The organism is Borrelia duttonii Ly (genome assembly GCF_000019685.1).
GTDB classification, from domain to species: domain Bacteria; phylum Spirochaetota; class Spirochaetia; order Borreliales; family Borreliaceae; genus Borrelia; species Borrelia duttonii.
In genome coordinates this window covers 692,057-807,399 of sequence record NC_011229.1, presented here as the reverse complement: position 1 = coordinate 807,399, position 115,343 = coordinate 692,057, and the positions used below count along the sequence as shown (strand labels likewise).

Sequence of the window (115,343 nt, the reverse complement as noted above, 5' to 3'; positions counted from 1 at the left end):
CAAGTATTGTATTTTCAACTCTAGAAATACGTCCCTCAACCTTTTTTAAATAATCAACCAACTCACCATGCCTTTGCTTTAAAGAAGAATCAAGTTTTAATAACTTTTCGTCCAATAGAACTTTAATATCATCAGAACGTATAGAAACAACTTGTGCATTAACTGAGTGCTGTAAAAACACACTATCCATATCAAAATCAACTTTTTTAGGGCCTTCTTTAATAAAGAAAGAATTCTTATGACTTATCATATTAAAAATTTTTCTCCAAATTTAGTTAAACAAAGACAACATACTCATACTTTACAAGTATACAATTACAATATAACATGCTATAGAACATATTATATTGTAATTATGTACTTGTAAATATAATATATTAAAGATATAATTACAATATAATATGTTCCTAATACAAAAAATTATGTTTTCTGTTTACGTAGGTGTAATAAGTTATTTCATAATAGCACCAATTTTTGGAGAAACAGGAATTATTAACTATAAAAAATTAAACAATAATCTCATTATGATGAAAAAGCATATAGAAAACTTAAAAATGATACAAAAAAATTTAAAAACAAAATATATTAATTTACAAATATCGAAACCAGCTATCTTAAGAGAAGCAAGCAAACTAGGTTATTATCCTCAAAATTCAATTATCATAAAAAATTCTGATGAAGATGAAAATTATTATCAAGGCAATATATTAAACATAAAACAAACATCAAACAATACAAACATAGACAAAAATTTTTACTTAATATCAATAGTACTTTCACTGATATTTTATTTTTTACTCAGTTATTTTGAAAAAATAAAAATTCTTCACCAAGGGAGGTAACTACAGCTATATTTATCATAAAAAATGTACTATATATGGCGATTAATGTCATTATATCAACATTTTTTTGTATATCAATATTAAATGCATTTTCAAATAATCGTCCAAATATTCCATTCATAAAAACAAATATATTTAAAGACTATTTGGAATATATTGGATTAATTAAAAGCATTGAAAGCTACAAGTTAATATATGATTTTGATCCAAATGCTCCATTAAGTAAAGATTATTTTGCCAAACACATCTCAGGATCTCTATACATAGTCTACAAAACTCAATATCAAGGAATAATCTGGAACACTACCTATAACACTCCTCTTATAAAAGGCAAATCACCAATAAGTGTCATTTTTAGTAAAATAAAAAACACATTAACAATATCAATTCCAGGTTTAATATTATCTTACTTAATAGCCATTTTTTTTATTATTATATGGACATTTTTTGTAAAAAATAAAATTTTAAATAATATTTTAGAATATATAATGCTATTTTTACATTCACTACCAAGAAACTTAATCATAATGTTAGTAATTACTATACTTTACTACCTCAACATAAATCAAAAAAACCTGATAATAGGTGGATTTGCATGGTTTTTTTCATTTTTCATATTTAACGCTGTAATTTTTAAACAATCCCTAACAAAAAATTTATCTGAACCTTATATAATAAGTGCAAAATCAAGGGGTATCAAAAATTTTTCAATAATAACATTTCACTCATTAATTCCCTCTTTAACTTCATTAATCACTCAACTCCGATCCACTCTTACAACATCATTCTTTGGTTCCTCTTTTATTGAGATAACATTTGGAATTGATGGGATTGGGGCTTTAACAATTAATGCAATGAAAAATAACGATTATATAGTTTATAGAGACTTACTATTTGTTGGAGTATTAATTATGTTAATAACAAATTTAATAACAGATATACTAACATACAATATGAATCCTTATAAGGATATATTAGAATAATGAATAAATTTAAAAGATCATATATTTTATTATTGAGTATTTTCATTTTATTTCTAATAATAATTCCCAATTTAATAAATGAAAATTCAAAATTTGCAATATATAAAAAAGACCCAAATAAAATATACATTAAGCAAACAAACAAATTGCCGCAAACACCAACAAATACAAATCCTTTAGGAATTGATAAAATGGGTAGAGATATATTATCAAGATTAATATTAGCAACTAGAAATTCTATTTTACTTGCATTTAGTTATGCAGCAATTTCTGCAATAATTGGAATTTTTATAGGAATAATAATCGGTAATTTCAAATTCAAAACTTGTTTGATAATTTCAAAATTAATAGAATCATTACAAACAATACCATTTTTCTATGTATTAATGTTAATTCTTTATTATTTTTCAAAACAAAAAAACTACAACATACTAGAGGTATCATTTATACTAGCAATAGTACACGGATGGATCAAATTTTCATTCATCACAAGAAATAACACACTACTAATTAAAAACCTTGATTATATAAAAACAAGCAAAATGATGGGTGCAAGCCAATATAGAATAATAATGTATCACATATTTCCCGAAATTTTTTCATCAATTTCATCAATCATTCCCCTACAAATCTCAAAAAGCCTAACAACTTTTGAAGTAGTAAACTTTTTACAACAACAAGACAAAAGCTATTATCCAAGTCTTGGAGAACTTTTAAGATATATAGAAATGGGAAAAGAATATTTTTGGATATGGATAAATCCCCTAATAATATTATTAATAATAAACATTATCTTAACATCAATAAATCTCAAACTAAAAAAACACACAAAATTTTTCATATCATCATAAATTATAATCAAACAAGTCTTGGTGCAAATTTTTCTAAAAAACAATTTTTACAGTTTTGACTACGTGATGTACAAACATCTCTTCCATGCCTATTAATAGCCATAGAAAATCTATATTGTTTATCAGCAGGTATTCTATTTCTTAAATCTAATTCAATTTTTAAAGGTGTCTTCTCAAAAGTAATTCCATGTCTAATCACAACTCTACTAAAATGAGTATCTACAATAATAGCTGGCTTTTTATAAACAACACCAAGAATAACATTGGCTGTTTTTCTACCTACTCCTGGCAAAGATATAAGATCAAAAATATTATCTGGAATAATACCATCAAAATTTTCCAAAATCATTCGTGCACAATTTATAATATTTTTAGATTTATTTGAATAAAATCCTAATTTATAAATTAATCTTTCAACATCTACTAAATCAGCACATGCCAAACTTTTAAAATCACCATATTTATCAAAAAGTTTAGGTGCAATCTTATTAACCATATTATCAGTCGTTCTTGCACTCAAAATCACCATTATTAAAAGTTCGTAATTATTTTTAAAAGTTAAAAAAGGTTTTACATAAGGATAGCGAAATAAAGTTTCATCTACAATTAAATCAATATTAACCATAAAAATAATTATAAATTATATGTATAGTCATAATAAAGGATAAGCAATAATATTTTATTGACAAGGATTTTTCAACATGGTATACTCAATTTTAGGCTCAAAAGCGCTAATAGCTCAATGGGATAGAGCAACAGACTTCTAATCTGTAGGTTTTAGGTTCAAGTCCTAATTGGCGCGTAATTTTTTCGGGACATGGCCTAGCGGCTAAGGCACCTGCTTTGGGAGCAGGGGATCGTGAGTTCGAATCTCACTGTCCCGATTTCCCGGTATTAAAGGAATGAATAAAATTAATCCTTCCTGTTTACATTGACAAACATATTATTTAATCAACGATTGAGTTCAATTTATTTTTTTCAAAGTATTTACATCCAAAGTAATAATTGACTTAGATGCATCCTGTAAATAAACACGTCCTGCATTAACAGTAAAACTTGTAAATGGTAAAACTTCATCTTCAGAAAGAACAAATTTACTCAAATCATTTGAAGAAAACTTTGCTAATTTCCAAGCATCATTATCCTTAACAACTACTAAAATCATTTCAGAATCAACATAAAGAGAAGAATCCCTACTCAACTCAAAACCTGCTTGAGATTTAACTTTTAAATTTTCTGATTTGCTAAGTAACTGAAGTTTTGCAATACCTGAACAAAGTTTTATAGCAACAAAATCATCTTTCCTCTCATAAACCCCATACCTCCTAATACCGTACTGATAATTTTTATCTAATTTTTCTTTATCCGAATCAATTAACCTAAGAACACCTAAATTAGTATTAGGATTTAAAATTTCTAAAAATACGGGCTTTTTATCCTTATCTTCAGTGAACAATTTTTTCACACCCTCAGACTTAACCAATTTATCTTTAGCATTTAAAGATTTATCGGATAATTTCTGCAAAGATTTTTTATTCGCAATATTAGGAGAATTTTTTGAAATATCTGATGTAGCCTTTTCAAGTTGTCTTTTCAATTCACTAGCTGACTTTAACTTTTCATCATTTTGTGATGTAGCTTTAGGCTTTGGCAAATTATTATTTTGATTTTTACGCCCAACATTTCTTTGCAACCTATTCCTAACTGGATCTTTTTGTTTATCCAAACCACCATTATCCACCCCTTTAAGCCTATCCCTCTTATCTTCTAAAACATTTCTTTGAACTATATTGTCATCAATTTGTTTTTCAATTTCTTTTTTCTCAGCATCATCAATAGCCTTCTTAAGTTGTTGTGCTAAATCCTTAGATAACTGTGATTTTCCATCATTTTGTGATGTAGTTTTAGGCCTTGGCAAATTATTATTTTGATTTTTACTCTCAACATTCCTTTGCAATCTATTCTCAGCTGGTTCTTTTTGTTTATTCAAATCCCCATTATCTACCTCTTTAAACTCATCTCTCTTCTTATCTTTTAAAGCATCTCTTTGAAGTATGTTATTATCAATTTGCTTCTCAATTTCTTTTTTCTCAGTATCATCAGTAACTTTATTGAGTTGTTCTTCTAAATCCTCAATAGTCTCGGTTAATTGCAATTTTTCATCTACTTTTGGAGAAGTTATGTCTCCAGGCTTTGGTAAGTTTTTATCTTTATTACTCCTATCAATATTTTCTTGTATCTTATCCTTTACTATATCCCTCTGTTTATCCAATTTTTCTTGAGAACTATCCAACTTTTTTTGTGATTTTTTAAGTTCTTCTGTTTTACTCTTTAAAGCATCTCTTTGAAGTATGCTATCATCAATTTGTTTTTCAATTTCTTTTTTCTCAGTATCACCTGTAGCCTTCTCAAGTTGTTCCCTCAAATTATCAATGGTTTCATTCAATTCATCATCAATAGTCTTTAAAGTATTAGATTCAATATCAATTTTTTTCTGATCAACATCACGAATTTCATCTTGAACATCTGTTAAATCTCTTGCAAAATTTGTACCAACTTCTTCATTTTCACCTAAAAGAGAGGCTACTACTCTCTCCGTAACTATTTTATCAAGATCAACATCTGATTCAATGTCTCCTGACAAAATATTTCTTTTGAGAGGAATAAAAATATGAGTATTTCCAGCCCATTGACTATAAACTCTTGAAAGCCCTACATTATGCTTATTTAAATCTGTAAGAGAAGAATTAATATAAGCATTATTATAATAATCCAAATCACCTCGATAAGCAGCATTATATATCGTAATAGCCTTGGCAAGCAATTCTGCACTTTCTTTACTGTATTTAAAACCTTCCATCAAATATCCTGTAAGTATTCTTCTAAGATTTAAAATACTATCAAGAGATGAATTTAAACCAATAACAAAAACATCTGAACTACTCTTTTCATCTTCACGATCAATATGCCGATTAACATAATATTTATTGTAATAGTTAGCCTTATTATCAACTAAATTTTTAGCTAAAAATTCACCAATACCCACTATCTGTTGGTACGTGTCTGTAGAATCATAAGGACCTCGATAATTGACAAATTCAAGATCCATATTAATAAAATCTTTTAATTTTTTCTTATCAACCTCTCTAGCATGAAAAGTAACAATATTTAAAAAAACAAATAACAAACTAGAAAATACCCATATTCTTTTCATAATAAAATTCTCCCCTGGTTAATTATAAACTTTATCATTAAATAAACCGGTATAAATTAAAACATTAATTTTAACACAATATAAGATGTATTCAATACATGATAACATAAAATTAGCAACAAAATGAATCAAAGAATTGCAATAATTTCATTAGCAAAGCCATTAATTTTTTCAGAAAAATTCTGTCGCTTTATAAATTTCAAAAGAGTTAGATATTTACTTCTATACTTTTGAAGATTCTCTTCAGAAGAATTTACAATTATCTTTCGTAAGCTTAAAAGAACAGCATAAGCTATCTCTAAATTACCCTGATAATTCAATATTATATATTGAATATAATTATATACAAGTTCATCTTGATCATGATAATACTCAAATTTGGCAATATTTTTAATCAACTGAATTACATTGCTAATATCTTTCTCATGAATTGCAACATTAACAAAACCCTTAATTGCAGACATATCATCAACATACATAAAATATTTATACAATTGTCCTCTTTGAAAGATTCTATCAATTCCATCTTTTGGAGCAAGCCAATTATCAATAGCCTTTTTATATAAATTTAAATATCTTTTAGGAAAACTACCATATTTCTTTAAAATAGAATCAAGCATACTTAAAAATTTACGATAAGTAACCTTATCATATGCAGAATTTAACATTTCATCAAGAGTCAAATAAACATCTTCATGTTCTATTAAATATTTTTCTCTAAAATCTATTCTATTTTGATGATATCTATTACCCAATGTATGATTCCAAACAATAATATCAAGCATATCTTTATATTCATAATAATAAGTGGTCAATATCCAATTAAATCCTCCAGTAACAATGAATCCAACATTAGCCACAAGTCCGGATATCTCCTTCATATCATCATATCTATCAACGGGTCTAAAATATTCATCAAGAACCAAAACACCATTTGATTTCATAACAAGACAAAGATTTTTATTATTGTAAAGCACAGCTTCTTTAAGATTTAAAGATAAATTGTTGAAAAACATAATTTCAAGATTTTTACTTAAATTAAAAAAAACACCAATATCAGATACCGCAACATATTCTCCATTAAATTTTTCGAATAAAAAATTAATAGGATAATTTAAACTAACAGAATTTAATACATCACCAAAATCACTATCATAAATGACAATCTCTCCGGATTGCAATCCAACAATTATTTTATTATCAGTACTGATCATCAATGTACTAGGAGAGGACATAAGCGAAATATTCCATATCTGTCCTCCATCAACATTAAAAGCAAACATTTCATCATTCTCATTGACAATATAAAAATTACCATTTTCAAGAACAACAGATGAGGTTAATGCTTGCCCTTCTATATCAACCTCAAAAACTTTATGGCCATCACCAAGTCTTAAAGCAATAACTCTACCATCAGCTGTCGGAACTAAAATATAACCATTACCTATTGAAGGGGCTTTTATAGGAGAAACACCCAGATTATATTTCCATATAAGTTTTCCTCTTCTAATTTTCTGAACTTCATTACGTCCTGTAATAACATAATACCCATTACCAAAATCCTTTAATAAAAAGGGATAAGGGGTTCTATCTAACCTATAAGAATACTTTTTACCAAAAGACATAGTATAAGTTACTAACCACCTATCCTTAGTTAATACAGTAATAGTATCACGTCTCTCATCAAGGATAGGATTTCCTAAAACTTGTCCGGTTAAAGCTTTTTGAAAATAAAGATTAATATCTGCAAATAGAGAAAAATAAGCACTAAAAAAAAATAAAATACAAAAATTTACTTTCAAAATCACAAACATCCTGTAATGAATAAAAATGTGATTAAAGTTTTAAGATGGAATGTCCTTCATAAAGTTTATCCCGCAATTCCTTAACCTTGACATCCTCAATATATTCAGAAAAAGTCATAAAACGATCAATTATTCCATTAGGAGTAAATTCAATAATCCTATTAGCAATTGTATCAATAAACTGATGATCATGAGATGTAAACAACACAACTCCCTTAAAATCTTTAAGTCCAGTATTTAAAGATGTAATTGCCTCTAGATCTAAATGATTAGTTGGTTGATCCAATAATAATACATTAGCACCACTAAGCATTATCTTTGCAAGCATACACCTTACCTTCTCACCTCCTGAGAGAACATTAACTCCCTTTAAAGCCTCATCTTGACTAAAAAGCATCCTCCCCAAAAACCCTCTAATATAAGTCTCATCGCCTTCTTTGGAATATTGTCTAAGCCAATCTATTAAACTTAAATCTACATTAAAATATTCTTCATTATCCTTTTTAAAATACTCAAAATTAACAGTAGAACCCCATTCATAATGTCCCTTATAATCTCTGTCTTCATTGGTAATAATATCAAAAAAATAACTTGCTGAAATTGGACTACCTAAAAAAACAATTTTTTGTCCAGGTTCTATGACAATACTAAATTTGTTTAAAATAAGTTGTCCCTCAAATTCTTTGGTTAAATTTTTAATTGTGATAACATTTTTACCAAGATCCCTTTCAATTTTAAAATTTACATAAGGAAATTTTCTTGAAGACGGTTTTAAATCCTCAACTTTAATTTTTTCAATTAACTTTTTTCTTGAAGTTGCTTGGCGAGATTTTGATGCATTACTTGAAAATCTTTGAATAAAAGTTTTAAGTTCTGCTATTTTCTCTTCAGATCTTTTCTTAGCATCTTTCAATTGCTTATTAAGTATTCGACTAGTTTCATACCAAAAATCATAATTACCAAGATAAACTTGAATTTTTCCATAATCAATATCAACAATATGAGTACAAACTTGATTTAAAAAATGCCTATCATGTGAGACAACAATAACTGTATTTTCGAAATTAATTAAAAATTCCTCCAACCATTTAATCGATTGAATATCAAGATTATTAGTAGGCTCATCAAGAAGCAATATATCAGGATCCCCAAAAAGAGCCTGAGCCAAAAGTATTCTCACTTTTAAGGCCGCCTCAACATCCCTCATTAAACTAAAATGCAGAGACTCATCTATACCTAACCCCCTTAAAAGCACTGCAGCATTAGATTCTGCTTCATAACCTCCAAGATCAGCAAATTCTGCCTCAAGTTCTCCAGCTCTAATACCATCCTCATCATTAAAATCAAGTTTTGCATAAATTTCATCTTTTTCCTTTTGAATAGAATAAAGCTTTTTATGACCCATAATCACAGTATCAATAACTCGAAAATCATCATATGCAAATTGATTTTGTTCAAGAACAGCCATTCTCTGATTCTTAGCAACTAATACTTCACCCTTGCTAGGCTCAATTGTTCCACCCAAAACTTTCAAAAACGTGCTCTTACCTGCACCATTAGCTCCTATTATTCCATAACAATTTCCAGAAGAAAACTTAATATTTACATCTTGAAATAGAATTCTCTCTCCAAATGTAACTTCTAAATTATTTACTCTTATCAAACTATTTTTCCACCTAAACTTGACATTTTATTAAAAGAATTATCTTTAAAATAAAGCTAATTTTCAAGTGCCATTAAAAGATATTGACTTAACGCTTCACTTTTTCGTATATTTATATTATCAAATTAAGGAGATGTTTGAAAATGAAAAATATTAAACCTTTAGCTGATAGAGTTTTAATAAAAATAAAAGAAGCCGAAAGTAAAACAACTTCAGGATTATATATACCAGAAAATGCAAAAGAGAAAACACATATTGGAACAGTTATGGCTATTGGCTCCAACAAAGAAGAAATTAATGTTAAAGTCGGAGACACAGTGCTTTATGAAAAATATGCTGGGGCTGCTGTAAAGATTGAAGATAAAGAACATCTAATTCTAAAAGCAAAAGAAATAATAGCTATTATAGAAGAATAAGAAAAAAGAGAAACTAAATTGTGATTTAGTTTCTCTTTAAAAGAAAAAATTTTTAAATTTAGTAGCTACATCCTATTATCCTAGTCAAACAAAATTCAGGGTCAATATATATATAACATTACTGTTATTATCTTTAAGAGTGATGGATTTTTTAATTTATTCTCTCCTAGAGAGATTAAATTATTATCTTATAATTTGTTTATAAAAATGACACACAAATTAATATTCAAAGGTAAAACTATATATTCAAGTAAATTTAAAGACATTTATTACGATCCTCAATATGGACTTGAAGAGAGCAATTACGTATTTATTAAAGGATGTCAACTAGAAAAAGAACTTACAACCACCAAAAACATAAAAATTGCAGAATTAGGATTTGGAACAGGGCTAAATTTAATAGCTCTCTTAAAATATTTAACAGAAAACAATATTAAAACAAAAATCAACTATTACTCAATTGAAAAATTTCCATTAAAAAAAGAACAAATAAAAAAAATATCACAATTTTTTAATAACGATATACAATATTTCAAGATAATGCTTAAAAAATATCCAAAAATACCAATAAAAAATATCAAATACAAAATATCAAGTAATATTAATTTAAAAATCCTCATTGGTGATGCTAAATACAAACTTAAAGAATTACCAAAATACATAGATTACTGGTTTTTAGATGGATTTACTCCAAGCAAAAATATTAGAATGTGGAACAAAGAAATATTTACAATAATCTCACAAAAAAGTAAAACTGGAACAAAACTCTCAACATTTTCTTCAGCAAGAATTGTGAAAGACGGATTAAAACTTGCAAATTTTAATTATCTTAAAATAAAAGGATTTAACAACAAAAGACATATGCTAGTAGCACAAAAAGAATAATACAAACAAAATCTAATTAGTAACTAGATTTCTTTAAATTAGAAATATAATTACTAATTCTAACAATAAAAGAATCAAATTCTTCTAATTTTAACTTCTCAAAATTAATAATTTCATCAGGAGCATTTGATAAAAAATTTTGATTCCCAAGCTTTTGAAGAGTTACATTTTTAAGTTTTTCATATTTTTCTAATTGTTTACTAAGTTTTGTAAGCTCTTTATCAGTATCTATGAGATCTCGAATATCTGCAAAACTTTCAAAATTAACATTAGGAACTCCTATCATATTTTCATAATTTTCATTGTAAAAAATACAATCAAAATTAATAAGTTTTTTTGCAATATATTCATTTCTTCTAAAATACTTTTCAGACTGAAAAGTATTACCAAATTTCAAAGCAACATTAATCTTAACATTAGGAACTATATTAAATTCACTTCTAAGAGTCCTAATTGAAATAATAAAGTCTTTAAATAAATTAAATTGCTGAAATTCTTCTCTAAAATCCCTTTGCATTGTAACTTCAGGATACTTTTTTAAAGCCAATATATCTTTTAACGACATAACCTTAGAATAAATTTCTTCGGTAATAAAAGGAATAAAGGGATGCATAATAAGCAAAGATTCTTTTAGGAAAAAAATTAATTTGGAAATGGTTATATTCTGTAAATCAAAATCATCACTACATAAATTAATCTTACTAATTTCAATATACCAATCACAAAAATCATTCCAAAAAAATTCATATACCGCTTTTGTAGCTTCATTATACTTATAATTTTCAAATGACCAATCTATAACAGCAACAGTTGCATTTAACCTTGTAATCAACCACTTATCAATGTCATCAAATTCTAAACTATCTAATACTAGTCTACCCTTCAAATTTGATAAAATAAACTTAGATGCATTAAATACTTTATTTGCAAATTTAGCTCCAAACATAAAATCTTTAGTGTCAATGTTTAAATCCTGTCCTTGTACGGACAAAAATGAAAGAGTAAATCGCAATGCATCACTTCCATACTGCTCTATAATCTTTAGAGGATCGATGCCATTACCTAAAGATTTTGACATCTTTTGTCCCTTTTTATCTCTTAAAAGAGGAGTTATATATATATCTCTAAATGGAACTTCTCCCATAAACTCAAGTCCTGCCATTACCATCCTTGCTACCCAAAAAAATATTATGTCATAAGCAGTAACTAAAGTAGTTGTAGGATAATAATTTTTAAGATCAAAAGTTACATCTGGCCATCCAAGAGAAGAAAATGGCCACAACCAAGAAGAAAACCAAGTATCAAGTACATCTGAATCTCTAACAAAACTTCTTCCACTATAATTTTTACTCAATGAAGGATCAAATTCACTAACAACAATCTCTCCTGTTTGAACATCATACCAAGCAGGAATTCTATGTCCCCAAACCAACTGCCTAGATATACACCAATCTTTAATATTTGATAACCAATGCTTATATGTATTTTCCCATTTCCTAGGATAAAACCTAATCTTACCATCACTTAATGCTTGTAAAGCAGCATCGGCTAACGGTTTCATCTTTACAAACCACTGATTTGATAAATAAGGTTCAATGACTTCTCCAGATCTATGACAATGCCCCACCTGATGCTTATGATTTTTCACATCTATTAAAAATTCTTTATCTCTTAAATCTTTCTCTATTTTACTTCTTGCAGCATTAACACTTAAACCTTGGTACTCAATTGGAACATTTTCATTAAGCTTTGCATTCTTATTCAAAATATTTATCTTGGCAAGATTATGCCTTTTTGCAATCTCAAAATCATTAGGATCATGAGCAGGTGTTATTTTTAAAGCTCCACTACCAAATTCCATATCAACATAATCATCAGCTATTATCCTAATTTTTCTATTTGCAATAGGAATTATAACCTCTCTTCCAATTAAAGATTTATATCTCTCATCATTGGGATTAACAGCAATAGCTACATCCCCAAACATTGTCTCAGGTCTAGTAGTTGCAACCTCAATAAAACCACCATCACACAATAAATATTTAACAAAATAAATCTTACCCAAAATTTCTTTATATTCAACTTCTTCATCACTAACAACACTTCCAGAACCAGGATCAAGATTTACAAGATATTCTCCCTTATAAATCAGCCCCTTATTATATAAATCAATAAAAACTTTATTAACAGCCCTTGAAAGTCCATCATCAAGAGTAAACCTCTCACGTAAATGATCATAAGAAGCTCCAAGCTTTTCTACCTGATTAACAATTATTTTTCTATGCTTATTTTTTAATTCAAAAATTCCTTCAATAAATTCTTCACGACTAAAATCATCTTTACTTTTGCCAAGTTCTCTAAGTTGTTTTTCAAAAACTGTCTGAGTTGCAATTCCAGCATGATCTGTCCCAAAAAGCCAAAGAGTATTAAATCCCTTCATCCTTTTATAACGAACAAGAATATCTTGCAAAGTAAAATTAAGAGCATGTCCCATATGAAGAATACCTGTCACATTTGGAGGAGGTGCTACCATGCTAAATTTTAATTCGATCTTATCATCAGGACTAAAGACACCATTATCCAACCATCTCTTATAAATTTTATCCTCAAAAACCTTAGGATCATAACTGCTTGAAAGTTCTTCGCTCATTATTTAAGCTTATCTCCTATAACATTAATTCGACTTAGATTTTCAAAAAGTTCATCATAATTATTTGAACTCATAATATTATAAAAATATTCACTACATATCTCATTTTCATTAAAATAAATTTTGAAATACTTCTTAAGTTTATTAAAATCTTTAGTAATACCCCAAGTAGAATGAAAATCCGTTATGTGCAATTTTAATATATTTAATCTAAAATTTAAATCACTATCTAAAAAGTTAGGTTCATCTCTTCTAAATAAGTTTAAATTTTTTAATATTCCACGACCAAACATTATCCCATCAATAGAATACTTATTAATCATTTGATATGCCTGATTCAAACTTAAAACATCTCCATTTCCAATAATTACTACATAAGGATTAATTTTATTTCTTAATTTAACAAGTTCATCAAATACATTAACATCTATAGGCCCTTCACTTTGATTAATAACAAGCCTAGGATGAACAGTTAACATATCAATACCTAACTTAAGTAGAAAACCCAACCAATCTTCAACCTCAGAACAAAAAAAACCATGTCTAGTTTTAACGCTAAGAGGTAGCCCATACTTTAAACATGCCTCTTTACTTGCAATAATTATTTCATGGGCTAAGGACTTATTATTAATTAAAGCAGAACAAACACCCTTTTTAACTATTTTTTTCTTTGGACAACCCATGTTAAGATCAATTCCCCAAAATCCTAAATTACTCAAAATTTCTATTGCCTTCACAAACTTATCAGGATCATCACCCCAAATCTGAGCAATCAAAGGTCGACTAAGCTCATCATTTTTTGTCAAAATATGTTGCATTGAGTTCTTTGATTTATTTAAAAGTCCTTTTACAGAAATAAATTCAGTAAAATAAATATCAGGACCGTCCTTTCCATTTCCAATCAAATTAACTAAATTTCTAAAAACAGTGTCTGTAACATCTTCCATTGGGGCTAAAATCATAATGGGACGCTTCATATTATTTAAAAAAGTCATAAAATAAATGATATAACAAGACAATAATATGGTAAAGAAATGACTTAAACATAAATTTTAAAATCAAAAGCAATGATAAAAATTTTAATTACCATCTAAATGACATATAAAAATATATTAAAAACCAACTACTAAAATGAACAACAATAATAAACTTGCAATATCATAATATAAAACATCAAAAAATTTAAAATATACAATAAAATTAATCACAGTACATAAAAAATTTGCAAAAATAATAAAAGGATGCTGCATAAATGAACTTAAGTGAATATATCATTCAACAAGCAGAACTAAATATCAAAGGATTTGTAAGACGAGATACACAACTTAGGATGATAGACAAAATAAAACAAACCTTTAGGGATGAAAACTTTTTAGTCATTGAAGCACCAACAGGAACTGGAAAAAGTTTTGCATATCTAATTGCTGCTATTGATTTCATTCACCAAACAAAAGAAAAAGTCATAATTTCAACATCATCAATTAATCTTCAAGAACAATTAATAAAAAAAGATATTAAATCCTTAAAAAGGATTATTCCTTTTAAAATTAAGTTTGGCATAATTAAAGGAATGAAAAATTATATCTGCCTTAGAAGACTCGAAGAACTCAAAAAAAGCCTTCTAGCCCATACACTAAATAAAAAAAATTTAGAAACATTAATCTACTGGGCACAAAACACAAAAACAGGAGATAAAGATGAACTTAATTTTATAGATGAACAAATTTGGGAAGAAGTATCAGCAAATCCTGAAACATGCTCAGAAATTACCTGTCCTAATGAGAATAAATGTCTTTTTAAAAAAGCAAGAAATAAAATATTAAAATGCGATATCATTATAACCAATCACCATTTACTATTAAACGACCTTTATATAAGAAACGAAATACTAATGGAAAAAGAAAATCATGAAAATAATTTTGAAGAAGAAAACATAAATATCAATTTAATATTACCTAGTATAAAAAACATAATAGTTGATGAGGCTCACTATTTAGAAGAAGCTGCAAGAAGCTTATTTAATAAAAATTTTTCAAAAACTGGAATAAAACAAATTTTTATAAAAATAGATAAAATAATTAAACGACAAAACATAAATAATATCTATAAGAAAGATTTTGAAATTTTCACAATACAAAACTTTGAAAACATAGAATATATAATAAACACACAAGAAAAATTACCATCAATCTACAGAATTACCAGTGATACACATAAAACAAACTTTTATATACGTATTAAAACATATCTACAAAATATCATTTATAATCTAGAAAATTATCAAATAACCATAAGATCAATAATACAAAATATAGAAAACAAAACGGCAAAAATAGAGCTAAATAGACTCATTAAAAATTTAGATCAAAAAAAATTATTAATTCAAAATTTTATATCTGAAAATCAAGATGATAATCTTTGTTTTTGGATAGACAATAAAAAAAATATCCCTTTATTTCAAACATCAGAAATTTATTTAGGTCCAGAACTAAATAAAATCATGTATCAACGAACAAAAAGAATAATTTTTACATCGGCTACTATTATAATAAATCAATCATTTTCATACTTTTTAAATCAAACGGGACTAAATTTAAGTAATAAACACATCGAAATGGAAAATTTACCATACTCATTTCCTTATCAAGAAAAATCAATACTCACAATTACATCAGATATTGAAAACCCTAACAACGAAGAAGAATTTTTAAATCAATCAACAAAATATATTAAAGAACTTGTGATATTAAACAAAGGAGGAACCCTAATTTTATTAACTTCGCTTAAAAGTTTAGAATACATAAGTAAAAATATCAAAGATTTTTTATTTGAAAATGACATAAACATTTTCATACAAGGACAATTACCAAAAAATGAACTTATAAATTCATTCAAAAAATCACCCAAAAAAAGCGTACTTATAGGAATAAAAAATTTTTGGGAAGGAATTGACATTAAAGGAGATCAATTAACAATGATTATCATCCCCAAACTGCCATTTCAAACTCCTTCAGATCCAATCTTAATAGCAAAAAATGAATTGGCTAAAAAAACAAATGAAAATTTTTTTATAAAAGAAACATTACCACAAGCAATAATGAAATTTAAACAAGGATTTGGAAGACTAATTAGGGACTCTAAAGATTATGGAATCATAGTATGTTTTGATAAAAGAATTTGCAACAAAACTTATGGCAAATCATTTTTAAAATCATTACCTAAAATCAAAACTTACTACTCAAACTTTACAACTATCAAACATACAATAAATACATTTTTTAAAATAGATCAAAATATTAATCCATAAGGATATTATTTCCCGGAATTTTAGTCTTTCTTACCAAAATGTCCTTATATCCTGTAGATTTAATGAGTTCAACATTCTTCTGTACATCATCAGCATAAGTAGGAATAAATACTGTAAAAAAAGGTCCATGTGAGTTTACAAAAACATTAAGACCAGCTTTTTCAAGTATCTTATAAGCCCTTTGAGCATAATCTTTAGTCTTATAAGAACCAACTTGTATGTAAAAATCTGGCTCTTTATCTGTATCATTTAAAATTTGACCTGCAACCTCAGTATGTTCCTTACCCACAATAACATTTTTATCTGCTTTTAAATCAACAACATCACTATTAGAATTACTCTTAGAAGCATCTTTAACATCAAGATTGTTCTCAGATTTTTGGTTTTCAATATTTTTCACATCAACTTGTTTTAATATTTCAATTTTTACAGGAGCAACACCTATTCCTATAAAATCTAACTTTTCAGCAGCAGATTTTGATAAATCAATTATCCTATCTCTTCTAAAAGGTCCTCTGTCATTAATCCTTACAACAACAGTTCTATTATTAAGTAAATTGGTAACTCTCACAACACTATTAAATGGAAGCTCCTTGTGAGCCGCTGTAAGAGCAGTCATATCAAATTTTTCGCCATTAGCAGTAGTCTTACCATGAAAAGCTTCGCCATACCACGAAGCAAGCCCTACAGTAGCACTATTTAATTGCATAGTAACAACAATCAAAAATAAAAACACAAACCTCAAGTCAATAGCCCTAAGACCAAATAAACCTATCATAATTACACATTGTATCATATTGCATATTACAATATAAAGCATAAGACTTATAACACAAAATTAATTAGTTGACCTAAATTGTTTATTTTCAATTTTTTTGATTTAATAAATATGCTAAGATAACCTTAATAGGTAGCATTAATGAAAACAGAAGTAATAAAAGAAAGTGAAATAGAAAAAGCAGTGAAATTCATTAATTCAGGAGAATTAGTAGTATTTCCCACAGAAACAGTATACGGCATTGGAGCTAATGCATATGATGAGAATGCTATACGAATGCTCTTTATAGTAAAAAAACGTCCTATTACAAATCCCCTAATAGTACATGTTGAATCAATAGAAAAAATAAAAGAACTGGTAGAATATATACCAGATAGTGCTATGATTTTAATGAAAAAATTTACCCCAGGTCCCATAACATTCATATTAAAAAATGCGGGCAAGATATCTAAATTAATAAATGGAGGTCTTGAAAGTATAGCAGTCAGAATACCTTCAGACCCCATAGCTCTCAAATTAATCAAAATGAGCAAAGTTCCAATAGCAGCTCCATCAGCAAATTTATCAAAACGTCCCAGTGCCACTAATTTCGAAATGGCAATAAAAGAACTTAACGGTCTTGTTAAAGGAATCATTCAGAAAAATGAAGTATCACAAATTGGAATAGAATCAACTGTTATAAGTTTTGACGCTAAAAGCAACGTATCAATATTAAGACCAGGATCAATAACAAAAGAAATGATAGAGAGAGAACTTAATGGAAAATTTAATGTAGAATATTCATTAGGGAAAAAAATACTCCAACAATCACCAGGAAATTTATTGGAACATTATAGACCACGCATACCCGTTTATTTATTTAGACAAAAAGATAATATAAGAAAGTATATATCACGACAAGATACAAAAATACTCATTATGAAAAATACTATTAAATCATATTGGTTTAATAAGCTTTGGAATACAAATCACATCTGTGTATTTAACACATTAGAAGAATATGCAAAAAATATTTATAAAGTTTTTGTAGAATCTGAGAGAACACATAAACAAATACTTGCTGAATTTGTAGATAATAATCAACTTGGATATTCAATCAATAACAGACTCAAAAAAGCAAGTCTAGACAAATTTATTTCTGAATAAATTTAAATTATTTTTCTAACAATTCCAAATACTTAAGAGCAATAGGATCATTTGGATCATATTCAAGAATGATTTGAAAATATTCTCTAGCCTCTTTTTTACGCTCCATCTTTAAATAAAGAATACCAAGATTTGAAATAATTTTAATATTATCAGGTTCAAGTTCTAATGCTCTAAGTAAATATTTAAGACTTTCATCAAATTTAAATAACTCCATTAAACAAATTGAAATTTCATTCATAGCATCAACATTATTAGAATCAAAAAACAACACTTTAAGAAAAGCATCTTTTGCCTGCAAGTAAAATCCCTTTCTTCTATACCCCCATCCAAGCAAAAACCAAACATTCCAGGAATCTTTGTGATATTCTAATAGCTTAATAAGTTCACAAATAGCTTCATCTTCCTTTGATAAAATTATCAAATCATATATTCTCTCAAGATTTAAAGCTAAATCTTTATGAACTTCTATAACATTTAAAATTTCATTTACCTTATTCTTCAATCCTAAATTATTAGAAATTCTTAAATAATGCCTCAGTAGTTCTTTCGCCCTATCTAATTTATATTGCTTAACAAAAAAAAACCCAGCATTTGCAAATACATTTTCATTAGGACTATCAAGTGTTAATAGCCTTTCATAAATATTTAAAGCATTTTGATTACTACTAATAGCATCCATATGTTGCTCAAGTCTTAAAAAATTTTCAGCCATTTTTTCATATAATAAAGCTAAATTAAAAAGAATAACCTCATTCTCACCTTCAACACCTTTTAATGACAAAAAAATTTCAAGAGCCAAATTATAATCTCCCTCATCAATCTTAGAAAGACCAACATTAATAAGAATATTAATAATATTTGGATTTAAAGCTAATAAAAGCTTCTTATAATAAGGAAAGTTAACATTATTTTGGTCATAAGCAGAAATCTTAAGAATTGCAGACATAATGGATTCAAAACTAAGTTCATCTTGAGAAAAGTGCTCAATATCACTAACCTCAACAGGCAATAATACCTTAGGATCAAATAAAAAACCTTTAATATGACTTGTAAAATTCTCAGGAAGAGAAACATAAACAATATTACTAAGCATAAATCCTCTAATTAAAATAATCATGTATTAACATTGTATAGTCAAGAGGAATTTTTTCTTCACAAAATGCAATACCTATAGCTAAAACTTTACCATTAGGCGTTTGAATAACACTCAAATTTCTTGCCTGTCCCACAATAGAGACTTTCTTATCTGCAACATCAAAACTCAAAATCAAATCGGTATTACTCTCTTCTAATTTTTCATAATCAAAATAAGATATCAAAAGAGCACCTCCATAAGACATATCTTTAATCAAACATTTATGTTTAATTCCATTAACTTCAATAAAAGCTTTATCAGAAGCAAGATTAAGTTTTTTTAAAGACTCTTTATCAATAATAATACGCTCATGAATCCTTTGATTTTGACCAAGCTTTAAATCAAGCAATTTACCAATTTTAACTAAAATTTCTTCTGGCATAGAAGATACAAATTCTAAAGTCAACAAATTATATTCCTTATTTTGAATGGAATAAGAAGATGTACTTACCAACTTAACAATTAAAGACGGAATACAAAAAGCATTATCCACGACATTATTGTCATAATTTTTAATATTAAGATTGCCTAAATTTCCATTCTGTGCCAAGATGGGTAAAATTTCATCTTGTTGCAAAATAATTTTAATAAAATTCATAGAAATAGAATAAATAACACCAACCACCACATAAGTACCAACTTTTATTTCAACAGAATTTTTAATATTAAGGAAACTATTAATTTCAGTACTCATTTTAATTTCCTTACCCCTATATTTAGCTTCATAATCTTTTATTTTTTTAGAAAAAAACATAAACCTCTCCTTTGAAATCTAACAAACATATTAAAATTGATATTCAGGAACTTTAAAGCAATACAATTCAAAAATTTTAATTTATGCATATACTTTAAAATAATTCTATCCCAAAATATTAGATACAACCAATAGTTCACACTTTATTCAACAGACATACAAAGATCAAATCTATTCCTAAAAAGCAAATCTATAAATAAAAATTTCAAAAAAACTCACATAAAAATAATTCATCCTTCAATACATTAATCTGTAATTCTTATTATTTTTACTGTTTACTTTAAAAACACCAACACCCACACATAAAGTTCTAATCTTTCCAAATTTTCATCATGAATCAACTTATATTTTAAAAAACTTAAATAGCAAAATAACCCATATAAAAAGGCATTATAACAATATTTTTATACTAATAACAACTTGCAAAATGTTAAGTTTATCATATTTTATAGTATAATTACGTTGAAAGACGTTAGAAGGATACAATTTGAAAAGGGTTAATTTTAGCAAAAAAGCTAACATGCTAGTTTATTTTACCTATTTTATTATCAGTTTTTCAATCATTTTTTTATCAATTACCATAGTTGAAACTATAAATATTCAAAAAGATAAAAAATTTGGAAATATAAACCCTGCTATACCATCAAAACTTTTTGATACCAATGGCAAGCTCATAACACAATTTATATCTGATGAGAATAGAGAATTATTACCGTTAAGAGAAATGCCTAATAATTTAATAAATACACTCTTGATACGAGAAGATCTCAGCTTTTTTTTTCACAGAGGCTTCTCATTAATGGGAATTTTAAGAGCTGCATTTAACATTGTTCTTGGAAGATATTTCTCAGGTGGTAGTACTCTAACACAACAATTAGCAAAACTGCTCTACACAAATCAAGCAAAAAGATCTGTTTTAAGAAAATTAAATGAAATTTGGTGGGCAATACAGCTTGAAAAAAAATTATCAAAATATGAAATACTTGAAAAATATTTAAACAAAGTCTATTTTGGAAATGGAAATTATGGCGTAGTAGCAGCTTCAAAGTTTTTCTTCAACAAAAGTGTTAAAGATATTAACACCGCAGAAGCTGTTTTAATGATTATACAGTTACCCAATGCAAAACTTTATTCACCATTTTATAATCCAAAATTCGCAAAAAAAATACAAAGAGCTGTATTAAATCAGGTAGTATCTCATGGCATTATCACCCCTGAATTAGCTGAATCAGAATTTAATGAATATTGGCAAAATTATGACTGGACTCGTATGGCAGATACACCAGCTATATCTGACAAAGAAGATCATGCTCCTTATTTTTCAGAATATGTAAGACAAAGAATAACTAAATATCTACCATCAGAAGCCAATATATACAAAGATGGATACTCAATATATACAACACTTGATCTTGAAGCACAAAAACATGCAAATGAAATTACACAAGAAATGATTACAAAAGCAAGAAAAATGTATAATTCTACAAAATCATCTGAAACATTAGTAATAAATTCAGAAATAGTACCAATAATTGATACAATGGCCGATTTATTTGGCATAAGAAATACTAGAATAAATGGTAGACAATATACAAAATTAAAAACAAGAAAATTTTATGAGGATAATATTGATCTTCTTGCAAGCTTTGCTGCAATTTTAGGTATTGATAAAATAGACAAAGCAACAAGAGCTTACACAATAAACAATAAAACAAACCCAAACTTACTTGTGCAACCAGAAGGTGCATTAATATCACTAGACACCACAACAGGAGCCATCAAAGCAATGGTTGGAGGAAGTGGTTATAGAAAGGGAAGCGAATTTAATAGAGCAACTCAAGCAAAAATTCAACCTGGAAGCGCATTTAAAGTTTTATATTTCTCAGCGGCTATTGAATTAAAAAAAATAACAGCTGCAACAATGCTCTCAGATTCTCCAGTAGCCTTTTTTAATCAGGAAGGAGAGGTGTATGCCCCTGAAAATTATGGAGGGAAATGGCGAGGAAATGTCTTAACACGCAAAGCACTAGCTTTATCTCTAAATATTCCCGCCCTTAGAATACTTGATAAATTGGGTTTTGACAATGCAATTAAATATTCGGCTAAATTACTAGGAATCAAAGATCAAAATGAAATAAACAAAATATTCCCTAAAGTATATCCCCTTGCACTTGGAGTCACATCAACATCTCCAATACAAATGGCAAGAGCATTTGCTATTTTAGGAAATAATGGAAAAGAAGTAGAACCATATGGAATTAAATATATAGAAGATCGAAATGGAAAAGTAATAGCAAATGTAGAATCTGAAATACTAACATCAATCAAAAATAAAGGTGCTAATGCACAAATAGTATCTCCTCAAACTGCTTACATTATGACAGATATGATGAAATCAACAATTCAATATGGTACTCTATCAAATCAAAGATATACAAATCTTAAAAATTTTAAATCTGATATTGTAGGTAAATCAGGAACAACCCAAAATTGGGCCGACGGATGGACAATAGGATATTCACCTTATATAACAACAGCTATATGGGTTGGTTTTGACAAAAAAGGATATTCATTGGGAACTGCAGGAACAGGAACAGCACTAGCTGGCCCTACTTGGGGTAAGTTTATGGCAGAATATCATAAAAACTTACCCCAAAAGGTATTTATACGACCCAAAGGAATAATTAATGTACAAGTCCAATCAGAAACAGGTCTATTACCAGAAGGTGTACCTAATGAAACAATAATAAATGAAATATTCATTACAGGAAGCCAACCATTTGAAAAATCAAAATACTATGAAAACAAATCTGAATTTTTAAATAAAATGGAATTCAATATTTATGGTATCGACAACATTAATGACAATGATGAACTAAACTTCGATACTACCGAATTTGAATATCTCACAAACGATTTTCATCAATACAATAAAACAGAAAATGAAAAAATTCATGAAAATAATACTAATACAATTAATAATGATAAATTTAATGATAATATTAATATGGATATACAAAATGATGATTTTGAATACGACAATCAAGAGGAAAACATGCAACATAGTATCCAAGATGCTAATAAAACAGAGAACGAAACCAACAACACAATAACAGATGACAATAACAATGTAGATGATAGTATTAAAACTACAGATCAACCAAATAATACAGAACCTAAAAAAAATCCTCTTATCAGTGATGAAAAACAAGATAATGAAATTGAACATAAAGATGTCAATGGAGAAAATATACAATTGGATTAATAAAATATGTTAATAGATTTAGAACAAATAAAAATCAAAAAACGAATCAGAAAAAATATAGGAGATACAACAACTCTTAAAGAAAGCATTAAAAAACATGGGCTGATTTATCCTATAATAATAGACAAAAATAAAAACTTAGTGGCAGGTTTTAGAAGATATCAAGTATTAAAAGAACTTGGATATAAAGAGGTCGACGTCAAAGTAATTCCAATAGAAGATAAAAAAAGATTACTTGAAATCGAACTTGATGAAAATAATGTCAGAAAATCATTTACAAAAAGTGAAGCAGAAGAAGGTGAAGAAGAACTCAAAAATTATTCAGAAAAAAACAAAATAATCAGATTTATAAAAAAAATAATAATAAAAATAAAAAAAATAATAATAAAAATAAAAAAACAAAATTAAATTTAAATACACAAAAAAACTATTGGAGGATGCTTAATGATTCATTATAATGACCTTAATAAGCTTAAAAGTTTTCAAGAATTAAAACAAATGAATCCCGAAAAACTAAAGACAGTATTAAATGAAAACAGAATTCAAGAATATGACATCAAAATAGAAGGAAATCACGTACATTATAACTATGCTACAAAACAAATCAATGAAGCTCATTTAAAGTTATTTCAAAATTTAAGCGATGAAGCAAATCTAATAGAAAAGTATAAAGAAATCATTAATGGAAAACATATTAATCTTAGTGAAAATAGAAAAGTTTTACATCACTTAACAAGAGGACAACTTGGTACAACAGTTACAGATAACAATGAAAATATGCGAGAATTTTTTGAAAGAGAACTTCATAAAATTTTTGAATTTGCACAAAAAATACAAAATGGTACTATTAAAAATACAAATGGAAAAGTTTTTAAAAATGTCGTACAAATTGGTATTGGGGGTTCAAGTCTTGGCCCAAAAGCACTATACACTACAATTAAAAACTATGCTCAACAAAAAAATTTATACAAAATGAAAGCATATTTTATTTCAAATGTTGACCCAGATGAAGCAGAAGAGGTTTTAAGCGAAATAAATCTTCAAGAAACTTTATTTATTGTCGTATCAAAAAGTGGAACTACACTAGAAACATCATCTAATATGCAATTCTTAATTAAAAAATTAAAAGATAATGGAATTGAAGAATATAAAAAACAAATTATAATCATTACATCACAAGGAAGTATGTTGGCACTCGAAAAAGGATACCTTGAGTACTTTTTTATGCATGATTCAATTGGTGGAAGATTTTCACCAACATCAGCTGTAGGGCTTGCTCTAATAACCCTTTGCTTCACAGAAGATATTACAAAAGAAATATTAAAGGGAGCTCATGAGGCTGACAAACAGGCACTAAATAAAAATATAAGAGAAAATGCACCCCTTCTAGCATCAATAATTAGTATATATGAAAGCAATATACTAAATTATAGCAGCAACTGTATTATTGCATATTCAAAAGCAATGGAAAACTTTTATCTTCATTTACAACAACTTGAAATGGAAAGCAATGGAAAAAGCGTAAACAGATTTGGGGAACAAATTGACTATAAAACAGTAAGAATAATTTGGGGAGGAATTGGAACAGATGTGCAACATTCATTCTTTCAAATGCTTCATCAAGGAACAGAAATAGTACCAATGGATTTAATAGGATTTAGCCAATCCCAATTAAAGCAAGATGTTTCTTTAGATGGAACATCAAGTAATGATAAACTAAAAGCAAATCTAATAGCTCAAATAATTGCATTTGCTATTGGAAAAGAAAATATAAATCAAAATAAAAGTTTTAAAGGAGAGAGACCCTCTGCATTAATATACTCTAAAGAGCTCACTCCTTATACAATAGGTGCGATACTCTCTCATTACGAAAATAAAGTAATGTTTGAAGGATTCCTACTAAATATCAATTCATTTGATCAAGAAGGAGTTCAACTAGGCAAAATTATTGCTAACAAAATTTTAAAGGACGATAATTCACAAGATAAAATAATCAAATCTTATGATAGACTATTTTAACAAAAAAATAATTATTTTAAATCTATAATTAAGAGGCCAAATCATGAACATGACAATAACATATGTAATATTAAATGTTACAATAACGTTTATATTAATAGGATTTTTATATTTCTTACGCAAAAAACATATCTCTTTCACGAAAAGAATATTAATAGCTCTAGGATTAGGAATAATATTTGGTACACTCATAAAATATTGTTACGAATCAAACCCAACAATAATACAAGAAACCATTCAATGGACTAATATCATAGGAATCGGATATATAAGACTCATTAAAATGATGGTAATACCATTAATACTAGTATCAATAATATCTGCAATAATAAAATTAACAAATAGCCAAGATATTTGGAAAATGAGCTTATCAGTAATATTTATACTCATATTTACAGCAGGAATTGCTGCAATAATTGGAATTTGTATATCTATTTTTTTCAAATTAACAGCAGAGGGACTTCAATCTGGAGTTGATGAAATCATGCAAGGGCAAAAATTAGATCGCAAACTTCAAGTTTTACACCAAACTCCAATGACACAAAAACTATCAGAACTCATTCCAGACAATATATTTGCAGATATGGCAGGAACAAGACCAAACTCAACGATAGGAATAGTAATATTTGCTGCTTTAGTAGGGATTGTTGCTCTAAGAGTTGCAAAAAAAAAACCAGAGTCAATAGATTTTTTCAAACAAATAATATCAACAGCACAAGACTTAACTTTAGGAATAGTGACTTTAATCTTAAAATCAACACCTTATGCCATATTAGCAATGATCACAAAAATATCAGCAACAAGTGATCTTATAAGCATAATGAAACTTGGAAAATTTGCACTTGCATCTTATGTTGCTATAGGTATTACACTTTTAATGCACATGACGATTATTGCATGTAACAGACTCAATCCAATAACTTTTATTAAAAAAGTATGGCCAGTACTAACATTTGCATTTATATCTCGTTCCAGTGCAGCAACAATACCTGTCAATGTAGAAGTGCAAACTAAAAAACTAGGAGTTAGTGAAGGGATTGCAAATCTCTCCAGTGCACTTGGGGCATCTATTGGACAAAATGGTTGCGCAGCACTGCATCCTGCTATGCTAGCAATCATGATTGCACCTACACAAGGAATCAATCCAACAGATCCCTCATTCTTACTACAACTCATAGGAATAATAATAATAACCTCGTTTGGAGTAGCTGGAGCTGGAGGAGGTGCAACAATAGCATCCTTAATCGTTCTCTCATCAATGAATCTACCTGTTTCATTAGTTGGCCTATTTATTTCCATAGAGCCTTTAATTGATATGGGACGAACATCTGTTAATGTTAGTGACTCAATGGTTGCAGGGGTCATAACAGCCAAAAATCTTAATCAATTAGATAAAAACATTTACAATAATCAAAATACTAAATAAAAGGTAATTCTTATGAAAATAATAATTATTGGAGGAACTGCAGCAGGAACAAGCGCTGCAGCAAAAGCAAAACGAATAAACAAAGAATTAAATATAGTTATTTACGAGAAAACAAATACCACATCCTTTGGTGCTTGTGGACTACCTTATTTCATTGGAAAATTTTTTGACGAACCAAATAATATGATAGCCCGGACACCTGAACAATTTAAACAGAATGGAATATCAGTATTTCCTAAACACGAAGTCACTAAAGTAGATATCAAAAATAATATTCTTCAAGTAAAAAATCTTCAAACACAAGAAATATTCAATGATACCTATGATAAATTAATGATTGCAACTGGGGGAACCCCTATAATTCCACCAATTAACAATATTAAACTAAAAAATTTTTATACTTTAAGAAATATGAAAGATGGTAAGGAAATCAGAGAACTCTTAAACAAACAAGAAATAAAAAACATCATAATAATTGGGGCTGGATATATTGGAATTGAAATGGTAGAAGCTACTAAAGCACGAGAAAAAAATGTAAGAATTATTCAATTGGATAAACGAATATTAACAGAATCATTTGACAAAGAAATCACAAATATAATGGAAGAAGAGCTTATAAAAAACAACGTTTTACTTCATACAAATGAATTCGTAACAAGTTTAATAGGAAAAGACAAAGTTGAAGGAATTATTACAAACAAATCTGAATACAAAGCAGATCTTGTAATACTCTCTACAGGCATAAAACCTGCAACTGAATTTTTAGAAGGTCAACTTGATACATTAAAAAACGGTGCAATAATTGTAAATGAATACGGTGAAACCAGTGCAAAAAACATTTTTGCTGCAGGAGATTGTGCCACAATATATAACATTATAAGCAATCAAAATGATTATATTCCTCTTGCAACAACAGCTAATAAATTGGGAAAAATAATTGGTGAAAACCTAGCAGGAAAACGAGTATCTTTTAAAGGCACATTGGGATCTGCATCTATTAAAGTTTTATCACTAGAAGCAGCTAGATCTGGTCTTACTGAAGAGATGGCATTAAAACTTGGAATCCAATATAAAACGGTATTTATCAAAGATAAAAACCATACAAACTATTATCCCAATCAAGAAGATTTATATATTAAGCTAATCTATAATCAAGATACAAAAGAAATTCTTGGTGCACAAATAATTGGAAAAAATGGAGCTGCACTAAGAATGCACGCATTATCCCTTGCTATTTATTCAAAACTTAAAATAAATGAACTTGGAATGATGGATTTTGCATATTCTCCACCATTCTCCAAAACTTGGGATGCATTAAATATTGCTGGTAATGCAGCAAAATAAATAAAAAAACTTAAATTACTTTTTGGTTAATTTTTCATACTAAATGGCTGACCAGTACTTGCAAGAACATCCCTCCAGAAAGAACCATTCACATTAACTTTATTCCTAGCAATGACAGCCATTTTGATGGGAACATGCACAAATTTTGTACTCCACAAGCTAATTAATAATTTCGTTTTACCAGCCATAGCAGCATGAACAGCATTTGAACCAAGACGAGCACAATAGAGAGAATCACTAGCATTAGCTGGAGAACTTCTAATAATATAACTAGGATCAATATATTTAAGATTAACAGGAATATCTTTAGATTTAAAATACTCATTAATTTTATCTTTAATATAAAGTCCAATATCCTCATGCAGTAAATTACCAGAATCATCTTTCTTCCTAATACCAGGATCAAAATATTTTTGTCCTGCTCCTTCTGCTATCAATATAACTGCATGAGGAATTTCATCCATACTTTCTTTTTGTAAAAGTCGTCTCTCAAGATGTGCAAGAAGTCCATTAGGACCCTCAATATCAAAATCTAATTCTGGTATTAAACAAAAATTAACATCATTAGAAGACAGAGCAGTATAAGCAGCAATAAACCCAGAATCTCTACCCATCACCTTAACAAGACCTATTCCATTATAAGCACTATTTGCCTCAAAATGCGCACCAGCAACAGCGGCAACTGATTGTTCTACAGCAGTCTCAAATCCAAAAGATTTTTGAACAAACATAAAATCATTATCTACTGTTTTAGGAATACCTATAACAGCAATTTTTAAATTTCGTCTCTCTATCTCCTCAGCAATTAAAATAGAACCCTTTTGTGTACCATCTCCACCAATATTAAAAAGCATATTAATACCCATTCTCTCTAAAGTATCAACTATTTCAACAGGTCTAATTCCTCCTCTTGATGAACCAAGTATTGTACCACCAAGCTGATTAATATCATTAACCACATCAGGATTTAAATCAACAAAACTCAAATTAGACTCTGACAAAAGTCCTTTATATCCAAACTTAACTCCATAAATATTATATACTCCATATACATTCCATAAAGTTCTAACAATTGAACGAATCACATCATTAAAACCTGGACAGAGACCTCCACAAGTAGTAATTGCAGCTTTAACATGTTCTGGGACAAAATAAATTTTACGTCTAGGTCCAGCCTTTTCTAAAAAAACATCCTCATATTGATTCCAACTCTCTTCATTTTTATAAACGTTAAATCTAATTTTACTCTCTTCAGAAGTAAAATGAACATGACTCTCATTAGCATAAAAATTAATTAAAGGATTATCATATTTACATTCTCCTAGGTTTTCTATATTAAAACCCAAATTTTGATTCTTAAGCCTATACATTAAATTACCCCTCCTTCAAGTATTATTATAATCTAATTACTTCCTAATAAATTGACTTTGATCCTTAATCATATCGTATATATCATCATAAATATAAGGTGAACCTTCAACAGGTGATTTAATTAAATTACGCGCAATAAATTCAAAATATTTATTAAGTTTCGAATTTCTATCAAAATCAACAAATGGAATTCTACTATTAACAGATGCTCTAAAACTTTTTGCAAAGGGAATAAAACCAATAAATTCAACTGGTATATTGATATTATTTTTAACAACATTTATTAAATTTTCACACATAGCTATCTCTTCGCTAGACTCTATTCTATTTAATACAACTCTAGGATAAAAGCTATTCATCATCTTTTTTACCTTAAGCGAAGAACTTAAAGATATAACTTCAATACCTAAAACTAAATCTTTAAATTTAACGTTTGTACCTTCTATTTTATTTTTAAAAAAATTACTAATATATTCTCGTTCAGGACTTTTTGGAGGAAAACCTAAATATAGAAGTCTATAGAGAGCATTTTTTAAAAAAGAATAAGCATTAAGAATTGAAGGTGTTTCTGGAACAGTAATAATTATGCCACTATAAGATGACAAATAAAAATCCACTGTATTATAAGACGTACCTGACCCTAAATCTATAAAAACGAAATCAGCAACAAGTTCTCTTTGAATAGAATCTATTATTCTCTTCTTTATAGAAAAAGGAATATTGGCCGTACCCGTATAAAGGGCATCTCCTGGAACCAAATAAAGCTTTTTATAAGGAGTTTTAAGAATTAAACTTGAAAAATCTTTTTCTTGTTTATTAATAAAAGAACCTATGCCAACACCAGTATTCTTAACACCTAAACAAGTATGAAGATTAGAACCTCCAAGGTCAAGATCAACAAGTATCACAGTCTTACCTAAACGTGCAAGTTTATAACCAATATTAGCAACAAAAGATGTTTTTCCAACACCTCCCTTTCCACTTGCAACAGGAATAATTTTAGTCATCTTAAAATCCTATTAATTATTTTTCTTATCTTTATTAAACTTTTTCATAAAATCAAAAAACTTTAAAAAGCCTAATTTTTTAGAACTTTCCTTATAAGAAGTATCCTTTGTTTTAGAAACTGATATTAAATCTTTAATCAAATCCTTATTATTTGTAAAATTTTCAATCTTATCAGGTTTACCACAAATTACAATCTTATCATCCTTTAAGAAAAAATAATCTCCATCCACAAGTTCATATCTAGAATTACTTAAATTTCTAACAGCAATAACAGTAATACCTTTCTCACTTCTCAAATCAGCCTCAAGCAAAGTTTTACCTACATATTCTTTTGGAATAATTGTCTCAGCAACAATAATATCATGCCCAACAATACTATATGTTGAAAGATTAGGAGATACCAACAATGGTGTCAATCTTCGAGCAGCATCCTTGCTTGGAAATATAATTCTTGTAGCACCAAGAGTTTTTAATATTTCAGCATCATCCCCATCTTCAGTCTTAACGCATATTTCCTTCACACCTAAGAGATTACAATAATGAGTAACAAGAGCACTTTTCCCAAGATCATTATCAAAATCAATAATAACAGCATCAGTATCTACAGGAATAATTTTTTTTAATGCATTCTTAGTAAACTGATCTAAAATAAAACTTTCTGTAGCAATTACATCGTATTCTTCAACCAATTCTTTTGAAGTATCAACAATAATTATTTGACAATCAAGCTTACTTAAATTTTCAAGAATATGAATTCCTAAATTACTAAGACCAATAATAACAAATGTTTTCACTTTATTCTAACCCACCAAAATATCCTGTCGTGGTCTTGTAAATTCTTCAAAACGAGAATTTCTAGAAACAAAAATTGCCATCGAAAAAAGCCCTATTCTACCCGCAAACATAGTAAAAATTATAATTACTTTACCTAAAAATGACAAATCTTGTGTAACCCCAACTGATAAACCAACAGTACCAAAAGCAGAAAAAACCTCATATCCCAAATCAATGACTCTCCATTTTCCACCACTCTCAGCAGCAAGAAGAACAAAAAATGAAAAACATAAAATAAAAACAGCTCTTACAAAAAATAAAAGTGCAAATCTTATACTATCAATTGAGACTTTATAAGAACCAATAATATAACCATTACCATCTTGAGATTTTATTACTGCAAGAATAATTAAGAAAAAAGTAGTAATTTTTATTCCTCCAGCAGTTGAACCTGGAGCACCACCAATAAACATAAATGGCAAAGAAAGCATTTGGGTTCTACTAGAAATAAGAGCATTGTCAAGATAATTAAAACCAGCTGTTCTTGTACTTATTGAATAAAATATTGCATTAAATATTAAAGTCCCAAGTGAATAACCATCTCTGAGTTTATGAATTTCTGAGAAAAAAAACACAACTGCACCAAAAAGAATTAAAAAAAAACTAAGCGTAAAGACAATTTTAGCATGAAGGGATAATTTTTTACGATACTTCATAGTATTAGTAACATCACGATATACCATAAATCCAAGTCCTCCACAAATAATCAATATAGCAATAACAATTATGGCCTCAGGAACATCACGCCATGCATAAATACTCTCAGAATGCATCGAAAACCCTGCATTACAAAATGCTGAAACAGCAGTAAATAAAGCCTCAAGTAATGAAATCTTAATACCTCGAATTTTAAAAAACAATAATATTAATATCCCTCCAATTAATTCAATTGAAAAAGTCACAAAAAGTATATTTTTCAAAATTTTCAAAGGATTATACTCAATATTTGAAAGAGAATATTGTTTGATTATTCGAACATCAGTTAACTTGAGCTTGCGTTTAGGAATAAGCAAATAAAAAGTAGTAATTGTTATGAAACCAAGCCCACCAAACTGAATCAATAACATTATTACAATAAAACCAAAAGTAGAAAAACTTTCCATCTTAACAGTCACAAGCCCCGTAATGCTAACAGCAGATACAGATGTAAATAAAACATCTATATATTTTAAACTCTCAACATTATTCCAAGCAATAGGCAATAACAATAACAGAGAGCCTATAAACATAATTAAGATAAAATAACTAAAAAGAAAAAACCTATCACTAAATTCAATTTTCAACATATAAAAATAAAATACAACAAAACATACAAGATATCATGATCAAAATAGCAGAATGTTGAAATATTACCATAATTTTATTATTTTTAATATATGTTTGAAGTTGAACTAAAAGCTTTTATTCCAAAAAACAGAGTAAAAAAAATCGTAAAATTGGCTAATCAAAAATTTCAATTTATTAAAGAAGAAATTAAAAATGATATTTATTATTTTAATTCAAAAAAAATCATTAGAATAAGAGAATCCAATATCTCAAAAAAAATTATAACATTTAAAATCAAATCTTTAGAAAAAGATATAGAAATAAACAAAGAAATTGAATTTAAAGTAGACAAAATAGAAAATTTTATATCTTTTATAAAAGAATTGGATTTTAAAATTTTATATAAAAAGATTAAAAAAAGTCTCATTTATAAAAAAGACAATTTAAATATAGAAGTTAACGAAATTCAGAATCTTGGATTTTTTCTAGAAATCGAAAAAATAATTGACAATAAAAATGAATTAAATCTTGCCAAGCAAGAAATTTACAAAACAATACAAGACTTTAAACTACAAAATAATATTGAAAAAAAATCATACTTTGAACTATTATCTAATCAACTTAAGAAATAAAACTTTAAAATCTAAGCTTAAACATGACAATACAAATCCTTTTTTTTGATATTGTGCAAATTGAGGTTTGCAAGCAGATTTTTGAAAAATTTCAGATTCATTTAAAAAATACCAATTATTGGAATTTAAATAAATAAGTCTCACATTATTATCATCTTCAAACGTTAATAACAAATCATTACTATATTTTAAAATATCACTAACTACTCCTTTAATTTTAATATTTGGACTTACATTTTGCCATTTATCACATTGAAGAGTAGATATACTAACAATAGGTCTATCTTTTGTTACATAACTTAAAATAATCTGATCTGATTTAACATCAGATAAAATCTTAACAGAATTTGCCATATTTACAGATTGTATATTTACATTCGACCAAGTTTTCCCTTTATCAATAATAAATTCAGAATTCATATAATCATTTAATTTATAATTGTAAAAAATTCCTAAAAAAGGTTCGGAAATAACACCAATACTTAAGACGTCAACATCAGCAGTACCTTTAAACACATTAGAATCTACAATACTATTCCAAGTAGTTCCATATCCCCTATTTACAATAAAATTGACTTTATATTCATAACCAATTTTTTTCAAATAAGCTACATACAAATTGTCCTTATGATCAACACTAATATTTACTAAAAAACCAACATTGTCTCTCAATTTAGGACTAACATCAATCCACTTTCGACTATTAAATTTTCGAACTATAAGTTCACTAGGAAAATCACTGGTACTCTTAGTCGTAAATACAATATATAATTCCCCTTTAGAATTAATCGCAAAATCAAAACATGAAATATCGGTAATATTATCATTAACAGCAGTACTGATATCAAACCAACCAATATTTTCAATAAATGAAGCAACTTTAATAGTATCATTATCTTCCATTTGATATGCAACATAAATATTACGCTTATAGGTTTTTAAAATATATTTTTTAAGCCTTGAACTTAACTTAAAACTTGGCAAATCTCTTAATAAAAAAGTTTTATTTTGTTTTTTTATATTAGATGTTTTGGCCTTTACAGAACTATCACCAATTATTGATAAATCTAAATCATTAAGAGTAAAATTAATGTTTACATTCTCTGATGTAACATAAATTACAGCATAAAGAACGTCCTTTTGCAATGTAAGTTTAACATCATTTTTTCTTATCTTATCTGTTATATTTTTTTTATTAAAAACGTCATATACCATATATACAAAATCTGTCCCCAAAGCAACATCAAAAGTCAAAATATAATCAGAAGACTTGTCAACTTTTAAATAAATGCTTCCTTTTCCATTCTTGCTTGAAATGCTTAAAGGCTTAACTTCGGTCAACATTTGCTTTACATCAGCATAAGAATAAAAATTACTAAACAAACAAATAAATATTAATAATAAATTACTTCTCATACTTGCCAAGATCCAAAAATATCATGACATAATCAATTAATGATATGATAGTTACAAAAGTAGAAATAACATATATTATTGCAACAATAGAAGAAAAACTAAAAGTTAAATTTAAAATTGAACTAATAAAACAATCAACAAAAGTAACAATTTTTAACTTGTCAAAAGTATAAAGCAAAAGACTAGCAAATACAGCAATAGCATAAAATAACGATTTTATTTTACCTGAAATTCTGGCTTGCTGAATTATATTAAATTGAATAATTAAATTCCTAATAACACCAACAGAAAGTTCACGATATACAAATATCACAAAAAAATAATATGGAGTAATACCTTTATAAAAGAAAAAAACAAAATATGTAAAATGTTGCAACACATCTGCATAGGGATCTAAAATTTTACCTACATTGCTAACTAAACCATATTTTCTAGCAATATATCCATCAATAATATCTGTAATTTCATTAAAAATAATTAAAAACCAAATTAAACTTAAAATTAAATAAGAATTCCACAAATATTCAAAACATAATATAAATAAAATAACAAACGATAATATAATTCTAAGAAAAGTTATTTTATTTGGAGTAATTATTTTTTTACTATGCAAGCTATAAGATCTCCTTATTACTTATCTTTAACTTCACAAATTCAAGAGCTTCTTTAAGCTCAAGTCCATTAATTTGCTCATTTGTTCTAGTTCTAATTGAAATTTTTCCTTCTACTACCTCTCTCTCTCCAATAATAAACATATAGGGAACTTTTTTTGACTGATATTGTCTAATTTTTGCATTCATTCTCATATTACAATAATTATCAAATTTTATTCTAATTCCTTCATTTTGAAATCTAGACAATACTTCTAATGCATATTCTTCTACAATGCTATTTACAGGAATAATTACAACTTGAAGAGGAGCCAACCATACAGGAAATGCTCCACCATAATGCTCCACTAAAATTCCAAAAAATCTTTCAATAGAACCAAGAAGCGCTCTATGAATCATAAAGGGTCTCTTTTCTTTGCCGTCTTCTGCAGTATAAGTCATCTTAAATCTTACAGGAAGATTAAAATCAAATTGAATTGTACTCATTTGCCATGCTCTTCCAAGAGAATCAATTATCTTAAGATCAATTTTGGGCCCATAAAAAGCTCCTCCGCCTTCATCAATATCAAAATCGATATTAAAATCAATCAAGGCTTTCTCTAAAACTTTAACAGCCATTTGCCAATCATCATCATCCCCCACAGCTTTTTCAGGTTTTGTTGAAAGATATGCCTTTAAATTGGTAAATCCAAATTTATTCCACATATCAATCGCAAAACGTAAAACCTCTCTAACTTCAAAATTCACTTGCTCATAAGTACATATAATGTGTGCATCATCTTGCGTAAAACCTCTAACACGCATAGTACCATGAATCGCACCTATCTTCTCATAACGATAGACAGTACCAAGTTCAGCCCACCTAAATGGCAAATCTCTATAAGAATGCTTATCAGTATTATAAATTGCAATATGAAATGGACAATTCATAGGCTTAACATAATAATCACTTCTATCCATCTCAATTTTTTCAAACATGCTCTCTTTATAAAAATCTAAATGACCAGAAGTTTCCCAAAGCCACGATTTACCAATATGAGGAGTAAAAAGTATATCATAACCATTCTTAAAATGCTCTTCTCGCCAAAAATTCTCTATTAAAGCCCTTATTCTAGCACCATGTGGATGGAAAAAAATAAGACCAGGTCCTATCTCATCATGAACAGAAAACAAATTAAGTTCACGACCAAGCTTTCTATGATCTCTCTTTTTTATCTCTTCTTGTAATTTCAGATATGCTTTTAAGTCCTTTTCGTTATTCCATAAAGTTCCATAAATACGACTTAACATTTTATTTCTTTCATCGCCACGCCAATAAGCACCAGCTATACTAGTTAATTTAAATGCTTTTGGATCAAGCTTATTCATATTATCAACATGAGGACCTCTACAAAGATCCGTAAATTTATGACTCTTATATATTGTAATCTCATCTGTAACATCAAAATTTTGAATTAAATCTATCTTATAAGGTTCATCTTTAAAAAGCACTAACGCCTGTTCTCTGGTTATAACTTCTCTTATAAAAGGACTGCCCGTCTTTAAAATTTCTCTCATTTTATGTTCTATTAATAAAAGATCATCTTCTGATATGTGCTTTTCAAAATCAAAATCATAATAAAAACCATCTTTAATTGGAGGTCCTATAGCAATCTTAGTATTTGGAAATAATTCAAGAACAGCTTCTGCCATAACATGTGCAATCGAATGTCTCTTCTTATAAAGAATACTATCCTTATCTAATTTTTCACCCATAACAACACCTTATAAACTTTAAAATTTGCAGTATGAAAACATTATAATAAATTCATAACTTAAAAAATCATAGATAAACAACAAATCTTCTCAATACAATATACAAAAAAATTTATTAAAAAAACAGATAAAATAATAAGAAAAGAATATAAATTTATCAGTCCATAGTTACTATAGATTCAATATTAAAGTAAAGAGCCATAGCCAAAAAGAAAGTAATAGTAGATGAACCACCATAAGATAGAAAAGGCAAAGGTATACCTGTAATCGGTAAGAGACCTAAAGACATACCAATATTAAAAGCTGTATGAAAAAATAAAAGACACAATACACCAGCAAGAATTAAAGACATATATCTATCTTTGCTTTTATCCATTATTATTAAAATCCTAAAAAAAATAAGGAAAAATAATATTAAAACAAGACTTACCCCTAAAAAACCAAATTCTTCAGCAAGAATTGAAAAAATAAAATCTGTACTTTGAGACGGAACATAATTTGCATGAGTATAAGGACCTTTTAAAAATCCCTTACCCAAAATACCTCCAGAACCAATGGCAATCTTTACCTGATTTAAATTCCAACCAGCACCTTTAAGATCAATATTTGGATCTAAGAAAACTAAAAATCTCTTAATTTGATAAGGCTTCATAAATTTTGACAGAAATTTAGAACAAAAAGCTGCTATTAACAAAATAGAACTCACAAATGATATATAAAAATAAATAAGCCTAATATTCAAGTTATATTTTGAAATAAAAAAACCTATAACAGAGGATAAAAATATCAAGGCCAATACCAAAAAAGCTACTTTAAAATAAAAATTATTAGAAAAGATTAAATATAATGTATTACCCATATCCGCTTTATATTCATACCAAACAGGCAATACTACAAAAATAAATGATAAAAATCCTGTTAAAGTAAAATATAAAATATAGTGTATATCTACACCAGCAAAGAAAGAAATAAAGATAAACATATTCAAATAAACTATGGCTGTACCAAAATCAGGCTGCAAGAATACAAATAGAATAACAGGTAAAATTATAATAAATGCAAAAACAAAAGCAAAGAAATTATGATATTCATTTTTACTACTATAAAATTTGGCAAGAGTTAAAATAACAATAATTTTCCCAAATTCTGAGGGTTGTCCACCTAATTTCCAAATCCCAATCCAAGATTTAGCTCCATTAACAGTAATACCAAAAACAGCAGTAAAAATCAAAGAAATAACTAATAAAGAATATAAAGGATAAACCATACCATATATGATCTTAAGATCATACCTTCCTACTACAAAAATTACAAAAAACCCACCAATAACCCATATAATCTGTTTAATATACTCTATTTTCATTAAAGAACCATTAGAAGTATAATCACTGGAATATATAAGCAAAATCCCAATAAAAGATATCATTACTAAACTAAATAATGTCAAACTATCATAACTTTTTCTAAAAACAGCCATATTTTACCTGATATACCATGGTTTATATTCTCTAAGAATATCTTCATAACTCTGTTTAGCAAAAATTCCTTGCATCATTAAATCTACAGATTTAGCAGGCCACATACCTGCATTACTTCTTCCCTCAACAAAACTAAAAATAACAATTTGTTTACTCGATACTTCATTATAAGGAGCAAGACCAACAAAAGAACTATTTTCAACCCCAATAACACCCGTTTGTCCTGTACCTGTCTTACCTACAACTTCAACAGCTTTTGTTAAAACCGAATTTTTAGCAGTACCATAAGTTACAACATTTCTCATATATTTTTTCAAAAGTCTAAAAGTACGTTTACTAATAATATTTGTTTTTCTAAGAACTTCAGGAACATTTTCAAGAATGAGTTCATTAGTATTACCATTTAAAATTTTACTAACAATTCTTGGTTTATAAATAACACCTTCATTGGCAATCATAGCTACCATATTTACAATCTGAATAGGAGTAGCATTTAAAAAGCCTTGACCTATTGAAAAATTAACAGTATCACCTCCTACCCAAGGTTGACTGAAAGTTTTCTCTTTCCATTCTGGACTTGGAAGAAGTCCAGAAACTTCATTTGGTAAATCAATCTCTGTTTTTTCCCCAAAACCATATTCTTTTGCATATTTAACTATTCTCTCAACACCAAGATATTTAAGTCCCACCATATAAAAATAAACATTACATGAATGAGCAACAGCATGCTCTAAATCAACATAACCATGCCCAACACGATTCCAACAATGAAACATTCTATTTCCCACCCTAAAATAGCCCTGACAATGAAGTTTTTTATTTTTATCCAAAACTTGTTCTTCTAACAAAGCCGTAGCCATAACCAGTTTAAAAATAGATGCGGGTGGATAAACCGACTGGATTGCTCTATTTAAAAACGAATAATCCTCTCTAGAATGTTTATTATAAACATCATTCATTGAATAATAAGGATAATTATGCAACGCCATAACACCTCCTGTTGAGGGATTTAATACCACTACAGTTCCATATCTCTTACCTAAAGTATTCTTAGCAAGCATCTGAATATCTTTATTAATATTTAAAACAATATTATGACCAGGTATCATATGCTCGATAATAGAACCACTATCTATTTTTCTTTCTCTAGAATCTACTCTATATTTAATTAAACCTTCTTTTCCTCTAATATAACTATCATAAATTTGCTCAACTCCTAATTTTCCTATTGTAGAATTGTTATCATATCCTTTAACATTATAAAAAGCACGTAATTCCCTCTGATTAATCCTACCAACATATCCAATAGGATGAGAATAAGAATCATCTACCAAATAATTCCTTTTAAATGAATATGTCCACAAAAGAGCAGGATAATAACTTCTCTTCTCAGCAATCCTAAATAACATTTCTGGATTAAGTTCAATTATTTCCACATCCTTTAAATACCCTCTAGTAGCCTCAATTTTAGAAAGAATAGGTTCCCTATCAATACCTAAAATATCTGATAAAAAATTTAACATTTCATCTCTATCTTTAACAGACATACTATAATATTGTTCCAAGCTAATCTTTAAAACAAAAACTGTAAGATTATTTGCAAGAACATTAAAATTTGAATCTAAGATCTCTCCTCTTGAAGCACTAACCTTTTCAACTCTAGATAAAAGAACTGTTGCTTCCCTATCATAAAACAAATGTTTTCCAATCTGCATCTTAAATAAAGTAAAAAGGTAAGAAAAAAAAACGAAAGATAGAAGAAACATTCCAAACTTATATCTAATACCCGAAACAAGTTTCATTTTAATTAATATTCCTCCCTAATAGTATAAAAACTCCTTGTGAAATAATTTAAAATTGGATATAAAAAATTTAAAAATACTATATTGATAATAAGATTTAGATCAAATATTGAATAATTAAAACCTTTAAGATCAACAAAATCTGCAAAAATCATTGCTACAAACCAAATAATAAATTTTGAAAAAATAAAAAACATTGTTACACTAAACATACTTTTTGGAACAACTATCTTGATTTTATAGAGCAGATAAAATACTAAAACATAACAAAATACAAAAAAACCAAGTGGCAATCCATTAAAATATTCCATAATAAAACCATGTAAAATACTTGAAATCAAACCTACATTAAAAGCAAAATTTAAAGAATTAAAAATTAAAATAATTAAAAATATATCTACTGAAAAAGAAAAACCTATATCACAATAATATTGAAAAATTTGTCCCAAAAGCACGCTAATAATATAATACAATATAAAAGATATCAATTTTTCATCCTCTCATCACCCTTAATCAAAAACACATATTCTAATTTATCCAAAATTATTATGGGTTCAATTTTAATACTCAAAAGCGAATTATATTCAAGAACATCAAAATGAGTAATTTTACCTATATAAATGCCACCAGGATAATCACTAAAACCAGCCGTAACAACAGAATCCCCAACTTTCAAAAAATTTTCAGCCAATTTATTAACATAATTCATCTCAAGAACCTCACCATATCCCTTACCTTCAACAAGACCTATAAATTTACTATTTTGAATTCTCGCAGAAACAAAATTTTCATAACTGGTTAAAGGTAAGATTCTTGAAGTATTTGCATAAACTTTGACAACTTTGCCAACAAGACCACTAAATCCATCTTGATAAGCAACGGCTATCATATCTTTTTGAACACCATCATTATAACCTTTGTTAATTGCCATTAGAGATGAAATATTTGCATAATTTAGATAAATTATCTCGGCTGAAATAAAATCATTAGAATGTTCCGAATAAAATTCAAGTTGTTCTTTAAGTCTAGAATTTTCTTGTCTTAATACTTGAACATTCTGAATAACTATCTCAAGTTGTTGTATGCGCTTCTTATAAGCTTCTATAGTCTCACCATAATCTTTATATTCATTTATTGCTTTAAAAATACTAGAGACAAAATTAAAAAATTCATACATATTCCTTTGAATATATGAATTTAAAGTAAAAATAAAAAAATCATCTCTTTTCTTCACCCTAGAACCATTTGTGTCATACAACATAAGAATAGTAGCAAATATTAATACAGTTATTACTTTAATAAAATCCCTGAAATTAACAAGAAACTTCATATTTATTCATTAATAAAACTATATATATTTTTACTAATATCTATTCTATTAGCATAATCATAAAATAGACCAGCTCCAACAGCTACAGATAAAAGAGGATTATCCGCAACATAAACTGGAACTCCTGTTTCCTTTGATAAAAGCCTACTAAGTCCTTTAAGAAGAGCCCCACCTCCTGTTAATATAATGCCACGCTCAACAATATCAGTTGCAAGCTCCGGAGGAGTTGCCCCAAGAGTTCTCTTAACCTCATCAACAACGGTACTAATAGGTTCTTGCAAAGACTCTCTTACTTCCATAGAATCAATAATTTGCTTTCTAGGAAGACCCGTAACAGCATCTGTTCCTTTAATATCTATTGTCTCTATTTTCAAATTATGAGTATCTGGATAAACATTACCTATTTTAATTTTTAATTTTTCAGCTGTTTGTTGTCCAATAATAATATTATGAGCATTCCTCATATATTTAATGATACTCTCATCAAATTCATCACCACCTGTTCTAATAGCTCTACTTACAACCATACCACCAAGAGAAATAACTGATATTTCGGTAGTTCCTCCTCCAATATCGCACACCATATGACCTGTTGGCTCAAAAATAGGAATATCAGATCCAATAGCAGCTGCAAGAGATTCTTCAATAACTTTAACCTCACGAGCACCAGCATTCATTGCACTCTCTTTTACAGCTCTTCTCTCAACTTCAGTAATACAAGTTGGAACTCCTATTACCATTCTTGGTTTAAAAAATAATTTTTTTCGAGAAAAAATCTGACCTATAAAATACCGAATCATTTTTTCTGTATTCTCAATATCAGCAATAACACCATCACGAAGTGGTCTTACTGCCTTAATATTCTCTGGTGTTTTCCAAAGCATCTTCTTTGCATTACGACCAACAGCTACCACCCTATTATTCTTATTAACATCAATAGCAACTACCGAAGGTTCACTCATAACTACACCATAATCCTTAATGTAAACCAAAGTATTGCATGTACCAAGATCAATACCAATATCTATCAAAAAAGATTTAAAAAAATTCAAATCAATCTCCCTCTAAAAATCCTCCGGGCTAATTTTAAGCCTTTCCCTTGCTTCTTCTAAATAAGGATTAATGCTTAATGCTTCTCGCCAATATTTTCTAGCCTTAGGATAATCTTTATCTCTTTTTCTATATATGTCTCCTATTTTAACATAAACATTAGGATTTAAACTATTAATTTTCAAGACTTTATCATAGCAATTAAAGGCATCCTCATAAGCACTTCTCTCAAAATAAATATTTCCATAAAGTAAATATACCTTTTGCACTAAATTATCATCTCGCTTATCTCCTTTTAATGATTCATGCTCTTCTTCTAAAAATTTATTTATATATTCAATACTCTTATCAATATCTCCTGCCTTATAATTAACATATGCCAAACTCCAAAGAATAAGATCAGATTTATTTTCTCTATAAGCCTTTTCAAAAAATTTTAAACTAGAATTATAATCTCTTAAGAGTTGATAAGAATACCCCAAATACTCAAAAATATCTTTTTTTACATTTACAAAATCAAAACTACTTGCATATAAAGCCTTATTTAAATATTTAACAGAAAGATCACTATAATACTCACCCTTATGAGAATAAGCTTTTCCCAAAATATAATAAAGTGAACTCATAGGAACATCATCATTAATAGACATTAAAAACCTCAATCTTTCTATTGCATTATCCAAAAATTGATTTTTTAAATAACTATCATTTAACATTAAAGAATAATAAAAATATGAAAATCCAAGAAGTAAATTTAGATTAAAATCAAATTTATTTTCTTTAATACCATTCTCAGCATAATCTATTATTTCTTTGTACTCCTTATTCTCCCACAAAACAAGCAAATTTACCTCGGTAGGACCTGCTTTTAAATAAGAATTAGAAAAAGCTTTTAAATAAGATAAAATAAAAAAAAGAAAGAATACAAGTGATAAACTTATAACAAAATAAAAAATAAATTTCAAATAATTGATTCCCATAAAGATTCTCTAAAAAATTTAAGTTGATATCCATAAGCCGAGTTCTGTATTATGTCATCATCTATCTTGTTTTTCCATCACTGAAAAAATCATGCAATCTACCCACAAGCATACCCTCAAGAGCTAAGGAAGCTTGTTTACTTGATTTTGCTCCTAATGAGGTTTGTCTTGACCTTATTTATCACTAAATAAGCGGTGAGCTCTTACCTCACCTTTTCACCCTTACCCTAAGGCGGTAATTTTCTGTGACACTATCTTAAGTCTTTCAACTCCTAGGCATTACCTAGCATTATGCTCTTATTGGAGCTCGGACTTTCCTCTCAAGATACTGAAATACAGTATGTTAAGCGATGACTGGATATCAACTTCAAATACACACATAAATTTTAAAATATTATTCTATAAGATCTGCTAAACCACCAGGAACCATCCCCAACCCAACTTCAAATTTATCCTGATAATAAAGTATTCTACTACAATAAGGACAAAACTTAATATCATCTGGTTCACGCCTCACCTTATTTGCAAATTCCACAGGAAGTATCATATGACAACCCTTACAAACACTGTCAATTAAAGGTACAACTCCATTGGATTTATTGCGAATAATTCTTTGAAATTTAAATAAAAAGTCCTCATCCATACGAGAAGAATATTTTTCTTCTTCACTTTTTATAGAATCAAGTTTTTTGACAATTTCTAAAAGTTCATTTTCAAGATCATTACTCTCAACAGCATAAATATTTTGCTCAATCTCAAGTTTACTCTTAACATCGGCTATTTCCCTGTCTACTTTAGTCTTAAGCCCAGTAATATGTGTCATCTTCTTTCTAATAGCAACTTCATCATCAATAATGGTTTGCAATTCTTTTTCAAGAGCCTCATACTCCCTTTGAGTCTTAATACTATCAATTTTCTCTTCAGCCTTGCTCTTTCTTACATTAATATCTTGAATATCTAATTTCAAAGATGCATCTTCTTTTTGATATTCCTTAAATCGTAATTGCAATTCGGCAAAAGTCTCAACAAGTCCATCAATTTGAACTTTTTTAGTTTGCAAATATTTAGGAATATTCCTTTGGCGTTCTTCAAGTTCAAATTTAGACTTATATATACCTTCAAGATTTCTCAATATATCAATATTACTCTCCACGAAGACCTCCTTATTCAATTTAAATCTTCCAAATAATCTTTAAGTTTCTGGGTTTTTTTTGGATTCTTAAGTCTCCTCAAGGCTTTAGACTCAATTTGTCTAATTCTCTCTCTTGTAACATTAAAATGTAATCCCACTTCTTCAAGAGTTAAAGAATATCCATCCTCAAGACCAAATCTCATCTTAACAACTTCTTGTTCTCTCTCTGGCAAAGTTCCAAGAACTGCCCTTATTTGATCCTGTAATACAACAAAAGATGTATGCTTTGCTGGATTTTTAATCGCCTTATCTTCAATAAAATCACTAAGCACAGAATCCTCTTCTTCTCCAATTGGTGTTTCAAGTGAAACAGGTTCTCTTGAAACATTCTTTACGGTTTTTACTTTTTTGAGATCCCAACCAAGCCTAATTGATAACTCTTCATCTGTTGGATCTTTACCTAAAACCTGAACTAAATATCTTGTTTCCCTATTAAGTCTATTTATCTGTTCAATCATATGTACAGGTACACGAATGGTACGTGCCTGATCTGATATTGATCTTGTTATTGCCTGACGAATCCACCATGTAGCATAAGTAGAAAACTTAAATCCCCTTTTATACTCAAATTTTTCAACCGCTTTAATTAGACCAATATTACCCTCTTGAACAAGATCAAAGAAATGTAAACCTCTATTAGCATATTTTTTAGCAATACTTACAACAAGTCTCAAATTAGCTTTAATTAATTGATCCTTTGCATGTTGCATCATTTGTTTACCCTTAAGGATCTCTTCTGACATACTTATTATCTTATCCATTGGATATTCATAATACATCTCAATCCGCTCAAGTTCTTTTTGAGCAAGTTGAGCTTCTGTAATTTGTTCCTTAATTAAATCTTCCCTAATATTTAAAGATTTTTCTATTCTCTCTCTCTTCTCAGGAATAGCCAAATCCCTGCCAAGAATTCTAAGATTTCGCACCTTATCTATTTTCAATCTATCCAGTATAGATTTTTGTTGCCTCTTTAAATCTTTTATCTTGCTAGCAGAATCAATATAATCATCTGAAAACAGACGTAATTCCTCCTGATATAAAGGAATCGACTTAAGAAGCTCTTTTATCTGTAATCTCTCATTAGTAATACTCTCTTCAAAAATATCCTCACCAAGTTCATATAATCTATGCTTTCTCTCAACATACTTGACTAAACGATCCTGGAATGGCTTTAACAAAGATTTGTAAAATGAAGTAATTCTTTTTTTTTTGTTATAATAATCAAAATTATTATCTTTTTCCCTTTCTCTATCTTTTTTAAAAAATTCCTCTTTGTCAACTCTTGAATAAATAGCATTAACCAAATTATAATAATTCTCTATAACTAATCCCTCGTTCTTAAGAATATTTTCAATTATACTCTCCCCAGAATCCATTTGTTTTGCAAGTTCTACTTCTTGATTTCCAGTTAATAAAAACTCTTTTCCTATTTCTTTTAAATAAAGTCTTATTGGATCCTCAGAATTACTATCTTTTAATAAACCACTTTTAATGTATCCTGAATTATAATCTTCTTTGTCTAAAACTTCATCATCAAAATCATCCAATTTATCATCAAGCTCATCATCAACCTGAATAGCATCATCTAACATCATACATTGACTATCAAGCTTACTTGCCTCATCAAGTTCATCAACATCACAAATATCTGACCCTATTTTTTCATTAATCAAACCTATCCCCTCATTTTCAAGAATTCCATAAATACAATCAATATTATCAGGCTCTAACATATCTCCTGATAAAAAAGTTGATAGGTCCTCAAAAGTAATTTCCTTTTTATCTCCCAAATAATTTAAAATAGTCTTTATTAATTTTGAATTTTTTTTCTTAAAAGCCTGCAAGTCTTTATTATCTACACTATTCATTTAAATATATCCTCAGATTTTCTCTTTGCATATTTAAAAACATCAATTCTCTTATCTGGGCTTTAGCATCTATCGAAACATAATTTTTGATCATCTCTTTAAATGCCAAAATTCTATTTTCTACTTTTCTCTTTTTAATTGCAAACAAAATTTGCTTAACCATCTCATCATCCACTTCAAACTCTACTCGTAACATATTTTCAAAAAAAATTTCACTAATACTACCATATTTATTTTTTAATAATTCTTTTAAATTAAACAATGAAAAACTCTTATTATTATCAAACAAATTTTCAAAACATACAAAAATTTTTTTTACATCAATATCATACAAGTCACTATCATTAATATTACGCCTTATTATAGTAAAATAATTAAAGTCTTTCAATAAGGCAACCAATAAATATCTCTCATAGGTATTTACCTCATAAGAACATGCATTCTTCTTATAGCTAGCAATTGCTTTCTTTTCTCTCATACTATAATAATCTTTTCTTAAAGTTTCCAATTTAACACCCAATTTACTCTCAAGTTTTGACAATAGAAGATCTCTTTGTGTATTAGTACTTGATAGACCTATCAAATTTATAAACAAATTAACCATACTGTTTAAATCTGTAGTTTTATTTAAATCATATTTTAGAGAATATTTTTCTAAAAGATATTCAAAAGCATCACAGCTATCATTAACCATATTACTTAAAACAGAAACACCCTTATTCTTTAAAACATCTGCAGGATCAACTCCATATTTCATCCTAATTACACTTACATCAATATTAAAAGGCAAACAAATTTGATATGCTTTAAAAGTAGCTACAAGTCCAGCCATGTCATCATCAAAACATATTAGTATTTTATCGGCATATCTCTTAATTAAAGCAAGATGTTGTGTTGAAAAAGAAGTACCAAGTGTAGAAACGGCTATCTTGATATCCGCTGTAAAGAATGCAAGAACATCGATATATCCTTCCGTTAAAATGATAGATCTAGTTTCCTTAATCATAGAAAGGCCTTCATAAAACCCATAAAGTAACTCTCTTTTTTTAAAAACTCTTGTTTCACTTAAATTAATATATTTAGAGCCATTATTTTTACCTAAAATTCTACCTCCAAATCCTACCACATTTCCTTTAAAGTCTTTAATTGGAAAGATTAATCTTCCAGACAAAATTGAAAACTTTTCCCTTCGACTAGCAAACAAACCACTCTTACTTAAAATACTACTAGAATATCCTTTTGAGACTAAAAAATCATAAAAACTTGACTTACCTACAACATCACATAATAAATAACCAATATTAAACAAATCAACAATCTCTCTTGATATTCTCCTCTCTTGCAAAATATAACTCAAAATTTTTTGATTATTATTTAAAAAAAATACAAAAACTTTAATTAACTTAGCATTTAAATTATATATCTCTGAAATTAATGTCTTATCATGAATTTTACGTTTAATTCCCATACTTCTTGTAGCACTATCATATTCAATTCCTATTTTAGTGCACAAAGAATCAACAGCATCATTATAATTAAGTTTTTCAATATCCATTAAAAATTTAACAACATCTCCCCCTTTTTTGCATCCAAAACAATAAAAAAGTCCTTGAGAAGGGGTTATAGTAAAAGAAGGTGTTCTCTCAGCATGAAAAGGACAAAGACCTTTATAAAAAGCTCCTGATTTAACCAACGAAACATGTTCACTTATTATATTAACAATATCTACTCTTTGTTTAATTAAATCTATGATTTTAGCATATTCCATATTGTATTTAATCCTTAGTAATAAAACTACGAATATAACTATTTGCAGCTAAAAGGTGATCACTATAAACCGAAGAAAACTTATGTGTCCCGACTTTAGGATCTTTTATAACAAAAAACAAATAATTTGTATTATCTGGGAAAAAGGCTGCTGTTAAAGATACAATTCCAGCATTAGCAATTGGTCCTGGAGGATAACCTTTATTAATATAAGTATTATATTGAGAATTAATCTCTAAATCTGAAAAATAAATTCTTGTGGGATGAGGCTTATTTAACTCTTCAGTAATAATATACTCAATTGTAGCACAAGATTGCAATGCCATATTAGATTTTATTCTATTATAAAAAACAGATGCCATTATTGGTGCTTCATTTTTAACTCTATATTCACGTTCAACAATAGACGCAATAATAACTTTATCATAAAGATCCTTACTAGAATACGATTTATAATCTATACCAATAGAATAAAGTTTGTTAAAAAAGTTGCTCACAAAAACTCTAATTATTTCTTTCATATCCATACCTTTATAAAACTTATAAGTATCTGGAAATAAAAATCCCTCAACAGAATCATACTCAAGTCCAAGTTCATTAACAAAGTTAACATCATTGATTAAATCAATAAAACTTTGTACATTGCTAATAATACCTGATTCATTCAATTTTAAAGCTATTCTTCTACCAGTATACCCTTCAGGTATAGTAATATTAATAGGAAGTATAGGTCTTCCTTTTAAAAACTCTTTATAAACATCAAAAGTCGAACAATAACCATTAATCAAATACTTGCCTTCTCTAAAGTTTTTATCACTACCAAAAAAATAAGAAATTGCTATCAATAATTTAGCAGATCTAATTAAATCTTTTCTCTTAAGCTCCCAAGCAATTTTTTTAACCCCCCATCCCTTTTGAATTTCAAATTCATATACCAAATCAGATTTAAGAGGAGAAGAATTTAAAAAATATAAGAAAGATAAAAAAATGAATAATAAAAGCAAAAACACAAAAAGGGAAATAAAAATCTTTTTTATTACCATAAGAATACAAAATCTCTTTTAAAAGAAGAAAATCACGTCTACATACCTTCAACTAAAGAATAAACAAAAAACACATTATCCCTACAAAATATAATCTATAAATATTAAATTAATTTTACTACAATGAATATCAAAATACTTTAAGATGCATTAACCTTAACATTAAAGCTATACTCTAAATGATAAAACAAGACCTCCCAAAACATTTAGACAAACTATATAACCTTTAAAGTGGGGAGGGTGGGATTCGAACCCACGTAGGCAAAGCCAACAGATTTACAGTCTGCCCCGGTTAACCACTTCGGTACCGCCCCATAAAGCCGACTGTCGGATTCGAACCGACGGCCAGCGGTTTACAAGACCGCTGCTCTGGCCTGACTGAGCTAAGTCGGCATAATAAAGCTAATGGTTAGTTTATAAAAATAAAATACATTAGTCAATAGTAAATTTAAAATAAATCAACTACCTAATCAAGAAAAACTTTTATAAAAAAAGAACAAAAACAAATAACAAAACTCAAAATCAAAATAACACAATGTTTAAATTTTCGTCCTCTAAAAACATAAAAAAATATCGCTCTAGTAATCTCAAGACCAAAAGAAACAGAACTTAATACAATTGTAAACTCAAGAGAAAATTTTTGAAAAGAATGCATAAAAATATTATAAGCACCGGCTAAAAACATAAAAAAACTAAGTATAGAATTAAGAAATAAAACTATTACCAAAACCCTAATAAGAAGTGAAGATAATTTTATCAAATCATTTGATTTATAGTTTTTCATAATAAACTATAAATTTTCAAGCACAAAAAGAGCTTGCTTAACGATAAGCAACATATTATTAATAACATAACTTAAACTGATTTTAACATTATCTTCTGTTGATAATTTATTAAACATATTAAGAGCACTTTGTATAAAAGCATTATTATTATCCAAAAGAGCAATATATTTTTCCCTAAGATCAACAAAACAAGATATAAACTTAAATACTAACCTTTTAATTGTTTCAACCTCCTTTAAGCACCATTCTAAAGTTTTATCTCTATAAGAATCATCACTGCTATAATCTTCGCTATTATAATTTTCATACTCTCCATTTCGATAATTAAGCTCAAAATATAAATCATAAATTTCTTTTCTCAATATATTGATATCTCTCTCAAGCTTAATATACAAACTCCTTAAATCAGTATTATGAGCAAGTACTACATTGTTTACAGTTTTAAGAACTTCCATCATTCTCACATCATAAATACATTTGAAAAATTCATTCATAAAGTAAAGTTTCTTAAAAACTGAATAGTCAAGATCTAATCCTTTAAAAATTATCTTATCTAAATTCATAATGACATTATAATTTTTAATTAAACTTTTAAGTTCCTTAGTTGCCATAGATGTAACGGATTTAGAATAATTCTCAACAAGTTGTTCACTAACATTTAAAAATAAAATATTTTCATAAAAACTTCGAACATCAAAACAAGGAACATATTTTTTTGGTGTTAACACTGGATTTTCATAATAAATTTTAAAAACATCTAAATAAGGCAAGGTTTTTGACAAATTAATAAGTTTTATAATAATACCCAACATATTTTTAAAAATAGAATCGACATCCAAAAGGTTCTCTTCATTTAAAATCCCATTTTCATTTGATTTTACTATCAAAAAATAATTTTTAATAATAATTTTTAACACCTCTTCATTTATTACAACATCTCTTAACGTATGCACAATCTCACAAAAACATTTAAAATATTTATCAACACTCTCAAAGCTAGTACTAATTGTCCCATCAAGATCAGCAATATCAAAATTATCCTTATCATCTAAAAGTTCAATATCAAAGAAAGAAAAAAAAGATTTATAAGGAAAAAATGCAACACTATTTAAAATATAAAAAAATTCAAACATCTCTTCTACAACCACATAAATTTGCGAAGGTATTGAACTAATATAATTATTAATCTTTATCTTAATAATCTCGTCTAACTCTTTTTGACTCTTATCTTTTTTTACAAATTGCTCATATTCTTCAGGTTCTAAAAAATCTTCCATCTTGCTTTTAGAGTTAGGTATTTTACCTTGAATAATCTCAAACATCGCCTGTTCCACAATATTATCTGACTCTAACATCCTAAAATATCCTTTAAGTTTTACCAAATGACAATAAAACTCAAAAAACATTTCTACAAAACCTACCCGTAAATAACCTTTTCTAAAATCTATCACAGAATTCTTGTACATATTATTCACACGCCTTTCTAGGTTTTTAAGAAGATATATTTTATAAACATCTTCTTTGGTTCGATCTCTCTGAAAAAAACTTAAGATATATATCCATATTCTTATCCAAAAAGATTCTTCCATAAATTTTTTAGAGAGAAAATCATCAACCTGAACAGCAGAATCTGAATCTAAATAATTAGAACTATTCAAAGATAATACCGAAGAATTTAAACTTAAATTTTTTTTAATTTCTCTTATCAATTTAGCCCTTGAATCTCTTGAAAGTTTATCAATAGAATCATATACACTAACATTACTCTTGTCCATAAAACCCCATTTATAAATATTTAATATAAATCGAACAAATATTATTTTATGATATTTAAGAATAAACTAAAACCTTATCTTAACCTTAGAAAAAATAGTATTTCAACTATAATATATTTCTATATGAATCTAGGTAATAACACTAAAGATATAATAAAAATTAGTCAAATCTTTAATAACCATAACTATGAATTTTTCCTAGTAGGAGGCGCATTAAGAGACTTACTTCTTAAAAAGATACCTTATGATTTTGATTTTACAACAAATGCAACTCCAAAAGAAATAATGAAATTATTTCCAAAAAATATACAAACAGGAATAAAACATGGAACAATAAGTATAATCTTTAATAAAAAAATTTTTGAAATCACAACTTATAGAATAGACATAGATTATGAAAACAAACGCTCTCCTAAACAAATAAAATTTACAAAAAATTTAAAGGAAGACTTAAAAAGACGGGACTTCACAATAAATGCAATCGCAATGCATACACTTAACTTCGAAATAATAGATTACTACAATGGACAACAAGATCTTAATAAAAAAATAATAAAATGCATAGGAAATCCAAATAAACGATTTGAAGAAGATGCTCTTAGAATTCTTAGAGCTGCAAGATTTGCATCCACACTGAATTTCACAATTGATAAGAATACATTAATTTCCATGAAATACAAAAAAAACAATATTTTATTTCTATCAAAAGAAAGAATCAATAATGAATTTATTAAACTTTTAGAGGGAGAAAATCCAACAAAGGGAATCAAATATTTACAAAAAATAAATTTTTTTAAATACTTTTTTAACATAGAAATAAACAAAAAATTAATAAAAAAAATTACTCTTTTAAATAAAAATAAATTTTATTTAAAAGCAATAGTTATTTTTACTATAAAACAAGACATATCAAATTTAAAACAAAACTTAAAATTACTCAAGTTTTCAAACAAAGACATTAAACTAATATTATTATATAAAACAACTATCAACGCAATTCATAAATTAAATCCAAAAAAATTACATCATATTAGAATTTTTTTAAGCAAAACTACCAGAGAAAATTATAAAGAAACACTTGATATATATAAAGCCCTTAAAGGAAAAAACAACAAGTTTAAATTTATAACAAACAAGATTAAAAATAATAAGCTGTTAAGAGATCCATTATCTTTAAAAGAATTGCAAATAAATGGCAACGATGTTCAAAAGTTCCAATTAAGAACCCACAAAAACACTGGTATAATTCTCAATCATCTACTTAATGAAGTACTAATAGAGCCTAAATTAAATAAGAAAGAAATTTTGCTTCAAAAGATTAAAGATCAATATTCACAATATTTTTAAGTGCCATTTCAGCTGCTATCATCTCAGCCTCTTTTTTAGACTTTCCTTTGCCATTAGATACAAATTTATCATTAACATAAAGTTCAACACAAAAAATCTTATTATGATCAGGACCTAATTCTTTAGCCAATTTATAACTTGGTGAAATTTTATATTTTTTTTGAACATATTCTTGCAATAAACTTTTATAATCTTTAAAATCACCACGATTAAACATTAACCTTATATGTACTTCAAAAAGTTCTACCACAAAAGTAGAGGCTTTTGAAAAGCCCCCATCAAGATAAAGTGCACCTACAAAAGCTTCAATAGCATCTGCAAGAATGCCTTTCTTATTACGTCCATCATTATTTTCTTCACCTCTACCAAGCAAAATATAATTACCAAGATTAAGTTCTCGAGCAATACTAGAAAGAGAATCTTCACTAACAATATAAGACCTAGCTTTACTAAGCTCACCTTCACTCTTATCAGGATAAAATTTATACAAATAATCTGTAATAATAAGATTAAGAACAGAATCTCCCAAAAATTCCAATCTCTCATTATTAGCATATTTCTGATCAAATTCATTTGCATATGATGAATGACTTAAAGACATATTTAACAAATAAATGTCATTAAAATCAATATGCAGACCCATTAAAAACTCATTTAACTTTTGTTTTCGATCCACATCCAACTTCACTACTGAAGAACCCATTATAGTTAACCCTTCTTCTTTTCAATAAAAGCAACAACATCACCTATAGTCTCAAACTCGCTAGCTTCATTTTCTGGAATTTTATCATCAAATGCTTCTTCAAGTAAATATAAAAGCTCATAAATATCTAGACTGTCTGCACCAAGATCTTCAACAAACCTAGATTCCATAGTAATCTCATCTTCTTTCTTGTCAAGCTGCTCGGATATAATAGACCTAACCTTTTTAAAAATCTCATTTTGATCCATAAACAAACATTCCTCGTTCAAACTATAATCCTAATTCTAAGTATTGACTATTTCGATAATAACCACACTTTGCACATATTCTATGCCTTATTGCCAGGTTACCGCAATTTGAACATTCCTGAAATTGAGGAATTTTTTTCCTCATATTTATACTGCGCCTCGTCCTACTTCTAGACTTTGAAGGCTTAAATTTTGGAACAGCCATATCTTTGTCTCCTTAAACATCAACAAACGTATCTTAATAATATATATATTATCAAGATAATTTGTCAATAAATTTAGATTTCAACTTTTTTTGTACCAACTCTGGAATAAAATTTGAAAGATTAAAATTTTTATTTTTTATCAATTCCTTAACAAGATCTGATCTTACAAATAAATATTTATCACTACTTGGTAAAAATACTGTATCTATTGAAGAATTCAGCTTATTGTTAACAACATATCTCTCAAATTCAAATTCAAAATCATGAAACGCTCTAACACCTCTTACAATAAAACCAATATTATTCTTCAAAGCATAATCTAAAATAACTCCATCATATTTATCCACAAAAATTTTTGTCCATCCTAAAGACATAATAACCTCAAAAGTAAGTTCATATCTCTCAATATCACTAAGCAAATAACTCTTATTACTATTATTAGCAACAAGAACAATTACTTTATCAAAAATTAACGAAGCTCTTTTTACTAAATCAATATGTCCCCATGTAATAGGATCAAATGAACCAGGAAATAATGCTGCTCTCATAACTAATATAATTTAAATCCTTTATTCATATCATTAAGAATTTTTTGTCGCCAATCAGGACGACTCTCTAAATTTTCAAAATTAATCTCCTTAACAATTTTAAAAGACAAATTATTTCCCCTAACAGACCTATCAACAACAAAAAATTTGCCAACACCCTTATATACCAAACTTTCATTTTTTAAAAGCTGACTTTCAGATTTTAACCTATCAATAGCACAATCAAAATGTATAGGCTTATCTTCTCCATCAAACTTCATGGACATACAAGAAAGAATATCTTTAATTTGCTTTTCACAAATAGGACATATTTTTTTAAATTTTATGCACGATCTTTGATATTTTCCCAATCCTTTTTGTCTATTACCTTTATAATTTTTATGTCCATTAGAATTAACACCCACAGATTTATTATTGTTAGCACCATTACTTAAAACAGAAGAACTTTGTTTCTTAAGTTCAGATCGTGCTTTCCTAATTTTCCAATAAGGAAATTTACTTCCTCTCTCTAAATCATTCCCACTGGACTTACTCCTACCCATCCTCAATATTAACTCCTTCAATTAATGTCAAACAAACGAGTAATATTTCTCTTTAAGAACATCAAACAAATATTCCAAATGATGCTCATCATTAAAACTATATAATTCAATGCTATATTTAGCATACTTATCAATTTTTTTCTAGTAACAAAATAATTTAATATTAAAGTATTGTATTAAATCTTAATTTGCCTATTATTCATAACTTAACACTCTTCAATGAATAAACAAAAGATAAAACCTGTTCTATTATTTTAAAATAATCAAAATCAATAAAATTATCCCCCATTAACCAACCTGTAAACTTCGCATCATATTTAATCAATAAAAAACTATTTTTTATATTTATACCTCCTAAAATTAATGACATTTTACAATCATTACTCCACAATCACAATTTTTTAAATTATTAAACGGAATTCAATATATCTTATCAGCTTCCATCATAACAAACAAGAGAGCCCTGAAATCTCTTATAATATCATTTCAACCAAAATCTAAATATATTTTTACATTTAAAGCTAGAGCAAAATTTATTAAACTCACAAATTATTTTCTCTTGTTTATAAAAAATAAACAAAACTTAATTTAAAATGGACTTTAATCTTTACACTATAAAAAGATAAAAATAAAAAAATCATCTTTTTTAATCGAAAAGAAATAGAAATAATAAAATTACCTTTTTATATAACAAAATAAAAATTTATCATTCTTAAATAAATAGAAACCCTATAACAAAGACGTATAATTAACACTAAACAAAAATTATCAAAAACAGCAAATACTTTAACAAAATAATTAAATCCAACTTTTTTTAAAAAAAATCACTCTTGAGTTCAAAAGATTTATATCTCAAAAAATACAAACCCCTCATTAACGCCAATAAACTTTATAAATTCTATTATAAAATTTCAAGAAAAATCATTATTTAAAATGAATCTAGATAGACTATCAATATTTAAGTTTCTTAACATCAAGACGTTCTTTTACTTTCATAGCAGCTTTACCAATTCTATCTCGCATATAATAAAGCTTAGCGCGTCTTACTTTTCCTCTCTTTAAAACCTGAACTTTTTCGATAATAGGTGAATGCATAGGAAAAATTTTCTCAACTCCAATTCCTGAAGAAATTTTTCTAACTAAAAAAGTTTGACCTATCCCTTTATTTTGAATAGATATAACAAGACCTTCAAAATTTTGAATTCTCTCGTTAGTTCCTTCTATGATTTTATAACTAACACGTATAGTATCTCCTACCCTAAAATCAAAACTTTCTGCTCTCTTGCCTTTAGCCTCAATTTTTCTTATCAAATCCATCATTTTTTTCTCCTCTCATTTCCAAATATTTAAGGTACAAATCAAATCTGTTTTTTTTAGTTTTTTCAACTGACTTAACAAGCCGCCACTTTTTTATCTCTTCATGATGCCCCGACAAAAGCACATCAGGAACTTTCAAATTCCTAAATTCATAAGGCCTAGTATAATGAGGATATTCAAGCAACCCACACTCAAAACTAAAAGATTCCTCACACAAAGAATTAGGATTTATTACACCATCTAATAATCTATATACACTATCTATTATAACAAGAGCTGCAACTTCACCTGAAGACAACACATAATCTCCAACTGAAATTTCAAGATCAACATACAAATCAATTACACGCTGATCAAGCCCTTCATATCTCCCACAAATTATAACAAGTTCATCCTTCTTTGACAAGTCATAAGCCAATTTTTGAGTATACTTAAGTCCAGACGGGCTCACAAATATCGTAGTCTTTGAATTTGCATTTACATATTCAAGAGCATCAACAATAGGTTGTACTTTCAAAACCATACCTGCACCCCCACCATAAGGAACATCGTCACATCTTTTGTGTTTATCTTTAGAAAAATCACGAATAGATATGACTTCATAACTTATGATACCCTTATCTACAACCTTTTTCATTATTGAATTTTCAAAAAATGGAGTAATGATTGAAGGAAATAACGAGAGAATTGTAATTTTCATTGTAAGAGCTCTAATACCTTAAGCTCAATAGTTTTAAGTTCCCTATTAATATCTCCAAGATAAACATCTAAAAAAGGAACAAAAAATAATCTATCCCCAACCTTAATTTCAAGAAGAACTGATTTTGAACATTCAAAAAAAGATACAACAATTCCTAATTCTACTCCATCATTAACTACTCTATATCCAATAAGCTTACCAAAATAATATTCATCTTGTTCTAATTTAGATGCAAGTTCATCACTTACCCATAATTCAAAACCAATCAAATTTTTAATGGGCTCAGGCGCATTAAATTCCCTAAACTTTAGTAATAACGAATTATTCCTTAAAGATACGTCTTCAACTGTAACTTCAACTGAACAACAAAATTTTTTTTTTAAAACTAATTTACTGTTTTTTAAACAAAAAAAATCACTAAAACCATTGGATATGCTTTTAATCTTAGCATATCCATTAATCCCATAAGACGACAATATTATGCCTTTTACAAACATAAATTAGTCCAAAATTTCTAACTGAACTCTCCTATTTGTTTTTGCAGCACAAGCACTAAGAAGCGTCCTAATAGCCCTTGCAATGCGACCTCTTCTTCCAATTATTTTTCCAACATCATTTGCAGAAACTCTTAATTCCAAAATAGTTGATTTCTCACCTTCAACTACATTCAATTTAACCTCATCTTTTTTATCCACAAGAGATTTTACTACAAATTCTATAAGTTCAATTTCATTACCGTACTCTTTCATTAGTTCCTCCTAATTATCAACTTTAAAATTACTTTTATTTAAAATCCTCTTAACAGTATCACTTGGAATAGCACCTTTGTCTACCCATTCTTGAAATTTATTCTTATTTATTTTGACTTGATTTTGCCTTTCAACAGGATGATAATACCCAAGCTCCTCAATAGCTCGTCCATCTCTAGGCGAAGAAGAATCCATTACTACAATTCGATAATAAGGCCTCTTTTTTGCCCCCATCCTTTTTAATCTTATTCTAACACTCAATCTACCATGCCTCCTTTACCTCCAAAAAGAGATGCTATCTTGTTTTGAAAGCTCTTATTTTTCATTTTTTTAAGCATTAAAACTGTTTGACTAAATTTTTTAATAAGTTTATTAACTTCAAAAATTGTTGTCCCACTTCCTAAAGCTATTCTTTTCTTCCTTGAAGGACTATTTAAAATGACAGGATTGCGTCTTTCTCTTTGGGTCATAGAAAGAATAATTGCCTCTTCCCTTTTCAGTTCTCTCTCATTAACATTACGACTCAGCATTTCTGATGACACACCAGGAAGCATCCCCATCAAAGTAGAAACCCCACCCATATTACGCATATATTTAAATTGATTTAAATAATCTTCAAAATTAAAGTTAGCTTTTCTAACTTTCTCTTCAAGTTTTAAAGCCTCTTCCTTATCTATAATACTCTGAGCTTTCTCTACAAGAGTAACAACATCTCCCATACCAAGAATTCGTGAAGAAACTCTATCTGGATAAAAAACATCAAGATCTTCGGGTTTCTCCCCAACCCCAACAAACTTAATAGGAACTCCACAAATAGTCTTAAGCGAGAGTATTGCACCACCCCTAGCATCAGAATCAAATTTCGTAAAAATTACACCCGTAATCCCTACACTCTCATTAAATTTTTTTGCAATATTTACAGCAACCTGACCTGTCATTGCATCTGCAACTAATATTGTCTCTGTAGGAACCACAATATTTTTAATATCTATTATTTCTCTCAACAATAAATCTTCAACTTCAAGACGTCCTCTAGTATCTATTATCACAGTATCGAAAAGCTCTGCTCTAGCATATTCAATAGATTTTTTTACAACTTTAATAGGACTATCTTCATTCTCAAGAGCAAAAACAGAAATATTAATTTGTGAACCTAAAACCTTCAATTGCTCAATTGCTGCGGCCCTAAATGTATCTGCAGCAACAAGAAGAACTTTACGATTTTCCGATTTAAGCCGCATAGCAAGCTTTGCACACGTTGTAGTCTTACCAGAACCTTGAAGACCCAGCATTAAAATACAAGACAATTTATTAATAGGATTTAAAATAAGCTCAGAATGTTTATCTCCCAAAAAATTTACAAGCTTATCATTAACAATTTTAATAAAGTGAGACTTAGGATCAACACCTCTTAAAACCTTAATTCCTTTTGCCTCTTCTACAACAGAATTTACAAAACGCCTTACAACTCTTAAATTAACATCAGCTTCAATTAAGGTATTCTTAATAGTGTCAATTGCTGTTTCAATATTTTTTTCATTTATAACAGCTTTCCCAGAAACATACTTTATAAAGTCTTTAAAGCCTGCACTTAAATTTTCAAACACTAAAAGCTCCCCTCTTTTGCAAAAATCTTACAAAATATACAATACAAAAAAAGAAAATATTAATCAATATCTCCCCCTGTCAAATAAAATTTATTGAAAATAACACTAGAAGCAGGTCCAACAACAGATACTTCAGTATCTAGAGAACTGAGTTTTAATATTATACTTTCTTTATTTAATCTTTTTATCTCCTCTTTAAGTAAATCAAAAAAACTCTTAAGTTTAAAACTTTGACCATAAAGAACTAAATAATTAAAATCAAGAACCCTTTGAATATTAATAATAACTATTGCCAAATATTTTACTGTATCCTCCATTATTTTATGTATAAAATCATATTTATCATGAAGAGCAAAAATATCATATATTGTAACTTTTTTAAGTCTACTTTCATACTTATCATAAAGTTCAGGAATCTCTCCATTCATAAATTCTTTCGAAATCAAACGCTGCAGTGCAAAATTAGAAATCAACATATTAACACATCCCTTATTTCCACACGTAGGACAATTTTTCTCCCCTCCATAATCAATGACCATATGACTCACCATACCAGATTTATTATTAAAACCAGAATAAACATTACCATCAGACCAAATAGAAAGTTCAGCCGTATCTGTATAATCAAAAAACATAATATTATCTACATTCTTACCCATAAATTCAGCAAGAGAAAGATTTTTTACATAACTCTCAAGGTATACAGTAAGTGAAAAATATTCCTCTAATATAGCCTTAACAGGAACATCTTTCTCAATCCATGCACCATGGCTATCATTAACAATACCAGATTCCTTATCCTTAATTATCCCAGTAATACTAAAACCTAATCCAATAAACTTATCTCTTGAAAAATTATGCTTCCAAATAATTTCAATCATATGATCTTTAATTCTTTCTAATATCTCATAAGCACTAACTGGTGGTTCAAAGGAATAAGTTTCACTTATTAAAACCTCACATTTAAGATTAGCAATTCCTATCTGAAAATAATTACTTGAAATAATCACTCCCATTGAATATGCAAAATCTTTATTAATATCAAGAAGTATTTCTTTCCTTCCATGCTTCTTAATATCTGATTCTTTTGACCCAACCTCAACTAGAATATTCTCTTTTATCATATGATTAGTAAGAATAGTCACAGCTGCATTTGTCAATGATAACCTACGAGCCAAATCTGTCCTTGAATACTGCATATTTTTCAAACTAAGGAGTATCTTTTTTCTATTACCACCTCTAATTGAAACCATATTCTCACCCTGCATAAAACAACCTCCTTTATTTTTAAAATAAAAAAATATTAATAATAAGACATAATATCAAAAAATCACCTTAATATTCTAGTAGAACATTCAAAGACAAAAATAATCTTTTAATGACAAAAAATATTCTATATTTATTAATTATTAAAATAATCCAAAAAAGGTATTAAAATATAAAAACCCACGCCAATTAACTAAACAAAAAAGACAAATTCAAACATAAAATAATTTATATCATATTTTTAAAAAATAAATTTCAAGTAAAAAAATTAAAAAACATCACTCTACTTTTTCTTTAAAATATAAAAATTCCATAGTAAAAACTCCTCTACCCTTAGTAGAACTTCTAAAAATAGAAGTATACCCAAAAAGCTTCGCAAAAGCTGCCTCTGCACGTATTATTTCATAGTCATCAATATTACTAATAGAATGAATCATCCCCCCAACAGCATTTAATGTAGAGACAACATCCCCTGTATATTCAATAGGAGTCCTAATTTCTAACATCATAATAGGTTCAAGTTTAATAGGACTTGCTCTTCTGAAAAACTCATTAAATGCAAATCCAGATATTGATTCTATGGCAGATTCACTAACTTTAACTTTATCATAATTTAATGAAACAATCTTAACTGAAGTATCAATAACCGGATAACCAATAATACCACTCGAGAAAGAAGAAGTAATACCTCTGGATATAGCAGCTTTAAATAAAGGTTCAATATCACACTCAAACTCAATTTTATTTCCTTCACCTCTTGATAAGGGACTCAAAATCATTCCTATTTTTAAATTAATCTCTTTACCAGAAAACATATTAACAAATTCAAATACATCATTAACTGTTAAACTTAAACTTTCTCTATAACTTACTTGAGGTTTACCCGTATAAACATTAAGTTTAAAATCATCTCTAATACGCATAATAATAATCTCAAGATGTAATTCACCCATTCCAGATATCAATAATTGTCCTGTTTCTTTATCTTCTCTATAACTAAAAGTAGGATCCTCTTTAGCAATAATCTCAAGAACCTCTTTAAGTCTAGTATCATCAGATGCTCTCTCAGGTTCAATGGATATCAAAACAACTGGCTCTGGAAATACTAAAGATTCAAGAATAATATCATTCCCCTCTTCAACAAGAGTATCACCCGTTATAGAATATTTAAGTCCAATAACTGCTCCAATATCACCTGCCTTAACTTTATCAATCTGTTCATTCTTATTTGAAAAAACCCTAAAAATCCTTGTAAATTTTTCACGTTTATTCTTAGCAACATTAAAAACTTTTTTAGATGAATCCAGTTCTCCTGAATATACTCTAATAAAATAAAGATGGGCAGCAATTGCACTAAAATATTGAACCTTAAACACAAGTGCAGACAATTTTTTCTCTTCTCTAGGATCAAGTAACATATTTCTATTTGTTTTTAAAGAATAAGCATTAATTTTTTTTTCAAAAGGATTTGGAAGATAATCTACAATAGCATCTATTAAAGGTTCTATACCAATATTTTTAAGACTAGTACCCATCAAAACAGGAATAACAAGACCCTCAATGGTACATCTTCGAATTTCTTCAATTATAACAGAATCATCAACAACAGAATATTCAAGAAAAAGTTCAGTAATCTTTTCACTAAAATTACTAAGAGAATTTATTAACTTTTCCCTAAAGATCTCAACATTCTCAACAAATTCTTCACGAACCACATCCTCAATAACAACAGGTTTACCATCTCTAAATTCAAAATGTAATTCTTTATTACGAATGATATCTATAACGCCTTCAAATGAACTCTCACTTCCAATTGGAATTTGCAAAATAACTGGAACTATCCCAAACTTATTTTCTATATCCTCAATGACTTTAAAAAAATTAGCTCCTACACGATCCATTTTATTAACATAAGCAAGCCTTGGAATACCATACTTTGATGCCTGTTTCCAAACTGTTTCAGTTTGTGCTTGAATTCCATCAACAGCACTAAATACTACAATACCTCCATCAAGAACACGAAGCGACCTCTCAACTTCAGCCGTAAAATCAACATGTCCAGGAGTATCAATAATATTTATTTGATAATTTTTCCAATAACAAGTAATAGCAGCAGAACTAATTGTAATACCTCTGTCTTGTTCTTGAGTCATCCAATCAGTAACAGTATTTCCAGAATCAACATCACCTATCTTATGAGTTTTACCAGTATAATATATAATTCTCTCTGTAGTAGTAGTTTTTCCAGCATCAATATGTGCCATAATTCCAATGTTCCTAATTTCCATAAAGCCCTCAAACACTAAAAAGCTATAGATCGTGCTATAGCTTTATTCAATTAAATAATAATTTAACGACTAACTAAGACATACAAAAATAATTATTAAAAATTATTCTCATCATAACATATGATCAATGTCTTTAAGTACAATGTTATTCATTATTACATACACATGCACAACCATTCAATAAAGACTTATGCATCCATAAATATTTTTCAAAAGAAACAATAATATCATCTAAAATATTAGCTGTCCCATAATCAGATGTACAATCAATAAAACATCTTGTTTTAGACATATTCTTAATAATATCACCTAAATTACAAATAATACTTTTAATTGAAGGTATCAAACTTGAACTTACATCTAAACTAATTTCTTTAATAAACGACTTCTTCATAAATTCAGAACATCTAAATTCAGAATCATATCCAAGTCCTCTAGATCGCTCAGCTATGATATCAATAACCTCTGCAACATAATCATAAAGTTTTTCTGTTTCTTTATGTATCACAAAAAAATTAATATCTTTAATATTCCAATGAATACCTCTTAAATTAGCATAAAAAATATGTAAGCCCGCTAACAACTCCTGAAGTGCTAAATGAATTTTATCTGAATTTTCTTTTTCTAAATGACCTAAATGATTTTCCAAATTATCCTCCTATTTTATATAATTACATATATGTTATAATTATATCATTTTAGTATAAGTAGGTTTATTATGCAAAAAAAAATTCCTATCATTATTTTATTCCTCACAAGTCAATGCGCACTAATGGGCACCAATAAAGACTTAGCTTTTCTTTACTCAGATATTCATAAATTAAGAGATAATTTAAATTTAAAAAAATTAGAGATAGATCAAACCCTTGAAATTGTAGCAAAAGAATATGCAATAAATTTAGATAAAAATGACGTATTAACACATACACTATTTGGAACAACTCCAATGCAACGAGTAAGCAAATATGATAAAAATTTTTGCAGAATAAGAGAAATTTTAGCAGCAAAAATGGAAGTTCAAGATGTAACGGATGCATGGCTTCAAAGTCCAAAACACAAAGAAGCCCTAATAAATAAGGATACAAGCAAAATAGGTGGATATGTATTACGCACAAAAGATAATAAAAATATATTTGTGGTTCTTTTTGGAGAAAAATGTAAAAAAATTTGACATAAATCAAGTTTATCTTATATAATTTCTATTGATACTAAAGGGTTTATAGCTCAGGTGGTCAGAGCGCCTGCCTTACAAGCAGGACGTCGGGGGTTCGAATCCCTCTGGACCCAAAATTATTATGTTAATCCCCTTAATTTAATTTTAAGTATGATGTTTAGGTATTTTATCGATTAAAATCAGAATTTTTAGTTAAATGGCTTATAGAAATCATTTAGTTAACAACGCCACATCTTAAATCATAAAAGCTAAAACCTAAATAAGTGAAGTTTAAAAATTAAATTAATATTATTTTCCTTTAAATCCTTATCCAATTTCTCTAAACAAAACACGGCTTCATTTTTATCTTTAAAAAGCAAAATAAAAGCCCCTCCTCTACCAGCACCACTCAATTTTCCAGCAATAGCCTTAAATTCTCTGCCCCTCGCTATTATATAATCAAGTATATTTGAAGACAATTCTAAAGAATTTAAATATTTGTTGGCAATATTAATATTATTTGCCAACAAATCAATATCTCGCTTATTAAAAGCAGCATAAGAATCCTCAACAATATAACCAAGCCTTTCAATAATATCAAATTGGTTATTCTCAACAGAAATTTTATAATTTAAATCAGATATTATTTTACTTGTTTCACATTCCCTTTTGACAGCACCAACCAAAAAATAAAAATTACAAAATTCTATTTTTTTATAACTGAAAATACCATTTTTATTCTCCAGATAAAAAGTCCCATTTAATTCAACAAGTAAAATATCCATACCAGAAGATTTGCCATGAAAAATGTTTTCAATTTTTCTTGCCAATACAATCTTATCATAAGCATTATATTCATCATGACTTACAATATATTCAGCAAAACATAAACTAAGACTGGCAGAAGAACCAAATCCCAAGCCAACTGGAATTTGAGAAAATATTAAAAATTCAATAGGTCTAACTTTACTAAAGTTTCTATTAATAAAGGATATTATTTCATCTATTTTTAAAGAAGGCTCCCCAAAATATCTCCAATCAGTAGAAAAAGTATAAACTAAATACATATAAAAAGGTATCGTAGCACCAATTACTGGAAATCCATAAACAGCACTATGTTCACCTAAAAATAATATTTTGGAAGATTTTTTTATTATAAACATCTAATGAAATTTAACACCAGCTAAATCTAGATTTATAGGTTCAATATCAAATTGTTTAAAAACTTCAAAATTTGGATTATAAACTAAAAAAGTTTCATTCCCAGCACCCAAAGCCTTAATCAGAGTACATTCATCTTTAAGATAAGAAAGATTTAAAGGTAATTCAGCAGAAATTCCTATTCTTTTTCCAATTTCTAATCCTATATTTCTTGCCAACTTTAAACTAGACAGTAAACAATTAGCAGAATTACTAACATTTAAAATAATATTTTCCATTACAATATTAACATCTCTCATAAAACTCAATAACGAATCTCTATATCCATTATATCTAATGATAGCATTAGTAGTCTTAATGGGACCTGGACCTTTCATTAGATAAAAATTATCAAAACATATTTTATCCAAAAGCTCATATTTCGGGGAATTGCCTCCCTTAAACATAACAACACCTCCAAAAAGACTGGTAGCAATATCATACCCACTACCCATACCTCCTTGAGCATATCTGTAAGCTTCAAGGCAATACATAAAAATTTTATCTTTAATAAAATTTTTATTACCATTTAAAATTAAATAAATTCCATATACAATCCCAACAGCAACAACAGCACTCGAACCAAATCCTTTCTTAACACCACTATCCAAAAAAAAATTACTTGTATCAACATAAACATCAAAAGGAAAAGCTTCTAGATTATTAAAATAGCAATACTTTAAATAGCTAAACATTTTAAAAATAAAATCATCATTACTGTCTATTAAAGTAAAATTATCAATTTTAGTTCTTTTAGAAAAAAAACGCCATTTATCACTTTGTTTAAAAGAAAAATAAGCTCTCTCGTCAATTGCAATTGCAAGACCAAAACCATTTTCTTCTAAAATCGAATATTCACCCATTAAAAGCAAATTACCAGGCACTGAAAAATTTATCGTATCCATTCCAAACCACTTCCAATCCCTGAAACAACAAAATCAACATCTTTAAAATTTTTAGTAAGTTTGGGCAAAATCAAATTCAAATCTTTCTTTAAACACAATATCTTAACTTGTGGCCCAGCATCCATAGTTTCAAAAACAGAAAAACCTTCTCTTCTCAACTCAGCCACATATTTTATCAAATTTATAGTACTATCTTTGAAATAAATAATAGAAGATGATAACATTAAAGCAAACATACACTGATAACTTTTGATCACTCTCAAACCAAATTTATTAAAATCTCCTATTAAAAAAAAATATAAAGCTTCCTTAAAGATATTTTGACTAGATTTAATCCAAGCATCCCAATAAAACCTTTCTTGCTTACAAAGCTCCATGGCAGTTCTTGAAGAAATTTCTTTTTCTTGCCCATCAACTATAGCAAATATAATGCATAACTCATTAAAACAATTGTAATTATTACATTGAAATGCATTTAAAGCTCCTTCCTTTAAAAAAGTAAATCCACCATAAATAGCTCTTGAAGCTGAAGCTGAACCTATTCTTGCAAGCTCTGAGGCTTTTTGATAAGAAAACTGATCAAAATATTTTAAAATACAAGCAGCAATAGACGCAAAACCAGAACTTGAACTTGCAAGTCCTGCTGATGTTGGAAAATTATTTTCACTAACTATCTTAAATCCAATATCTAATTTATTTAATATTTTTCTTGCATAATTGAAAAATTTTTTTTCTCTATCTTGTAAAACAACAGATTTTGAATTCAGAATTATTTCATCTCTAGATGACAATACAAGTTCAGTTATAGAATAAAATTTATCAACGCTAACAGCAATACTCGAAGTAGCAGGAGTATTTAAAAATCTATCTCTCTTTCCCCAATATTTAATTAAAGCCAGACTAGGATTCACCTTACATTTAACTTTCACACTAAGCTCTCAAATCATTTAAAAATTTCAATGCAAAATCAATAGAATAAATTCCATTTTCATTCATATTCAATAATATCTTTTCTCTCTCATCACTAGACACATTATAATCTCTTTCAAGAAGATATAAAATCTTATTAACATGCAATCTCATATGTCCCCTTTGAATTCCATCAAAAGCAAGTGCCCTTAAAGCTGCAAAATTGCTTGAAAGTCCAACACAAGCAAGAATCCCCATAAACTCCTTTTTGCAATCAATACCCATAATTTTAAAGCTTAACATAGATGCCTCATGAGAACCAACTGAACCTCCTTTAACTCCAACTTGTAAAGGTAATTCTATTTCTCCCACCAAATTTTCATCAAAAACATAAAATTTACTAAGAGGTAAGTATCTACCACTTCTTGAGGCAAATTTATGTATGCTTGCCTCAAGAGCCCTTGTATCATTAAGTGTAGCGACACATAAACCTGTTATACCATTCATAATACCTTTATTATTAGTAATAGCACGCTCTTCTTCAAAAAATCCTATCTTTGAAATAAGAGAAATATTATGCGCTAAAGTCAAAGATTCTTCATTATTCTTAAGCAAATTATTAATATTTAACTTAAAATTGGCCTTTACCGAAAAATCATTAGAATCATTACTCAAAATTTTCAATACACATTTATACCCAAATTCTAAATTAATATTATGGGCCACTTTTTCAGCCACTGAATTTAATAAATTTGAACCCATAACATCACAAACATCTATGTAAATATTTAATTTTTGAATACCAATCTCTCCAATAAATTTAGTAGAAAGTCTTCTAAAACCTCCACCCCTAAGTTCCATGTTTTTTAAGAGAGATTTAGACCAAAGATCTATTTTTTCATGAAGACCAAGAAGAATATCACTTAAATCTTTATCTGTGCTTATATAAACTTGAGCAATACCTAATACTTCGCCCACAGAATAACTTAAATTTGCAGTTTTAAGAATTTTAGCCGCAAAATTCAATGCAGCAATAACAGATGGTTCTTCCGTAGCAATAGGTACACTATAATATTTATCATTTACTTTTAAATTCTTAACAATACCAACAGGCAAAGATAGATAACCAATATAATTCTCTATCATATGAGACAAAAAATTCTCATCAATAGAATCATAAAAAAAATCATCAAAATTTAATTTTAAAAGATCCTTTATCTCTAGTTTTTTATCTAAAATACTTTTATTTCTAAAATCATCACTAAGTTTCATAACAATCTTTAAAACTCTTAATATTAAGCATCAATGGATAACTTAAAAAATATTTATTTGTTCTAAACTGTGCCAAATTCTGACTATTACTTAAAAGCATAGACATCTTTAAGACATATTCATAGTCTTTAAAAAGTTTATATAAAGCCTCTTCACCTCCCGAATAAAAAACCCTCAAAACAGCCGCTGCAACTCCTACTAATTGAGCCCCAAGAGCAATACCTTTTGCAATATCCATCCCTGTTTCATATCCTCCTGATGCAAAAATCTTATCTTTAAAAGACTCATCAATACTAAGCAATGTCAAAACCGAAGATATGCCCCAATTAGCAAAACAAGATGCAATATCTAAATTTTTTTCTTTAATACCTTCAACTAAAACCCAATTAGTACCACCACTACCAGCAAGATCAACATAAGAAACCCCAAGCTCTAACAAACTAATAACAGAATCAGGTGATATTCCAAAACCGGTTTCTTTAACAATGACCGGCAAATTGGACACAGAACAAAACTTAGCAATTGTGTCCTTAATTCCTTTAAAATTTCTCCCACCTTTAGAATTCATCAATTCTTGACCAGAATTTAAATGCAAAATTACAGCATCAACCTCCAACCTCTTATTCATTTCAATTATTTCATAAACACCAAATTCTCTTAATTGAACAACACCTATATTAGAAAATAAAGGAATATTATCAGCATATTTCTTTAATGAAAAATCTTTAATATACTCAGGATATTTAAATATAAGCTTAAAAGAACCAAGACCCATCGGAATACCAATATCATTTGCAATCTTAACAAGAGATTTATTCAATTTATTACCTTCTCTCACTCCTCCTGTCATTGATGATATAAAAATAGGCATAGCAATATCATAACCAAATAAACTCTCATGCGTATCTATCTCACAAAAATCAAGCTCACTAAGTGCATCATGTTTTACATTAACAAAATTTAAAAGATTATCACTTTTATTAACATTTTCCCTTTGTAAACAAATTTCAATTTGTTGTCTCTTATTATTTAATATATTAGGCTCGATACCCATAAATTCGATATCCATCTTCCCTAATTTCTTTCAAATAAAAACCTTGTGACTCATGTGGAATAATTTTATTTTCAAAAAAATTTCGATATTCATCAAAATTTGCATTGTGCCTTACTGAAAGTAGTTTATCAATATCCCAAGTCTTAATCACACAATGAGCATTCTCTTCAACAGTAAGTTCATAAATAACCATAATATTTCCAGACCCATAAGAACAAAAAAGTATACTCTCTCCACTAATATCTTTTTTTTGAAATACTCGCTTTAAATAAGACATTAAAGACAAAAATATTGATCCTGTATATAAATTCCCAACTTCCTTAGAAGCTTCAACAGAATCATAAAAGTCTATTGATTCTAAATAAGCATTTCTCTCAGATTCATCTTCGCTATAATATTTCTTTAAAACATAATGCATAGAATCTATAGGCATTTTTGCAAAAGGAACATGCAAAATAAATCTATACTTAGAAAATAAATCTTTAATACTCATATTTTTCTTATGCGCAAAATCGGCTAAAGCCTCTTCATTTGCCTTATTGTAACAATCAATAGAATAACGCCCCTTCACTTTAGCCTCAAGACTTCCAAATGGCCTAAAGAAATCATCAACATCATCAGTATAAACTCCAAACTCAGACAAATTAATAGATAAAACTTTTGGATTTTTCTCAATTAAAACTGCTGCAGCGCCAGCACCTTGAGTAATTTCTGCTGTAGTAAGATTATTATAATGCGCAATATCACTAGAAAATACTATTCCATATTCAGATCCATTTAAATGACTTAAAATACTTGAAGCACTATGCAAAGAAAGTGCAGTCCCTGCACAAGCATGCTGAGCTTGAAAAGTTAAAAAATTATTCTCTAAATTAATCCCAGCCAACTTTAAAGCCCCATAAACATACGATGATATTGATTTTGAATGATCTACTCCCGTTTCAGTTCCACCCAGAAATATTCTCATATTATTTAAATCAAGATCATTATTATCAAAAATCATTTTAACAGCAGCACTTGCCATTGTAACACTGTCTTCATTAGTACCTGTGAACCTAAATGCCTTCTGAAGAGTCGCATCAATGGCTCTATTAAATTTAGCAAAAAAATTTTCATCAGAACTGTACAATGAATTATCTAAAAGAACACGAAAATCTAAACAATTTAAAGGCAAAAAAACTCTAATATCACTAATACCAACTTTCATCAATTGTCCTCCAATTTAAAAAATGATTACCAAGTAATTTATACTATAGATCATAAAAATATCAAAGTTCAATATGATATGCTAAGAGGAGAAATAAATTATGAAAATAGCAATACTTCTATCCGGTGGAGTAGACAGCTCCGTAGCTCTTTATACAATGATACAAAAAGGATATAAGAATATAAAATGTTATTATCTAAAAATTTGGCTTGAGGACGAACTTTCCTATATAGGAGAATGTCCTTGGAAAGAAGATATAACTTACGTAGATTCTGTATGTAAAAAATTCAATGTACCGTATGAAATTATTAATTTACAAGAAGAATACTACAATAGAGTAGTAACTTATGCCATTGAAGAATTAAAAATGGGAAATACACCAAGCCCAGATATATTTTGTAATCAAAGAATTAAATTTGGTGCATTTTTTGAAAAAATAAATGAAAAATATGATTTAATTGTAACAGGCCACTATGCCAAAATAGAAAATAAAAATAATTCCTATACATTAAAACAAGCAAAAGACAAAATAAAAGATCAAAGTTACTTTCTCTCTCATCTCTCTAAAAAACAAATATCCAAATTACATTTTCCATTGGGTGATTTATTAAAAAGTGAAATAAGACAAATAGCACATGAAATAGATCTACCAAATAAAAATAGAAAAGATAGCCAAGGAATTTGTTTCCTTGGAAAAATCAAATATAACGAATTTATAAAATATCATTTAGGAGAACTTAAAGGTAATATAATTGAACAAGAGACTGGAAAAATACTTGGAACACATAATGGATATTGGTTTTTCACAATTGGACAAAGAAAAGGTATTAAACTTAGTCACGGACCATGGTTTGTAACAGAAAAAGATATCCAAAATAATATCATTTATATTTCAAACAGTACAAATTATCTCAAACAAGGTAAAGAACAATTTTTAGTTCACAAAACAAATTGGATCAATAAACCACTAAAAAATGACAACTTAAGCGCCAAAATAAGACATGGAGAAAAAAAAATAAAATGCAAAATAGAAACACTAAAAGATGAAATTATAAGGGTTAACCTAGAAGAAAAAGACTATGGAATTTCACCAGGCCAATTTTGCATCTTTTATAAAGAAGATGAATGCCTTGGTGGAGCCAAAATCCTTAAAACATTAATATAGAAAGATATATTTTAATATCAAATTAAACCTATAGTAATCATTTATTTCTATAGGTTTATTGATCAATCTTAAAATAATCAACAGAATCTTTTAAATGTTTAACACTCTCTAACATTCTTTCCGACATTGCTGAAAGATTTTCACTACTTGATGCTGTTGTTTGAACCAATTGACTAACTTGTTCTATTGCATTTTTAAATTGTACAATTTGATTACTCTGATTAGAACTTTCACGAGTAATATTTTTAACAAGCCCAGCAGTTTCTTCCATTCCAGGAACGATTTGCTTAAAGTTATTACCTGCTTTACTTGCAATAGTTAAACTCTTATTTGCAATATCAATAATTTCTCTAGCAGACTCCTTACTTTGATCAGCAAGCTTTCTTACTTCAGCAGCAACAACTTCAAATCCCTTACCCTTATCTCCAACTCTAGCGGCTTCAATAGAAGCATTTAAAGCAAGTAAATTAGTTTGTCTTGTTATCTCATCAATAATACTTATTTTATCTGTAATAATTTCCATAGCTTGAATGGCTTTAGTAACAGACTGATATCCTTCCTTAGTTTTCTCATTGGTATTAACAGCAATACTCTCGGTAGTAGATGCATTATAGGTATTCTCAGTAACACCTTGCGATATTTGTTCAATATTTGCTGTCATTTCCTCCAATGTAGAAGCTTGTTCAACCGCACCAGAACTTAAATTCTGACTTGCATTCGCTATTTGAATTGCATTTTCATAAAGATAATCAAGATTCTCATTAATTATTTTAGCAATAGACGAAAAATTCTCTCTCAAAAGTCCCAAATCATCATATAATTCATGAATTTCTTCAGTATCCCACCTTAAAGAATGACTTGTAATTGTAAAATCTCCAGAAGCAAGTTTTTCAGAATAACTTAAAATTCCATTTAAAGCAGAACTAAGCCTACCTACAAGATAAATAGTAACAAAACCAAGAACAATTAAAGTAATTACAAAGCCTATACTCAAAATGAAAGTAGTAAGCTTAGACATATAATAAAAATCTCCCCTATTAGCTCTCAAATATACTATAAATGAAACACCAGACAATTTACATTTTATCCTTTGAGCAAATCCAATATACTCGTCGTCAAGAGGATCAACATAACGACCAAAACTAATTTCTTTATTTTTTTGTATTAAATCTTCATAACAATTCTTAAATACACGCTCATAATAAGTATTAGACTTCACAAAATTATTACCAGGAGACCACTTATGATGAATAAGAAACGAACCTGTCTCATCAAATACCATAGCACGACCACTATTTAATGTTCCAAAACGAATACCTTTAAACGAATTATAGAGATAATCAAAAGCATAAAAGATCATAAAATATCCAAAAATATCATTGGTAACATCATCTCTTAAAGGAACACCTATCAATAAATAAGGAATTTGTCCTGATTCATTTTTCATTTGAGAAATATCTTTCATTAAAACTTCTTCAATCGAGCCAGAATCCGCCAATAAAACAGAAGAATTATACATATAACTAGCAGTTTGCAATTTAATAAAATATTCTTTATCTGCAACAGAAACACCATAATCACTATTATCTTTAACAGCAGTAGTAAATATTATTTTACCTAACTTATCGGTTATCATTAAGTTACTACCCCTACCTGTTTTAACTAAAATCTCAATTTGATCTAAAATAGCCTCTATTCTTTTGGGTTTACTTCTAGCAATAGATTCAAACCTTTCTACAGAATCTAAATACATCGAATTAACTTTTACCCGCTCCTCCATTGAATACAAATAACTAGTTAGTGAATTTTTAACATTGCCAATAAGATTTTGCATAAGATCCAATTGTTGCGCTACCAAACTTGAATTAATTAACATTCCAAATCCAATAAATAATACAGAAATAAAAATTGATATAAGCATACTAACAATAAGTAATATCCTAACTCTTAGCTTCAGTTTCATATAACAACTACCCCTTATAAAAATAAGTTTTAAAAATCTGAAAAATCATCATCAAAATCTAAATCCTTATCAACAACATCAATAGCTTTCTTAGGATCTACCCTTTTATTAATAGACTTATAATTCATACTTAAATCATCACGCACACCATTTGCTTTATTGCCTATAACTGAACTAGTCTTAACATTTATAGGAGCAAAATTTTCATTCATCAAATCATCATCAACTTCAAATTTACCAGAATCATCAGTCTTGAAAAAAGATATTACTTCTCTAAGTTCTTTAGCTTTCTCAAGCATCCTATCAGCCATACTTGAAAGCTCCTCACTGCTTGATGCAGAAGCTTGTACTACCTCACCAACCTGATCAAGAGCCACCTTAAACTGCATAATTTGTTCATTCTGTTTATAACTGCCTTCAGAAATTTTCTTCACAAGATCAGTAGTCTTTTCTATATCAGGCAACATATCTCGAAATATCATCCCCGCCTCCGTTGCTAGTCTAGAATTTTCTTCAACTAATTCACCAATTTCAAGAGCAGATTCTTTACTAAGATCAGCAAGCTTTCTAATCTCACTTGCTACAACAGCAAATCCTTTACCTTCCTCTCCAGCCCTTGCAGCCTCAATTGCTGCATTTAAAGCAAGCAAGTTAGTCTTTCTAGCTATCTCTTCAATAACACTAACCTTCTCAACAATAGATTGCATAGCCACAACAGATTCTTCAACAGCCTCACCACCTACGTGGGCATTTTGATTAGTAACTAAAGCTATTCTTTCTGTCTCCTGGGAACTATCAGCGCTCATCTTAACCCCATCTGATATTTGTTCTATATTAGCTGACATCTCTTCAAGTGTTGAAGCCTGTTGCAATGCACTAGAACTTAAACCTTGACTTGAATTTGCAACTTCAATACTTGCCTTATTAACATAATCAATATTTTTAAGAACACTTGTAACAGCATCCGCAATGGCATTTTTCATTTTGATTATTTGCACACCCAGCAAACTAAGTTCATCATAATATCCATCATCAGCAATAATACAAGTTTTATCTAAATTTCCTTTAAGCATTCTTTTTACTAAATTAATAAACACATTTAATCTAAAAACAATAATTGACTCTATTCTTACCGAAAGAATGATAATCAATATAATAAGTCCTAAAATAGAACACGCAATAAATTTAAAGGCCAAACTGTTAACAACACCGTAAATATCTTCATAAGGAATTCTAGCAAGAAGAACCCCACTATTAGTTCCAAGTTCACTGCTAATAGGTAAAATAGCATAATAATTATACAATCCCATCTCTGGCAAAAAAGCTCTTTGAATTTCATAAACTGATGTTTCAGTCGCAACTTCGGCTTTTCTAGGAGGATGAGTTAACGTACTCTTTAAAAGACTAATAAAAGAATCACTGACTTTAAAACCCTCATCATACTCTATTAGAGGATTCACAAGATAATTTTGTGAATCAAAATAAGCTAAATTTCCTCTATTATAAAATCCAAACCTAGATCTATCTAATTGCTCTCTTATACAATCATCAAGTAAATAACCTACTAAATAGCCAAGAAACACCTTATCTTCTGCCGAATGTACAGGAACAACTATAGCAGAAGCCTTTTTATCCTTATAGTAAGACCTAACAGCAACTTCTCCTGCTATACCCTCATTAAGAGAAGTATACCAACCAACAAAATCTAATTTATCTTTATTATAACCTTCAACAGCTCTTTTAAAATACTCTGTATGTGACTCAGATTGCGCAAAATCTGAATTATTCTCATATCTTGTAGTGACAATTATATTACCTTCGAAATCAAGAAATGCAAAATCTTCATAAAAAGTATCAAGTTTTAAATCCCACAATATATTGTACAAACGACTACGATATTTTTTATCAAACTTTACAGTATCAAGAACTATTTTAGAATTTTCTCTAAACCTATCTATTTCCATCTCTGAAAACATACGTCCACCATTCTTAACTACTGAATATTCATCCATAGTCTCAAGAGCCAAATTAGAACTAGCACCATCAATTATAATATAAAATGTATCTAATAAAGATTGTACAGAAAAAGCAGCTCGTCTTACTTGAGCTCTTGTTAATTGCTTATAATAACGTTCTAAATAATTACCCAAAATAAACTTAAAAATCAAAGAAAAAAACAATATTACCAACAACAAGCATAAGAATAAATATCCAACAAATTTGTACTTAACTTTTAACATAAAACTACCTCGTAAATTAATCCTTCAGTCAATTAATTTAACAAACAACAAACTTACAAATATAAGAATAAATAGACACTCCTAATATACTCTATATCAAAAAACATAATTCATAAACAAATCTTACACCAATTCCAACTGTATATTAAAAAAAATCAGAATAAAAATCAATCTTCTCGACAAGGTAAACCCAGAGCTTGAGGAGCATAATTATTGTTTGCAAAAAACACAAGACTTAAAATTACAACAATATACGGTAAAATAATTAATATTTTAAGAGGAATAACTACAGAAAAAAAAGAAATTTGAGATGTCATAACAACTAGAGTCCTTATAAAAGAAAATAAAAAACTACCCATTAAAATTCCAAAAGGTTGCCAATTTCCAAAAATCACCATAACAATAGCAATAAAACCTTGCCCACCAACAATTCCCTGCATATAACTTGAAGCAATGACAGTCGATAGAACTGCCCCAGCAACCCCTGCAAATAAACCACTAAATAAAACACAAAAAAATCTAATCATAACAACATTAACTCCAAGAGATTTTAAAACCTCTGGAGCCTCACCACTAGCCTTAATTCTAAGTCCAATCTTAGTATATTTAAACATTATATAAAAAACAATGACACACATTATTGCAATATATAGTGAATATCTTTTTCCAAAAATTTGAAATATAATAGAATTCTTATCCAAAACCCCATCAAAAAGTATGGGTAACTTAACATCTATTGGAGGGGTTGATGAAGAACCAAAAATCAAAGTCCCAAATAACATAGCAATAGACGGCCCTAAAAAGTTAATAGCCATTCCAGTTATTACCTGATCTGATTTAAGAAAAATAGTGAAAATAGCATGTAAAAGTGAAAGAAGGAGACCTGATAAACCTCCAGCAAAAATTGCAAATAAAGGACTACCATAACAATATGCAATTGTAGCACCAACAAATGCACCAAGGGCCATCGTACCCTCAATGCCAACATTAACTACTCCGCTTTTCTCACTTATAAGTCCACCAAGCCCAGCCAAAATCAAAGTCTGAGAATTCACAAGAGTTTCACTAATTAGAAATATTAGTGCGTTTAACACCTTTAATTGCCTCCAAAAATATCTTTCTTAAAAAATGACTAGCAGAAATCACAATCACCACTATCCCTATCATTAAAGATACAATTGAAGAAGAAAGACCCATTAAACTTTGAACTCTGCTACTACCATAAATTAAAATTGAGAATAAAATACTTGAAAAGATTATTCCTATTGGAGAATTATTACCTATTAAAGCAACGGCTATACCATTAAAACCAGTTCCCTCCATATAAGAAAGTTTAAATATTCCCTTATTTACACCCATAACTTGTATAGCACCTGCAAGACCAGAAAGAGCACCTGCAAGAAACATAACAAACATCAAAACCTTCTTAATATCAATTCCCACACGATAAGACGCCAAAATATTACATCCTATAGAACTTATTTTAAATCCAAGCATCGTTCTATTCAATAAAACCCACATTAAAATAGCAAAAACAATGCCAATAATTATTCCAAAATTAAGAGGTGCTTTTAACAAATCATTAATAAATGGATGTTCTCCTCTATAAGCAAGTCCTTCAGATGAAAGTTTCCAAGAACCAAAAAAATCAATAAAAGCGCTTTCTCGAATTGGCTTGGATAAATCACTATCACCTTTTTTAATAACGGGTAAATCTATAATTAGATTATTTATATGAAATAAAATCCAATTAAACATTATTCCTGTAATCACTTCATTTATATTAAACTTGATTTTCAAATACCCAATTAAAACACCCAAAATTCCCGATACTAAGGATGCAAAAAATAAAACAACAATCACATGTAATAAAGGAAAAAACTCAAAAAAAATTCCACCTATTAAAGCTGCAATTGAACCAAGCATAAATTGACCCTCAACACCAATATTAAAAAGTCCAACTTTTAATGCAATGCCAATTGAAAGCCCTGTAAAAATCAAAGGCGTAGCATAACTTATAATATATCCTAAATGTTTGGGAGACAAAAAAATAACCTCTATCATTATAAAATACATTTTCAAAGGAGAATATCCAAGAACTAATACTACTAAACCAACAATTAAAATTCCTAAAAAAAATGAAAAAAAATTAATAAACATTGGAGAACTTATAAATGTTATAATGACTTCTCTAAATCTAGAATTATCAATCATAATTTAACCTGTACCCATCATCATTTTACTAATAATATTTGCATCAAAATTATCTTCCAAAACACCTATAATTTTACCATCATACATTACAGCTATTCTATCACAAACACGAATAAGTTCATCAAGTTCAAGAGATACAAGAAGAACAGTCATTCCTGCATTCCTTTGTTCAATAATTTTTTCATAAATATTTTCAATCGCACCTATATCAAGTCCTCTTGTCGGTTGCACTGCTAATAGAATCTCGGGTTTCAAATTAATCTCACGTGCAATAATTACTTTTTGTTGATTACCTCCAGATAGATTTTTAACTTTACGCAAGATATCTCTTGGCCTAATATCAAATGTAATCACAAGTTGTTCACTTATTTTCTTAAGAACAGAAAAATTAAAATTAACAAATTGCTTCTTTAGAGTATTTAAAAATTTAAACTTTATTTTACCACTTTCTATATCATTACCTTTCATTTTTAAATACTTAACATCATCAAAACTCTTAATAGCAATATTTTGTAAAATATTAAAATCTAAAATAAGTCCGTGTTTTTGCCTATCAGATGGAATATGACCTATTTTTTTATCTATTATTTGTTTAACAGTAAGACCTTTTATTGATTCAAATTTATCATCAACTTTCTTAATGATATCTCCACTAAAAATAGATCTAATGCCAATAATAGCATCAATCAACTCTTCTTGACCACTTCCTTCAACCCCAGCTATCCCAAAAATCTCACCCTCTCTAAGGTCAAAACTAATATTTTTAACTCTTAAAACACCTCGCTCATCTTTAACTTTTAAATTTTTAATTTCAAGAACATTTGTATAATTAATACTCTGTCTCCTAGACATATCAAGAAAGGTATTTTTACCTATCATCAATTTAGTAAATACTACCTCACTAGTAGTAGCAACATCAAAAGTTCCAACAACTCTCCCAAGACTCATAACTGTACATCTTTGTGCCACAGATTTTATTTCCTTTATTTTATGTGTAATAAGTATTACAGTATATCCTTCAATAGCCAATATCTTTAACACATTCATAAATTCATTTATTTCATTAGGAGTCAGTACTGCCGTAGGTTCGTCAAAAATAATAATATCTGCATTTCTATAGAGAACTTTGAGTATTTCTATTTTTTGTCTCATTCCAATGCTTAAATCTTCAACAGGCTTATCAATATCTATTTTTAAACCATGTTTTTCAGAAAGTTGAATTATTTTTTTTTTTACACGATCATAATTAACAAACCCAAATTTTGAATCTTCATATCCTAAAATAATATTTTGAACTGCGGTAAATTTAGGAATTAGCATAAAATGTTGAAACACCATACCAATACCACTACGAATAGACTCACTTGAATCTTTCAATTTAAGTTCACGCCCTCTTAAAAAAATTTGTCCGCCATCAGGTCTGTGAATTCCATAAATAATTTTCATTAAAGTGGTCTTGCCAGCACCATTCTCACCAAGAATTGCATGTATCTCTCCCTTTTTAAAATTGATACAAACATTATCATTAGCAACAAAGTCGCCATACCGTTTAGTAACTTTATCTAAAACCAATATATTTTGCATCAAAGATAACCTAAATTTTAAAGAAATTAAATAACATTATTTACACCCTAGCCAGACATAATAAAACTAAAAACAAATATTTTCAAGGAATCTTTAGAAAAAAAACAAAAATAATGTAAAATATTATAAATACTATAATAAAATAAACAAAAAATAGAAATAATGATAAAATGAAGCAAATGATATATGACTTTCAAGGGGATTTACAATATGAAAATCAAAGCTTGCATTTTTGACATGGATGGAACTTTAATAAACAGCATTATGGATATTGCATCATCAATGAACCTTGCTTTAAAAAAATTAGGATATAGAGAAATTAAAACAGAAGAATTTAATACCCTAGTTGGAAGAGGATATTCCAAATTAATAGAAAACACCCTAAAACATCTAAATATAGATCTAAATGACAAGCACCTTAATGACAATCTTTATCAAGAATTTGTAAAAGCATACAATCAAAATTTATATTTTCACACAAAAACATATGATGGAATACCAGAACTTTTGAAAAAACTAAACTCACTTAAAATCCCTATTGGAATTTTAAGTAATAAAAACCATGAAGAATTACTAATAATCACAAAAGACATATTTAAAGATATCAAATTTTTTGAAGTCAGAGGTTACTCATCAAAATTCGAAGCAAAACCAGATCCTGAAAATGCCCTTGATATGATTATAGAACTCAATCTTATGCCACAAGAAATAGCATATATTGGTGATAGTGACGTTGATATGTTAACTGCTCAAAATGCTGGTTTTTTGCCCATAGGAGTCTCATGGGGATTTAGAACAATACAAGAATTAAAAGAAAACGGAGCAAAATACATATTAAATAATCCATTTGAACTCCTAGACATACTCAAATGAACCTAAAAATATATTTTCCACATCTTTACCACTACTTATTTAATCATGAAAGTATAAAAGGATTGTCGGTTTTTGAAAAAGAAGTTGAAATAATCAAATACATAGAAGATAATAAAAAAACCATTTCAACATTTATAAATGAAAATTTTAAATTTGACACAGATTCACTAATTCAATACGTTAAGGAAAAAACAAACATAATAATTAGTCCTATTATCTTATCAAATATTGAATCTATTGATCTAAATATTGTAAAAGATCTTTTTAATAAAAAATTTAATAAAAATAATCTTGAATTAATATTTAACTCCATTAAAACAAATCCTTATTTAAGAAAAGAATTTCTATATAATTTTAATATCATAAGTAGTGGATATATAACATTCTATATAAATAAACTTTTTGAAGATAAAAATTCTTACACAATATACTTAATCAAAAAAGAAAGTAATATTTTTGATTCTTCTAAAATTATAAAAAACTATATTAAAATTTTATTATTATTAAGAATCCTAATAATTAAATTTTATTTAGAAAAAGAAATAAAGTTAGTTCCTCAAAATATTGAAAACATATCACAATTAGTGAGCAAAGAAATAGAATTTTTAGACAATAACACAGTAAAGATAATAACTCAAAGTCTATTTAAATATGAACACTTAAGCAATATGTCTCCAATTGCAACATTAATATCAATCTTTTCAAATAGAACTAAAATTCCAAATATCAAAAATAACAGAACAAAAGGATTTATTGGATACGATGAGAGTTGGTTTTCAATAAAACAATCAAATTCAAAAGACTACGATCCAAGAATTATTAAAGAACTCTTAGAAATAGCTAGGAAAAACAAATGGTAAAAATATTTTCAAATTTTTTTAAAGCAATTTTAATAGCATCAATATTTACATTTTTGATGGAAGAATTATCAATAATACTTTTTTTGCCATATAAAATTCGATTTGCTTTAATATTCATTGGATTTTTATTTGACATAATATTAATTCTTATTTTCTTATATAAAATTTTAAAGGCATTTTTTTTAAAAAAATCACAAATATACATAAGAAATAATCTATTCTTCGACTTAATACATTGTCTAGTTCCTTTAATATTTTATAGTTCCCATCAAATGCAAAATATACTAAATCCTCAAGAAATAATCTTAACTCCAATAATACTCTCACTCTTTAAATTAAGATTTTTAAGACTTCTTAGATTTAACGACTTAATGATTGAAATCTATTATAATCCAAAAGAAAAAAATTTAATTTTAATTGCATTTGCCAGAACATTTTCAATAAGTTCACTGGTTCCATTTATATTTTTTATCATATTCTCAAGTTCAGGTTTTGCAAATACAATCCCCGAAAAACAAGAGTTCAATATAATAAAAAATATTTCTATCACAACTGAAAAAAATTATATTAAAGAAAAATATCCTTTCATACTTATAATTAAGGACAAAGAACAAACTATATATTCTAAATCCGATGATATATTTTTTTATTATAGTCCTAGTGAATATAAAATTATTGAAATAGACAAAACAAAATTCTATATAGACAAATATTTACAAAGAAAAAATGACTCTGTAATAGGAATATTTTTATTTACCCTTTTCATATCATTTGCAATATTTTTAACAAATTTTTATAAATTTTTTAAAGCAAGTTTTCTAAACCCAATTATATTAATGCACAAAGTTTTACAAGACCCATTTGAATATAGAAAAATTCAAATTCCATTTCATTTTAGTGAAGAAAAAGTATATGAAATGGCAAAAACATTTAACAATGTTTTATTAAAAAATAAATTAAATACAAAAAGAAAAAGCAAACTTCCACTAGAAATTGAGCAACTAAAGAAAATAATAAATAGTAACAATAAGGAAAACATATGATCAAAAAAATATTACTGTTTTTAATAATTAACACATCAATTCATTCAAGATTAATAACACCTTCAATAGAAAAACGATCATCAGAATCCATAAAAAAATATTCTGCTTTTAACTTATTAATAGAAGAAGAATATTATATTCAACATCCAAAAAGTACACATGAAATACAAATATATGAATTAACAGAAAATTTCATAAAAAGTATTCTAAAAAATAAAATCGATGACTCAAAAATCACTCCAACATACAGAGAAACTAACAAATACTTACTTCAAAGTGAAATCATTGACAAAGATTTTACAAAATACAAAATATTTAAAATTAAAACTATAGATTCAATTTTTAAAAGCTCAGCATTAATATACACCACAAAAGGATTTTACAAGCTAGAACTATACATAAGTGATAATAAAGACAAATTAGAAATTTTCAACCTCAATCCATCATACTTCACAAAAAATCCAAACGAAATAACTAATGAAATGATTTTTTATAATAACAATAATAAATAATCAACATTAATTTCATTTGACAAATACAGACATAACTCTTTGAAGAACCTTGGCTCTATCAAGAGGTTTTACAATAAACGTCTTTGCACCCTTAATCAAACATTCCTTAACCAACTGCTCTTTCCCCAAAGCAGAAATCATTATTACTTTAGCATTTTTATCAAATTCAATAATATTATCAAGACATGTCATTCCATCCATTCTGGGCATAGTAATATCAAGAGTAACAATATCGACATTAGGATAATGATTTTTATACTTAACCACAGCTTCTTCACCATCAGCAGCAGTGTCAATAATGTTAAATCCTTCAGAAGTAAAAATTTGAGTAAGTTGCTTTACAGTAAAAACCGAATCATCCACAATCAAAACATTAAAAGGAACCCCTGTATCATAATTAATACCTCTTGGTTTATTTGAAGCATCCATAGCAATTGTAGTTTTTTGGATCATATTAAACCCTCTTTTCTAATAATAAGCACTCTCAACTTCATAATAATATCAAACCCTCTCCCTTATTGCAATATTAACTTCAATAATTTTATTATCTGGCAAAGTAAAAGGTACTATTAATGCTTCAGACCCTTTATTACTTATCTTCATATTCTCCCCATAAATAAAAGCTGGAGGTGTTATGTCAAACACAAAACCCTTAGAATGTAGAGTAGTAACAAAATTACCAGCAATAATATTACCAACTTCTGTAAGAGTTGCTGCTACCATTTCCTTGGTCTCCTCATCATCAAAATCAACATACTCTTCAAAATTTAATTTAGATGCAACAAAAAGTGCAGTATCAATATCCATGTCAATAATAATACTTCCTTCAACAGAACCTGCAAGCCCTACAATAACAGAAACTCCCTTTATCTTTTGATTTATTGATTTAAGCCCAGGACTGCCCATTTGAATATCATCGACAAGCAACATATCTCTTAAAACTGAAGAAGCAGCATCTAAAAATGGCTCTATATAATCTATCCTCATTAATTTCTCCTTTAAATCCTTTTATATAGGTTAAAATATTTTACAGACTTATCTTTTATAAAAAGATCATTATTCTTAAGTTCTTCATTATCTCCCAAAATCAAAAGAGCACCTCTAACAGATTTTTCCGCAATTGCATTCAGAATTAAAACTTGACCATCATCATTCAAGAAACATAAAATATCTCTTAAAAACACAATTCCCAAATTTTCTGGAAATTCTGATAAAATGGCATCTGAATATTCAAATAAAATACTATTCATAATCTCTGGCTTAAATTTATAAACTCCTGAAGCTTGCTCAAAGGAATTTTTTCGATAAATTTCACTCAAATTAATCTCAGATTCCAAGAAAACCAGACTAGAAGTACCTATAACTTTATTAAAATCATTATCAATAGCCGTTACTTTAAAAGGATTTTTATAAGACTCATATAAAACATTCACGAAAGATATTGTCTCTTTTCCTTCACCACATCCAATTTCAAAAACATTTAAAATAGTACCAATATCACTCATATTATTAACATGCCGTTGAACAATTTCCTCCTGAAATTCCTTTAAGTACTGCTCATTCCATAATTGACTCGATGATTTTGAATAAAATTCACTTAAGAAGTTATCATAAGCTAAATCATTAATATTTGCAATATCTAATTTAACTCCTATCTTCTTTAAAAAATCGTCACTTACCAAGGATGAATTAAAAGAATATTTAAAAAGATTTTCCTTAATCACCCTTAAATCATCTAAATTATCCTTAGAAGATAACACATGATTACTAGCAGATGCCTCTGATAACTCCAAAGAATTATTATCAAAAGATATCGACTGCTCTTCATGCTCAGAAGTACCTATCTTATCACCTGTATTTTTACTGTCTTCCAATAAAACTTCTTTTTCTTCTATATCATTATCATAATTGAAAATTTTACCAACATCAAGAACAATGTACAATTTTGAACCATATTCAACTACACCCCTCATGTAATGTATCAATGTTTCCTGAAATAAAATAGGATGAGGATCCTGAATCAAAGAAGAATCAATTGAGAAAACATTATTAACCTTATCAACAATAACTCCTATTAATAGATCGTTATTTCTAAGCACCATAACATCTTCAAAGTCTTTTTTAATGACTTTCAAATTAAACATTATCCTCAAATCAATAATAGAAATTATTTCCCCTCTTAAATTGTCAAGCCCAACCACATACTTTTTAGCATTAGGAACATATGTAAAATTATTAGACTTTCTAATCTCTTTAACTTGCATGATATCTACCAAATAACTATCATCCCCAATATTAAAAGATACAACTTTAAAATCTAAATTAACAGAATCTTTTTCTTTAAGATGACTACCAATATTATGTTCATCTAAATATATCTCTTTTATTTCCATCATAAAGACTATCCCTTCATATCCCTTAAGTCAAACAGCCTAAATACATCAATAATCAGAACAACCTTACCATTACCAAGTGTAGTAGCTCCAACTATTCCAGGACTTGAAGCATACTTATCTTTAATAGGTTTTACAACAAAATCTTCCTCTCCAAGAATAGAATCAACAACTATACCTGCTTTCTTATCATTAATGCTAATCACTATCAAAAATTTTTCATACAAATCTTGATGATCATTTTTTATATTAAAAAGCTCATCAAGCCTAAGCACAGATATAACTTCTTCTCTTAAATTATATACCTCATGATCATTTTCAAGAAGCCTAATATTATCTTCATTAATTCTATGAGTTTCAAGCACACTGTTTAAAGGAATAACATAAATCTCATTCCCTGATTTCACAAGAAGTCCTTGAACAATCACCAATGTTAAAGGAAGTTTAATTTTAAAAATAGTACCAACATTAATTTTTGAATCTATAATGATAGTTCCATTTAATTTTTTAACATTATTTTTAACAACATCAAGCCCTACCCCCCTACCAGAAACATCTGTAATTTGACTAGCTGTCGAAAACCCAGGCTCAAAAATCAAATTAAGCATTTCACTCTCAGAGAGAACTGTATTTTCATTTATTAAACCTTTTTCAATTGATTTTTTCCTAATGACATTTGGATCTATACCTTTCCCATCATCCTCGATTTCAATTGATATAACATTACCTTCATTTTTGGCACGCAAAATTATATGACCAGCTTTATCTTTTCCCTTACTAATCCTTTCATCCATAGTTTCAATTCCATGATCCATAGAATTTCTAATACAATGCATTAAAGGATCTACAAGGTCATCTATAACAGATTTATCAACTTCAGTATCTTCCCCTTGAGTACTAAGTTCTACAACTTTACCTAATTTCTTTGAAAGATCTCTTATTACTCTTGTAAACCTTGAAAAAATACTAGCAACCGGCAACATCCGTGTTCTTAAAACACTCTCATGTAAATCAGTAATTATCCTAGAGAGTCTATTAGATGCAAATCTAGAATCTTGGTGAATCTTAAATAATAAATCTTTTAAATTCATCATATCTTGCAAACTTCTATCAAGTTTATGTTCCAACAACTCCACTATCCGTGTCTCAATAGAATTTTCCAAATCTAAACCGACATCTTTAAAAATCATCTTTAAATCTGACAAAAAACTATTACGAAAATTTTCTTGATAATCATAAAAATAATTAAAACCATAAATAAAAGATGTCATATCAGAATTTATTTGATTATAGGACGACTTACTAATGACAGCTTCACTTACAAGATTTAATATAGAATCTATTCTTTTGCTATCAATTCTAATTAAATTAACATTTAAAGCTGATTTCTTAGATTCTTTAACAGGAGCATAAGCATCAACTTCAGTACTTACATCCATACCTTTAATATCTTTCAAATCAACTTCGCTAATATCAAAACTAACAACAACATCTGACAAATCTACCTTTTTAGAAATACTCTCTATTGAAGTTTTTGATATTAAATAATAAACAATCAAATCAAAAAATTTATCTGACAGCAAATCCTCACTATCAGGAATAGATTTATAAATTTCCCCCAAACTTTTCAAAGCCTGTAACATTTGAAAGCCAGAAATAGTTGACATAGGATTATTCTTATTAAAATATAATTTCACTTCAAACAACTTAGAATCTCCAATATGATTTCTTAAATCAATAATCTCATCATTAGAGAGTTGAAAACCACCCTTATTAGATACTGTATTATCTTTAGAAAGTGTATTATCAACTGAATTTTGCTCTCTTAAATTTGCTTTTGCCAATTCATTATCAATATCAAATTCATTAATTGAATAATCTGACGCAACATCAGATAAATTTATCTTTTCTTCAATCTTATGAATATCTAAATATATCAAATAATAATCCACTCTTTTTAAAAATTGATCCGAAATCAATTGATCATAATTTGGAACTGTATGAAGAATTGGAGCTAAATCTTTTAAAGCTTGAAACATCTGTATTCCAGCAATTGTAGCCATGGGATTATCTTTGTCAAAATCAACACTAACTTTTAAAAGTTTTTGACCAAGCCCTACAGCTTCCCGCATATCATTAATATCAGAAGAAGAGAGTAAAAATTCATCATTATCTTTATTTTCTAAAACTGAAACAGAAGTTGTCTGATAATCATATTCCAAAAAGCCTCTTAATTTACTTTTAAGTCCACTTACATCCTGCAAATAAACATCTCCATTAAGACGTGCATCAAGCATACTTTTTATTACATCAAGCGCATTCAAAAGTAAATCAATAAGATCATTACATATTTTTAACCTATTATCTCTAATAGCATCAAACACATCCTCAACAACATGAGTAAAACTTGAAAGTTCCATCATATCAACAGAAGCTGAACTACCCTTAATAGTATGTGCTGCCCTGAATATTTCATCAATAGTTTCCATATTATGAGGGTCATCTTCTAATGAAATAATATTCTCTTCAAGAGTATCTACAAGATTTTGAGCCTCTTCAAAAAAAATTTCTAAAAGCTCTTTATTATCTGCATCTATCATTCACCCATTTTCCTATTTTAATGATAACAGGAACAAATTGAAAATTGACCCTGCTATCATAATAAATTTATCATTTCTCAGTACGTACCCCAGATTTGTCATTACTACTTTTTTTACCTTTTTCAAATAAATCTTGAAAAGATTCATCTGGCATTGATATACTCTCTCTCACCTTTAAAACTTTCTTCAGAGCTTCCTGGGACTTCAATTTTCGAAGTGACTCAACTCCACGTGTTTCATAAATTTTAAATATAGATTCATTATCAACATCAGAATCCAAGGAAATACTTAATTTATCATAAATAACCCTTAAATCTTTGATATAAAAAATTAGATTTTGTTCCCTTGAACTATGAAATTTTGAAACTCTAAATGCTTTAAACCTCATTTTGCTTGAAGGAAGAGGATAATTGGGAACACTATTATCAGCTCTTCTAGAACTTATCCCTGGAAGATAAGTAGGATTTGACCACACTAAATCTGCCCAACCCTTAAATTTTAAAGAACCTAAAGGATAAACATATTCCATACCACTCATATCTTCAAATAAAACTTCAAGATCAACATCATGTCCCAAACTGTAAACTGTAACCTTTACCTCTTTCATAATTCTAACATTATCAATAAGACCTCTACCTACAAATTGATTACCATTTTCTCCAGCATAAAAAGGAATTTTAAATGGAGGCAATACCATTGCAGAAGACTGAATATAACTTGGAAATAATACTCTAATTCCCAAAATTGTCTCTCCTGCATATCTTCTAGAATCACTCTTAACAACAGCCGGAACAACAATAGAATTCTTTACATATGCCTGCATTCTAGCTGAAGGTGTTAAAAGGACACTCCAATTATTTATTCCAAGATTTAATACCATATCTTCTGGCTTCATAATGCTTGAAGCTCCAGAATATACACGATCAATATAATCTGTAAGATCAAGCTCAGTAGAACTTGGATCTTTTGCAAGTTCTGCAAAATCAAGAACCAATTCACCAGGTTCACCATCAGAAGAACCATCACCTGATGATGTTCTAGATGTTTCTTGGCCAAAAACAGGAATTAAAAAAATAATAAAAAATAAAATAAAAACACTTTTCTTCATTTTATCCATCAAATCAACTCCTCATACAAAATAATTTAATTTTTTATTTGTCAATTTCATAATACATCCAATAATACTCAAAAACATCTTAAACATTTAAAATATACCCCTCAATGAAAATAAAAATTTCTTTAACATCTCTAGGATAGTTAAAATTAATTGTTTCTTTTAAAGATTTAACAAATAAACTTACCCTCAATTCCTCAGAATCCTTATAAGCACCATTTCCAAAAGAATCATAAAACTCTTTGGAAAGATTTATAAAATATACATCATTACTCATAAAAGAATATAAAAGCTTTACATTAGTAGTTCCAAATTGCAAATAAAAGCCTTTACTATTACCCAATAAAAAATCTTTAACTAACAAATCCAAATTTTCTTTAAGAGTTTTTCTTTTTTTTAAATAACGTAAATCAGAAATTAATTCATGCTCAGAATGGAAATAAAATACTTTTCTAAAGAAAAGATTATCATAATTACAAAATATCATATATGAAGAAAATAAAAAACTTAATAATAAAAATACAATCAATATCTCAAGTAAATATTTCGAACAATAACGCCTAAGAAAATCGTAACAAACACAAATATTTTTCATCAACATGTTAAAACCACTATTTCTCATAAAATTCAATAAACTTAATTAAGGACTCAAGTACTAAAATATTGATTTTGCTCATATAATTGTAATCCAAAATCAAAATCGCATCATCAATATTCGATAAAAACCCAATTTCAATTAATACAGCGGGCATACTACTATTTTTAATCACAAACCACTGCTCTTCCCTAATTGTTCTAATTTTAGTCTCACATAAAACATCACTAAAAGTTTCATATAAAATTTCCGCTAATTTTTTCGATTCATATTTATACTTAATATCTAGTATATCATTAAGCTCCCTTAAGTATCTATTACCTCTAATATCATATCCTTTCAAATTCCTTATAACCTCTCTTTTTGAATTTTGAGGAAGATACCAAAATTCAACTCCTCTAGCATCCGGATTTGGGGCATTATTTGCATGTATCGACAAAAATATAACATTATTGGGAAAATCTGGTTTAATTGCATTTGCAAATTCGGATCTATCTTGTAATGACACAAAAATATCATCCACACGTGTTAATAAAATATTTCTATCTAAAAAATAATTACTAAGGATTTTATATAAATGTATAGAATAAGTCAAAGTAAAATCTTTTTCAAAAAAAGTAATATTATGTTCTCTTAACTTATGTGTTACAACAGCTCCCCTATCATGACCACCATGACCAGGATCAATAACAATTGATGTTATTCGTGGTTTACTATAACTTTGCAAAGATCGAAAATAATTTTCAATCTGCATCAAAGCTTTCTTAGTGATTAAAATTTCCCCATCTCTTAAAAGGATAGGATCTACATAAATATAATAACCAATAGATGATAAACCATATTCAAAACCCACTTTAAGCTTAAGATGTCCTTTCTCATGCTCAATTGTAAGAATATCTCTCTCAATATTAAAATTGAACTTAAAAAAGTTGCTATCAAATGAATCAAGAATATTGACATACTCAAATTCATCTGCATGCACAAATAAAAACACAAATACTAAATTAATCAATAATATTATTTTCCCAAAGTTCAATTGCACTCTTTAAATCACCTTTAAACCTTAAGCTATTTTTGATGGTTTCATATTTAATTTCTTTAAATTCTCTGCCAAACCTAAAAGGATTAACACCATATCTTAAGCATAGTCTTATAAATCGTAAAAATGAAAATTTTACTCCATTTCCAATAAAAATAGGAACATAATTTTTAAGTAAAAAAATCAAAAAACTTTTATTTTTTGTTAAATCTTCTGGAACATTTAAAGCTGTATATTGTATACGTAATTTCCTATAAATATGAATACTCTCTCCAAAATAAATAGCTCTAAGCCCAAAATCTAATCTTTGAAAATACTCATTTTTGATCCTCTTATCAAAACCTCCTAACTGAATAAACTTCTCCTTAGAATAAAGACCACAATAATCCATAGTAATTAAAGTCTTCTCATAATCACGTTCAGAATTTATTAAAATTACTTTCAATCTTTGATATTTATCAATAGTAGGCAGAAAAATCGATGGAACAACCTCTTCATCTTTATCAAAGAATTCACCACCAACAAGAAGTACATTCTTTTTAACAATTTCATCAAATATATTAGGAATCCAAAAAGGATTTAACAAGTACATATCACTTTGCAATACAAAAACAAAACTACAAATGGATTCTTTCATAGCTAAATTAACTTTCTCTCCAGAATTTAAATCCCCAGAAAGTAAAATAAACTTCAATTTATCATAATTTTCTGAAATAAACTGAAGAGAAGTCCTATTACTTTGTTTTTCAATAGAAATAATTTCTCTGATAAAGTCAAAATTAGAAAGAAATTCAAATAAATCCTCCCTAAAAATTTTTGTGCCTCTATTTAAAATGACAAAAGATATTCCAAAAGTTGACTTTTGTACATAACTATTTTTAGACTGAATAACTGTATAAGAATAATCATTACTCCTAAAATACATATAACTTACTTCAAAAATCCTTATAATTAAACTATAATAAATTACATGGTAAGCAATAACATGTTAAAAACAAGTATTCTAAACATTGAACAATTAAAATATAGCATAGTTATTGCCGTTTTAACACTAATAACATTCATAAGTTGTAAAGATAAAAACGTAACTTACGACAAAAGAATTAAAAAAATACTTGATAACAATAAATTAGAATATAGAATAGATAAAGAAAATGATTTCATCATATCAAAAACCATTAACAATGCAAACATAGAAATAATAGTCAGATCAAAACTAAATTCATATCAAAATTCAAAAATAAGAGAAATATTTGGCATAGTAGAAACATTTGACGTTAATTCGGATAAAATTCAAGAAATATCAGAATCTTTAATGAGCGATAGTTACAACAATCGTGTCTTAGGATCATGGGAAATAATCCATGATCCAGAAAGAGGCAATAATTCTTTGGTATACATTGTTAAAGCTGAAGAAAATGCAAAAGAAATATTCTTACTTGATGCCTTTGAAGAAATAGCAGCAACAATATCTATATTTAAAAAAGTAATAAGAGACGATAAAACAGACATCAACATTAAAGATAAATCCAATGAAACCTTCAATAAAATTCCTAATGACACATTACAAAATGAAGATAAAATCAACGATCATGAAGAAGAAGAACTTCAAAAAATAAAAGCTAAATAATTTACTCTATATTTAAAGAATTAACATCAAAATTAAATTTGACCTTATCACCCACTTTAATTTTAAATTTAGAAAAAGTACCCCTTGAAACCTCAAGAGCATATTTAACCTTATATTTAGAATTGACACTCACTTCTGAGAAAGGAATTAAATTATAAATCTCTTTAATAATACCTGCAGCATTAATATAAGCAATTTCAAGTGGTATAGAAGTATCCCGCATCCAAAAAGATAAATTTTTTTCTTTATCAAAAATAAAAAGCATGCCATTATTTATATCTATATGTCTAGTTCCCATATAACCTTTAGCTCTAGTAACCTTATCAATTGCAAGCGTAACAAAAAACTTAGTATCATTAATAATGATTTCTTTATCATATACATGCCTAACACAAGAGACAAAAAAAATTAATGCAAACAAAATTTTCAGGTTCAATTTTCTCCATTAATGTAAGACTTTAATGTCATTCTTAAAATATTATCATTTAACACAATAATTGAATCACCAATATCCCAAACATAATTAAAAGGAGTTACAACAGAAGCATCACCAAATTTTTCTTTAACACTCAAAACAATAGAATATTGAGAAACCAATTTTTTATCAAAAACAAAAGTATATGAATAAAGTTTATACTTATCAAAACTAAAATAAGCATTTTTTACACAAATTTTACCTCTAAAATTCAAAATTTGTGTATTAACAGAAGCTATTTCAACTTCTTCAATATCATAATAAAAAATAGAATTGCGTTTCATATTATCTTCAACAGTCTTAACATTATCTCCTAAGTTAAAAGATAAGAAAATAGAAAATAAATAAAAAACCGTAATTCCCATATAAATTCATCCTTAGAAAAAAAGAATATAAACAAAAAGCAAAATTATCAAAAAATTAGCAAACAAATAAAGCATAACATTCACATAAAATCCAAAATAAAATTTTCTTCTTAAAAAGCTATCACCATTCCAAAGCCTTTTAAATCCTCTATTAATAGAAAGTTTTTTTAACTGTTTTTCAAAAGGACTATAATTACATTTTGGACAACCATTCTCAAATGCAGAAATAATACCTACATATCCACAACTTGGACATTCAAGATCGCCTAACTTAGAATGACAATTCAAACACATTGCCTTATCAAGTTCAACTCTCTCACCACATTTCTCACAAAAAACCTCAAAATTGACTTTTCTCAAACCTTAATCCTTGTAACACAATATTTAAAGATAGTATACATTAATTACCATATAAAATATATTAATAATATTAATACATTGAAATAGGAAATTAAAATGAAATCAGGATTTGTATCAATCATAGGTAGACCTTCAACAGGGAAATCTACACTTTTAAATTCAATATGTGGACATCAAATATCAATCACTTCCTCTACACCACAAACAACTAGAAATAAAATAAAAGGAATATTTACAGACAAAAGAGGACAAATCATTTTTATAGACACACCAGGATTCCATCTAAGCAAAAAAAATTTCAATATAGCATTAATGAATAACGTATATTCTGCAATTATAGAAACAGAATTAATTATCTATGTCATAGACATTCAAGATCAACCTGGAACTGAAGAAAATGAAATATTAACAATCATACAAAGATCCAAAATTAATTTTATAGTGGTCATAAACAAAATTGATATTCACAAAACAAAAGAAAAAGAAATAATGACATTTTTAGAAGAAAAAAAAATACAAAAAAACAAAATTATAAAAATCTCTGCTGAAAAGCAAATAAATATTGAGACAATGAAAGATAAAATTTATGAAAATCTTAATGAAGGACCTCTTTATTATCCAAAAGAATATTATACAGATCAAAAAATAAATTTACGAATTAGTGAAATAATTAGAGGAGTAACTATTAAAAAACTTAAAGAAGAATTACCATACTCTATATACACAGAAATCGAGATCTTAGAAGATAGAGAAAACAAGTTTTTTATTAAGGCAAATATTATTGTAGCTGGAGAGAGTCAAAAGGGAATAATAGTTGGCAAAGGAGGAAAAGGCATTAAATCAATTGGTGAAGAATCTAGAAAAATAATATCAAAAATACTTGAAAAAAAATGCAATTTATTCTTACAAGTAAAATTAAGAAAAAATTGGAATAAAAACGCTAAATTAATTAAAAATTTGATAAATTAATATGATAACATTTTTCAACACTTCTTCATATTGAAATAACAAAAATAGGATGATAAAATTAAGTTTTAACAGAGGAAATATTATGAAAACAGCACACTGGGCAGATTTTTATGCAAAAAAAATAATAACAGAAAAAGGTGAAAAAGAACAATACACAGTTTCATCAGGAATTACTCCATCAGGAACCGTTCACATTGGAAATTTTAGAGAAGTAATTTCTGTTGATCTAGTAGCAAGAGCACTTCAAGATCAGGGAAAACAAGTAAGATTTATTTACTCATGGGATAACTATGATGTATTTAGAAAAGTACCTAAGAACATGCCTGATCAAGAATTATTAACAACCTATTTAAGACAAGCAATAACAAGAGTTCCTGACACAAAAACTAATAAGTCAAGTTATGCAAGAGCAAATGAAATAGAATTTGAACAACATTTGCCTACTGTAGGCATTGAGCCAGAATTTATAGATCAAAGCTTAAAATATATGTCAAGTGATTATGCAAATCAAATAAAATTTGCACTAGATCATAAAGATGAAATAGCAACAATACTCAACAAATACAGAACCACACAACTTGCAGATGACTGGTATCCTATTAGCATTTTTTGTACCAAATGTAATAGAGATACTACAACAATAAAAAATTATAATCATTGCTATTCTATTGAATACTATTGCGAATGTGGCAACAAAGAATCGCTAGACTTAAGAAAAACATGGGCTTGCAAACTTCCATGGAGAATAGATTGGCCAATGCGATGGAAATATGAAAATGTTGATTTTGAACCTGCTGGCAAAGATCACCACAGCAGTGGAGGAAGTTTTGACACAGCAAAAGAAATCGTAAAAATTTTTGGAGGAACTCCTCCCATAACATTTCAATACGATTTTATATCCATTAAAGGACATGGTGGAAAAATATCTTCATCATCTGGAGACGTTGTTTCATTAAAAGATGTTCTTGAAATATATACACCTGAAGTTACAAGATTTTTATTTGCGTCAACAAAACCCAATACAGAGTTTTCAATATCATTTGACCTTGATGTAATAAAAATTTATGAAGATTACGATAAATTTGAAAGGGTATATTATGGAATTGATGAAATTCAAGAAAAGAAAAAAGAAACTTTCAAAAGAATTTATGAACTCTCACAACCAAAAGCACCAGACAAAGAAATTCCTTATCAAATTGGATTTAGACATTTAAGTGTAATATGTCAAATTTTTGAAGGAGACAAAGATAAAATCTTTACACTTTTAAATAATATAAAAGAACATCAAAAAACAAAACTAATAAATAAAATTGAATGTGCCATCAACTGGATTAAAAAATTCGCACCTGAAGATTTTAAATTTTCACTCAGATCAACATTTGATAACATTGAAATACTTCAAGATAACAATAAACAAGCAGTAATACAATTACTAAAATTCTTAAAAGAAAATTTTAATAATATTACTGAAAAAGAAATTCAAGATGAAATTTATAATATTGCAAGAAAAAACAATATTGAACCACCATTATTCTTTAAGCAACTCTACAACATATTAATTACTAAAGACAAAGGACCAAAATTAGCAGGATTTATTAAAACAATTGGTATTGAAAAATTTGAAGAAATTGTAAAACATTACATTTAATTTTAACACAAAAATATTTGAAATTTATAATAAGAAGAGATCATATTTATCAATAATCTCTTCTTATTAACGTTTGCTCTGTTTTTTATCTATCTATTTTTTTACCTTGATTAGCAACAGATTCCATAGCTGCCTTAATTTTATCTTCATCACCCAAATAGTAATGTTTAACGGGTTTTAAATTTTTATCAAGCTCATAAACTAAAGGAATACCCGTTGGAATATTGAGCTTTAAAATATCTTCTTCACTCATATTATCAAGATATTTAACAAGAGCCCTTAAAGAATTACCATGAGCAGCAACAATAACTCTTTTTCCTTCAAGAATAGCCTTAGCAATTTTATCTGTCCAATATGGTATAACTCTTGCAACAGTATCTTTTAAACACTCGGTTGAAGGAAGTTCACTTTTAGGAATATTTTTATATCTTGAATCATGAATAGGATGACGCTTATCAGACTCATCCAAAGGCATAGGAGGAACATTATAACTACGTCTCCAAATGAGAACTTTATCTTCGCCATACTTTTCAGCCGTTTCAGCCTTATTTAACCCTTGCAATGCCCCATAATGTCTCTCATTAAGTCGCCAAGATTTTTCTACATCAATATACGATTGACCCAATTCACACAAAATAATATTTAAAGTATCATTAGCTCTTACTAACATTGAGCTAAAAGCAATATCAAAAGAATAACCTTCCTCTTTCAATATTCTACCACCCTCACAAGCTTCAGAAACACCCTTCTCAGAAAGTTTAACATCAGTCCATCCTGTAAAAAGATTTTCCTTATTCCATTCACTCTCACCATGCCTCACTAAAACTAACTTATACATAAAATCTCCTAAGAAATATTTAGATTACCTTAATAACATTTTATCAATTAAATTAACACAAAATCTAATTAATGTTAATACTCAAACATTTCTTAAAGACAATAAGTTATAAAACTATTTTACTCAAAATAAAACATTGTTATTTACTGAATTATTAATGATATAATTTACCTTAAAGTTCGTATTCTAATAAACATTTAGTAACTAAAAGGATTATTACAAATGGAAAAACAAAAAGAATTGATCTCAAAATATGCAATTGATAATTATGTAACAAGCAACATGTTCATAGGAATTGGAACAGGAACAACTGTTTTTTATGCAATTAAACACTTAAGTTACAAAATAAAATCTGGTGCTTTAAAAAATCTTACATTTTATCCAACAAGCAGTGACACACAATGCTTACTTGCAAAAGAAAATATTGCTTACGAATCAAAATTCACAAAACTTAACAAAAATATAGATATCACAATCGACGGAGCTGACGAGGTTCTATTAGATAAAAAAGCATTAATTAAAGGTGGTGGAGCAGCTCACTTAATGGAAAAAGTAGTCGCATATAACTCTAATCAGTTATTGATCATTGCAGATGAAACTAAAATAGTAACAAATTTAGGAGAAAAAACACCAATACCAATAGAAATTGCCCCAAATGCCCTTGCATTTATTAAAGCCAAACTAGAAAAAATGAACTTTAATCCTGTTTTAAGAACATGTAAATCTAAAGCAGGACCACTAATTACTGACAATAATAATTATATCTTAGACATAAAAATGAATATTGAAAATCCTAAAGGAACTGAAAAATATTTTAAATTATTCCCTGGAATACTTGAAATTGGTATTTTTAATCATCAAAATACTAAAATCATATACTATCAAAATGGACAAATTAAAGAAACTTAAAGCTCACTTTAAAAGAATTAACAATTAAATATTCTTCTATCAATCGCAAATAAAAATTCAATTTAAACCTCTCACATTGCTCCAAATAAAGAATATCATTACTCAAAACAACTGATTTATTTAAACTTAAAAGGTAATCAATAAATTTATAAAAATCGTTCTGGTGATATATAAATCTACGTCTCAAAATAGATATATCAAGACCTTGCTTGGTACCAAGATTTGTAATGAAATGATAAATAAAAAAATCTAAATCACTTAAATTTTCAAAAGTGGCAGAAGACTCTACACTATACAAAAAATTATCATCCTTCCTAATCACAGCCCTAAGACCATTATTCTCAGAAACAAAAAGCAAACTAACAGCTTGCAAGCCAAGACCTAAATATGGACTGAGTTCCCAATATCGCACATTATGTTTACCCTCATATCCTCTTAAGGCAAAATTTGAAATTTCATAATTTAAATAACCATGAGACTCCAAAAAATCAAAAGCATAGAACCATAAATCTTCACCCCTAATATCATTATAATCACTATAAGCATCACTACTAGAATCAACAATACAATTATTCTTATCAATCAAAACTTCTGAAAGAGAAATATGTTCGGGAGCATATGATATTACTTTTACTAAATCACTCTTAAGATTTGTTTTGTTGTGATACAAAATATTAATATCAAAATCAATATTCAAATCAAAATGAAATTGATGAATATTTTCAATAGCAGCATTAACTTTATCAATAGATACCCCAAAAATACCTATCTTCTCTAAAAATTTTGAAGAAAAACTTTTTATATCAAGACTAATTCTACTGACAAAAAAATTATCTAGAACTGTTAAAACAGACGTTGTAATATTTCCAGGATGCAATTCAAAAGTAAATTCATCCAAATCAAAAAAATTAAATTTTGCAGACAAAGATGTTAAAAAAGATTTTAATTCAAAAACATCAACCAATCTTAAATCATTATATTTAATATAAAGAGTCTTAACTTTTGGAAATCCCAAAACTTCTAAATAATAAGACAACTCACGAAATACTTTTTCATAAAAAATATGACTAAAACACTTACTAAAATCAATATAAATACTTAGCTCTTTCAAAGACAAAAAATTCAATACTATATAAATAACCTTTAAAAAATTTAAGTTTAATTATAATATATATAATCATAGCATTAAGTATAATGAATTTAACTAACTGCAACATAAAATAGGAAATAAAAACAAGAGGTTTAAATGTCTAAAGATTACTACAACATACTTGGAGTAAATAAAAATGCTACAACAGAAGAAATAAAAAAAGCCTACAAAAAATTAGCAATTAAATATCACCCTGATAAAAATAAAGAAAACAAATTTGCAGAAGAAAAATTTAAAGAAATAAATGAAGCTTACGAAGTTCTATCATCTCCTCAAAAAAAATCTAATTATGACAATTTTGGAAATGCAGATTTTAACAATAACTTTAATACAGATTCATTTACTAAAGGATTTAAGAATTCTGGGTTTCAGCATTTTGACAATTTTGATTTATTTTCTGATATTTTTGGAGAATTTACAAAAGGAACAATTCAAGATAAAGAGGTAACTATTAAAATTTCTTTATATGATGCTTATATGGGAGGCAAAAAATTTATATTGATAAATAACGAAAAAATCGAAATTAATATACCAAAAGGCACAATTGATACCACAAAATTAAAATTCAATGGCAAAGGAAATACCAATCCAATTTCTGGAAAAAGAAGTAACTTAATTATTAAATTTGAAATATCAAGTTATAAAAACTTTACACTAAAGGATCGAAATTTAGAAACACAAATTAACGTATATCCATGGGAAATAGCTTTAGGGAGTGAAAAAATCTTTGAAACAATTGAGGGTAAGAAAATAAAAATCAAAATTCCAAAAAACACAAAAAATGGAGAAATACTTAACTTAAAAGGTCTTGGAATGCCTGCTCTTGGAAATGCCATTAAAGGAGATCTGAAGGTTAAATTAATAGTAGATGTACCACCAATTATTAATGATGAAGTTAAAATAATATATGAAAAGCTAAAAGAAATATATAATAAAAAATTTTAAACAAATAATTGTTCAAAATTTTTCAAACTTTGCTCCCAATCACGCTTTAGGCTATTAAGTTTATCTATTTTAAGTTCATATTCCTTAATGCCTTCTTCAAGACTACTAAGACTTTTATTAATATCAACTGTGAATTGAATAACATCACCTTGACGAGGTGAAAGGCTAAAGAAAGTAAATTTCCAAGCTCCAGAATTTATAGTAGATATTATTCTTTTTTGAAAAACATAATCTGATATTAAAACAAGTTTCTGAAACTCCTTTCTACGTAAATAAATAAGTTCATTCCATTCATTAAAAATGGCATCGGGTAATTCATCCAAGCCAATCTCAATGATATTACTTATCGACAAGAGAATATTAAGAACCTCTAATAAATTTAGATAATAGCTTTCAAAACAATGAATAACAATATCCAACAAAGAAATCTTAACAAGCAATTTAGATATATCAAGACTATGCTCTTTCATAATTTTTGATATTCTCTCTTTTGCATACTCCATAACAAATTTTTTATGCGTATCTTTAATATATTCACTTACTTTGACCTGCTCCACCTTTTCACAATACTCATCAATTTCTTTATTAATTAAATCTAAACTACTATTATTAGCTTCATTAACAAAAAAATCAATTGAATGCTCAAGTCTCTCTAAAAATTCTTCTTTAATAAAATAAGTTGCAATCTTAATACAAGAATATGGTGTTTTATTCCGTCTATCAAATTCCTCAATCTTCTTTTTAAGATCCACTTTAAAATTTAAATATCTAAGCCTATCTAAAAATTTATCAAAAGTATCCTCATCATCCAAAAGGACATCACATTCAAAATCTAAAAACTCTGATTCTGGATAATATTTTTTGATTAAACTTTTAATGTTATTCAAAGTATCACAAAATATTGTCTTATTAACACTTAAATTATCATTTTCTTTTGAAGAAATGTAGGTAATATTCGTGATATCTTTACGAATTTTATCTAAAAAAACAATTTTATTTTTAAACAAATTAGCATCATTAATAAGAGTCGATTGTTCTTTATAAGAATAGTAATTTATTAAACTATATCTAAAAATACTAAAATTGAGATGCTTTTGAAAATCAAAAAACCTATAAAATCCTAATGAACCAAAATCAAAAAACTTCATATCATAATATTATAACAAAATATCTATTTGATTTTTTTATAACAACTTAAAAGAATAGGAGAAGCTATAAAAACCGAAGAAAAAGTACCAACAACAACACCTACCATAAATATCAAAGAAAAATCCTTAATAGCACCTTCAGTAAATATGTATATAGAAAATACAGCAACAAATGTAGTAATAGATGTTAAAATGGTCCTTGACAAAGTTTGATGAATACTTATATTTAAAATATTTAAAAATGAACTATCTGTTATATTCCTAGAATTTTCTCTAATTCTATCAAAAATAATGATCGTATCATTTAAAGAATATCCAATAATTGTCAATATAGAAACAATTATTGAACTATTTATTTCTATTCTAAATAAACCTAAAAAAGCAATCACAAAAAGTATATCATGCATAGTTGCAAATATTGATGACACAGCATAACTCAATCTAAATCGTAATGTCACATAAACTAAAATAAGGGCAAATGTTAAACAAACCAACAAAACAGACTTTGTCCTTAAAACAGATGAAAATCTTGAATCAATAAAATAAGAATCAAGAATTTCAACATTAGCATCAAACTCAATACCTAGTTTATCTAGCAACATACTATGAATTTCTTTTTTCAAAGAATAATCAGTAACCTCTGACTTTATTATAATATCAAAATGACTCTTAGAATCATTTGCAATAATTTCATTAACATCAAATGTTTTATAAAATGAAGAGAGCACTCTTTTTATATCAGAATCCTTAATACCTGCTTTATCTATCACAAAATTAATATTTACACCCGAAGAGAAATCTACTCCCCAATTATAACCACCATGATACATAAAGGTGTAAATAAAACCTAAAAAAATCATACAAAAACTAGCTATAATAGCTTTATTTCCATATTTTAAAAAATTAAACACCTTTTGCATAATTTGAACTCCAAGAAATACTTACACATTTGTTTCTATTCAAAGATATAATCAATTCCAAAATAAACCTTGAAAAGACTAAACTACTAAAAAGTGACGCCACAATCCCTATAGATAAAGACCACGCAAAACCTTGAATAGTCCCTGTTCCAAGAAGAGTTAAGAAAAGCACAGCTATAAATGTTGTAACATTTGAATCCATTATTGCCCAAAAGGCTTTTTTAAATCCATCTTCAAATGCTCTTTCAAATTTTCTACCATTTCTAATCTCTTCTTTAATCCTTTCGTAAATAATTATATTAATATCAACAGCCATACCCATCGTTAACACCAGACCTGCAATACTTGTAAGAGTTAAAGTAAAATTAAATGCAGAAAGAATTGCCAATATTAAAAACAAATTATAAATGACCAATGAAAATCCTGCAACAAAACCACTTGTTTTATAATATACAAACATAAATAAAAAGACCAAAACAAGAGCAAGAAGAGAAGCCTTTATGCCAAGTTCAATTGTTTTTTCTCCAATAGTAGGACCAATAATCCTTAAATCATCTATTTTTATCTCAACAGGAAAAGCTGCTGTTTTAAAAACAAATGCAAGTTCCTGTGCTTCCTTTTTATCAAAAGAATCTCCTTGAATTGATACATTTCCACCAGCAATAGCATGATTAATATTGGCTACTGACTTAATTTTACCTTCCATAACTACAGCTAAAGTTTTTCCAACATTTTTTTGAGTAAAAGCAAAAAACTTCTCACTACCCTCACTATCCAAAGTAAATGTAACCACATCCTTTCCCGTTTTAGGATCACTTAAAATTCCAGCATCTTGAATATGAGACCCATCAAAAGAATTGTCAAGACCAAAATCAACAACATAATAACGCACTCTTGCCTCATCATCAACCCCATAAGCATCCTTTATATACCAGGGAAAAATTTTTTTACTATCATCAAGTTTCATGCTATTTTTAATATCATGTATAGAATAAAGGGGACCGGCTTCTAATATCTTAGAATTAAGAACAGAAGTAGCATCAAGATCAACAACATAAAAGATCAAATTTCCTTTACCACCCAAAAGAGAATCAACACGTCTCTCGTCTTTCTCTCCTGGAATATCTAAAAAAATTCTATTTCCACCTGCTTCTCTTGTAATTTTAGGTTCTGTAAGTCCAAAAGTATCCACCCTTTCCTTAAGTATTTGCATCGTACGACCAATAGCTTCTTCCTTTTCTAGAACACTTAAAGCTCTTCCTAATCTTTGTTCAAGCTCTAAATAATCAAGAGAAATAGTAACACTTACTCCTCCAGATAAATCAAGCCCAAGTTGTATTATTTTGTTTTTATTTCGCTTGATCTCTTCATAATATCTATAAATTTCAAGACTAAGTTCTTCAATATCAGAATCAGTTAAAAAACCACCCCTTAATGCTTCTATATCATTAAACGATTTGGGAAATTCTCTTCCATAAGTCTTATAATTATTTTTTGCAACTGGAATTAAATATTTTAAATCATCTGGAATTTGACCCTTCGGATTTTTTCGATACAATTCCTTAAGTTTCACAAGAGAACTTAAAGCCTGCGATTTAGAATAATCTCTTAAAGCCTCTTTTGAATATGAACTAATTTGTTTATCCTTCTCTTTAGTAAAAAAATACCATTTTAGAGTAGGAAATATTAAAAAATAAGCAAAAGAAGTTACAAACAGTATTAATATCAATTTAGAGACTTTATTCATAAATAATACCCTTATCCTTATTATGTCAAGTTAAAATTAAATTATTATGTTAAGTTAACATTATATATTAAAATTGCAAATTACTTCTCATTTTTTAATTTTTTATCCTTAATTTCGTCAAAAATAACCTTCTCAATTGAACTTTTTACAAATTTTGCCTCTGAAGTTTCACTAAGCTCAAGCAAAACTTCAGAATCATCAACTCTCTTAACAACTCCAAAAATTCCACCTATGGTTAAAACTTTATCACCTTTTTTAAGGCTTTTCAGCATTTCTTTCTTTTTCTTCTCTTCTTTACGTTGAGGAGATATCACTAAAAACCAAAATATAGCTATTACGGGAACAAAAACTAATAAGCTTCTAAAGAAGCTACTACTATGACTAAAATCTTGCAATAAAAACATAAAATTTCCTAATTTTTAAACATAAGTAACCTTTATATTAGCAATATCATCCGGATAAATTACCCCAAAGAGGAGCTCAAGCTCCTCTTTTCTACTATAAGTAGAGTTACTAATGTTATTATACCTTTTAATCAAATAATCAATAAGAGCATCATCTTTCCTATAAAACGCTTTACTAAAAGCGCTTCTATAAAATCCAAGATTAAAAAGCTCTTCCACACTTTTATCTTTATGTTGACCTAGAAGCTCTTTATCTATTATAGCCCTAATCCCATCATAACCTATACAAAATACAAATTCATTCTCACTCAAATTTTTATCCTTATAACAATAGAAACTCTAATAAAAGAGAAATCTGCAAAAAGGATTAACTTACATCATTCCCATTCCTGGATCCATAGGATAATTGCCACCAGCACTATTCTTTTCTTCCTTAATTTCAGTAATAGCACATTCAGTTGTCAATAACAATCCTGCAATTGAAGCTGCATTTTGAAGAGCACTTCTTGTAACTTTAGCAGGATCAATTATACCACTCTCAATCATATTAACCCATTTAAAACTTGCTGCATCAAAACCAAGTCCTTTCTTGTCAGTCTTAATCTGATGAATATAAATAGAACTCTCAAATCCAGCATTAGAGATTATTTGTCTCATAGGTTCTTCAAGACTTCTCTTCACAATCTCAAAACCTTGCTTCTCTTCATAACTAAGCTTACTTACGTCAACTGTATCAAGATACATAGCAACTTCAATAAGAGTTGATCCACCACCAGGAACAACACCTTCCTCAACAGCAGCACGAGTTGCAGATAAAGCATCCTCCACCCTATGTTTTTTCTCTTTAAGTTCTACTTCGGTAACAGCACCAACATTAATAACAGCAACACCACCAACAAGTTTTGCAAGACGTTCTTGTAATTTTTCTTTGTCATATTCAGAACTTGTCTCTTCAATTTGCTTTTTAATAAGCTCAGCACGCTCTCTTATTTGCTCTCTATTTCCAGTATTAATAATAGTAGTATTATCTTTGTCAACTTTTACTGACTTAGCTTGACCAAGTTGTTCAAGTTCAACATTCTCAAGAGTAAGTCCTAGTTCTTCACTAACAAGAACCCCTCCAGTAAGTATAGCAATATCTTCAAGCATTGCTTTACGTCTATCACCAAATCCAGGAGCCTTAATTGCACAAACCTTCAAAGCACCACGTACACTATTTAAAACAAGTGCAGCAAGTGCATCTCCCTCAATATCCTCAGCAATAATTAATAAAGGCTTATTTGTATTTACAACTTTTTCAAGCACTGGTAAGAGTTCTTTAATTGTGCTAATTTTTTTTTCACATATCAAAATATAAGTATCATCGAAACTCACACTCATATTTTCTTTATTTGTGGAAAAATAAGGAGATAAATATCCTCGATCAAACTGCATACCCTCAACATAAGAAATTGTAGTATCAAAAGTTTTTGACTCTTCAACAGTAATAACCCCATCTTTGCCAACTCTGTCCATTGCCTCTGCAATTTTTTCACCTATTGAAGTATCATTATTTGCAGAAATAGATGCAACTTGTGCAATTTCTTCTTTGGTAGTAATTTTTTTAGCAGATTTGCGAATTTTTTCAGCAGCTAAAGCCACAGCATGATCTATTCCTTTCTTAATTCCAATTGGATTAATTCCTGAAGAAACATTTTTAAGTCCTTCTCTTGCAATTGCATAAGCAAGTACAGTAGCCGTAGTAGTTCCATCTCCAGCCAAATCATTTGTCTTAATTGCAACTTCTTTTAAAAGTTGTGCTCCCATATTTTCAAATGAATTTTCAAGATCAATTTCACGAGCAACACTAACTCCATCTTTTGTAACAATAGGAGAACCAAATTTTTTATCAATTAAAACATTTCTCCCTTTAGGACCAAGAGTGACCTTTACAGCATTTGATAATTTTTCAATACCGCTAAGCAAACTCTTTCTAGCATCTTCATTAAAATATATGTCCTTAGCCATAAATTTTACTCCTTTTAAGTATAAAATTTAAAGTTAAATAATAAATAGCACATTATAAAGTTAACATGAACTTCATACATAATCACTATAAAAATATAATTTTTTTTGTTTCATTAATCAAGCCAAAATAATAAAAAATAAAGAAACCTATATATAGTAATTTACTGGAAAAACAATACCATTTATACTAATTTAATATATACTTATGTAAAGATTTTTTATGATGTTTAGAAAAACTAGAAATTCAAAAATTTATATTGTTATTGTTTCAATAACTTCATTTGCTGAAAGCAAATTATATTCCATTTTATCAAATGCCAAATACTTAATTGAAAGTCAAAAACTAACTTATAAAATACACTGGACATTCCCAACATATTTTTTTGAAATTTTAAAACTAAATTCAGAATTAAATGAATGGTTTTTTAAAAGACTTAAAAATAACGAAGATATATACATTCCAAGCACATATAGTGGAAGTCCTCATGAATACATGCTACATGATGAGATACACGTAGATCTGTACTGGGCCTTAAAAAACCCATTCAAAAGCGGATACAAAGATTTATTTCAAGATAATCCTAACACATTTTATATCTATAATATGGAAAAACTAAGAAAAAGAGTACTTGAATTATACAGAAAACTTAATTTCAATTATATAGAAGGCATAAGGATTGCAAAAAATAACAAAAAATATTTGGTTTTCTATAAAAATAACTGTCAATTTTTATCAGAAATACAAGAACCTGATATACGAAAACAAAACACAGACTCACTCATTTATTTCCATGAAATTAAAGACATCTATGATAATCAAGTATTAAAAAATTTCTTGCTCTCTTTAAAAGAATTAGATACAAATTTTTATAGCATTAAGATACAAAATCTAGAGGGTAAAAAAATAAACACAGAACTTTTAGAAATTCCAGAATTTAATTCATTAAAAGAACAAGCATTAGTACTGCAATTCCAAAATAAAAGACTCAAAGAATATCAAATAAATGAAGCTTCTTTAAAAGAATTTTTAACTAATAAAAATTTTGAAAACCAATCACAAAATCCAGAACCTATTACAAGCAAAAATCTAGAATATAATATGGAAGGTAATTTTACATTATCCCATGAAAAATATTATGTAAAATTTAAAGAAGGCAAATTAAATAGAATCAAATATAAAGAAAAAAACTCTGAATTTCTAGATTCATGTAGAACTTATATTAAAACTTTATCAAAAAAAGAAATCATTATAGAACCAATTATTGAGAGTTCATTTTCATTCTCAAATGAAAAAATTATAGGTATTAGACAATATTTAAATTTCAATGCAAAAGAAAAATCAATAATCGATTTCTTTTTGGATGAAAATCTTGCAAGCTTTTTTATATCTCTCAAATTAGTATGGCCTACTACTGTTATAAATTGTAACAATAAAAAGCTAAATATAAATAATATAAATTACTTAACTGAATATTCAAGTTTAGAAATACCCATATTTGAAGTTGAAAGAGGGACAAACTTAAAAATTACTGCAAGATACAATGATCTTGATACCTATGAAAAAATCATTGAAACAAAAAAAGATACTCAAGGATATATTAATGGAACAGAATTTCTAATATCCAAAGGAAGCGATCAAAACAGTAATTTTTTCATCAGTTTTTTAAACATTGAAAAATGTATTATATATACAATAAATTACAAAATTGCAAAAAAAGGCTTTAAAAGGTGGTTTATATTAAATATAGGAGGATCTTATAATAAAGTAAAAATTGAGGATTTGAAAAATTATTCTTTGAGTTTAAATTTACTCTTATTACCAAATAATAATAATTTTGATAATAAAATAAAAATAAACTCAAAAATAAAAACTTTACTTTTTTATCCAAATATAAAAAAAAATGAAAATAAATAGCTATCAGTAGCAAAATATTAATAAACCGTTATAAAATTATTTTTATAAGGACATTAAAGTACTTAATCTTAAATAATAAAGGGTATTATATATGAACAACAATACAATCGAGGTACATTCTACTTTAGAAAAAGTCGGAATTACTAATGACCCTATCTTGCTAAAATCATTAACAACAGAGTTGGGCATGAAAGCCTCACATTCAAGAAATAGAATAATTTTACATATTGCATCAAATCCACGAGAATATTTTACAGCAAAAGAAATTTATAACAAACTCATAAAAGAAATACCAAGCTTATCAAAAGCAACAGTATACAATACGCTAAATATCTTAAAAGAACGCAACATTCTTAAAGATATAAAAACAACAGACCAAAAAGAAACAAGATTTTATCTAAGTTTGACTTCTACAATAGCTCACTTTAAATGCAACAAATGCAATCAAGTTTATCCAATACAACTTGATGACATTAAAGATATTCTGAAAGACAAACTTGGAGAAGAATGGAAAACAAAATCCATTGAAATTATTTATTCAGGAGCATGTAATAATTGTCATCAAGAATCTCAACAAGAAGAATACAACACCAATGATGACAATCATTAAAGGAAAAAATATATGAACATTAAAAACGCAATTTTTATTTTTATTTTTATTTTTTTATTAATAATAGTAGGCCCAAAAATAAAATTTAGAAATGAATTTGACAAAACTCAAATTCCAAATAAACTTGAAGAAATTGATCAATACCTACTCATCGAAGAGTCCAAATTCAATTTGGTAGAAAACACAAAAAAAGAAATTATATGGAATAAAGAAAAGGAAAAAACACAGTATGCAGTGGTATATATTCACGGTTTTGGAGCATCAAAAAATGAAATTTATCCTATTCCTAATAATATAGCTAGAGCATTAAAAGCAAATATTTTCTTTACAAGGCTTAAAGGCCATGGAATTGACAATAAAAATGCATTTAAAGGGGTTAATACTAAAGACTGGTTACGAGACATCGATGAAGCTATCCAAATTGGCCAATCAATAGGAGAAAAACTAATACTTATTGGAACTTCAAACGGCGGTGCCTGTGTGGTTTGGGCATTAAAAAACTATCAAGACAAAATACATTCTGCCGTTTTAATATCACCTAATATCTATCCTAAAGACAAAAGAACAAATTTAGTTTATTACCCTTGGGGACGTCAAATTGCTTATCTAATAACAGGAGGGTATAATGAGCCTGAGATAAGACAAAATAAAAGAATAGAATACTCAAAGGTCAACATATTTCATTCGCCAATACGACAAATTGATTCAATAATTGCAATGATGGGTCTTGTTAAATTAATCAATATTAATGGTTTTAACGAAATTAAAACTCCACTCACAATAGCTTATTCCCCAAATGATCCTACAGTAGATTCTCAGGAAATAAATAATTTTATAAATAATTATGGGGGATACAAACAATCAATACCAATAATTCTTGTTGAAAGTCCTCATTCTCATGTTCCTGTAGGAAATCACAGTTATAGAAGTGCACAAAACACATCTTATTTAACAAAATATGCTGTCGATTTTATTCAAAACATAAAAAAAAGCAAGTGATGTAAAAAACATACACTTGCTTAAAATTTTAATTTTCTTCATTATCAAGATATTCTTCAATTTCATTTTTAAGAACACTAACTCCAGGCCCATAAACTACCTGAACACCACTGCTCTTGATAATAATTCCTTTGGCTCCAGTACTTTCCAAAATACTCTTTGAAACCTTTATAGAATCTTTTACGGTAACTCTAAGTCGCGTAGCACAACAATCAAGTTCAACAATATTATCACGTCCCCCAAGGCCCATAACTACTTGCACACTAACATCACCTTCCCTTACAACTTCATTTTTACTTAAAGAAAAAGAATCATGAGAATTAACAATATCCTCCCTACCAGGAGTCTTATAATCAAATTTAGATATTAAAAAAGTAAAACTAAAATAATATAGCCAAAACCAACAAACACCTACCATTGGAACTAAAACCCAATTTGTTCTTGCATTTCCTTGTAAAATCCCGAAAAGAACAAAATCAATAAATCCCCCAGAAAAAGTCTGACCTATTGTAATCTGTAAAATATGAGCAACCATAAATGCACACCCATCAAAAACTGCATGAACTACATAAAGCACCGGCGCAACAAAAAGAAAAGAAAATTCAAGGGGCTCAGTAATTCCTGTTAAAAAAGAAGTTAAAGCCGATGACAACAAAAGACCAAAAACTTTCTCCTTTTGATTAGGTTTTGCAAGTCTATAAAGTGCAAGAGCAGCTCCAGGCAATCCAAACATCATAGTAATAAATCTTCCGCTCATAAAACGACTAGTTCCAATAAAAAATTTATCAGTACTATGAGATGAAAGTTCCGCAAAAAAAATGTTCTGAGTTCCTTCTACCAATTTACCATTAATAATTTCAGAACCACCAATACCAGTTGTCCAAAAAGGCAAATAAAATATATGATGAAGCCCAAAAGGACCAAGCATTCGCAAAAAAATACCATAAATAAGAGTACCAACATATCCTGTTGCATCAACTAATACACCCACCATACTAATTCCAGATTGCATAAATGGCCAAAATATAAACATCAATACAGCAAGAAAAATACTTGAAAGAGAAACTATTATCGGTATAAATCTAGATCCTGAAAAAAACCCAAGTACTCTTGGAAATTCAACTTTATTAAATTTATTATGAAGACAATAAGTCATAATACCAACAATAATGCCACCAAAAACACCTGTTTCTAAAGTTTTAATACCAAGTATTAATCCAATAGCTCCATTTGAGAAATCTTCAACTTTACCAAACATCTCAACTAAAATACCAATCGTAGAATTTAAAACAAGATATCCAATAAAAGCCGCAAGCCCTGCTGTTCCCTTATCCGATTTTGCAAGCCCAACAGCAACTCCAATTGCAAATATTGGTGGCAAATTAACAAAAATAATAGCACCTGCGGTACGCATGATGTTAAAAACTGATTGAAGAAAAAATACATCTAAAAATGTATAAGTACTAATAGTTGCCGGATTGGAAAAAGCACCTCCAATTCCTAAAAATAATCCTGCCGCAGGAAGAATGGCAATAGGCAACATAAAAGAACGACCAAATTTTTGGGCATTCTGAAAAAATCTCCCCATAAAAACCCTCCTATATACCTAAAAATATTAAATATACTATTAAATTGTTATAACTTCATTTATTTTATCAACAAAACTTTTAGTAATTTCCATAGGTCGTGTAATAGCTCCACCTACAACAACCAAAGAAACTCCCAACTCAAAACTTCTCTTAGCCTTAAGAGGAGTATCAATTTTGCCTTCAACTATCAATTGCGCTTTCAAATTACATTTAAGTAAACTTTTTAAAAAAGCAAAATCATTATCAGCAATATTAAATCCCTCGGTATCTTCTGTATATCCATGCAAAGTTGTACCAATAAAATCAAAACCAAGTTGATCTGCATTTAAAGCCTCATCTAGAGACCCAATATCTGCCATTAATAATTGGCTAGGATATTTTTCCTTAATTTTATTCACAAATTCAGATAACAAAAGCCCATCAGGACGATTCCTAAAAGTAGCATCAAGAGCAATCACCTCAACCCCTTCATCACAAAGTTCATCAACTTCTTTAAGAGTAGGTGTAATAAAAACAGAAGAATTGTGATAAACTCTCTTAATAATGCCTATAATTGGCAAATCAACTTCTGATTTTATTTGACGAATATCAAGAACACCATTAGCTCTAATTCCAATAGCTCCTCCCATTTTTGCTGCCAAAGCCATCCTAGACATAATAAAACTACTATGCAATGGCTCCCCTTCAAGTGCTTGACAAGACACAATAAGACCTTTCTTAATAATAAAAACCTCCTACAATACAATCATCTAAAAGAGCTTCTAAAAAAGCTTAAAGATATAAATTTATAATATTTTTACAAAAGATACAATTAATCAACAATTTAACATAAAAAAAACATATATTTCACATACAATGAAATTAAGATATAATTTAAAAATGTCAAATAAAATCAACTGGTTTCCAGGCCATATGAAACGGGCCTTAGAGTTAATACAGATAAATATCAAAAAAACAAATATTGTATTAGAAATACTTGATGCCAGGGCTCCATTTAGTAGCAAAAACCCGCTCATAGAAACAATAATCAAAAACTCAAATAAAGATAAAATAATACTTTTAAATAAATCAGATCTTGTCCACGAAGGAGAAATTCTAAAATGGAAAAAATATTTTGAAACTCTTGGTAATAATGTATTAATCACAAATATATATAAAAAAGGAATAAAAAAACAAATAATAAACAATATAAAAAAAATAGCTAACATAAAAAAAATTAAAACTTATAAAGAAAAAATAAAAGTTTTAGTAATTGGAGTCCCAAACGTTGGAAAATCATCAATAATTAATCTATTAGTAGGAAAAAAAAGTACAAGTGTTGCAAATAAACCAGGACACACAAAAAATATACAAATATTAAAAGTAAATGAAGATATTAATCTCTTTGACATGCCAGGAATACTATGGCACAACCTAGAAAATCAAGAAATAGCAAAAAAATTAGCAATATTAGACATGATCAAAAATGAAATTATAGATAATACAGAACTTGCCCTATATCTACTTAAAGAAATGCATATAAAAAACAAAACCAAATTGATAGGAAAATATAATATAATATCAACAGACGCACTTAAAATTTTAGAAGAATTTGCAACAATAAGAGGATTTATCAATAAAAAATATGGAACGGATATTGAGAGTGCATCAAAAATACTGATAAAAGAATACAGAGAAGGAAAATTTGGAAAAATTATACTTGACTTAAGACCTGATAACAGCAATAAATAAAATCATTTACATAAGCATTAATATAAAGTATAATCTAGTCTCATGTGGCTTATAATAGGCTCATACAAAAAGGAGGGTCCCATTAGTTGGATAATTACATCCTAGAGATTAAAAATTTAAAACATTATTACACAGATAGTAATAATAAAACTCTAGATTCAATTAATTTAAAAATAAAAAAAAATGAATTTATTACCTTACTTGGCCCATCAGGATGCGGAAAAACAACGTTAATAAAAATAATAGGTGGTTTCTTAAATCAAAAAGAAGGAGAAATTTATTTTTTATCAAAAGAGATTTCAAAAATTACACCTAATAAAAGAGAGATCAACACAGTATTTCAAAACTATGCTCTATTTCCACACATGAATGTCTTTGACAATATCTCATTTGGACTGCGAATAAAAAAATTAAATAAAAATTTAATCAAAGAAAAAGTCAAAACAGTACTCTCACTAATTGGCATGCAAAAATACGCATATAGAAATATTAATAAATTATCAGGCGGACAAAAACAAAGAGTTGCAATAGCAAGAGCAATAATTATGGAACCAAAACTTTTATTATTAGATGAACCTCTCTCAGCTCTAGACTTAAAGATGAGACAAGAAATGCAAAGAGAACTTAAAAAAATTCAAAGAAAACTCGGAATAACATTTATCTATGTGACACACGACCAAGAAGAAGCATTAACAATGAGCGACAGAATAGTAGTAATGAATGAAGGAATAATTCTTCAAATTGGAACACCTGAAGAGATTTACAACGAACCAAAAACAAAATTTGTAGCCAGCTTCATTGGTGAAAGCAATATTTTTGAAGGAACTTATGAAAAAGAATTTGTAGTGAAAATGTTTGGAAAAACTTTTCAATGTCTTGATAAAGGATTTAAAAATAATGAATCTGTTGACCTTGTAATCAGACCAGAAGATGTAAAAATATTACCAAAAGGTCAAGGACATTTAAGTGGTGTAATCACTTCCGCAATATTTCAGGGTGTACACTACGAAATGACATTAGAAATTCAAAAATCTAATTGGTTAGTCCAAAGTACAAAATTGACAAAAGTTGGTGAAGAAGTTGACATTTCACTAGGCCCTGATGACATTCATGTAATGT

The 115,343-nt window shown here is 27.9% G+C and carries 106 protein-coding genes, 5 tRNA genes and 1 other RNA gene (2 of these 112 running past the window's edge); 33 read left to right on the top strand and 79 right to left on the bottom strand.

Going from position 1 to position 115,343, the window contains the following annotated elements; genetic code table 11:
- Window positions 1-250, bottom strand: the 5' end (the start) of a protein-coding gene (locus BDU_RS03755; protein WP_012538487.1) for a hypothetical protein. 1,322 nt of this gene lie to the left of the window's left edge; the window shows 250 of its 1,572 coding nt (coding positions 1-250); its start codon is at window positions 248-250; its stop codon lies beyond the left edge, outside the window.
- 172 nt (window positions 251-422) lie between these two features.
- Here BDU_RS03755 and BDU_RS03750 point away from each other — a divergent pair, with 172 nt between their 5' ends.
- Genes BDU_RS03750 through BDU_RS03740 form a run of 3 tightly spaced genes read left to right on the top strand, consistent with a single transcriptional unit; the run spans window position 423 to window position 2,676 of the window.
- A complete protein-coding gene (locus tag BDU_RS03750; protein WP_232212702.1) occupies window positions 423-842 on the top strand; it encodes a septum formation initiator family protein in 420 nt (139 codons plus the stop codon).
- A gap of 35 nt (window positions 843-877) precedes the next feature.
- On the top strand, window positions 878-1,825 hold the full coding sequence (locus tag BDU_RS03745; protein WP_012538485.1) for an ABC transporter permease subunit: 948 nt from the start codon (window positions 878-880) through the stop codon (window positions 1,823-1,825).
- Entirely contained in the window at window positions 1,825-2,676 is an 852-nt protein-coding gene (locus BDU_RS03740) for an ABC transporter permease subunit (protein ID WP_012538484.1), read from the top strand. The genes BDU_RS03745 and BDU_RS03740 overlap by 1 nt, the downstream gene beginning before the upstream one ends.
- Before the next feature lie 7 nt (window positions 2,677-2,683).
- Here the strand turns inward: BDU_RS03740 and BDU_RS03735 are convergent, their stop codons facing one another.
- Window positions 2,684-3,301, bottom strand: coding sequence for an endonuclease III domain-containing protein (locus BDU_RS03735; RefSeq protein WP_012538483.1), 618 nt, complete (start codon window positions 3,299-3,301; stop codon window positions 2,684-2,686).
- A 103-nt stretch (window positions 3,302-3,404) separates the two neighbouring features.
- On the opposite strand from BDU_RS03735, the gene BDU_RS03730 reads away from it, so the two are divergent.
- Window positions 3,405-3,478: transfer RNA gene (locus tag BDU_RS03730), tRNA-Arg, on the top strand.
- A gap of 9 nt (window positions 3,479-3,487) precedes the next feature.
- Window positions 3,488-3,560, top strand: a tRNA-Pro gene (locus tag BDU_RS03725).
- An 80-nt stretch (window positions 3,561-3,640) separates the two neighbouring features.
- On the opposite strand, the gene BDU_RS03720 is transcribed toward BDU_RS03725, so the two are convergent.
- The 3 genes from BDU_RS03720 to BDU_RS03710 form a co-directional block, all read right to left on the bottom strand.
- Window positions 3,641-5,890, bottom strand: a complete 2,250-nt coding sequence (locus BDU_RS03720) for a P83/100 family protein (protein ID WP_012538482.1) — start codon at window positions 5,888-5,890, stop codon at window positions 3,641-3,643.
- A 128-nt stretch (window positions 5,891-6,018) separates the two neighbouring features.
- Complete coding sequence (locus tag BDU_RS03715; protein WP_012538481.1) at window positions 6,019-7,704, bottom strand: outer membrane protein assembly factor BamB family protein; 1,686 nt, start codon at window positions 7,702-7,704, stop codon at window positions 6,019-6,021.
- Window positions 7,705-7,726: 22 nt separating this feature from the next.
- Window positions 7,727-9,358 (bottom strand): ABC-F family ATP-binding cassette domain-containing protein, encoded by a 1,632-nt coding sequence (locus BDU_RS03710; RefSeq protein WP_012538480.1) that lies wholly within the window; start codon window positions 9,356-9,358, stop codon window positions 7,727-7,729.
- A 143-nt stretch (window positions 9,359-9,501) separates the two neighbouring features.
- Here BDU_RS03710 and groES point away from each other — a divergent pair, with 143 nt between their 5' ends.
- Entirely contained in the window at window positions 9,502-9,774 is a 273-nt protein-coding gene (gene groES, locus BDU_RS03705; RefSeq protein WP_014696557.1) for a co-chaperone GroES, read from the top strand.
- Between the two features lie 207 nt (window positions 9,775-9,981).
- Entirely contained in the window at window positions 9,982-10,659 is a 678-nt protein-coding gene (mnmD, locus tag BDU_RS03700) for a tRNA (5-methylaminomethyl-2-thiouridine)(34)-methyltransferase MnmD (RefSeq protein WP_041177748.1), read from the top strand.
- Window positions 10,660-10,675: 16 nt separating this feature from the next.
- Here the strand turns inward: mnmD and valS are convergent, their stop codons facing one another.
- Both valS and BDU_RS03690 read right to left on the bottom strand, forming a co-directional pair.
- Window positions 10,676-13,309: a valine--tRNA ligase gene (gene valS / locus BDU_RS03695; RefSeq protein WP_012538477.1), complete on the bottom strand. Its 2,634-nt coding sequence runs from the start codon at window positions 13,307-13,309 to the stop codon at window positions 10,676-10,678.
- Complete coding sequence (locus BDU_RS03690) at window positions 13,309-14,304, bottom strand: tRNA dihydrouridine synthase (RefSeq protein ID WP_041177747.1); 996 nt, start codon at window positions 14,302-14,304, stop codon at window positions 13,309-13,311. The genes valS and BDU_RS03690 overlap by 1 nt, the downstream gene beginning before the upstream one ends.
- Before the next feature lie 257 nt (window positions 14,305-14,561).
- On the opposite strand from BDU_RS03690, the gene BDU_RS03685 reads away from it, so the two are divergent.
- Entirely contained in the window at window positions 14,562-16,616 is a 2,055-nt protein-coding gene (locus tag BDU_RS03685; protein ID WP_012538475.1) for an ATP-dependent DNA helicase, read from the top strand.
- On the opposite strand, the gene BDU_RS03680 is transcribed toward BDU_RS03685, so the two are convergent.
- Complete coding sequence (locus BDU_RS03680; RefSeq protein ID WP_049752017.1) at window positions 16,606-17,394, bottom strand: septal ring lytic transglycosylase RlpA family protein; 789 nt, start codon at window positions 17,392-17,394, stop codon at window positions 16,606-16,608. The two genes, BDU_RS03685 and BDU_RS03680, sit on opposite strands and share 11 nt — an antisense overlap.
- 141 nt (window positions 17,395-17,535) lie before the next feature.
- Between BDU_RS03680 and BDU_RS03675 the strand changes: the two genes are divergently transcribed.
- The gene (locus BDU_RS03675; protein ID WP_012538473.1) at window positions 17,536-18,540 is read left to right on the top strand and encodes an L-threonylcarbamoyladenylate synthase; all 1,005 of its coding nucleotides are present in this window, start codon (window positions 17,536-17,538) and stop codon (window positions 18,538-18,540) included.
- A gap of 7 nt (window positions 18,541-18,547) precedes the next feature.
- Here the strand turns inward: BDU_RS03675 and BDU_RS03670 are convergent, their stop codons facing one another.
- Both BDU_RS03670 and plzA read right to left on the bottom strand, forming a co-directional pair.
- On the bottom strand, window positions 18,548-19,636 hold the full coding sequence (locus BDU_RS03670) for a tetratricopeptide repeat protein (RefSeq protein WP_318250781.1): 1,089 nt from the start codon (window positions 19,634-19,636) through the stop codon (window positions 18,548-18,550).
- A 7-nt stretch (window positions 19,637-19,643) separates the two neighbouring features.
- The gene (gene plzA, locus BDU_RS03665) at window positions 19,644-20,432 is read right to left on the bottom strand and encodes a c-di-GMP-binding receptor PlzA (protein ID WP_012538471.1); all 789 of its coding nucleotides are present in this window, start codon (window positions 20,430-20,432) and stop codon (window positions 19,644-19,646) included.
- Window positions 20,433-20,952: 520 nt separating this feature from the next.
- Between plzA and BDU_RS03660 the strand changes: the two genes are divergently transcribed.
- From BDU_RS03660 to BDU_RS03640, 5 genes are read left to right on the top strand one after another with little or no spacing between them, the layout of a single operon-like run.
- Entirely contained in the window at window positions 20,953-23,697 is a 2,745-nt protein-coding gene (locus tag BDU_RS03660; protein WP_049752258.1) for a penicillin-binding protein 1A, read from the top strand.
- Window positions 23,698-23,703: 6 nt separating this feature from the next.
- On the top strand, window positions 23,704-24,105 hold the full coding sequence (locus BDU_RS03655) for a ParB N-terminal domain-containing protein (RefSeq protein WP_012538469.1): 402 nt from the start codon (window positions 23,704-23,706) through the stop codon (window positions 24,103-24,105).
- A 36-nt stretch (window positions 24,106-24,141) separates the two neighbouring features.
- On the top strand, window positions 24,142-25,716 hold the full coding sequence (locus BDU_RS03650; protein WP_012538468.1) for a glucose-6-phosphate isomerase: 1,575 nt from the start codon (window positions 24,142-24,144) through the stop codon (window positions 25,714-25,716).
- Between the two features lie 43 nt (window positions 25,717-25,759).
- A complete protein-coding gene (locus BDU_RS03645; protein ID WP_012538467.1) occupies window positions 25,760-27,142 on the top strand; it encodes an L-cystine transporter in 1,383 nt (460 codons plus the stop codon).
- Window positions 27,143-27,154: 12 nt separating this feature from the next.
- Window positions 27,155-28,486, top strand: coding sequence for a CoA-disulfide reductase (locus tag BDU_RS03640; protein ID WP_012538466.1), 1,332 nt, complete (start codon window positions 27,155-27,157; stop codon window positions 28,484-28,486).
- A gap of 26 nt (window positions 28,487-28,512) precedes the next feature.
- On the opposite strand, the gene BDU_RS03635 is transcribed toward BDU_RS03640, so the two are convergent.
- From BDU_RS03635 to BDU_RS03620, 4 genes are read right to left on the bottom strand one after another with little or no spacing between them, the layout of a single operon-like run.
- On the bottom strand, window positions 28,513-29,856 hold the full coding sequence (locus BDU_RS03635) for an ATP-dependent 6-phosphofructokinase (protein WP_012538465.1): 1,344 nt from the start codon (window positions 29,854-29,856) through the stop codon (window positions 28,513-28,515).
- Between the two features lie 36 nt (window positions 29,857-29,892).
- Window positions 29,893-30,864, bottom strand: a complete 972-nt coding sequence (locus BDU_RS03630) for a nucleotide-binding protein (protein WP_012538464.1) — start codon at window positions 30,862-30,864, stop codon at window positions 29,893-29,895.
- A gap of 12 nt (window positions 30,865-30,876) precedes the next feature.
- Window positions 30,877-31,659 (bottom strand): potassium channel family protein, encoded by a 783-nt coding sequence (locus BDU_RS03625; RefSeq protein WP_012538463.1) that lies wholly within the window; start codon window positions 31,657-31,659, stop codon window positions 30,877-30,879.
- A 6-nt stretch (window positions 31,660-31,665) separates the two neighbouring features.
- Complete coding sequence (locus BDU_RS03620) at window positions 31,666-32,985, bottom strand: TrkH family potassium uptake protein (RefSeq protein WP_012538462.1); 1,320 nt, start codon at window positions 32,983-32,985, stop codon at window positions 31,666-31,668.
- A 90-nt stretch (window positions 32,986-33,075) separates the two neighbouring features.
- On the opposite strand from BDU_RS03620, the gene cyaB reads away from it, so the two are divergent.
- Window positions 33,076-33,597: a class IV adenylate cyclase gene (gene cyaB / locus BDU_RS03615; RefSeq protein ID WP_012538461.1), complete on the top strand. Its 522-nt coding sequence runs from the start codon at window positions 33,076-33,078 to the stop codon at window positions 33,595-33,597.
- Here the strand turns inward: cyaB and BDU_RS03610 are convergent.
- The 18 genes from BDU_RS03610 to BDU_RS03530 form a co-directional block, all read right to left on the bottom strand.
- The gene (locus BDU_RS03610) at window positions 33,574-35,013 is read right to left on the bottom strand and encodes a hypothetical protein (RefSeq protein WP_041177746.1); all 1,440 of its coding nucleotides are present in this window, start codon (window positions 35,011-35,013) and stop codon (window positions 33,574-33,576) included. The two genes, cyaB and BDU_RS03610, sit on opposite strands and share 24 nt — an antisense overlap.
- The gene (gene pgsA / locus BDU_RS03605; RefSeq protein WP_012538459.1) at window positions 35,003-35,626 is read right to left on the bottom strand and encodes a CDP-diacylglycerol--glycerol-3-phosphate 3-phosphatidyltransferase; all 624 of its coding nucleotides are present in this window, start codon (window positions 35,624-35,626) and stop codon (window positions 35,003-35,005) included. Before pgsA ends, BDU_RS03610 begins: the two co-directional genes overlap by 11 nt.
- 1 nt (window position 35,627) lies before the next feature.
- Complete coding sequence (gene thrS, locus BDU_RS03600; protein ID WP_012538458.1) at window positions 35,628-37,379, bottom strand: threonine--tRNA ligase; 1,752 nt, start codon at window positions 37,377-37,379, stop codon at window positions 35,628-35,630.
- Between the two features lie 157 nt (window positions 37,380-37,536).
- Window positions 37,537-38,856 carry a rod shape-determining protein RodA gene (gene rodA, locus BDU_RS03595; RefSeq protein ID WP_012538457.1) on the bottom strand — a complete coding sequence of 440 codons (1,320 nt, stop codon included), beginning with the start codon at window positions 38,854-38,856 and terminating at the stop codon, window positions 37,537-37,539.
- A 3-nt stretch (window positions 38,857-38,859) separates the two neighbouring features.
- Window positions 38,860-40,659, bottom strand: coding sequence for a penicillin-binding protein 2 (mrdA, locus tag BDU_RS03590; protein ID WP_012538456.1), 1,800 nt, complete (start codon window positions 40,657-40,659; stop codon window positions 38,860-38,862).
- 5 nt (window positions 40,660-40,664) lie between these two features.
- Window positions 40,665-41,147 (bottom strand): hypothetical protein, encoded by a 483-nt coding sequence (locus BDU_RS03585; RefSeq protein ID WP_012538455.1) that lies wholly within the window; start codon window positions 41,145-41,147, stop codon window positions 40,665-40,667.
- Complete coding sequence (gene mreC, locus BDU_RS03580; RefSeq protein WP_012538454.1) at window positions 41,144-41,989, bottom strand: rod shape-determining protein MreC; 846 nt, start codon at window positions 41,987-41,989, stop codon at window positions 41,144-41,146. The genes BDU_RS03585 and mreC overlap by 4 nt, the downstream gene beginning before the upstream one ends.
- A 2-nt stretch (window positions 41,990-41,991) precedes the next feature.
- Complete coding sequence (locus BDU_RS03575; protein WP_012538453.1) at window positions 41,992-43,041, bottom strand: rod shape-determining protein; 1,050 nt, start codon at window positions 43,039-43,041, stop codon at window positions 41,992-41,994.
- A gap of 12 nt (window positions 43,042-43,053) precedes the next feature.
- Window positions 43,054-44,019 carry a tetratricopeptide repeat protein gene (locus BDU_RS03570; protein WP_012538452.1) on the bottom strand — a complete coding sequence of 322 codons (966 nt, stop codon included), beginning with the start codon at window positions 44,017-44,019 and terminating at the stop codon, window positions 43,054-43,056.
- An 18-nt stretch (window positions 44,020-44,037) separates the two neighbouring features.
- Window positions 44,038-44,385, bottom strand: an RNA gene (rnpB, locus tag BDU_RS07450) — RNase P RNA component class A.
- A gap of 28 nt (window positions 44,386-44,413) precedes the next feature.
- On the bottom strand, window positions 44,414-45,172 hold the full coding sequence (locus BDU_RS03565) for a zinc ribbon domain-containing protein (RefSeq protein ID WP_041177745.1): 759 nt from the start codon (window positions 45,170-45,172) through the stop codon (window positions 44,414-44,416).
- A 14-nt stretch (window positions 45,173-45,186) separates the two neighbouring features.
- The gene (rpoD, locus tag BDU_RS03560; protein ID WP_012538450.1) at window positions 45,187-47,079 is read right to left on the bottom strand and encodes an RNA polymerase sigma factor RpoD; all 1,893 of its coding nucleotides are present in this window, start codon (window positions 47,077-47,079) and stop codon (window positions 45,187-45,189) included.
- Entirely contained in the window at window positions 47,072-48,847 is a 1,776-nt protein-coding gene (dnaG, locus tag BDU_RS03555) for a DNA primase (RefSeq protein WP_012538449.1), read from the bottom strand. The genes rpoD and dnaG overlap by 8 nt, the downstream gene beginning before the upstream one ends.
- 7 nt (window positions 48,848-48,854) lie before the next feature.
- Window positions 48,855-49,895: an endolytic transglycosylase MltG gene (gene mltG, locus BDU_RS03550; protein ID WP_038366559.1), complete on the bottom strand. Its 1,041-nt coding sequence runs from the start codon at window positions 49,893-49,895 to the stop codon at window positions 48,855-48,857.
- Window positions 49,896-50,121: 226 nt separating this feature from the next.
- Window positions 50,122-50,203: transfer RNA gene (locus tag BDU_RS03545), tRNA-Tyr, on the bottom strand.
- Between the two features lie 4 nt (window positions 50,204-50,207).
- Window positions 50,208-50,282 (bottom strand) — tRNA-Thr (locus tag BDU_RS03540).
- A 73-nt stretch (window positions 50,283-50,355) separates the two neighbouring features.
- On the bottom strand, window positions 50,356-50,673 hold the full coding sequence (locus tag BDU_RS03535; protein WP_012538447.1) for a hypothetical protein: 318 nt from the start codon (window positions 50,671-50,673) through the stop codon (window positions 50,356-50,358).
- Between the two features lie 6 nt (window positions 50,674-50,679).
- Window positions 50,680-52,449: a hypothetical protein gene (locus BDU_RS03530; RefSeq protein WP_012538446.1), complete on the bottom strand. Its 1,770-nt coding sequence runs from the start codon at window positions 52,447-52,449 to the stop codon at window positions 50,680-50,682.
- A gap of 123 nt (window positions 52,450-52,572) precedes the next feature.
- Here BDU_RS03530 and BDU_RS03525 point away from each other — a divergent pair, with 123 nt between their 5' ends.
- Complete coding sequence (locus BDU_RS03525) at window positions 52,573-53,796, top strand: CCA tRNA nucleotidyltransferase (protein ID WP_041177792.1); 1,224 nt, start codon at window positions 52,573-52,575, stop codon at window positions 53,794-53,796.
- Here BDU_RS03525 and rnc read toward each other — a convergent pair.
- From rnc to BDU_RS03455, 15 genes are all read right to left on the bottom strand, one after another.
- A complete protein-coding gene (gene rnc, locus BDU_RS03520; protein ID WP_012538444.1) occupies window positions 53,768-54,499 on the bottom strand; it encodes a ribonuclease III in 732 nt (243 codons plus the stop codon). The two genes, BDU_RS03525 and rnc, sit on opposite strands and share 29 nt — an antisense overlap.
- Before the next feature lie 5 nt (window positions 54,500-54,504).
- Window positions 54,505-54,747 (bottom strand): acyl carrier protein, encoded by a 243-nt coding sequence (acpP, locus tag BDU_RS03515; protein ID WP_014696523.1) that lies wholly within the window; start codon window positions 54,745-54,747, stop codon window positions 54,505-54,507.
- A 22-nt stretch (window positions 54,748-54,769) separates the two neighbouring features.
- Window positions 54,770-54,952 carry a 50S ribosomal protein L32 gene (rpmF, locus tag BDU_RS03510; RefSeq protein WP_012538442.1) on the bottom strand — a complete coding sequence of 61 codons (183 nt, stop codon included), beginning with the start codon at window positions 54,950-54,952 and terminating at the stop codon, window positions 54,770-54,772.
- Window positions 54,953-55,003: 51 nt separating this feature from the next.
- On the bottom strand, window positions 55,004-55,501 hold the full coding sequence (coaD, locus tag BDU_RS03505) for a pantetheine-phosphate adenylyltransferase (protein ID WP_012538441.1): 498 nt from the start codon (window positions 55,499-55,501) through the stop codon (window positions 55,004-55,006).
- Between the two features lie 2 nt (window positions 55,502-55,503).
- Window positions 55,504-56,064, bottom strand: a complete 561-nt coding sequence (locus tag BDU_RS03500) for a hypothetical protein (protein WP_012538440.1) — start codon at window positions 56,062-56,064, stop codon at window positions 55,504-55,506.
- Window positions 56,065-56,242: 178 nt separating this feature from the next.
- The gene (locus tag BDU_RS08215; protein ID WP_158298583.1) at window positions 56,243-56,413 is read right to left on the bottom strand and encodes a hypothetical protein; all 171 of its coding nucleotides are present in this window, start codon (window positions 56,411-56,413) and stop codon (window positions 56,243-56,245) included.
- 581 nt (window positions 56,414-56,994) lie between these two features.
- Window positions 56,995-57,360 carry a 50S ribosomal protein L19 gene (rplS, locus tag BDU_RS03495; RefSeq protein WP_041177743.1) on the bottom strand — a complete coding sequence of 122 codons (366 nt, stop codon included), beginning with the start codon at window positions 57,358-57,360 and terminating at the stop codon, window positions 56,995-56,997.
- The gene (gene trmD, locus BDU_RS03490) at window positions 57,338-58,060 is read right to left on the bottom strand and encodes a tRNA (guanosine(37)-N1)-methyltransferase TrmD (protein WP_012538438.1); all 723 of its coding nucleotides are present in this window, start codon (window positions 58,058-58,060) and stop codon (window positions 57,338-57,340) included. Before trmD ends, rplS begins: the two co-directional genes overlap by 23 nt.
- Complete coding sequence (gene rimM / locus BDU_RS03485) at window positions 58,057-58,557, bottom strand: ribosome maturation factor RimM (protein ID WP_012538437.1); 501 nt, start codon at window positions 58,555-58,557, stop codon at window positions 58,057-58,059. Before rimM ends, trmD begins: the two co-directional genes overlap by 4 nt.
- A gap of 3 nt (window positions 58,558-58,560) precedes the next feature.
- On the bottom strand, window positions 58,561-58,809 hold the full coding sequence (locus BDU_RS03480) for a KH domain-containing protein (RefSeq protein ID WP_012538436.1): 249 nt from the start codon (window positions 58,807-58,809) through the stop codon (window positions 58,561-58,563).
- 9 nt (window positions 58,810-58,818) lie between these two features.
- Window positions 58,819-59,070 (bottom strand): 30S ribosomal protein S16, encoded by a 252-nt coding sequence (gene rpsP, locus BDU_RS03475; RefSeq protein WP_012538435.1) that lies wholly within the window; start codon window positions 59,068-59,070, stop codon window positions 58,819-58,821.
- The gene (ffh, locus tag BDU_RS03470) at window positions 59,067-60,416 is read right to left on the bottom strand and encodes a signal recognition particle protein (RefSeq protein ID WP_012538434.1); all 1,350 of its coding nucleotides are present in this window, start codon (window positions 60,414-60,416) and stop codon (window positions 59,067-59,069) included. Before ffh ends, rpsP begins: the two co-directional genes overlap by 4 nt.
- 59 nt (window positions 60,417-60,475) lie before the next feature.
- Entirely contained in the window at window positions 60,476-61,684 is a 1,209-nt protein-coding gene (gene badR, locus BDU_RS03465; RefSeq protein ID WP_012538433.1) for a host adaptation transcriptional regulator BadR, read from the bottom strand.
- A 276-nt stretch (window positions 61,685-61,960) separates the two neighbouring features.
- Window positions 61,961-63,970: an elongation factor G gene (gene fusA, locus BDU_RS03460; protein ID WP_041177742.1), complete on the bottom strand. Its 2,010-nt coding sequence runs from the start codon at window positions 63,968-63,970 to the stop codon at window positions 61,961-61,963.
- Between the two features lie 145 nt (window positions 63,971-64,115).
- Entirely contained in the window at window positions 64,116-64,619 is a 504-nt protein-coding gene (locus BDU_RS03455) for a Dps family protein (RefSeq protein ID WP_012538431.1), read from the bottom strand.
- A gap of 69 nt (window positions 64,620-64,688) precedes the next feature.
- Between BDU_RS03455 and BDU_RS03450 the strand changes: the two genes are divergently transcribed.
- Both BDU_RS03450 and BDU_RS03445 read left to right on the top strand, forming a co-directional pair.
- The gene (locus BDU_RS03450) at window positions 64,689-65,141 is read left to right on the top strand and encodes a CAP domain-containing protein (RefSeq protein WP_012538430.1); all 453 of its coding nucleotides are present in this window, start codon (window positions 64,689-64,691) and stop codon (window positions 65,139-65,141) included.
- Window positions 65,142-65,183: 42 nt separating this feature from the next.
- Window positions 65,184-65,257 (top strand) — tRNA-Val (locus BDU_RS03445).
- A gap of 135 nt (window positions 65,258-65,392) precedes the next feature.
- On the opposite strand, the gene mvk is transcribed toward BDU_RS03445, so the two are convergent.
- From mvk to BDU_RS03415, 6 genes are read right to left on the bottom strand one after another with little or no spacing between them, the layout of a single operon-like run.
- The gene (gene mvk, locus BDU_RS03440; protein ID WP_012538429.1) at window positions 65,393-66,286 is read right to left on the bottom strand and encodes a mevalonate kinase; all 894 of its coding nucleotides are present in this window, start codon (window positions 66,284-66,286) and stop codon (window positions 65,393-65,395) included.
- Window positions 66,287-67,228 (bottom strand): GHMP family kinase ATP-binding protein, encoded by a 942-nt coding sequence (locus BDU_RS03435; RefSeq protein WP_012538428.1) that lies wholly within the window; start codon window positions 67,226-67,228, stop codon window positions 66,287-66,289. It abuts the gene before it with no gap.
- Entirely contained in the window at window positions 67,216-68,157 is a 942-nt protein-coding gene (gene mvaD / locus BDU_RS03430) for a diphosphomevalonate decarboxylase (RefSeq protein ID WP_012538427.1), read from the bottom strand. Before mvaD ends, BDU_RS03435 begins: the two co-directional genes overlap by 13 nt.
- Window position 68,158: 1 nt before the next feature.
- The gene (locus BDU_RS03425; RefSeq protein ID WP_012538426.1) at window positions 68,159-69,409 is read right to left on the bottom strand and encodes a hydroxymethylglutaryl-CoA reductase, degradative; all 1,251 of its coding nucleotides are present in this window, start codon (window positions 69,407-69,409) and stop codon (window positions 68,159-68,161) included.
- A complete protein-coding gene (gene fni, locus BDU_RS03420; protein WP_041177741.1) occupies window positions 69,399-70,463 on the bottom strand; it encodes a type 2 isopentenyl-diphosphate Delta-isomerase in 1,065 nt (354 codons plus the stop codon). Before fni ends, BDU_RS03425 begins: the two co-directional genes overlap by 11 nt.
- Entirely contained in the window at window positions 70,447-71,670 is a 1,224-nt protein-coding gene (locus BDU_RS03415; protein WP_041177740.1) for a hydroxymethylglutaryl-CoA synthase, read from the bottom strand. The genes fni and BDU_RS03415 overlap by 17 nt, the downstream gene beginning before the upstream one ends.
- A 100-nt stretch (window positions 71,671-71,770) precedes the next feature.
- On the opposite strand from BDU_RS03415, the gene mnmA reads away from it, so the two are divergent.
- Window positions 71,771-72,835 (top strand): tRNA 2-thiouridine(34) synthase MnmA, encoded by a 1,065-nt coding sequence (gene mnmA, locus BDU_RS03410; RefSeq protein WP_012538423.1) that lies wholly within the window; start codon window positions 71,771-71,773, stop codon window positions 72,833-72,835.
- Window positions 72,836-72,890: 55 nt separating this feature from the next.
- On the opposite strand, the gene BDU_RS03405 is transcribed toward mnmA, so the two are convergent.
- From BDU_RS03405 to BDU_RS03385, 5 genes are all read right to left on the bottom strand, one after another.
- Window positions 72,891-74,798, bottom strand: a complete 1,908-nt coding sequence (locus tag BDU_RS03405; RefSeq protein ID WP_012538422.1) for a methyl-accepting chemotaxis protein — start codon at window positions 74,796-74,798, stop codon at window positions 72,891-72,893.
- Between the two features lie 29 nt (window positions 74,799-74,827).
- Window positions 74,828-77,038 carry a methyl-accepting chemotaxis protein gene (locus BDU_RS03400; RefSeq protein WP_012538421.1) on the bottom strand — a complete coding sequence of 737 codons (2,211 nt, stop codon included), beginning with the start codon at window positions 77,036-77,038 and terminating at the stop codon, window positions 74,828-74,830.
- A gap of 167 nt (window positions 77,039-77,205) precedes the next feature.
- The gene (locus BDU_RS03395) at window positions 77,206-78,132 is read right to left on the bottom strand and encodes an ABC transporter permease (RefSeq protein WP_012538420.1); all 927 of its coding nucleotides are present in this window, start codon (window positions 78,130-78,132) and stop codon (window positions 77,206-77,208) included.
- Window positions 78,104-79,252: an ABC transporter permease gene (locus BDU_RS03390; protein ID WP_012538419.1), complete on the bottom strand. Its 1,149-nt coding sequence runs from the start codon at window positions 79,250-79,252 to the stop codon at window positions 78,104-78,106. Before BDU_RS03390 ends, BDU_RS03395 begins: the two co-directional genes overlap by 29 nt.
- Window positions 79,253-79,255: 3 nt before the next feature.
- Window positions 79,256-80,839, bottom strand: a complete 1,584-nt coding sequence (locus BDU_RS03385) for an ABC transporter ATP-binding protein (RefSeq protein WP_012538418.1) — start codon at window positions 80,837-80,839, stop codon at window positions 79,256-79,258.
- 207 nt (window positions 80,840-81,046) lie between these two features.
- Between BDU_RS03385 and BDU_RS03380 the strand changes: the two genes are divergently transcribed.
- The 4 genes from BDU_RS03380 to BDU_RS03365 are packed head-to-tail and all read left to right on the top strand — an operon-like array spanning window position 81,047 to window position 84,124.
- Complete coding sequence (locus BDU_RS03380) at window positions 81,047-81,709, top strand: HAD family hydrolase (RefSeq protein WP_041177739.1); 663 nt, start codon at window positions 81,047-81,049, stop codon at window positions 81,707-81,709.
- The gene (locus tag BDU_RS03375; RefSeq protein WP_012538416.1) at window positions 81,706-82,569 is read left to right on the top strand and encodes a hypothetical protein; all 864 of its coding nucleotides are present in this window, start codon (window positions 81,706-81,708) and stop codon (window positions 82,567-82,569) included. The genes BDU_RS03380 and BDU_RS03375 overlap by 4 nt, the downstream gene beginning before the upstream one ends.
- Window positions 82,563-83,612, top strand: a complete 1,050-nt coding sequence (locus tag BDU_RS03370) for a hypothetical protein (RefSeq protein ID WP_012538415.1) — start codon at window positions 82,563-82,565, stop codon at window positions 83,610-83,612. The genes BDU_RS03375 and BDU_RS03370 overlap by 7 nt, the downstream gene beginning before the upstream one ends.
- A complete protein-coding gene (locus BDU_RS03365; RefSeq protein WP_012538414.1) occupies window positions 83,609-84,124 on the top strand; it encodes a hypothetical protein in 516 nt (171 codons plus the stop codon). Before BDU_RS03370 ends, BDU_RS03365 begins: the two co-directional genes overlap by 4 nt.
- Before the next feature lie 12 nt (window positions 84,125-84,136).
- Here the strand turns inward: BDU_RS03365 and BDU_RS03360 are convergent, their stop codons facing one another.
- From BDU_RS03360 to BDU_RS03325, 8 genes are all read right to left on the bottom strand, one after another.
- On the bottom strand, window positions 84,137-84,577 hold the full coding sequence (locus tag BDU_RS03360; protein WP_012538413.1) for a response regulator: 441 nt from the start codon (window positions 84,575-84,577) through the stop codon (window positions 84,137-84,139).
- Window positions 84,578-84,625: 48 nt separating this feature from the next.
- Window positions 84,626-85,111, bottom strand: a complete 486-nt coding sequence (locus BDU_RS03355; RefSeq protein WP_012538412.1) for a chemotaxis protein CheX — start codon at window positions 85,109-85,111, stop codon at window positions 84,626-84,628.
- 11 nt (window positions 85,112-85,122) lie between these two features.
- Window positions 85,123-86,517 (bottom strand): CheR family methyltransferase, encoded by a 1,395-nt coding sequence (locus tag BDU_RS03350; protein WP_041177791.1) that lies wholly within the window; start codon window positions 86,515-86,517, stop codon window positions 85,123-85,125.
- An 8-nt stretch (window positions 86,518-86,525) separates the two neighbouring features.
- Window positions 86,526-89,117 carry a chemotaxis protein CheA gene (locus BDU_RS03345; protein WP_012538410.1) on the bottom strand — a complete coding sequence of 864 codons (2,592 nt, stop codon included), beginning with the start codon at window positions 89,115-89,117 and terminating at the stop codon, window positions 86,526-86,528.
- A 70-nt stretch (window positions 89,118-89,187) separates the two neighbouring features.
- On the bottom strand, window positions 89,188-90,234 hold the full coding sequence (locus tag BDU_RS03340; RefSeq protein ID WP_193333510.1) for a flagellar filament outer layer protein FlaA: 1,047 nt from the start codon (window positions 90,232-90,234) through the stop codon (window positions 89,188-89,190).
- 79 nt (window positions 90,235-90,313) lie between these two features.
- Entirely contained in the window at window positions 90,314-90,853 is a 540-nt protein-coding gene (locus tag BDU_RS03335; RefSeq protein WP_041177789.1) for a flagellar filament outsheath protein, read from the bottom strand.
- A complete protein-coding gene (locus BDU_RS03330) occupies window positions 90,843-91,838 on the bottom strand; it encodes an N-acetylmuramoyl-L-alanine amidase family protein (protein ID WP_193333521.1) in 996 nt (331 codons plus the stop codon). Before BDU_RS03330 ends, BDU_RS03335 begins: the two co-directional genes overlap by 11 nt.
- The gene (locus tag BDU_RS03325; protein WP_012538406.1) at window positions 91,831-92,790 is read right to left on the bottom strand and encodes a glycosyltransferase family protein; all 960 of its coding nucleotides are present in this window, start codon (window positions 92,788-92,790) and stop codon (window positions 91,831-91,833) included. Before BDU_RS03325 ends, BDU_RS03330 begins: the two co-directional genes overlap by 8 nt.
- A 60-nt stretch (window positions 92,791-92,850) precedes the next feature.
- Here BDU_RS03325 and BDU_RS03320 point away from each other — a divergent pair, with 60 nt between their 5' ends.
- A complete protein-coding gene (locus BDU_RS03320; RefSeq protein ID WP_049752253.1) occupies window positions 92,851-93,495 on the top strand; it encodes a hypothetical protein in 645 nt (214 codons plus the stop codon).
- Window position 93,496: 1 nt separating this feature from the next.
- On the opposite strand, the gene BDU_RS03315 is transcribed toward BDU_RS03320, so the two are convergent.
- The 3 genes from BDU_RS03315 to BDU_RS03305 are packed head-to-tail and all read right to left on the bottom strand — an operon-like array spanning window position 93,497 to window position 94,695.
- A complete protein-coding gene (locus BDU_RS03315) occupies window positions 93,497-93,931 on the bottom strand; it encodes a DUF192 domain-containing protein (RefSeq protein WP_012538404.1) in 435 nt (144 codons plus the stop codon).
- Window positions 93,928-94,335, bottom strand: a complete 408-nt coding sequence (locus BDU_RS03310) for a hypothetical protein (protein ID WP_012538403.1) — start codon at window positions 94,333-94,335, stop codon at window positions 93,928-93,930. Before BDU_RS03310 ends, BDU_RS03315 begins: the two co-directional genes overlap by 4 nt.
- Window positions 94,336-94,347: 12 nt before the next feature.
- Entirely contained in the window at window positions 94,348-94,695 is a 348-nt protein-coding gene (locus BDU_RS03305) for a zinc ribbon domain-containing protein (RefSeq protein ID WP_012538402.1), read from the bottom strand.
- A gap of 96 nt (window positions 94,696-94,791) precedes the next feature.
- On the opposite strand from BDU_RS03305, the gene era reads away from it, so the two are divergent.
- Together era and lysS are read left to right on the top strand one after the other, a co-directional pair.
- Window positions 94,792-95,664, top strand: coding sequence for a GTPase Era (gene era / locus BDU_RS03300; protein ID WP_012538401.1), 873 nt, complete (start codon window positions 94,792-94,794; stop codon window positions 95,662-95,664).
- 82 nt (window positions 95,665-95,746) lie between these two features.
- Window positions 95,747-97,312: a lysine--tRNA ligase gene (gene lysS, locus BDU_RS03295; RefSeq protein ID WP_041177738.1), complete on the top strand. Its 1,566-nt coding sequence runs from the start codon at window positions 95,747-95,749 to the stop codon at window positions 97,310-97,312.
- Window positions 97,313-97,397: 85 nt separating this feature from the next.
- Here lysS and gpmA read toward each other — a convergent pair whose 3' ends face one another.
- Complete coding sequence (gpmA, locus tag BDU_RS03290; protein WP_012538399.1) at window positions 97,398-98,150, bottom strand: 2,3-diphosphoglycerate-dependent phosphoglycerate mutase; 753 nt, start codon at window positions 98,148-98,150, stop codon at window positions 97,398-97,400.
- Window positions 98,151-98,372: 222 nt separating this feature from the next.
- Between gpmA and rpiA the strand changes: the two genes are divergently transcribed.
- Entirely contained in the window at window positions 98,373-99,059 is a 687-nt protein-coding gene (rpiA, locus tag BDU_RS03285) for a ribose 5-phosphate isomerase A (protein WP_012538398.1), read from the top strand.
- On the opposite strand, the gene psgB is transcribed toward rpiA, so the two are convergent.
- Window positions 99,046-100,176, bottom strand: a complete 1,131-nt coding sequence (gene psgB / locus BDU_RS03280) for a HemN-related non-iron pseudo-SAM protein PsgB (protein WP_318250780.1) — start codon at window positions 100,174-100,176, stop codon at window positions 99,046-99,048. The two genes, rpiA and psgB, sit on opposite strands and share 14 nt — an antisense overlap.
- Window positions 100,177-100,305: 129 nt before the next feature.
- On the opposite strand from psgB, the gene BDU_RS03275 reads away from it, so the two are divergent.
- Window positions 100,306-101,154, top strand: a complete 849-nt coding sequence (locus BDU_RS03275) for a DnaJ C-terminal domain-containing protein (RefSeq protein WP_012538396.1) — start codon at window positions 100,306-100,308, stop codon at window positions 101,152-101,154.
- Here the strand turns inward: BDU_RS03275 and BDU_RS03270 are convergent.
- From BDU_RS03270 to groL, 6 genes are all read right to left on the bottom strand, one after another.
- Window positions 101,151-102,302 carry a hypothetical protein gene (locus BDU_RS03270; protein ID WP_012538395.1) on the bottom strand — a complete coding sequence of 384 codons (1,152 nt, stop codon included), beginning with the start codon at window positions 102,300-102,302 and terminating at the stop codon, window positions 101,151-101,153. The genes BDU_RS03275 and BDU_RS03270 overlap by 4 nt on opposite strands.
- 23 nt (window positions 102,303-102,325) lie before the next feature.
- The gene (secF, locus tag BDU_RS03265) at window positions 102,326-103,222 is read right to left on the bottom strand and encodes a protein translocase subunit SecF (protein WP_012538394.1); all 897 of its coding nucleotides are present in this window, start codon (window positions 103,220-103,222) and stop codon (window positions 102,326-102,328) included.
- Entirely contained in the window at window positions 103,206-104,969 is a 1,764-nt protein-coding gene (secD, locus tag BDU_RS03260; RefSeq protein ID WP_012538393.1) for a protein translocase subunit SecD, read from the bottom strand. Before secD ends, secF begins: the two co-directional genes overlap by 17 nt.
- 80 nt (window positions 104,970-105,049) lie before the next feature.
- On the bottom strand, window positions 105,050-105,373 hold the full coding sequence (gene yajC / locus BDU_RS03255; RefSeq protein WP_012538392.1) for a preprotein translocase subunit YajC: 324 nt from the start codon (window positions 105,371-105,373) through the stop codon (window positions 105,050-105,052).
- 15 nt (window positions 105,374-105,388) lie between these two features.
- A complete protein-coding gene (locus BDU_RS03250) occupies window positions 105,389-105,685 on the bottom strand; it encodes a hypothetical protein (protein WP_012538391.1) in 297 nt (98 codons plus the stop codon).
- Between the two features lie 60 nt (window positions 105,686-105,745).
- Entirely contained in the window at window positions 105,746-107,380 is a 1,635-nt protein-coding gene (groL, locus tag BDU_RS03245; RefSeq protein WP_012538390.1) for a chaperonin GroEL, read from the bottom strand.
- 223 nt (window positions 107,381-107,603) lie between these two features.
- Here groL and BDU_RS03240 point away from each other — a divergent pair, with 223 nt between their 5' ends.
- The 3 genes from BDU_RS03240 (at window position 107,604) to BDU_RS03230 (ending at window position 110,904) form a co-directional block, all read left to right on the top strand.
- On the top strand, window positions 107,604-109,295 hold the full coding sequence (locus BDU_RS03240) for a hypothetical protein (RefSeq protein WP_041177736.1): 1,692 nt from the start codon (window positions 107,604-107,606) through the stop codon (window positions 109,293-109,295).
- A gap of 91 nt (window positions 109,296-109,386) precedes the next feature.
- Window positions 109,387-109,905 carry a transcriptional repressor gene (locus tag BDU_RS03235; protein ID WP_012538388.1) on the top strand — a complete coding sequence of 173 codons (519 nt, stop codon included), beginning with the start codon at window positions 109,387-109,389 and terminating at the stop codon, window positions 109,903-109,905.
- A 12-nt stretch (window positions 109,906-109,917) separates the two neighbouring features.
- Window positions 109,918-110,904, top strand: a complete 987-nt coding sequence (locus BDU_RS03230) for an alpha/beta hydrolase (protein WP_012538387.1) — start codon at window positions 109,918-109,920, stop codon at window positions 110,902-110,904.
- Window positions 110,905-110,932: 28 nt separating this feature from the next.
- Here BDU_RS03230 and BDU_RS03225 read toward each other — a convergent pair whose 3' ends face one another.
- Complete coding sequence (locus BDU_RS03225; protein ID WP_012538386.1) at window positions 110,933-112,492, bottom strand: PTS transporter subunit EIIC; 1,560 nt, start codon at window positions 112,490-112,492, stop codon at window positions 110,933-110,935.
- Between the two features lie 39 nt (window positions 112,493-112,531).
- Window positions 112,532-113,218, bottom strand: coding sequence for an N-acetylmannosamine-6-phosphate 2-epimerase (locus BDU_RS03220; RefSeq protein ID WP_318250785.1), 687 nt, complete (start codon window positions 113,216-113,218; stop codon window positions 112,532-112,534).
- A 154-nt stretch (window positions 113,219-113,372) separates the two neighbouring features.
- Here BDU_RS03220 and ylqF point away from each other — a divergent pair, with 154 nt between their 5' ends.
- Both ylqF and BDU_RS03210 read left to right on the top strand, forming a co-directional pair.
- Window positions 113,373-114,224 carry a ribosome biogenesis GTPase YlqF gene (gene ylqF, locus BDU_RS03215; protein ID WP_041177735.1) on the top strand — a complete coding sequence of 284 codons (852 nt, stop codon included), beginning with the start codon at window positions 113,373-113,375 and terminating at the stop codon, window positions 114,222-114,224.
- Window positions 114,225-114,310: 86 nt separating this feature from the next.
- On the top strand, window positions 114,311-115,343 hold the 5' portion of the coding sequence (locus BDU_RS03210) for an ABC transporter ATP-binding protein (protein WP_012538383.1). It continues 11 nt past the right edge of the window; the window shows 1,033 of its 1,044 coding nt (coding positions 1-1,033); it begins with the start codon at window positions 114,311-114,313; its stop codon lies beyond the right edge, outside the window.

What these genes read in the sequence shown, in the direction of transcription:
- BDU_RS03750 (WP_232212702.1), top strand. Translation starts at nt 423, where the DNA reads ATGTTTTCTGTTTACGTAGGTGTAATAAGTTATTTCATAATAGCACCA.
- BDU_RS03745 (WP_012538485.1), top strand. Translation starts at nt 878, where the DNA reads ATGGCGATTAATGTCATTATATCAACATTTTTTTGTATATCAATATTA.
- BDU_RS03740 (WP_012538484.1), top strand. Translation starts at nt 1,825, where the DNA reads ATGAATAAATTTAAAAGATCATATATTTTATTATTGAGTATTTTCATT.
- BDU_RS03735 (WP_012538483.1), bottom strand. Translation starts at nt 3,301, where the DNA reads ATGGTTAATATTGATTTAATTGTAGATGAAACTTTATTTCGCTATCCT.
- BDU_RS03720 (WP_012538482.1), bottom strand. Translation starts at nt 5,890, where the DNA reads ATGAAAAGAATATGGGTATTTTCTAGTTTGTTATTTGTTTTTTTAAAT.
- BDU_RS03715 (WP_012538481.1), bottom strand. Translation starts at nt 7,704, where the DNA reads ATGTTTGTGATTTTGAAAGTAAATTTTTGTATTTTATTTTTTTTTAGT.
- groES (WP_014696557.1), top strand. Translation starts at nt 9,502, where the DNA reads ATGAAAAATATTAAACCTTTAGCTGATAGAGTTTTAATAAAAATAAAA.
- mnmD (WP_041177748.1), top strand. Translation starts at nt 9,982, where the DNA reads ATGACACACAAATTAATATTCAAAGGTAAAACTATATATTCAAGTAAA.
- valS (WP_012538477.1), bottom strand. Translation starts at nt 13,309, where the DNA reads ATGAGCGAAGAACTTTCAAGCAGTTATGATCCTAAGGTTTTTGAGGAT.
- BDU_RS03690 (WP_041177747.1), bottom strand. Translation starts at nt 14,304, where the DNA reads ATGACTTTTTTAAATAATATGAAGCGTCCCATTATGATTTTAGCCCCA.
- BDU_RS03685 (WP_012538475.1), top strand. Translation starts at nt 14,562, where the DNA reads ATGAACTTAAGTGAATATATCATTCAACAAGCAGAACTAAATATCAAA.
- BDU_RS03680 (WP_049752017.1), bottom strand. Translation starts at nt 17,394, where the DNA reads ATGATAGGTTTATTTGGTCTTAGGGCTATTGACTTGAGGTTTGTGTTT.
- BDU_RS03675 (WP_012538473.1), top strand. Translation starts at nt 17,536, where the DNA reads ATGAAAACAGAAGTAATAAAAGAAAGTGAAATAGAAAAAGCAGTGAAA.
- BDU_RS03670 (WP_318250781.1), bottom strand. Translation starts at nt 19,636, where the DNA reads ATGCTTAGTAATATTGTTTATGTTTCTCTTCCTGAGAATTTTACAAGT.
- plzA (WP_012538471.1), bottom strand. Translation starts at nt 20,432, where the DNA reads ATGTTTTTTTCTAAAAAAATAAAAGATTATGAAGCTAAATATAGGGGT.
- BDU_RS03660 (WP_049752258.1), top strand. Translation starts at nt 20,953, where the DNA reads ATGCTAGTTTATTTTACCTATTTTATTATCAGTTTTTCAATCATTTTT.
- BDU_RS03655 (WP_012538469.1), top strand. Translation starts at nt 23,704, where the DNA reads ATGTTAATAGATTTAGAACAAATAAAAATCAAAAAACGAATCAGAAAA.
- BDU_RS03650 (WP_012538468.1), top strand. Translation starts at nt 24,142, where the DNA reads ATGATTCATTATAATGACCTTAATAAGCTTAAAAGTTTTCAAGAATTA.
- BDU_RS03645 (WP_012538467.1), top strand. Translation starts at nt 25,760, where the DNA reads ATGAACATGACAATAACATATGTAATATTAAATGTTACAATAACGTTT.
- BDU_RS03640 (WP_012538466.1), top strand. Translation starts at nt 27,155, where the DNA reads ATGAAAATAATAATTATTGGAGGAACTGCAGCAGGAACAAGCGCTGCA.
- BDU_RS03635 (WP_012538465.1), bottom strand. Translation starts at nt 29,856, where the DNA reads ATGTATAGGCTTAAGAATCAAAATTTGGGTTTTAATATAGAAAACCTA.
- BDU_RS03630 (WP_012538464.1), bottom strand. Translation starts at nt 30,864, where the DNA reads ATGACTAAAATTATTCCTGTTGCAAGTGGAAAGGGAGGTGTTGGAAAA.
- BDU_RS03620 (WP_012538462.1), bottom strand. Translation starts at nt 32,985, where the DNA reads ATGTTGAAAATTGAATTTAGTGATAGGTTTTTTCTTTTTAGTTATTTT.
- cyaB (WP_012538461.1), top strand. Translation starts at nt 33,076, where the DNA reads ATGTTTGAAGTTGAACTAAAAGCTTTTATTCCAAAAAACAGAGTAAAA.
- BDU_RS03610 (WP_041177746.1), bottom strand. Translation starts at nt 35,013, where the DNA reads ATGAGAAGTAATTTATTATTAATATTTATTTGTTTGTTTAGTAATTTT.
- thrS (WP_012538458.1), bottom strand. Translation starts at nt 37,379, where the DNA reads ATGGGTGAAAAATTAGATAAGGATAGTATTCTTTATAAGAAGAGACAT.
- rodA (WP_012538457.1), bottom strand. Translation starts at nt 38,856, where the DNA reads ATGGCTGTTTTTAGAAAAAGTTATGATAGTTTGACATTATTTAGTTTA.
- mrdA (WP_012538456.1), bottom strand. Translation starts at nt 40,659, where the DNA reads ATGAAACTTGTTTCGGGTATTAGATATAAGTTTGGAATGTTTCTTCTA.
- mreC (WP_012538454.1), bottom strand. Translation starts at nt 41,989, where the DNA reads ATGAAGTTTCTTGTTAATTTCAGGGATTTTATTAAAGTAATAACTGTA.
- BDU_RS03570 (WP_012538452.1), bottom strand. Translation starts at nt 44,019, where the DNA reads ATGGGAATCAATTATTTGAAATTTATTTTTTATTTTGTTATAAGTTTA.
- rpoD (WP_012538450.1), bottom strand. Translation starts at nt 47,079, where the DNA reads ATGAATAGTGTAGATAATAAAGACTTGCAGGCTTTTAAGAAAAAAAAT.
- dnaG (WP_012538449.1), bottom strand. Translation starts at nt 48,847, where the DNA reads ATGGAATATGCTAAAATCATAGATTTAATTAAACAAAGAGTAGATATT.
- BDU_RS03535 (WP_012538447.1), bottom strand. Translation starts at nt 50,673, where the DNA reads ATGAAAAACTATAAATCAAATGATTTGATAAAATTATCTTCACTTCTT.
- BDU_RS03530 (WP_012538446.1), bottom strand. Translation starts at nt 52,449, where the DNA reads ATGGACAAGAGTAATGTTAGTGTATATGATTCTATTGATAAACTTTCA.
- BDU_RS03525 (WP_041177792.1), top strand. Translation starts at nt 52,573, where the DNA reads ATGAATCTAGGTAATAACACTAAAGATATAATAAAAATTAGTCAAATC.
- rnc (WP_012538444.1), bottom strand. Translation starts at nt 54,499, where the DNA reads ATGGGTTCTTCAGTAGTGAAGTTGGATGTGGATCGAAAACAAAAGTTA.
- acpP (WP_014696523.1), bottom strand. Translation starts at nt 54,747, where the DNA reads ATGGATCAAAATGAGATTTTTAAAAAGGTTAGGTCTATTATATCCGAG.
- rpmF (WP_012538442.1), bottom strand. Translation starts at nt 54,952, where the DNA reads ATGGCTGTTCCAAAATTTAAGCCTTCAAAGTCTAGAAGTAGGACGAGG.
- coaD (WP_012538441.1), bottom strand. Translation starts at nt 55,501, where the DNA reads ATGAGAGCAGCATTATTTCCTGGTTCATTTGATCCTATTACATGGGGA.
- BDU_RS08215 (WP_158298583.1), bottom strand. Translation starts at nt 56,413, where the DNA reads ATGTCATTAATTTTAGGAGGTATAAATATAAAAAATAGTTTTTTATTG.
- rplS (WP_041177743.1), bottom strand. Translation starts at nt 57,360, where the DNA reads ATGGATTTGATAAGAAAAATTGAGGCTAAAGGCAAGAGAGCAGAAAGT.
- trmD (WP_012538438.1), bottom strand. Translation starts at nt 58,060, where the DNA reads ATGAAAATTACAATTCTCTCGTTATTTCCTTCAATCATTACTCCATTT.
- rimM (WP_012538437.1), bottom strand. Translation starts at nt 58,557, where the DNA reads ATGTTTGTAAAAGGCATAATATTGTCGTCTTATGGGATTAATGGATAT.
- BDU_RS03480 (WP_012538436.1), bottom strand. Translation starts at nt 58,809, where the DNA reads ATGAAAGAGTACGGTAATGAAATTGAACTTATAGAATTTGTAGTAAAA.
- badR (WP_012538433.1), bottom strand. Translation starts at nt 61,684, where the DNA reads ATGCAGGGTGAGAATATGGTTTCAATTAGAGGTGGTAATAGAAAAAAG.
- fusA (WP_041177742.1), bottom strand. Translation starts at nt 63,970, where the DNA reads ATGGAAATTAGGAACATTGGAATTATGGCACATATTGATGCTGGAAAA.
- BDU_RS03450 (WP_012538430.1), top strand. Translation starts at nt 64,689, where the DNA reads ATGCAAAAAAAAATTCCTATCATTATTTTATTCCTCACAAGTCAATGC.
- mvk (WP_012538429.1), bottom strand. Translation starts at nt 66,286, where the DNA reads ATGTTTATAATAAAAAAATCTTCCAAAATATTATTTTTAGGTGAACAT.
- BDU_RS03435 (WP_012538428.1), bottom strand. Translation starts at nt 67,228, where the DNA reads ATGGATACGATAAATTTTTCAGTGCCTGGTAATTTGCTTTTAATGGGT.
- BDU_RS03425 (WP_012538426.1), bottom strand. Translation starts at nt 69,409, where the DNA reads ATGAAACTTAGTGATGATTTTAGAAATAAAAGTATTTTAGATAAAAAA.
- fni (WP_041177741.1), bottom strand. Translation starts at nt 70,463, where the DNA reads ATGGGTATCGAGCCTAATATATTAAATAATAAGAGACAACAAATTGAA.
- BDU_RS03415 (WP_041177740.1), bottom strand. Translation starts at nt 71,670, where the DNA reads ATGAAAGTTGGTATTAGTGATATTAGAGTTTTTTTGCCTTTAAATTGT.
- mnmA (WP_012538423.1), top strand. Translation starts at nt 71,771, where the DNA reads ATGAAAATAGCAATACTTCTATCCGGTGGAGTAGACAGCTCCGTAGCT.
- BDU_RS03405 (WP_012538422.1), bottom strand. Translation starts at nt 74,798, where the DNA reads ATGAAACTGAAGCTAAGAGTTAGGATATTACTTATTGTTAGTATGCTT.
- BDU_RS03400 (WP_012538421.1), bottom strand. Translation starts at nt 77,038, where the DNA reads ATGTTAAAAGTTAAGTACAAATTTGTTGGATATTTATTCTTATGCTTG.
- BDU_RS03390 (WP_012538419.1), bottom strand. Translation starts at nt 79,252, where the DNA reads ATGATTGATAATTCTAGATTTAGAGAAGTCATTATAACATTTATAAGT.
- BDU_RS03380 (WP_041177739.1), top strand. Translation starts at nt 81,047, where the DNA reads ATGAAAATCAAAGCTTGCATTTTTGACATGGATGGAACTTTAATAAAC.
- BDU_RS03375 (WP_012538416.1), top strand. Translation starts at nt 81,706, where the DNA reads ATGAACCTAAAAATATATTTTCCACATCTTTACCACTACTTATTTAAT.
- BDU_RS03370 (WP_012538415.1), top strand. Translation starts at nt 82,563, where the DNA reads ATGGTAAAAATATTTTCAAATTTTTTTAAAGCAATTTTAATAGCATCA.
- BDU_RS03365 (WP_012538414.1), top strand. Translation starts at nt 83,609, where the DNA reads ATGATCAAAAAAATATTACTGTTTTTAATAATTAACACATCAATTCAT.
- BDU_RS03360 (WP_012538413.1), bottom strand. Translation starts at nt 84,577, where the DNA reads ATGATCCAAAAAACTACAATTGCTATGGATGCTTCAAATAAACCAAGA.
- BDU_RS03355 (WP_012538412.1), bottom strand. Translation starts at nt 85,111, where the DNA reads ATGAGGATAGATTATATAGAGCCATTTTTAGATGCTGCTTCTTCAGTT.
- BDU_RS03350 (WP_041177791.1), bottom strand. Translation starts at nt 86,517, where the DNA reads ATGGAAATAAAAGAGATATATTTAGATGAACATAATATTGGTAGTCAT.
- BDU_RS03345 (WP_012538410.1), bottom strand. Translation starts at nt 89,117, where the DNA reads ATGATAGATGCAGATAATAAAGAGCTTTTAGAAATTTTTTTTGAAGAG.
- BDU_RS03340 (WP_193333510.1), bottom strand. Translation starts at nt 90,234, where the DNA reads ATGGATAAAATGAAGAAAAGTGTTTTTATTTTATTTTTTATTATTTTT.
- BDU_RS03335 (WP_041177789.1), bottom strand. Translation starts at nt 90,853, where the DNA reads ATGAGAAATAGTGGTTTTAACATGTTGATGAAAAATATTTGTGTTTGT.
- BDU_RS03325 (WP_012538406.1), bottom strand. Translation starts at nt 92,790, where the DNA reads ATGTATTTTAGGAGTAATGATTATTCTTATACAGTTATTCAGTCTAAA.
- BDU_RS03320 (WP_049752253.1), top strand. Translation starts at nt 92,851, where the DNA reads ATGTTAAAAACAAGTATTCTAAACATTGAACAATTAAAATATAGCATA.
- BDU_RS03310 (WP_012538403.1), bottom strand. Translation starts at nt 94,335, where the DNA reads ATGGGAATTACGGTTTTTTATTTATTTTCTATTTTCTTATCTTTTAAC.
- era (WP_012538401.1), top strand. Translation starts at nt 94,792, where the DNA reads ATGAAATCAGGATTTGTATCAATCATAGGTAGACCTTCAACAGGGAAA.
- lysS (WP_041177738.1), top strand. Translation starts at nt 95,747, where the DNA reads ATGAAAACAGCACACTGGGCAGATTTTTATGCAAAAAAAATAATAACA.
- gpmA (WP_012538399.1), bottom strand. Translation starts at nt 98,150, where the DNA reads ATGTATAAGTTAGTTTTAGTGAGGCATGGTGAGAGTGAATGGAATAAG.
- rpiA (WP_012538398.1), top strand. Translation starts at nt 98,373, where the DNA reads ATGGAAAAACAAAAAGAATTGATCTCAAAATATGCAATTGATAATTAT.
- BDU_RS03275 (WP_012538396.1), top strand. Translation starts at nt 100,306, where the DNA reads ATGTCTAAAGATTACTACAACATACTTGGAGTAAATAAAAATGCTACA.
- BDU_RS03270 (WP_012538395.1), bottom strand. Translation starts at nt 102,302, where the DNA reads ATGAAGTTTTTTGATTTTGGTTCATTAGGATTTTATAGGTTTTTTGAT.
- secF (WP_012538394.1), bottom strand. Translation starts at nt 103,222, where the DNA reads ATGCAAAAGGTGTTTAATTTTTTAAAATATGGAAATAAAGCTATTATA.
- secD (WP_012538393.1), bottom strand. Translation starts at nt 104,969, where the DNA reads ATGAATAAAGTCTCTAAATTGATATTAATACTGTTTGTAACTTCTTTT.
- yajC (WP_012538392.1), bottom strand. Translation starts at nt 105,373, where the DNA reads ATGTTTTTATTGCAAGATTTTAGTCATAGTAGTAGCTTCTTTAGAAGC.
- groL (WP_012538390.1), bottom strand. Translation starts at nt 107,380, where the DNA reads ATGGCTAAGGACATATATTTTAATGAAGATGCTAGAAAGAGTTTGCTT.
- BDU_RS03240 (WP_041177736.1), top strand. Translation starts at nt 107,604, where the DNA reads ATGTTTAGAAAAACTAGAAATTCAAAAATTTATATTGTTATTGTTTCA.
- BDU_RS03235 (WP_012538388.1), top strand. Translation starts at nt 109,387, where the DNA reads ATGAACAACAATACAATCGAGGTACATTCTACTTTAGAAAAAGTCGGA.
- BDU_RS03230 (WP_012538387.1), top strand. Translation starts at nt 109,918, where the DNA reads ATGAACATTAAAAACGCAATTTTTATTTTTATTTTTATTTTTTTATTA.
- BDU_RS03225 (WP_012538386.1), bottom strand. Translation starts at nt 112,492, where the DNA reads ATGGGGAGATTTTTTCAGAATGCCCAAAAATTTGGTCGTTCTTTTATG.
- ylqF (WP_041177735.1), top strand. Translation starts at nt 113,373, where the DNA reads ATGTCAAATAAAATCAACTGGTTTCCAGGCCATATGAAACGGGCCTTA.